This is a genomic window from Mycobacterium sp. IDUB_37 (genome assembly GCF_055419245.1).
In genome coordinates, this window is record NZ_JBVAXG010000004.1 from 460161 (window position 1) to 571211 (window position 111051).

Genomic DNA, 111051 nt, shown 5'->3' on the forward strand with positions numbered 1-111051 from the left:
GGCGGCGGGCTTCGGCTCTGCCTACGCCGACGGCGGGCCGGTCGGCGGACGCGGAACGTGCGAGATCTTCTCGCTGCATGCCACCAAGTCATTCGCGGTCGGCGAGGGTGGCGCACTGGTCTCCCGTGACCCCGGCCTCGTGAAGCGGATCGGTAGATTCCAGAACTTCGGCTTCGCGAAATCCGGGGAGTCCACCCTGCTCGGCATGAATGGGAAGTTGTCGGAGCTCAGCGCCGCCATCGGGTTGCGCCAACTCGCCGGTCTCGATCACCGGTTGGCGAGCCGTCGCCGGGTTTTCGAGCATTATCGTTTCGGCCTCGCGGGGTTGGGCCTGAGCTTTCAACCCAATGCCGAGGTTTCTTCGCTTTGCTTCGCCAGTGTGGTTTGCGCGACCCCCGAGCAGAAAGTCGGGATGCTTGACGGACTCCACCGGCGCGCGATCCAGGCCCGCGACTACTACAACCCGCCACAACATCGGCACGCGTACTTCGTGGCGAACTCTGAGCTGGTGCGCTCGACCGATCTGACGGTCACCGAGGACATCTGCTCGCGCATCGTGTCGCTGCCCGTGCACGACTACATGGCCTCCCACGACGTGGCACGGGTCATCGCCGGCGCCCGAAGCCTGGAGGCCCGTAGTGCCTGAGCGTCCGGCCTCGGCTTCGCCCAGAGTGAGCGTCGTGACCGTCACCTACAACCAAGCGGACTACATTCGCGAGACGCTTGACAGCTTCGTCGCGCAGCAGACCGACTTTCCGGTCGAGTTCCTCGTCGCCGATGACGCTTCGACCGATGCCACGCCCGAAATCATCACCGAATACGCCGAACGTTATCCACACCTGTTTCGGCCGATCCTGCGTTCGGAAAACCTTGGTGTCCTGGGCAACTGGAAAGCCACTATGTCGGCCGCTCGAGGCGAGTATCTCTCGATATGCGAGGGCGACGATTACTGGACCGACCCACTCAAGCTGGCCAAGCAGGTCGAGTATCTGGACCGGCATCCGGAGACGACGGTGTGCTTCCATCCCGTCCGGGTGATCAGTCCGGACGCGGGGGTGAACGATTCGGAGTATCCGCCGGTCTACCTGCGCGGCGATGTAAGTGTGGAAGCCCTGCTGGCGCGCAATTTCATCCAGACCAACTCGGTGATGTACCGCCGCCTCGACAGCTACGACGACGTCCCGGATGGCATCATGCCGGTCGATTGGTACCTGCACGTACGGCACGCGCTAGCAGGCGGGATAGCCATGCTGCCCGAGACGATGGGGGTCTATCGACTCCATGCGGGCGGTTTGTGGCAGTCCGCGTACGGCGACCACACGGCCTTCTGGCTGAAGAAGGGCCCCGGGTTGCTGGCGATGCTCGAGGCGATGCTCGACCTAATTCTCGGTGACCCCGCGCGAGAGGCGATCCTCGGCCAGGTGTGTGCCTGGGCGCTCGGTGAGGCCGCCAAGGTACCCGGCCCGGAAGGCGGCGCCGCGCTGGTGGACTACCTCGCCGCCCACCCACGCCTGGCGATGCTGGCCCTGCAATATGAGCGGTCAGACACCCGCTGGCGGCGGTTGAAAAGCAGGCTCGCTTTGGAGAAGGCGGGTTGGAAGGCGCGGGTGAGCGTCTTGGCCGGTCGCGTCCAACGGCGCCAATCAGCTACGCCGCCGGCTTCTGCACCACGTACAGAACTGACCCCGGCGCGATAGCGTGCCGAACGAGGGTCTGCTCGCCGAAGGCTTGCCGGTCCAGCGCTGACACCTCGAACCCGCTCTGCCGGATCCGCGAGCACAACGTAGAGCGGTCATAGAGTCGGACGTGGTCGCCCTGAGCGAAACGACGCCAGCGCTCGCTTTCGTCGGCCGCCGTGGGGTCTTCGTCGAATGTGCCCTCAGGCAGCACCGGGGTCATGACGATGCCGCGGCCACCGGGCGCCAGGATGCGGTACAACTCGCTCAGTGCGCGGCCATCGTCGGACACATGCTCGAGCACATGCGAGCAGATGAAGAAGTCGAACGAGCAGTCGGCGTACTGCGGCATGTTGGTGATATCGACGACGTCGTCCACGCCGGACATCATCAGGTCGGCGGTCCGGTATTCCAGGTCGTCGCGGCTGCGCAGATACCTCGACAGCGGCACGGCAGGGGCGAAGTCCAGCACCCGTCGCGAGCCATCCGGGGCCAGGAAACGGTCGACATAAAGCTTGTACAGCCGGTCGCGGTCCGATGAGCCGCACATCGGGCACAGGTAGCGGCGGTGGTTGAGGGTCTCGAAGTCATCGAGGGAATAGGCGAAGCCGTACCCGGCCAAGGTCCTACCGAGCATCCGGCTGATGCTGCGAAAACGCACCCTGCTCTGGCAGACGTTGCACTGGCCCGGGCCCACGAAATACGCGCGGCGGATGAGTCGACTGGCTTCTTGCAGCGGCACTGTCTCATTCAACAGGAGCCTGTTCGGCCGACCGGAACGATCTGATCATCCACGGCTGTAGTATTTTCCTACATCAATGTATAATCTTGTGTAATCGCGACGCCGTCGTCGCCTGAAGGAGCGAAAGCATGCCTGACTTCAAGATCGAAGCCAACGCCGTTCCCAAGACTGCGCTTGCACCTATGGCCGACTACGGGTTCTTCGGGCCCGATTCGGTGACCTGGAAGGTCTGGGGGCATGCCACGACCCCGATCATCGGTCTGCAGCGAGCGGTGGTCGTCGAGGAACTAGACCCCGCCCTGATCGCGGCCGTCGACACCACCGGCGCGAACTACGACCGACCCCGTACCCGCTACGACCGCACCGTGCGCTATTTCGCCACCGTCGCGCTCGCGGACAGCGAATCGGTGCTCAAAGCCGCTGATGTGTTGGTCAAAGTGCACTCGAAAGCGATTGGTACCGAACCGCTCAGCGGCAAGCCCTACGACGCCAACGATCCCGAGTCGCAATTGTGGATCCTGCTCACCGGCTGGCACTCGGTGCTCAAGGCCTATGAGATGTATGGCGGCGGCCGACTGAGTGCCGAAGAGGAAAACCGGTACTGGCAAGAGTGCGCGATTGCCGCGGAGTTCCAAACCTGCGCAGCCGCCGACGTACCCCGCACTCGCGAGGGAATCCGGCAGTATTTCGAGACCAAGCGGCCCGAGCTTGCGGTGAGTGAAGCCGCGCAACGCATGATGGACCACCTGCTCAACGCCAAGGTGGTGCTACCGCCTACGTCGCTGGCGGCCCGTCCGCTGGTGGAAGCCGTCAACTGGGTACTGCGCGCAGGAACTATCGCCACCATGCCGCGGTGGATGCGCCAACTCAGCGGATTCGATCAGCCACGGATCGTCGATATCGGCGTGCGTCCGGTGCTGAGGCTGGGGTTCGGCTTGGTCGACCGCATTCCGCGCCTGAAGCTTGCAGTGGCCGAGCTCATTTCACCGTCGGTGATTCCGATCGCCGGGCCCTACATTGTGGGCCTGCCTCCGCGGTCGACCGAAGTGCTCACTCCCGCCGAAGGGCGCCGCCGATATGGCTACGCCAAACCGGCCGACGCGCACCACGCACTGCGGGCCAAACAACGCGAACGGGTGTTCGGGCTGGGGCAGGCGCCGAGCGACGAAGGACTGATTGAATCCCAGGCACTCCTGGGCAGCCTGGCCTGACGCGCGGCAGCGCTCAGCGAAAGACGTTCTCGGCCAACATACGTCGGCACCAGGATCGGTAGCGGTCGACGGTCCAGCCATCCCGGGTAATGCGTAGGCAGCTGTCGACGCAGCCAATCACCGCGGTTGTCTCTACGAGTTCGTCGAAGGGGAGATCCGTACGGAGCCAGCCGCGGTCGCGGGCGACGGCGGCCTGGTCCGGCGTTGGACGGCGGGTACGGACTGAGCGCCCCACGGCAAGGACGCTGCGACGCGACATCCTTGCCGTGCTGGAACAGCCCCGTTACCGCGAGGCCAGTCGTCGCATCGCCGCCGACATGGCCGCGGCGCCTGGCTTCGACTGCCTGGCCGGCGTCGTCGACAAGCTCGCCGGCACAACACAAGCCGCTTCGCAATTCAGCCCAGATTGACGCTGACCGATACCTTGCCGCGCTCGTCGCGGTGAGCGACAGCGTGGCCGGTGCGGTCGGCGCCGTCGAAATTCAACAACGTGATCGGTCCGCCGTCGCCGAGGAAATTACGCCACCATGATTTCGCGTCCGGAGCGGCGACACTGATGACGACGGCGCCGCCGGCGCGGCGGCGGTATGCCACCGGAATCTCGAACGTCTTTCCCGAGCGGCGCCCGACGTAACGGATGACGACAAACACCCGGCGGACCACGCCGCCCAGCAGCGGTACGTCGGTCAGCGACACGGCCAACGAGTTGACGGCGCGGACAAACACCGAGTCATTCATTCCGGGGGCCATCGAATCTCCTGTGCCGATTATGCGTGCTCCCAGCCTAGCGATCCCACCGCTTCCAGGCCGCTAGCCAGCACCCGCGGATCAGCGTCGAATCCCGTCTCGGCTAAATTCAGGACCGATCGTTCGCAGAAGTCGCAGGAGGAATCTCATGAACGCGCAGGTCGAGCAGCTGGAGTTCCAGGCAGAGGCCCGGCAACTGCTGGATTTGATGGTCCACTCGGTCTACTCCAACAAGGATTCGTTCCTACGGGAGTTGATCTCGAATGCGTCCGACGCCCTGGACAAGGTGCGGCTGGAGGCGTTGCGAAACAAGGACCTCGACGTCGACATCTCCGATCTGCACATCGAGATCGAGGTCGACAAGGGCGCCCGGACCCTGACCATCCGTGACAACGGCATCGGTATGACGCGCGCCGAAGTGGTCGATCTGATCGGCACGCTGGCCAAGTCGGGGACCGCCGAACTGCGGGCACAACTCAAGGAGGCTAAAAATTCCGAGGCTTCCGCAGAGCTGATCGGCCAGTTCGGCATCGGCTTCTACTCGTCGTTCATGGTCGCCGACAAGGTCGAACTGCTGACCCGCAAGGCCGGCGAGAGCGAGGCCACCAAGTGGGAATCCAGCGGCGAGGGCACCTACACCATCGAGTCCGTGGCGGACGCTCCGCAGGGCACCTCGGTGACCCTGCATCTCAAGCCTGAGGACGCCGAGGACGAACTGCACGACTACACCTCGGAGTGGAAGCTCAAGAGCCTGGTCAAGCAGTATTCCGACTTCATCGCGTGGCCGATCCGGATGGAGATCGAGCGGCGGATCCAGGTGCCGATAGAGGGGTCGGAAGACGCCGAGGCGGGCTCCGAAGAAACCCGCGAAGAGGTCGTCCTCGACACCGAGACCCTCAACTCGATGAAGGCACTCTGGGCCCGGCCCAAGGACGAGGTCTCCGAAGAGGAGTACAAGGAGTTCTACAAGCACATCGCGCACGCGTGGGATGACCCGCTCGAGGTCATCGCGATGAAGGCCGAAGGCACCTTCGAGTACCAGGCACTGCTGTTCCTCCCGTCGCAGGCGCCGTTCGACCTGTTCAACCAGGACGCCAAGGTCGGGGTTCAGCTGTACGTCAAGCGGGTGTTCATCATGGACGACTGCGATGAGCTCATGCCCGTGTACCTGCGCTTCGTCAAAGGTGTCGTCGACGCGCAAGATCTGTCGCTCAACGTTTCCCGCGAGATCCTGCAGAAGGACCGCCAGATCAACGCGATCCGGCGTCGGCTCACCAAGAAGGTCCTGTCCACGATCAAGGACATCCAGTCGCAGCGGCCCGAGGACTACCGCACCTTCTGGACACAGTTCGGCAAGGTGCTCAAAGAAGGCCTGATGTCCGACCAGGACAACCAGGAGGCACTGCTGGCCGTTTCGTCGTTCGCCTCCACGCACAGCGAGGAAGAACCGACCACGCTGGCGCAGTACGTCGAGCGGATGAAGGAAGGCCAGACCCAGATCTTCTATGCCACCGGCGGGTCCCGGCAGCAGTTGGAGCGCTCGCCGCATCTGGAGGCATTCAAGGCCAAGGGCTACGAGGTGCTGCTGCTGACCGACCCGGTAGACGAGGTCTGGGTCGGCGTGGTCAGCGAGTTCGGCGGAAAGCAACTGCAGTCGGTGGCCAAGGGTGAAGTCGATCTGGACTCCGGCGAAGAGGAGTCGACGGCCGAGCGTGAGGAACAGCAGAAAGACTTTGCGGACCTGTTGAACTGGCTGAAGGAAACGCTGAGTGAGCAGGTCAAGGAGGTGCGGCTGTCCACCCGCCTCACCGATTCACCGGCCTGCCTGATCACCGACGCCTTCGGTATGACGCCTGCGCTTGCGCGTCTGTACCAGCAGTCCGGCCAGGAAGTTCCGATCGCAAAACGGACGCTGGAACTCAACCCGAATCATCCGCTGGTCACCGGGCTGCGCCAGGCCCAGGCCGACCGCCCAGATGACGCGTCCATCGCCGAGACTGCCGAATTGCTCTACGGCACCGCGCTTCTGGCCGAAGGCGGAGCGTTGGAGGACCCGGCGCGGTTCGCAGAGTTGCTCGCGGACCGCCTGGCTCGCACCGTTTAGGGGGTCCTCGCTCAACAATTTGTTCCTGGGCGTCAATTAGCGCGCACGCCGTATTGCGGATTCTATGGCCGCACCTAGCTGGCGCTTATCAAGCCTTCGTACGATCAGGTCGGCTCGCATTCGCGGGCGCTACCTGGGGTTGAAAGCCGACAGGAACGGATACTCGCATCTCATGACCGTGTTTCGAGCTATCGATCCGCAGGGTCAGGTCGTCGCGTCGAGGAGCTTCGACAGCGCAGAGGCCGCGCACCGGTGGTTTGCTGACTTCATCGCCGGCCGCTACCAGGTGGGTTGGCGGATGCAGGTCGATGACGACGGGCACTGGGCTGGCTTCGACGACACCGGAGGCTTTACCGCTCCGCTGAGTCGCCGCCGCGTCTCGCGCTGACGGACTCCGCTACCGCCCGATCTTTTCGCGCACCAGATCGGTGACGAACCGACCTGCAGACACCGGCTGGAACGCCCGCGCGGCCGCAGTAAGCGCGTCGCGCGATTCGGCGCTGAGTTCCACTTCGGCAGCGGCCACGTTGAATTCCAGTTGCTCCACGCTGGACGCCCCGGGAATGGCCACCACACCCGGCAGGCTGATCAGCCACGCCAGCGCAACCTGCGCCGGCTTCGCGCCGGCTTCGGCGGCGACATCGCGCAGCGTTTGCAACAGCGGTTCGATCCTGCGCAGATTCTCGGTCCCGAACAGCGGATTGGCCGCGCGAACTCCGCCCGGCCGGTTGTCGAGGCCGTACTTGCCGCCGAGCAGTCCCTGCGCCAGCGGGCTGTAGGCGATCACGATGCGGTTCTCCTGCTCGGCGAAGGGAACCATGTGGTCCAGCACCCGGGGGCGAGCCAGCGAGAATTCCACCTGGTTGCTGATGACGGGTCGTCCGAGTGCTTGGTCGGCCTGCTGCCATCGGGACAGTGAATAGTTCGAGACTCCGGCGGCACCGATCTTGCCTTCGTCGAGCAGATCGCGCATGCCCGGCATGATCACCGAATCGGGAACCAGCGGGTTGGACTGGTGGATTTGATACAGCGGAATCCGGTCCAGTTGCAGCCGGCGCGCGCTGCCGCGGGCGCGCTGCTTGATCACCGCCGGAAAAGGAGCGACCGGGAAGATCTTGCTGGCAACCGCGACATCGGCGCGCTCGTCGCCCAGAGCTTCACCGAGGATTCGCTCGCTCTTACCGAATCCGTACACCTCGGCGGTGTCGAACAGGGTGACGCCGAGGGCGCGGGCGCGGGCGACGATGTCCCGTGCCGCACCGGCGGCGTAACTGTCGCCGTAGCCCCACTCGCGGGATCCGAACTGCCACGTGCCCAGGCCGATGCGACTGACCTGTCCGACTCCCTCGACCTCAACGTATTTCATCAGCCCACCGTATATGGGTGGACTCACTCGTTGCGTCCGAGGATGTGGCCGAGCACGTCAGTGAGATGCCCGGCGGCTTCGGATTCTGATGCACGCCAACTGACATAGCCGTCCGGGCGGATCAGGACCGCGCCAGCGCTGGTGCTGCCTTCGAGATCACCGAATGCGGCGCGCTCGTCGTCAAGGTCTGGATCGCCTATGGCGTAGCAACACCGGATCCAATGACGTTGCCGCCGTGTTGCTTTGGGCCCTATTCGTCGACGTCCTAATGCTGGTGGGCGCGAACTGAATGGCGACCACCCTTGACAGTGTCCCACTCGAGGTCATAACTTGTTAGTCAACAAGTAAGTAAGGAGTTGAGATGCGGGCCTTGGTTGCGGGAGCAGGGCCGCTACGCGGCAATCACGCCGTGGGCAAGGTCATGCTGCAGATGGGGGAGCCATGAGCGAGCGCCGGACCCAGGAAGAGCGGCGCAGCGAAGCCGAGCGGAAGCTGGTCGCCGCGGCTGCCGAACTGGTCGCCGAAATCGGACCGTCTCGCGTCACGCTGGCCAGTGTGGGGGAGCGGGCCGGCTACAGCCGGGGTCTGGCCACGCACCACTTCGGTTCCAAAGGAGCATTGATGCAACGTCTGGTGGAGGCCGTGACGCATCAGTTCCGTGACGCACTGGTGGACCATCCGGGGGAACCGCTGGATGAACTGCTCCGGCTGATCGGGATCTACTTCGACGTCATGTCGGACCTGCAACCCATCAACCGCGCGCGGCTGGTGCTGTGGGCCGATGCCGTGACCACGCCTTCCGACGACATCAGGCCCGCAATGATTTCCGCCGACCGGGAGTTCCGGGAGGAGATTGAAAAGCGCCTAGGTCTGGCCGCTGCCGCCGGCCAAATCGTTGCGGTGAACGCGCAGGGACTGGCGACGGTAATCATCGCCATGTTGCGCGGGGTGGCACTGCAGTCGTTGATCGACGACCACGTGGATCTACCCGCGGCCCGCGCCGAAATCGAAGCACTGGTAACCGCTCGCCTACAGAAAGAGAAGCACGCATGAGTCGAATATTCGGCAGTATCAATCAGATTGGGTACGTGGTGCGCGATATCCACGCTGCCATGGAACGGTGGGTGAGCAACGGGGTCGGTCCATGGTTCTACATCGAGGATGTCACCACCGACTACTTCCAGTACCGCGGCGCGGACTCAGACATGAAGATGAGTGTGGCCCTTGCCAACTCCGGCGACATCCAGCTCGAGCTGATTCAGCAACGCAATGATGCGCCGTCGATGTACAAGGATTTTCTGGATTCCGGCCGCGAGGGTGCCCAGCACATCGCGTACTGGACCAACGATTACCAGGAACTCTACGATCGCGCCCTGGCGGCCGGATATACCGTCGGCCACGAAGGCAGCATCGGCGGCGAACTCGGACGCTTCGCCTACCTCGACACCGAACACGAGCAGGGCACCGTGATCGAGATCAGCGACATCAGTGGCCCCAAGGGGCAGATGTTCGCCTACATTCGCGAGGTGGCGGCCAATTGGGATGGCACCGAACCGATTCGGGTGCTCGGATGAAGCCGCTGCCATACCCCGACATCGACGCGTTACCGCCGCACCTGCGGGAAGCGGTCACCAGCCGGGGATCGCTCAACATCTTCCGGATGATCGCCCACAGCGCCGGCCTGGCGCCGAACTTCTACACACTGGCCAGTGATGTTCTGCAGCACAATTCGCTGACCCCGACCGGTCGTGAACTGGTGATCCTGCGCGTCGGCTTCCAATATGAGTGTGCGTACGAACTGCACCACCATCTGATCATCGGCCGCGCCATCGGCATGAGTGAGCAGGAGATCGCCGCCGCGGAGTCGGGGTCGACGGAAGGCCTGGGTGAGCAGGAAGGTGTCCTGCTGCGCCTCACCGATTTGTTGCTGGCCAACCACACTCTCAGCGAGGAAGAACGAGCGAGCGCGCTGGACACCCTCAGCGTCAATCAACTCGCCGACCTCACCATCACCGTCGGCTTCTACCAACTGGTGTGCAACTTCCTCAACACCTTCGGGGTCGAGCCAGAGGGAACCGGGCAGTGAAGGTCCATCACCTCAACTGCGGCAGCATGAACATGCCCGGCGCCCCGCTGGTGTGCCACGTTCTGCTAGTCGAGACCGACAGCGGACTGGCGTTGGTGGATACCGGATTTGGCGTGCAGGACTGCCGGGACCCGGCGCGCACCGGCCCGTTCCGACACCTCACCCGGCCGGTGTTCGAGGTTGCCGAAACCGCGGCGCATCAGGTCGGCGAACTCGGCTTCGATGTTTCCGATGTGCGGCACATCGTCGTCACGCACTTCGACTTCGACCACATCGGCGGAATAGCCGACTTTCCGGACGCGCAGGTGCATGTGACCGCGGCCGAGGCTGGGGGTGCCGTTCATGCACCGTCGTTTCGCGAGCGGGTGAGGTACCGCAGCGTGCAGTGGGCGCACGGACCTCAGTTGGTCGAGCATGCGCCGACCGGAGAGAGCTGGCGGGGGTTTGCCGCGGCAAAACCGCTGACTGCGATCGGAGACGGTGTGGTTCTGGTGCCGATGCCGGGCCACACGCGCGGGCACGCCGCGGTTGCCGTCGACGCGGGCGATCACTGGATTCTGCATTGTGGTGACGCGTTCTACCATCCCGGAACGCTCGAGCGCTCGCGCGTGCCCTTCATCCTGCGGGCTCAAGAGGAGATGTTTGCGTTCAACCGCAAGCAGCTGCATGACAACCAGGCGCGACTCGCCAAACTCTATCAGCGCCAGGATCCGGACTTGCTCATCGTCTGCGCGCACGACCCCAGCCTGTTGGACAGCGCTCTCGAGCGCTCCTGAGTTCGCCGCTCAGCTAGTCGGCGGGGGTGCGGGCTGATCGGAATGCACTTCGTGCCAATGTAATTCGTCCTTGCGAACTTGTCGGTGCGTGCGTTGGAGCCATACCAGGCCGACGGTACCGACTACCAACCCGATGACCAGGCTGGCCACGCCCTCGAGGACGTGTTCGGTCGCAAGGGCACTCAGTCCGACAACGAGAGCAATCACTGCCATCGCAACGCCGACGATGCCGACTGAGTTTTCGCCGTTCTTCATCGCCTCGCCAGCGTGCTGGCGGGTGGTGCGGTAGTGGTCAACGGGGTCTGTGGGGTCGATGCCGGGGCGGTCCATGCTTTCGCCTCCTCGTGAGAACTGGTCTCAGCCAATGTCTTTGGCAGCGCGAACACGGGATGCGCGCCATCCTCCTGGTTGGCTACCCGATCGGCGAACCCCTAAACGAAGGGCAGCCACTGAGCAGGCGGCAACGCCGTGCTGCAAAAGCGGTAACCCCGTTCTCGCCCGGTCGAGGCCATATGTCATGCTCGGCTCCGGAGGTCGATATGGCGAAAACAGTGGTGATTGGAGCCTCGAGCGGGTTGGGGCGCTGCATTGGTGTCGGCTTGGCGCAACGTGGTGATCAGGTCGCGCTGCTCGCCCGGCGGCGCGAGCGCATCCAGACGGCGGCGCAGGAGGCGGGACCGGCAGCCGTGGCGATCGAATGCGACGTCACCGACCAGGCATCAGCCCGGTCCGGCATCGACGCTGCCGCCGACGCGCTTGGTGGCATCGACAATGTCGTGTACGCACCGGCAATCAGTCCGCTGGTTCCCCTGGTTGAGACCGATGCCGACACGTGGCGCCGCGTGTTCGACACCAACGTGATCGGTGCGTCCCTGGCGACAGCGGCGGCCATCCCGCATTTGACCGCGTCCGCCGGCAAGGTCGTCTATCTGTCCTCCGACGCAGGCACGTTTGGGCCGCCGTGGCCCGGTCTGGGTGCCTACGGCGTCAGCAAGGCCGCGTTGGAGCGCTTGGTTGAGGCGTGGCGGGCGGAACATCCCGACATCGGCTTCACCAACCTCGTCGTCGGTGAATGCGCAGGCGGCGAGGGGGAAGCGCAGACGGGGATGAACGTCGGATGGGATCGTGAACTCGCCATGCAGGCCTATCCGCTGTGGGTGTCCCGCGGTTGCATGCCGGGCAAGCTGATGCCGGTCGAAGACCTCGTCGACGTCGTGCACACGATTCTGCGTACTAACGCATCGACTTCGATGCCGGTGGTTGTCGCGCGGGGTGCACCAGCCGCCGCAGGAGCGGTGTTGCAAAACGGTCGTCGGGCTTAACTGCCTGGTCCGGCCACGAAGCAACGCCCGGTGCTGGTATCGAACAGCACTTCGGCGACCGCGGATTGATTGATCGTCGCAAACTCGAACCGGTGAACCTGTTGGCCGGCTTCGATATTCGTGTCCTGCGACTCGGTGCTGCCGTCCTTCTTGCGCACCACCGCGGTGACTTTGTCGGGCTTGGCGATGTTCGCCGGGTCATGGAAGTACCAGACCTCGATACCGGAACCGCTGGATTGCCATCCGTCGGAGTAGAAGCACGGTGGATTGCCTTCGGCGTCCGGCGGTGCGGGTGGACATTGCGGTAGCCCGACGCAGGCGGGCGTGGTCGTTGTGGTGGACGGTGCGTTCTGCGGCGCGTTGGGCTCAGTTCCGTTGGCGGGGTTGGCCGTTACCAATGCCGCCCAACCCGCTGCGATTAGTGCTGCCAGTCCGATCATCTTTGCCATGTAAACCCTTTCACCGCGTGCCCGGACCTCAGCGTAGGAACCCAGCAACGGTTCTGTCCATGGGTCGCGGCCATTTGCTACAGGTTTCGCGGGTGAATGAAAATGCCCTCGGCAGACACCAGCACACCGCCTTCGCCGCTGATCTGCCCGAGGGCGAACGTCTTGACACCGTCGACTCTGTCCACCCAGGCGTCGGCGCGCAGGGGCTGATTCAACGGGGTCCGCTGGTGATAACGCAGGGTCAGCGTGCCCGTGTATGCGGGGCGTCCCGGTCGGTGTGCGGTCGCACCGAGTATGTGGTCGAGAATCAAGGCCGACACGCCTCCATGGACGTGGCCCATCGGCCCTTCGAACGCGGCACCGAGGTTGAACTCCGTCCAGACCGACCCGTCGTCTTCGTGATGAACGACGAGCGGGGGTGCCGACGGGTTGCGAACTCCGATAACGACGTTGCCCGACGCAATGCCCTGCCCGTCGTCGATGCCGCGTTCGCCGAATGTCCCCGGCATCAGCTCGGCGGTGAGTTCGGTTGTGACGCTGTCGATCTTGGCTGTGGCAGCGGCAATGACGTCGTGTCCCACCTCGGTGCGGATCGTCGCGTCGATCAAACGCCGCACCGACACCGCCAGCGACTCGTACACCGGCAACGAATCAGTCAACGACGCAAACGAATCCACCATGTTCGTCACACTAGAGCAGCAGTGGCCCGGGCGGCTGAGGTGGCATCGCGACAATCGGTGTCCCAACCAGCGGTCTGTTGCAATGGATGCGCAGAGCTGTGTTGTTAACCTGGCGAAATGGAGCAACCCAGTGAAAAGGTGAAGTCGGCTCTTGCCGCCACCAGCTGGGCGTTGCTGGGCATGATGTCCTACGAGGAGGAAGTCTCCGGCTACGACCTCAAGAAATGGATCGACTGGAGCGTCGATCTCTACTACTGGAGCCCGTCGTACAGCCAGATCTACACCGAGCTGAAGAAGCTGGAGAGCCTGGAGTTGGTGACGTCGCGCGTCGAGCGCGACGAGGGCACCCGTAGCCGCCGCCTCTACAAGATTACCCCCGCCGGAATGGCGGCCATCACCGACTGGACCAACAACGCGCCGTTGGATCCGCCGGTGCTCAAACACAGCATGCTGCTGCGGGTGACCTTCGGCCACCTCAGCAACCCGGCTCGGCTCAAGGAGTTGCTCCAAGAACACGTCGCCTACGCCGAGGCCAGATACCGCAAAGCGGTGGAGGACGCCGAGGGTGCCGAGGCGGAGCCCGCCTGGGCCTATTCGGTGATGGCGCTGCGCTGGGCGGCGAAGTACTACGCGGCCGAACGAGAGTTCGCGCTGGAATTGATGAAGGACATCGACGAAGCCGGTGCCATTATCGAAACTGCCGCCAAGGGCGGGTTCGGCAAGCCTCGGCCGACACCCGGTTACTGGCGCGAGATCGAGAAGCAGGTCGAAGCCAAGCGCGTCATCGACTGAAGTGATTGCGCCAGAACATCTTACGGGTCAATTTGTGTGGCCGACGTGTGCACGAGGCCCGGTTGACTACCTCATTGGTGAGACGCGTTATCAGCGAATCCTGTCGAGATAGGCCCGTCGCTGGGTGTCGTCGTAATGCCCAGGCGGTCGATTGCGGGTAACGATGCGTTTGGCGACCTGCAACATCCGCTCGGGTGCGGCTTCTTCCAGGATGCCTATCGGTGCCAGCCATGGAGGGACGGTCAGCTCGCATGCCGGCCGCCGAGCGGTGTCGGCGATGACGCGGCCCACCTGGGCAGGTTCCAAGGTGGGTTGCAGATCGAGCGAGACACCTGAGGTAAGTTCGGTTTTCACCGCGGCAGGCATGATTGTGGTCACTGTTACTGCGGTGTGTGCGATTTCAGCGCGCACCGCCTTCGACAGGGCGGCGACCGCGAATTTCGTCGCGCAGTACACGGCGATCCCGGGCGTAGTCACTTTTGCCGCCATCGAAGCAACATTGACGATGTGGCCGCAGTTCCGGGCCAGCATGTCAGGCAGGAAGACGTGCATGCCATTGATGACGCCCCCGAGGTTGACGGCCACCTCTCGGTGATGCCCTTCGAGGGGATCGTCGACGAATGTTCCTAGGCGCATAATCCCGGCGTTATTGACCAGCATTCGAATCGGGCCTTCTGCATTGGCGGCAGCCCAGAAGTTCTGAAAACTATCTGGCTGGGTGACGTCGAGATACATTGCCTCTGTGCCAATTTGAGCTGCGCAGCGTGCGGCCTCCGCCTCGTCGAGGTCACCGATCCATACCCGCGCGCCACGTCGGCTGAGTTCGGCCGCGGTCGCATGCCCGATGCCGCGAGCCGCTCCGGTGACGCAGACAACCGCACCGTCGAGTTCGATCACGACTGCGCGCCCTCATTCTCGAAGGGGCGCAGCGCAAAATATGCGATGGTGCGGATTTCACCGTTGTGCGTTGTCAACAACGCCCTACCGAGGTAGAGACCTGGCAACAGTTCGACGATCTCGTCGCGGATTCGTTTGATCGGGAACGTACGCACACTGGGGTTTCGGTACTCCTCGACGCCGTAATCCAGCGCGATCACCGGGATCATCGGCGCGACCAGACCGACATCGGCGCCGTAACGGAAGTCGAAGCCGATCATTTCGGGACCGACCCGACGCAATCCACGGTACATCGGCGCGATCACCCGCATCGCGTAGCGCGCCAACGGGATCAGTCGGTTGAACCCGGTGCCTCGCTCGGCCTTGAAAGTCTTGCCTCGCCAAGTTGGGTTGATGGCAAGTAGTGGATTCGCCAAAGCTGCCTCAGGCACATTGAAGAGCTTCCCGACTATCAGGCCCTCGTGAGGCCCGTCGAGCCGATCGGGCTGTGTTCCGGCGGCGAATAGTTCGGCGACCTGGCTGCGGCGGTCGGCATCGCCCAGTTCGCGTAGATACCGCCATCCTTCAAGGCGTGCCCGTCCCGGCGCGGTCTCGGCAAGCTTCCGCAGTTCATTCAACGTCGGCTGATCAGTTGGCGTGGTGTCGAGCTGTGGTTGCGCCGGCGCGGTAGCGCGAGCAGCAGTGGGTAGCAGTGGCATGGATGGGAACCCTTTCGGCCGTTGGTTAATCTGGTACCAAACTGTGCCAAATTGGAAGGGCGGGTGTCAACATCGCGTCCCTGCGGTACGGACAGGGGGTGAATGCCACGATGGACTGCATGAGTGCCCACTCCGTACGCAGCTACGGCGGCATCGGTGCCGACGACCGAATCCGTGCGCGAAAGGGCCAACTCATCGAGTCGGCGTTGGGAATCATGGCCGCCGATGAGTGGCGATCCGCGACCGTGACCAAGGTCTGCCAAGCGGCCGGTCTGAACAAACGGTACTTCTATGAGAGCTTCACCGACCTGGATTCGCTGGCTGCCGCTGTGGTTGAGAACACAGCCCGCCTAGTAGCTGAATCTGCGGTCAGCGCGTTCGGCGCGACAGCTGGGAAGCCACTGCAAGACAGGGCGTTTCGGAGTATCGACGCCGCAGTGCGTGCCCTCGTTGACGACCCCCGTCGCGCCCGTGTTCTGTTCGACGCCGTGTCGGCATCCCCGGCTGTTCTCGCGCATCGCGCACTGGTGGTCCAAGGACTCGCGCACATCCTCGTTACACATGCCCGCGAGATCCACGACGTCGAACTCGAAAAGGACTCCTTGGCTCGCGTCACGCCAGCCTTCCTCGTCGGCGGATCCGCTGAAGCGATCTTGGGCTGGCTCAACGGCACTGTCGACATCACCCTGGATGAGCTCATCGACGATCTGACCGCTCTGTGGCTCATCACTGGTGACGGCGCCGCAGACCACGCCCGCCAGCGGCTACACGGACCGGAGACGTCCACTTGATCAGGCCGGCTCCCGAGAAAGAACTCCCGGCGCGGCGGAGCGCAGCGTGCTGACACTATCGGCCCAAGTCAAGATTTCCCGCACGCAGGCGCCGAAGTTGCCGACCTGGCAGTGATTGGCGGCCTGATCGGCGGTGGTGAACACGCGGGTGGTCACCGAACGGGCGGCGGTCAGATTGCCGGCCTGGCGACCAAGCTGATGCAGCGGGACGTAGTGGTCGTCGGCGCCGGCGATGAGCAACGTGTCGGCGGTGACCTTGCCGGAGATGGCACGGGTGTTCAGTCGGCGGGCGAACTGTAGAAAGTCGAACGCCGACGAGGTACCGGTGACGTGCATGCCCTGCCAAATTCCCCATCGACTCACCGGGCGCCGGGCGGCGGCGAAACGTGCCGCCGCGTTGACGACCGGGCGGGCGCGCATCGCCAGCAGGCTACGCAGCAGTGGAGTGATGCCCGGTGCGATCTGGCCGCCAAGAACTTCGAGCATGTCGTCGAGGATGTCGAACGCAACAACGCGCTTGATTCGCGGTTCGAAGGCGGCCGCGCGGATCACCAGGCCACCGCCCAGCGAGATGCCGACGGCGGTGACGTCGTCGAGTCCGTAATGGTCAAGCACGGCCGACACCGGGCGCTCCCACTGGGAGGTCATCGTCAGGCCCGCCTCCTCTAGAGCACCGCCCTGGCCGGGACCCTCGAACGCGACCACCCGGTATCCGGCCGCCACAATGGCCGCCAGCATCGGCAGGAATTCCTCGATGTAGCTGTCGAATCCACCGAACAGCAGCATGGTCGGACCCTTCGGTGCACCTACGGGACGCAGATCATACGTTGGGAGCCAACCGTTTTGGAACGGAATGCGCTCCGGTGAGACCTCGTACAGGTCCCGCATCGTCTCGACGAACCTACGGCGGGTGGATGCCTTACGGGAATCGTTGGGCGCCATGAAGAACTCAGCGGCGCGGTCGTAGTAGGCGGCCGCCAAAGCGTCGTCGTCGCGCCGTGTTTGCTCGGCCAGGGCGAGAAAACCGTCGATCCACTCGGGGTAGCTATGTGCGGCGCCCGCGGTCCGTGCGATCGCCGGGTAAGCCTGCGGCCCAATCCATCCCAGGAAGCGATTGCACTGGAAGTTCAGGCTGCGGTCGGGATGAAAGTCGTGAAATCCCGACGCGGGGCCGTTGAGGGCGATGACGTGGGTTTCGGTACGCATGATCACTCCTATCGCAAGTCTTCTTGCGTTACGGTAGCGCGTCGTTCCGCCTATCGCAAGAGGTCTTGCGTTAGGGTGTGGTGATGGCGGAGAAGACCAAGACGCCGTCGCACCGGCGCGGCGAGGCGGTGCGTAAGGCGGTGTTTGACGCGACCGTCGCCGAAGTGGCCGAGCGCGGCGTCGATGCGGTCAGTGTCGGCAGCATCGCCGGCCGCGCCGGCGTACACGAGACCTCGATATACCGGCGATGGCGCACCCGCGGCGATCTGATTGTCGACGCGCTGCTCGCTCGCAGCGCCATTGAAATCCCGACGCCCGACACCGGTTCGGTGCGCGGCGACCTCATCGCGTTGGCGCAACTGGTGGTGGCTTACCTGTCGTCGCCGATCGGTGAAGCGCTGGTTCGGACGAGCGTGCTGACCGTCGAGGATCCCGCCCTGGCCGAATCGCGGATCAACTTCCTGGCCGGTCGGCTCGGTGCCACCCGGGCCATCATCGATCGGGCGATCGAACGAGGGGAACTTCCCGCCGACACCGACGCGCGACTGGCGCTGGAAATGCTGGTCGCGCCCATGCACGTGCGCTTGCTGCTTACCGGTGAGCCGCTGACCGAGACGCTGCCCGAGCGAGTTGCGGACATGCTGCTGGACGGGTTGCGCCGCTAAGCTCCTAAGCCTGCTGAGCCGCGTCCTGAGCAGCTATGTAGCCGTACACCAATCCCTGCGCGATCGTCGCGCCCGCGCCCGGATACGTGGCACCGAACGCGTTGGCGGCGGTATTGCCGATGGCGTACAGCCCAGGGATCGGGCTGCCGTCCTCGCGCAGCACCCGTGCCCGTTGATCGGCTTTGACTCCGCCGCAGGTGCCTAGGTCGCTGAGCGCCATTTTCACCGCGTAGAAGGGGGCTCTGGTCAAAGGCCGCAGATTAGGGTTCGGCTTGATCGTCGGATCCCCGTAGTAGCGGTCATATCCGCTGCGTCCCCGACCGAAATCGGGATCTTCACCCGCATAAGCGTTTTGGTTGAAGCGGTTCATGGTCTGAGTGAACTCAGCAACCGGCAGCCCGACTTTCGCGCCCAACTCGGCCAGAGTCTCGGCGCGGGCGGCGATTCCCTCGTCGTACCAGTTCTGCGGAATCTTCATCCGCGGAAACAGTTCGGCGCCGAAGACATAGCTGTTGCGGTACTGCTGGTCGAAGATGATCCACATCGCTTCGACGGGACGCCCGATTCGCTCCAGTTCAAGCACGCGCTGGCCAAACGACATGTAGTCGGAGGCCTCGTTGGTGAATCGCTGACCGTCCTGGTTCACGATCAGGCAGCCCGGCAAGGAACGCTCAGCCAGCATGACGGCCGGCGGCTTTCCGGGCAGCGGCGCGATCGCCGGGAACCACCACGCCTGGTCCATCAAGTCGATGCCGGCGCCCCGTTCCTGCGCCACCCGGATCCCGTCGCCGGTGTTGGTATCGGCACCCAGACTCAGATGCGTACCAAGCGATTCCGACTGAAACTTCCAGCGCATGTCCATGCTGTGGTCGAAGCCGCCAGTCGCCAACACGACCCCGCGGCGCGCGGTGATGGTGACTTCGCGGCCACCATGATTCACCACCGCTGCGGTGACGCGGTCGCCGTCGGCATCGAGGTGCAGCAGTGTGGTGTCGGTCCATATCGGGATGCCGGCGCGCAGCACGCCGGCGAACAGGCCGGCCATTAGGCCCTGCCCTCCCGCCGCGTAACGCCGGCCCACCAGCAGGCCGCCGAAGCCCTGGGCGATGCGCTTGGCGAACGTGGGGATTCCCTTGCGCGGCACCCGGGTCACCAGATTCATCCAGCGGTAGTCCGCGCCCGTCGTAGGAATCGCAAACCCGGCCTCCAAGATGCCAGGTCGCAGTCGGGACCGGTATTGGCCGAGGACCGACGTGTTGAAGGGGTAACACTCGCAGGTGCGGCCGGCCACACTGCCGCCCGGCTCCTCCGGGTGGTAATCGGAATACTCCCGCGCCCAGAACAGCCGCAATGGCGTGGTCCGGCGGAGCATAGTGACCGTCGCGGACAGGTGCTGCAGAAAGCCGGTCGATCGCTGCGCGGGTGCGGATCCCGCGACCAGCGCATCCAAGTAGGTGGCGGCTTTCGACGTCGAATCGCCCGCCCCGGCTTCGTTCAAAACCGGGCTGCCGGGCAGCCACAGGGCACCGCCCGAGCGGGCGGTCGAACCCCCGACGTACGACGACTTCTCCACGATCAGCACCGACAACCCGAGCTCCCGGGCGGCCAGCGCCGCGGCCATCCCGGTACCGGAGCCGACCACCAGCAGGTCGACGGTGGTGTCGTCGACCGAGAGGCCGTCGGGGATCGTCGTACTGTGCGCGCTCACAACTGGGAACGGTAGGCGGCCCCGGCAAGGCTGCGGAAGAGTTCTCCTGGTCAGTGGAACAGATGATCCCCAATGCCCGGCGTAGAGGCGTTCAATGAATCGTATGAAGTCGCAACCCGACGAAATTCGGTTCATCGAAGCCCAGGCCGCGCCGACGCGGTACGGCCGCGGTTGGCATTGCCTAGGTCTGGTCAATGATTTCGGGGACGGCAATCCGCACGGGATCAATGCCTTCGGTCAGAAACTCGTCGTCTTCCGCGGCGGCGACGGCAAAATCAACGTCCTCGACGGGTACTGCCGTCATATGGGCGGGGACCTGTCCCAGGGCCAGGTCAAGGGCAATGAGATCGCCTGCCCATTCCATGACTGGCGCTGGGGCGGCGACGGGCGTTGCAAGCAAGTGCCGTATGCCAAACGCACGCCCAGGTTGGCCCGCACCGCAACGTGGACCACGTTGGAACAGGACGGCATGTTGTTCGTGTGGAACGACCCCGAGGGCAAACCGCCACCGTCGGAGGTCACCATCCCGCGCATCGAGGGTGCCACCAGCGACGAGTGGACCGACTGGCACTGGTACACCACGGTCGTCGGCAGCAACTGCCGCGAGATCATCGACAACGTGGTGGACATGGCGCACTTCTTCTACATCCACGGCTCGTTGCCGACCTATTTCAAGAACATCTTCGAAGGGCACGTGGCCACCCAGTACATGAACGGCGAGGGCCGGCCCGATATGGGCGGCGAGGGCGCTCGGATGCTGGGAACCACGTCGGTGGCGTCCTACTTCGGGCCGTCTTTCATGATCGATGACCTGACCTATCACTACGAAGAGGGCGACCAGCAGACGATTCTGATCAACTGCCACTATCCGATCGACGCGAATTCCTTTGTGCTGCAATATGGCATCATCGTCAAGAAGTCGGAGACCCTGCCCGCCGACGCCGCCATGCAGACCGCCATCACCCTGGGCGATTACGTCAAGATGGGATTCGAACAGGACGTCGAGATCTGGCGGCATAAGACGCGCATCGACAATCCGCTCCTGGTCGAGGAGGACGGTCCGGTTTATCAACTGCGTCGCTGGTATCAACAGTTCTATGTCGATGCCGCTGATGTGCAGCCAGACATGGTGGACCGCTTCGAGTTTGAGCTCGACACCACGCGGCCCTACGAGGCGTGGATGAAGGAGATCGAGGCGAACATCGCCGCCAAGGCGAGTGCGGTGTGACTGTGCTCTCGCAGCGGGTCGCGCCCAAGGTTGAACCCGTCTGGGCCGACAACCGCCTCGACGACATGCCTATGGCACCCGTCGAGTGCCGTAGTTGCGGCGCAAGCGTATTGGCCCGCAAGAGTAGCTGGAACCAGACCAGTGTGCAGTGGAACGCCGACGCATCCGCGCTATGCGACGAACGCCGGGACGCCGACCAGATCTCTGGCCACCACCGGCGTCCGTTCCTGGTGTGTTCGGCATTGCGGGAGTCGATCGAAACCGCGGTCGCGGCCGGGGAACTGACGATCGTCGACGCCCCGTCCTAGTGTGGCCACTATGAGTGAGCGAGTGGCGGTAGTGACCGGGGCCAGTCGCGGTGCCGGACTGGGCATCGCGAGCGCGTTGAGCGCGCAGGGCTGGCGGGTTTATGCGACCGGGCGCACCATCACCGACGCACCGCCGGGAGGGGTCGCGGTCCCGGTCGACCACCACGACGACGACGCCGTCGGCGAATTGTTCGAGCTGGTGCGCTCCGAGGAGGGCCGGCTGGATCTGTTGGTCAACAACGCCGCGGTCATCTCCGACGAGCTGGTCAGCCCAAAGCCGTTCTGGGAGAAGCCGCTTGGCCTGGCCGATGTACTGGATGTCGGGCTGCGGTCGTCCTACGTGGCGTCCTGGTATGCCGCGCCGCTGCTGGTCGCTTCGGGTCGCGGGTTGATCGCCTTCACCTCGTCGCCGGGATCGGTCTGCTACATGCACGGCCCGGCGTATGGGGCGCAGAAGGCCGGGGTGGACAAGATGGCCGCCGACATGGCGGTCGACTTCCGGGACAGTGGCGTCTCGACGGTGTCGATCTGGATGGGCATCCTGCTCACCGAAAAGCTGCGTGGCGCCTTCGCCGGAAACCCCAAAGCCCTCGCCAAGACCGCTGAGCACGCCGAAACCCCGGAATTCACCGGCCATTTGATCGACGCGCTCTACAACGACCCCGGCCTCGCCGGTCTGAGTGGGCAGGCGGTCATCGGTGCGGAACTGGCCGAGCGCTACGGCGTCACCGACGAGAACGGGCGGCGCCCACCGTCGCACCGCCACTTGGGCACGCCACGGGAACCAAGTTCGGTAGTCATCAAGTAGCGACTAGCCATTGAAGACTTCAAGCGGTCCGACATGGGCGCGATTGGCCTTGATGCGTTCTGTCAGGCACCACGATCTATCGTCCCGGCGCCGCCAAGTGTCGCGGTATTCGCCGATGGTGTAGAACCGCGTGGACGGATCAGCCCTCGAATTGAGGTGCACATCACGGACATAGGAACGACTGACAGCGGTGTCTCCCGTGACGTCCACGATGACGTTGCCCAACAGATGCTGGGTGGGCCCACAGTGATCGAGGTACACGCGAACCGTTTCGATGATCGCCGCGCTTCCCACCAGACGTCCCGTTCCTAAATCGCCTTCAGCATCTTCGGCAAGGATTTCGGACATTCCCGACCAGTCGCGATCATCCATCATGCGGGCAAACAGGTAGAGCGCACGTACTACGTCACGTTCGTCGTACAGGATCTGGATTGTGTCAACTGGCATGGTGGCGAGGTACTTTCACTGAGCAGGTCACGCGTGCGCGCCACCGTCGATGCGGATTTCGGTCCCCGTGATGAAGGCACCGTCGTCGGATGCGACCATGGCGATCACTGCGGCTACCGAACTCGGGTCACCCAGGATCTCACTGTCCTCTCCGTGCAACAACGGGGTCTGCTTAGCCCACAGTCCCAAGTCGTAGCCGTCGGGCATCTTGTCGAGGGTGCTCAGCGCCAGCGCGGTAGCGACCCCGCCCGGTTGAATATTGACGGCGCGCAAGCCGCGTTTGGCGTACTCGAGTGCCAGCGCATGCGTAAACGCCAACACGCCGCCCTTGCTCGCCGCGTACGCCGCCATGTAGGGATGCGCGAAAGACGCTGCGGTAGAGGTGAAATTGACCACCACCCCTCGACCCGAATCCAGCAAGGCCGGTAGCGCCTGTCGGGTCATCAGGAAGGTACCGGTCAAATTGACCGCCAAGGTCGTGTTCCAGTCATCGAGCGTGTGCTCGTGAGTATGGGCGCACCGTTGGATCGCCGCGGCGTTGATCAGCACCTCCAGTCCGCCTAGTTCGGCGATCGCCTCACCTACCGCGGCACTGACTTCGGCTTCGGACGACACGTCGAGGACCGCAGTTGTCAGTCGCATACCGGTACCGGCTTCGTCCGCTGATGCCGCCGTGCGGGCCAGGCCGTCTGCGGCAACGTCATAGCCGACGACAGAGGCGCCTTCGTCCAGTAGTCGAGCTACGGTTGCTTGTCCGATGCCGGATCCGGCTCCGGTGACAAGCACGCGCCGATCGGTGAACCGTTCCATTGTGCAATCCATTCGGTGTCACGTCAGTTGGAAGGCGCTGATGGGCGCCTCATCGGGATAGACGGCCGGCCCGCCGACGTCGTAGGCGGCGTTGAGGGCGGCGATAAAAGCCGGATCGTGCAGCGGCTCCCCAGGAATGTCCAGCTTCATGCCTCGACGGTTGACGTCGTCGACCATGATGTCGATCGCCTTCTCGACGGTCAGATCGCGAGTGCCGTCCATGTTCATTTTGAGTTCGTCGAGGTCGGAGAACACCTCGGCTGACCAGTGCACCAGGAAGCGAAGTTCGTCGGTGCGGTGGCGGGCGATGACCTCGTCTCCGTTGTTGAGCAGCCACCCGTCACGGTCGTCGGGGTCGCCGGCAAACGTGGTGCCGAACGCCAGACCGACCGGAATCTGCTGTGCCAGTGGCCCATTTGCTTCTCCGCGATGCACCATCATTTCGTTCTGCACCACCACACCGCGGTTGTAAATCGGTGGGATCACCCGCTTGGGTGGCCTCAGCGGTCCCTCGGGCCAATACGTGAATCCACTGCCGCCGTCCAACGAGAACCAGGTGATGACCTGAGCCATCTTGATCAGGTAGTCACGGAAGAGGCCGGACTTGCCCATCACGCTGGTCAGCCAGGTCGGTGCGTTCTCGTGGCGCACGCCGCGGAAGCTGGGCGAATCCAAATGTCCCGGGTCGCGATTGGCGCACGGCCCGTTGATGTTGAACAGCATCAGTTCTGGTTTGGCGTATTCGGCGTTCCAATAGCCCTTCGCCAACCCCAGGAAGCGCTCGTTGTAGAAGCAGTCGTGCAGCTGTGGGTAGAGCACTGCACCATAGTTCGCCAGGTAGCCGCGAAAGGTCGGCGTGAGAAACAGATCCAGCGACGGCGTGAACCCTTCGGGGAAAAGGCCACTCATGGTCGCGATCAGCTCGTCGGCGGAAGCGAAGTGCTGGGCGATGATCAGGCTCCACGGGCCTTCGTTGTGAACCACGTCAAGAAGCCGTCGAAGTTGATCGTCGGAATAGACGTCGTCGATCTCGCGGGGTGGCGCGGCTGGCCGCAGTACGTCGGAAAGCTCGATTCGTCGCTCCTGGGTGAGCATCAGCTGTCTCCTTCTGCAGTGTGCGAATTCTGAGTCTGAGCAATGGCGTCGAGTCCCGGAGACGTGTTGTCCGGTGACCGGGACGTTAGAAGCCGAGCGGATGCGTGAACTTAGCTCGCAGCAGACCGCCGATCTCTGCGATCGCCAATCGGCCGCGCGCGGTCGCATCGGATCGCATCAGAAATCCGTGATACATCCCGGGATAGCGGGTGAGGGTGGTTTGGACTCCGGCCTCAGCAAGGCGGGCCGCATACCGCTCGCCCCAGTCGCGGATCGGGTCGCAACCTGCGGTCACCACGATGGCGGGCGGTAGGTCCGCCAAATTCGTTGCGAAGGCAGGCACCAGATAGGGATCCCGCGGCGTGCCGCCTGCGCCGTCGGCCAGAGCATGCAGATAGTCGATGTCGTCGCGGCTGAGCATCGGTGCATCGGCAAGCAAAGTGACCGACGGCGCGGTCATATCGCGATCGAGGCCCGGGTAGAGCAATACCTGCGCGCAGATAGCTGGTCCGCCTCGATCGCGGGCGGCCAGCGCGACCCCGGCCGCAAGCGACCCTCCCGCGCTGTCGCCGACCACCGCCAGTCGGCCGGCATCGACGCTTAGGTCCGCGGCCATTTGGGACACCCACTCGGTGGCTGCGTAGGCGTCGTCGAATTGCGCGGGCGGCGGCGACTCGGGAGCCAGTCGGTAGTCGACGGCGACAACGGTTGCACCGGACGCTGATGCCAGCGCGCGGGCCAGTGGTTCGAACGAATGGTTACTGCCCAGGACCAGCCCGCCCCCATGCAGGTACACCAGCACCGGTTGCGCGGAATCGTTGGTAGGGCGGTAGATCCGCACCCCGACAGCTGCCGGAATGACGAAGTCGGTGATATCGGCCATCTGCGGCATGTCGGCGGGCAACGGGGCCGATTCGATCGCAGCCCGCACCGCTGCCAGGCCGCGTTGCCGCATCCCCGGGATTGCGCCGAACGACGCGAGCCGTGCCGCGGCGTCCGGATCCAGGGTGGGCTTCATCGCTTCAGCGACGGAACGCGTTGCGTCGCGAGGGTATCGGCGCGCTGCCGCATTGCCGTCAGCACGGATTCCTGCGTCACGAGATAGAACTGCCCAGCTGCCGCCTGCTCGAACAGTGTCGCAGCGGCCGCCAACGGGTCGATTGCCGCGGCTTTGACATTCAGCATGGCTGCCCGCTGGGTTTCGGCTGCCGCGACGTCCCCGATGGAGTCGACCCCGCCGGCTGACTCGAAGATGTCGGACACCACCGCGCCCGGCAGCACTGCCTGCACATGAATGTGGTTGCCGTGTCCGGCCTTCTCCACATCCAGACGCAGGCATTCGGTCATCGCGAGCACCGCGTGCTTGCTCATGATGTAGGGCGTCTGCAACGGAATGGCCACCACCGCGCCGACCGACGACAGGTTCCACACCCAGGCCTGCTCGTCTGTAGCCATCATCTTGGGCAGGAACGCCTTGACGCCGTGGAAGACTCCGCTGATGTTGACGTCGACGACGCGCTGCCAATTGGGAAGAGGCGTGTCCCAGAGATAGCCGAATTGTTCGACTCCGGCGTTGTTCACCAACAGCCGTACCGATCCCTGATCGCGAAATACCCGATCGGCCAGTTCCTGCACGGCGGCGGGGTCACGTACATCGCACCTCACCGCCGTGGCCCGACCTCCGCCCGCGACGATTTCGTCGCACAGTGCCGCGATCGCGTCGGTATTGATGTCGGCCAACACAACGGTCATTCCCAACGAACTCGCATGGCGCGCAAGCCCTGCGCCAATGCCGGCGCCCGCGCCGGTAATGACGGCTACGCCGCCCGAGAACGTTTCGAGGGCGTTAATCACGATCCGGCGGTAGTCGCTGCGTGCATCCCGGACAATGGCACCGAGTTGGTGGTGTCGAGCGTGACGTCCATCTCGGTGAACTCCAATCCGTTCGCGCCGCCGCGGCGCACGCAGACCTCGACGACGCCGCTGGACACCGCGAACGGCACAAAGTTCGCAGTCTGGTTGACGAGGATGTAGAACCGCGCGCGGGTGATGTCACCGCTGGCGTCGATGCGGTGCAGGTTGGTGGTGTGGTGACGCAACGGGTAGGGGCTCTGCTCACGATGCTCGGACAGCCACTGCATAACCGAGTCCCGGCCCTGCAATTCAGGTGACATCAATTCCTCGAAAGGGCTTGCACCACTGTCGCTTCTACTCACGTAACGGATGTCTTCGGCGTAGCGTGACGCCAGTTCCTCGTAGTGCGCCTCGTCGTAGTGGTACCAGAAACCGGCGATGAACTCTTGTAGTTCCGGCAGCGTGATGTCGTTGCTCATGGCACGCAGTCAACTCCGGTACGACCCAAGCGAGAGCGGGGTTGCCCGGTCAGTGGGACGCGGAGAGGTCAGTGCGCGCGAACCGCTCCTGACCCCGCGCTCGCGCGATTTCGGAATGCGTGACTCGAACATAGGCGGTCGCAGCGGCTGGCCCGATCGGTGTCCCGCTGAGAGGAAAGCGCGATCGTCGCGGTGCGTCCGGGATTCAATACTGACGGTGTGACTTTCGTGACCACTGCCCGCGCGGGCCAGACCGCGGTGAATCCCGACGAACTTCGGGCAAATCTCCGCCGGGCCGACCCGGGCGTTCTGGTCGCCGTGCTGGCACAGCTCACCGGCGACTCAGCGGTGGTAGATACCTTCGGGCCCAAGATCTCCCACATTCCTGATCCACCCGAACGCGCCGGCGTCACTGACCCCGCCACCACCGATACGTTGGTCGAGGCGCTGATGGCCGCACTTGAATCTCCGTCGACCGCGCCGTTCGATGACGTCCAGCTGTTTCGGCGCGTGCTGCCGCTGGCGCTGGGCGGCCAGGTTGACGACGAGTTCGTTCCGCTGCTACTCGAACAGGGCGGTTTCCGGCTTTCCCGACCGACGCTGCGCACTTCGTCAATCCCTGAGACGACGACCGTGGCCATCATCGGTGCGGGACTCGCCGGCATCATCACCGCGCTGGCTGCCGCCGATGCCGATGTCCGTTATCAGATCTTCGACCGCAACGCCGAAGTCGGCGGAACCTGGCTGACGACCACCTACCCGGGCATCGGCGTGGATACCCCGTCGGCTTACTACTCGCTGTCGCGCGAGGTGAATCCGGAATGGACCAGCTATTACCCGCAGGGAGCCGAGTACCAGGCCTACCTGGTGGCACTGGCCGACAAGCACGGCCTACGTGCGCACACCCGATTCAACACAGAAGTCGAGGCCCTGCACTGGGACGACGAGCGCTCGCACTGGCGGATTCATTCGGTCAGTCCGGACGGCGGTCGGGACGTCAGTTACGCCCGCGTGGTCGTCACCGCCGCCGGCTACCTCAACCGCCCGCGCTGGCCAACGTTATCGGGCCGAGAGACGTTTCTGGGCAACAGTATTCATTCCGCCCATTGGGACACATCGCTCGACTTGACCGGTCGGCGGGTCGCGGTCATCGGGGCAGGGTGTACTGCGGTGCAGATCGTGGATGCCTGTGTCGATCAGGTCGAGCATCTGACCGTATTTCAACGGCAACCGCATTGGGTGGCTCCGCGCAGACGGCCGAGTGACGATGTTCCCGAGCACCGCCGATACCTCGGTCGCCATCTGCCGTACTACGCGAACTGGAATCGGCTCAAGTCCTACTGGGGCACCGCTGATAACAACTATCCGGTCATCCAGCGAGACCCAGAGTGGGCGAAGACTCATCTATCGATTTCTCCCGCCAACGACATACTGCTGCAGATGTGCCAGAGCTACATTGATCAAACATTCGGTCCGGGTACCGAATTGGCGAAGAAAGTCACCCCCGACTTCGCGCCGTACGGCAAGCGGATCATCCGTGATCCGGGTGGCTACTATGCGGCGCTGGCCCGCGATCACGTCGACGTCGAGGCCTGCGAACCCGCTGCGGTCAACGCGAATGGCATTGTCGCTCAAAACGGCAGGCAGATAGACGTCGATGTCATCATCTATGCCACCGGGTATCACCTCGACTTCTTGTCCACCATCGACATCCGCGGTCGCGAAGGGCGCACACTCGTCGACGAGTGGGGTGACAGCCCGACCGCTTACCGCGGTGGCACCGTGCCCGGATTCCCCAACCTCTTCATCCATTCGGCACCCAACTACAGTCCAGGTCACGGCGCCGGGGCCAACTTCTCCATGGAAGTGATGGCGCATTACATCATCGAGTGTCTGCAACTCATGGCAACGCGCGGCGCAAGCACCATCGAAGTGACCCGACAGGCACATGACGAATACGTATCCGGGATTGACGAAGCGATGGCCGGGACGGTGTGGTGCCACACCCCCAACGCGCACACCTACTATCGGTCCGGATCAGGCCGGGTAGTTGTGGCAACCCCGTATCGACTGGTCGACCTCTGGCATGAACACCGGGCTCCCGTCGAAGAGCACTTCGGGCTGCGATGACCGGGATACTGCTCGGCAGAACAGCTTTGGTGACCGGCAGCAGTCGGGGGATTGGTCGGGCGATTGCGCAGCGACTGGCTGCCGAGGGCGCCACGGTGGTGGTGACGGCGCGTTCGCATCTGGCTTCCTCGTCGAGGCGGGCGGATACGACGACCAGCCTGCCTGGAACTATCGGCGAGACCATCGCCCTGATTGAGGCGGCCGGCGGTCGAGCGGTCGGTGTGACGGCGGACTTGGAAGATTCCGCGCAGCGCGAGCGTTTGATCGACGAAGTGGTTGACCGCACCGGCCGCATCGATATCCTGGTCAACAATGCGGGTTTCGCCGATTACTCGGTGGTCGAGGGCATGTCGCTGGAGACCTTCGACCGGACGATCGAGCATTACCTGCGGACTCCGTTCGTGCTGACCAAAAACGCTGTGCCACATATGCGCAACCAAACCGCTGGCTGGATCGTCAACGTCGGATCAGTCACCGGGGTGGCGCCGGTACGGCCCTACCGCGAGTACAACAAGACAGCCGGCGACGTCGTGTACGCATCGTGCAAGGCCGCACTGCACCGTTTCACTCAAGGAGTGGCCGCTGAACTGTTGGACGGCAATATCGCGGTTAACGCTGTAGGTCCGTCCACGGCGGTGCGCACACCCGGTGCGGCGCAGCTGATTCCGGAGTCGTTTCCGACCGAACCGGTGGAGTATCTCGCCGAGACCGTGTTGGCGATGTGCCACCTACCCGCCGCCGAACGCACCGGATTGGTCGCATTCAGCCTGCACTATCCCTGGTCGCAGAAGTTGCCGGTGCATACGCTGGATGGGACCGCGGTGCTGACGCCGATGCCACCGCCCGCCACCGCCAACCCGAACGTCCTGCCCGCCGGCGAATAACGCGTCTGTTCAAGGCAGCGTGCAGAAGCTATGGCAGACACGTTCTCGAACAATGACTTCGGGGCATTCGGGGTCAAACCAGCGATCGACCACCGCCCAGTGAATCGGATGCATCAGATACGGGCCCATCAGCCCGTTGACGTCGGTGAATTCTTGCTCGAACACATGCGTCCACGCCGATGTCCCCAACGCTTCGTCGACTCGGCTGAGCTGCCAGGAAGTAATTGAGCGGATGTAGCGCGGCATCGCCTCGAGTTCTTTCTCGAAACGGGCGACGGTGTCGAGCGCAGTGCCGGGCGCTACTCGCAGCAGCAACGACCGATAGACACTGCCGGTCGTCGTTCCGGCGCGAACGGTAGTGCCTGAGTAGTTGGCGCCATTGATGCGTGAAATCGCGTCGTCGGCAAGCAATTCATTGAAAGACGTTCTTAGGCAGTGCCACTGATCTTCTGATTCGAACCGGAGGTGCATCAGAACATCGCCGCCGTTGCGCGAGCCCGGCTGTGTTGGCTGCACGATTGAGAAGGGCACACGGGTCGCGGCAGTGACCAAAGCGCCGATGATCCGCGCGCGATCAGCTTCTCGCACGTCCAGCAGCCGCGTGACGCTATACATCGCACAGATTGTCGACGTCGTGGGCGGCTGCGGCGAATGAGCGGGAGCGTTCCTGAACCAGTTCGTCTATGTATGACCACCATTCGGCCAGGCTCGGATCAGATCGGCTCTTCCATGTCATCTCCCACCATGCCCGGGCGTTCGGCAGTGTCCATGTGATTGTGATGGTGTTGGGCTGGTCGTCGAACCAGATCGGCGGGCTCACCAGCACTTCGCGCAACGTCATCCCACGCTCTCGCGCTCCCGGCGCATAGTCGGCGAGATAGGCGTCGACGAATCGCCTTGCACAGCCCGGTCGCGTCACCACGCGGTCGATCACGAACACTGCGGCGTCCGGCATGCGATGAACCTATTGCGCCGTTTCGCGGCAGTCGCGTCCCGCTCCCGGCCAGTGGGAAGCTCGCAGCATGCTGAGCAGGCTTACGTCGGGCAGTAGGTCGCTTCCGCGGTGTTCACCATGTCGCTGAGATGTGCCTCTGTCAGACCCTCGTGGCCGAGGACCGAGTGGGCATCCGAGGCAATCTGGTCCGGAGTCCAGCCACGCAAACGATTGATGCATATGTGCAACGCCAGCTTGACCATGTAGTCGTTGTGGTCCGGCGGCCAGGTGAACCCTTGGGCGTGCAGTTGAGCCAGATATGCGTCGTCAATCGGGTCAGCAGTTGCCTGCGCTGCGCTATTGGTCAGGGCGGCTAAACCAACCAACAAAGCAGCGCTGCATGCGGTTAGCCGGCGAGATAGTGACATTGGCAGTGAGTATGCGGGCCCAAAGCGGCAGCAAAATGAAGAGTGGGCAAAGCTGAACCGAATTCAGCCGGGCGCCCGCGTCGGTTATGGCAATCCATTGACTCCTTCAATGCCGAACAGCGCGCGGAGTGGACCATCCCCGTTATCCGGTGATCAGGCCCCACAGGCCGCCGGCACTCGCGTGCATGGCCGCGTCCGTCACCTGGTCGTCCCAGTACTGCATCGAACCGAACTCTGATCGCCAGGCGAGAGCGGCGCGGGTGAATTCGTGCAACCGGTGCTCCCGGGTAGTGCCGATCGCGCCGTGGATCTGGTGAGCGTTGCGCACCACCACCGTAGTTGCGTGACCCGCACATGAACGAGCCACGGCCACAAGGAAATCCAGCCCCGGCGCGGACCATCCGTAGGCGGTGGCGAAGTTCAGCGCGGCCTCGGTTGCCGCCCGAGCGAGTGCGGCCTCGCCGGCAACGTCGGATACCAGGTGCTGGACGGCCTGGAATTTCGCCAGTGGGCGGCCGAACTGGGTGCGCGACGCGACGTGTTCGACGCACAGTCCCAGTATTCGGTCCAGCGCGGCGCACACCTGGATGGATCGAACCAATCCCGACTTCAGTCGCAACTCGGTGACCACGGCCAAGGTCAGCGGGGCACCGTCGAGGTTGGCCAGGTCGGCGGTGACCGTGTCGCGCGGCTCGCCGATCAGGTTGGTGCCCGGGCTGATCGCGAGGGCCTCGGCCGCGACATCGGCAGCGCGGTATTGGCCGTCGGATCGCCAGACCACCACGATCCGGTCCGCGCCGGCGGCCCAGGGCACATCCGCGGCGTATCCCTGCTTATTGAGCATGCACACCGTGCGCACAGCGCGATCGGCAGTGATCCCGGCCGCCGCCAGCAGCCAGCACGCCAGTAAGTCATGCTCGGCCAACGGAATTCGCACTCCGTGGCTGGCGGCTGCGGCAAGCAGTTCGGCCGCCTCGGACCATCCGGCGCCACTGCCACCGTTCTGCTCTGGCCCGGTCAACCGGACCAGGCCGAGTTCGTCGAGGTGTTGCCACAGTTCTGGGTCTCGTGTGACGGATTCGCCGGTCGGATGCTTCTCGCGATAGTCGGCGAAGACCGCGTCCATCATGTCGATCAAGGCTTTGTCGACGTCGGGTCGGGCGCTCATCGCAGGCCCAATCCGCGCGCGATCACTCCGCGCAGCACCTCGTTGGTGCCACCACGCAGGGTAAAGCCCGGCCGCTGGTCGACGGCGGCCCGCACCAGCTCTGAGAACACGGCATCGGGGGAGTCCTGCAAGTGGGCGAACTCCGCGATGTCGCCTTCGGTGGTGGTGCCCAGCACCTTGACCACCGCGGCCGGCAGATCGGCAGGATCGTGGCGCTGAAGCGCTCCGGCGACTGCGGTGGACATTTGATGCAGCCCTGCGGTCCGCGCCACCAACCGCCCGAGTTCAGCGCTGCGGGGGATGGCATTGGCCGCCATCCGGTCGGCGCAGGCCGCCAGCAACATGAAGGTGGACAAGAACCGCTCCGGCCCGCTGCGTTCAAAGGCCAGCTCCGAGGTCACTTGTTGCCAGCCTTCGCCAATTTCGCCGAACACCATGTCATCCGGAACGAATGCGCCGTCCAGAATCACCTCGTTGAAATGGTGGGCGCCGTTCATCGAGATGACCGGGCGGATCTCGATGCCGTCGCCGCGCAGGTCGACGATGAACTGGCTCAGCCCGGCGTGGCGGTGCTGCGAATCCACCGCCGCGGTGCGGGCCAGGGCGATGAACGCCTCGGCAAGATGTGCTCCTGACGTCCAGAGCTTGGTGCCGGTCAGCGACCAACCGCCCTCGACGCGTTCGGCGCGGGTTCGCACGCTGGCCAGATCAGAGCCGGAGTCCGGCTCGCTCATGCCGATTGCGAAGAAGCACTCGCCGCGCACAATTCGTGGCAGGAACCGTTCTTTCTGCGTTTGGGTGCCGTACTTGAGCAGCGACGGCACGATCTGCCGGTCCGCGATCCAGTGAGCCCCGACCGGCGCTCCGGCGGCCAGTAATTCTTCGGTGACAACGAAGCGTTCCAAGAACGAACGGCCGTGACCGCCGTACTCGACCGGCACTGTCATGCCCAGCCAACCCCGCGCGGCGAGCGCCGCGGTGAAATCCTCGTCCCAGCGGGACAGCCACGAGTCGACGGTCGGGGTGAATGAACCCGCGGCGATCTGTTCGGCGACAAACATGCGAACCTCGGCGCGCAGTTCGGCCGTCTCGTCGTCTTCGACTCCCGCCGGCGGCACCAGCCTGGGCAGACCCACTAGCTTGTCTTCCACTTGGCAATGCGCTGCAGGTGCTCGCGGTCGTGGTGCGCGAGCGGTTGCATCGCCGCCGCCATGGCCAGCGTCGATTCCAGCGAACCGGTACGCGATTCCTGCAGCAGACGCTTGGCCATCCGCAGCGAGTGCGTCGGGTTCTTGACGATGCGCTCGGCCAGTGCGCGCGCCTCGGCGAGCAGGTCGTCGTGCGCCACCACGCGGCTGACCAGGCCCCATTCGAGTGCGGTCGCCGCGTCGACGCGATCGCCGGTCAGTGTCATCTCGGCCGCGCGTTCGTAGCCGATCGCGCGCTGCAAAAACCACGTTCCGCCGTCGCCGGGGATCAGCCCGAGTTGCACGAAGCTTTCGGCGAACGATGCCCGTTCGGAAGCAACTCTGATGTCACACATCATCGCCAGGTCGCATCCTGCGCCGATCGCGGCCCCGTTCACGGCGGCGATCAGCGGGACTTCGAGGCGACCCAATGCCCTTGGAATGCGCTGGATTCCGTCGACGTAGGCGAATCTCTGATCGATCGCGTCTAGGCCGAAAATGCTGGCGCCGTCGGCCATCTCCTTGACGTTGCCGCCGGCGGAGAAGATCTTGCCGGTCCCGGTGAGGATCACAGTGCGGATGCCGGTATCGGTGTTCGCGCCGTCGACGGCGTTCTCGAATGCGGCGATGACGTCCTTGCCGGTGATCGCGTTTCCGACGTCGGGCAGGTTGATCGTCCAGACCCGGATCGGTCCGGAACCGCTGATTTCCAGAGGTTTACTCATATTGGCAACTGTAGGGACCCGGTGTCAGCCGCTCGTAGACGCGCGGGCGAACCGCTCCCGCAACTGGCGTTTGAGCAGCTTGCCGCTGGGGTTCTTGGGCAGGGATTCGACGAAAAAGACCTGCTTGGGAGTCTTGAATCCGGCGAGGTGTGCTCGGCAATGCGCGATCAGATCCTCCTCGGTCAGGGCGCTGCCCTCGCGGGTCACTACTGCTGCCACCACCGCTTCGACCCAGACCGGGTGCGCGAGACCGAACACCGCTACTTCCTGGACGCCGCCGTGCCGGTACAGCACCTCTTCGACCTCCCGGCTGGCGACGTTCTCGCCGCCCGTCTTGATCATGTCTTTCTTGCGATCGACGACGTGCAGTAAGCCGTGCTCGTCGTAGTAGCCGAGGTCGCCGGAATGGAACCAGCCGCCGCTGAACGCTGCTTCGGTCTTTGCAGCGTCGTCGAGGTACCCGAGCATCAAATGTGCACTGCGATGTGCGATTTCACCCACCATGCCGGTAGGTGCCGGGGCGTCATCCTCGTCTAAGATCGCCGTCTCCACGTTGAGTGCCGGGCGCCCGGCGGCACCTGGGTGGGCGTCCTGCTCGTCCGGACCCAACGCTGACGCCAACGGCGCCATCTCGGTCTGGCCGTAGAAGTTCCATAACTTCAAGCGCGGCAGTCGCTTTCGGATCTCACCGAGAATCTCGACCGGCATGGCTGACGCGCCGTAATAGCCCTTGCGCAGACTGGACAGGTCCACTTCGTCGAAGAGTGGTGAGCGTAGCAGGCTGATCCAGACCGTAGGTGGCGCAAAGTAATTGGTGACTGAGTAACGCTCGATGGTGCGCAGCACCGCTTCGGGCTCTGGGCGCGGCAGGATGATGCTGGTGGCGCCGAGGTAGATGTCGGTCGACAGGAAATTGTCCAACTGGGCGCAGTGGTAGAGCGGCAGCGAATGGATCTCGATGTCATCTCCGGACATGTCGCCGGCGAGGATGGTGCTGATGTAGTTCCACAGCAGGCTGCGACTGCTGTGCATGACGCCTTTGGGGTGCGACTCGGTGCCGCTGGTGTACATCAGGCGGACCAGCTGGTCGTCCTCAACGATCGGGTGCCGCACGACGGTTTCGGTGCGCAACCATCGCGCGAAGTCGTCCCAACCGGCGGGAGCGGCTTGATCGGCAGGCATCAAAGCCACCTTCGTCGTGATCGCGCCGTTCAGGCGCATCGCGTCCTGCGCGACGGAAAGCAATTCCCCTTCGACGATGAATCCGGTGACCCCGCTGTGCCCGAGGATGAAGCCGACCTCCTCGGCCGTCAGCATGAAATTGACCGGCACCAGCACCACGCCGGCGCGTGCGGTCGCGAACGCCAGCACCGCGTATTGCCAGCAGTTCCGGGACAACAACGCGACGCGATCGCCCGGTCCGATGCCGTTGTCGTGAAAAGCCGCCGCCGCCCGATCCACCAAATGCTCGAATTCGGCGAAGGTGAGGACGACATCGCCGTCGATGATCGCGGTTTTGTTCGGTTGCCGACGGGCCGACCGGCGCGGAATATCGCCGAGCGAGTGGCTGCGCGCCAAGGCGATCGCGGAATCCATAGCTCGAACATAGACGCGGGGGATTCTGCGGGACGTTGACGCGGAGTGCGAAGGCAAGTTCTGCTCGGTGCTGTTGGTGATCGTGCAACTCCTCACTCGGCAGGCGCAAATGCTATCGACTTCGGTGGGCTCAGCAGAAGCGCCGCAGTTCCTCGGAGGCCCGACGGCGAGCATCATGGGCGATGTCCAGGATCGGCATGCTCATGAAACCATGCACGGCGCCGTCGAATTGGGCGCGTACGACCGGAACGCCGGCTGAGGCGAGGGCCGCCGCGTACGCAGTTGCCTCGTCGCGCAGCGGGTCATGGCCCGCGATCACCAGCACCGTGGGCGGCAGTCCGACTAGCTCGCCGTGCAGCGGCGCGACGTACGGGTGGGTGCGGTCGGTCGTCGCCGGCACGTACTGGTCCCAATACCACTGCATGGCGGTCTTCGGGTTGTAGTAGCCGCGGCCGAAGAGTCGATAGGACTCGGTGTCGAAGTCGGCGGCGAGCACCGGGTAGATGAGTAGCTGTGCCGCAAGCGCGGGGCCGCCGCGATCGCGGGCCATCAACGCGGCGACGGTGGCCAGGTTGCCGCCCGCACTGTCGCCGCCCACGACGATCCGGCCCGGCTCTCCGCCGAACGATCCTTCGGCCGCCGCCCGGACGACCGCGTAGACGTCATCGGCCGCTGCCGGCCAGCGATACTCGGGTGCCAAGCGGTAGGCGACCGAAACCACCACGGCGGGAAGCATATTGGCGAATCCGCGGCACAAGCCGTCGTGGCTGTCCAGGTCGCAGAAGACGAATCCTCCGCCATGCGCGTAAACCAGCACAGGCAGATCGTCACCGGCGGGGCGGTAAACCCGGACCGGGATGTCACCACCCGGCCCGGGGACGGTCATGTCGCGCACCTCGGCGACAGCTTCGGGCTCGGCCGGGGGGACGTACCGCGACCGGATCACCGCTCTGGCCTGCGCGCCGGTCATGGCGTGCACCGGCGGAAAGCCCGCATCCAGCGTGTCGAGCAGCGCTGCTATCTGAGGGTCGAGATTCACGCGTATTGCAGTGCCGGCCGGGCTGTGGGACGCAACGGCCGCAACGGTTGCAGGGTGGGTGCGACTCGCTGCGGGCCGTCTTCAACATTGCGCCAGATGCCCATCGCGGTCATGCGGACCGGGGCGGCCAGACGTTGATCGAACACCATGTGCTTGATCGGACCACACACCGACACCGCCGCGACGGCATCGTCAGGACTGCCGATCGGTGCAGCGACGCAGCCGAATCCGAGCAGCGACTCCTCCCGCTCGAATGCGACGCCGTGCGCACGTACTTTGGCCAGTTCGACCGTCAGTTGTGAGCCGGTCGAGATCGAGTATTTGGTTTTGCGGACCTGCAGGTCGACGTCAGCATCCTGGTCGCGGTAGGCCAGCAGCGCCTTGCCGACTGCTGTGCAGTGCGCCGGCTGCCGGCCACCGACGCGGGTCGGCAACCCGCCACAGACCCGGTCGCCGACCTTGTCCAGGTAGACGACATCGGATCCGTCCAGCACTGCCAGATGAACGACAAGCCCAGTGGCGCGGTGCAATTCGCCGAGCAGCGGCTTGGCCGCACGCGCCAGTCGATCCTGGTGCACGGCCAGTGACCCCAATTCCACCAACCGCATGCCGAGCTCGTAGTCCCGACCGCTGCGACGCAACCAACGCAACTGAACCAGTCGCTCGAGCATCCGGTGCGCGGACGAGCGGGGCAGACCGGTGCGCCGCACGATCTGCGCGAGGGTCAGCCGTCCGGGTCCGTCGAACGCGTCCAGAACGAGTGAGATCCGGTCGATGACGGCGCTGGGGGTGGTGACGTCGGCGGCCATTGGTCCTCCAAGGGCTTGTTATGTCTGCCTGCTATATTCCTATTAGGAATATAGCACCGTTTGCGTCCGGCAACGCAAGAGCGCCCCGAAACACGAGTTCCAGGGCGCTCTGTGGGGCAGGGCGTTAGGTCTTGGCCGCCGAGCGGCCCGCGCGGCGGCCGTAGAAGCTGCCGTCACCCAGTGAGACACCGCTGGCATACCCCCAGGCGGCGAGTCCCGCGGCCGAGCGGCCGGCGGCGAACAGGCCGGGGATGGGCTGGCCGTTGACGTGCAGTACCTCGGCGTCCAGCGAGGTGCGCAACCCGCCAAGGGTGAAGCCACCAGTGCATTCCCTCAGGTCGATGGCGCCAACAGGGGAACCGATGGGCCTGAGCCATTCGGGTTTCTTGTGCAGCAGTGGATCCTCGCCGCGTTCCGCGCCGGTGTTGTAGGCGGCGACGGTCGATTGCAGCGAGCCGGGCGCCAGCTTCATGTCGCGTTCCAGGTCGGCGACGGTATCGGCCACCCAGGTCGGCTGGTGCAGCATGAACTTGGGCGACCAGGACGCGTTCGCCGCCTCGTTCGCGTCGCTGTCGATGATCAGGTACGCGGTGTTGTCCTGGTGGTAGAGCGTGAGCTGCCCGATACGGCCGGGATAGGTGTCCTCGGGGACATAGCGTTGCCCGCGGCCGTTGACCAGGATGCCGCGCACGAGTTGCTGCGGGTCGATGAAGATGGCGACCTCGGTGGCGTCCATGTGGGCCAGATCCGCTCCCAGCGCCTGCGCCATCCGGATCGCCTGGCCGTCGTGCTGCTCGATCGAGGCGGCCGGACGCCCGGCGATCCGCGGTGCGTACTGTGCGACCATCGCGTCGTTGTAAGCGAAACTGCCTGTGGCGAGCACGATTCCGCTGCGCGCCCGAATCGACATATCGGTGCCGTATCGGCGCGCGCGAATGCCCACCACTCTGCCGTCTGACCCGGTGATGAGCGATTGCACCCGGACGTCGTAGAGCGCGTTGACGCCGGCGGTTGCAGCCCGTTCTACGAGCGGCTTCATCAGCATGTAGCCGGCGCTGGCTTCGCCCTGCTTCTTGTTCGACATCTGCGGGACGTGGCCACGCGGGGCGGGGGAGGCGATCGTGTTGAAGGGGTGGGAGTTTTCGCCGCCGCTATACATGAGGCCGTGGTCGCCCATCGGCTCCCAACCGGGCTCGGCGAAGAACTCGGCTTTGAACGGCACGCCGCACTCGACCAGCCAGTCGAAGTGGGCGACGCTGCCGGCGCAGTAATCGGCGATCCGGTCCGAGTCGGCGCCGGGACCCATCGCGACGTTGAGGAACGCCGCCATATTCTCCTCGGAATCGCTGAAGCCGCAGGCCTTTTGCAGCGCGGTACCGCCGCCGAGATAGATGAACCCGCCGGCCATCGAAGCTGCGCCGCCCCAGGATCCGGTGCGTTCCAGAACCAAAACATCAGCGCCGCAACCGGATGCTTCAACCGCAGCTGCTGCGCCGGCAATGCCATAGCCGGCGATCACCACATCCGCCTCGTGATCCCAGTTGCTGACCGAGGCTGCCGGGATCGGCGTTACATCGGTGTCGGCGGCCATCACATGCGCATCGCCGCGGGCGGCTCGGGAATCCACTGGTGGCCCCAGTAGCTGTCAGCGGTGATTTCCTCTGCGGTATAGGAGTTTTCGTCGACCCGCATCCCGTCGGTGCCGAATTCGATGTCCCAGTCACCGGGGGCACGGACGTAGAACGACACCATCTTGTCGTTGGTGTGGCGGCCCAGAGTGGACGCCACGGTGAAGCCTTCGGCATTGACCCGGTCCAGGGCGGCACCGACTGCGTCGAGGGTGTCCACCTCCACCATGACGTGGACCAGTCCCGGATCGCGCTGCTGGGCGGCCGGGCAGATCGCCAGGCTGTGGTGGCGTGCGTTGATACCGAGGAATCGGACCCGGATGGGGTCGAACTCCGCGGGCAGCGGTATCCGGAACGCGCCGCGGGACCGGAAGCCCAGCACCTCGGTGTAGAACTCGACAACGCCGTTGAAATCAGTCGCGGGCACGACGACATGACCCAGACCCTGATCGCCGGTGACGAATCTCGCGCCGAACGGGGTGATCACCGGGCTGTGGTCGAGAACCGCGCTGTGGAACACCTCGAGCGTGGTGCCGCCCGGATCTTCGAAGGTGATCACTTCCTCGACGCGGCGGGCGTCGGCCTCCTGAACCGACAGTTCCTTGAACGCGACGCCCGCGCCGTCGAGAGCTGCCTTGACGCGTTGCAACGCAGCATGGTCGCGGACCTCCCAGCCCACCGTGATCACTCGGTCGGTGTCGCCTGGCACGACGATGATGCGGGCCGCGCGCTCGTCCATCCGCAGATACAGCGCGGACTCGTCGGGTCCTTTTCCTTCCGCGAAACCCAACACGTCGAACGCAAATTTCCGCCACCGGTCGATATCGGTCGTCGAAACAGTAATGTAGCCAAGGCTTTTCAGGTCAGTCATGGCGTCGCCTAGATGAGAGCCCGCAGTGGGCCCATCGGGGGCTCGACGCCGAACGAGCTCAGCGCCGCCGCGTGATACGTGGAGCCGGGGACGTGGATGGCGTGCATCTGACCGACGTGCACGTCGCGCCAGTACCGCTGCAGTGGCTTGTCCATGCGTGACGCGTTGCCCCCAGAACGGGCGAAGATCTCGTCGACGGCGGACACCGCGCGCCACACCGCACGAACCTGGGTGCGGCGACCGGCGGCACGGTCGGCGAAGGAGACCTCTTTGCCTGCGTCGACCATGTCGTAGATGCGATCGGCGTTGGCCAGCAGCTCCTGGCGTGCTGCGTTGATGTCCGCGGCGGCCTCCCCGATGGCGTACATGACGTACGGGTCATCCTTGATCGCGGTTCCAGTGGCCCCTACCCGCTCGCGCTGGTAGTCCAAGTGCGCGGCCAACGCACCCTCGGCGATGCCGATGGTGGCCGCGGAGATGCCCAGCGGGAACATCGTCGACCACGGCATCAGGTACAGCGTCTCGGTCATGCCGGCTTCGCGTTGCGCTGTGCCGTCCATGACCTTCGTCGCGTCCATCGTCCGGTAAGTCGGCACGAACGCGTCCTTGACGATGACGTCTTTCGAACCGGTGCCGCGCAGCCCCACCACATTCCACGAGTCGTCGACGATCTGGTAATCCTTGCGGGGCAGGATCATGTGGATCATCTGCGGCGGCATCAGCGGCACACCCTCTGGGTTGGCGAGCATGGCGCCCAGAATGATCCAGTCGCAGTGGTCGGTGCCCGAGCTGAACTGCCAGCGCCCGTTGAAGAGGTAGCCGCCGTCGACGGGCTTGGCCACACCCTGCGGCGCGTAGGGCGATGCCATCCAGGTGTCGACGTCGTCGGCCCAGATCTCGGCGGCCACCTTCGGGTCGGCGTACGCCAATTGGTAGGGATGCACGCCGACCACTCCGACAATCCAGCCCGCAGCCGGATCCAGGGCCGCGGTGGCCATCGTGGTCTCGGCGAACTCGCGGGGGTGCACTTCGAAGCCTTGGTACTGCTTGGTCTGCAGTAGGCGGATCGCGCCGGCCGACTTCATCATCTTGACCGTGTCGTCGGTGAGCCGCCCGATCCGTTCGGCTTCGGGAGCCTGTTCGCGCAACTGGTCGGCTAGCTCTACTACTCGATCGAGTACCCGCTCGCTCATGATGTCGTCCTTAACTGTTTGGGCCTATTTCTGGTTTACCGCAGTTGGCGCCCAGACTCATCAGTGATCCCGGTGAGCGGACGACATCGGCGTCAAAATTCGATGTGCAACCGGGCGCTGACGGGCCGGGCCTGGCAGCCGAGGATCAGACCGTCCCGTAGATCCTGCGGTTCGAGGATGTCGCAAGCTGCCATATCGACCTCCCCCTCGATGACGGTCGCCACGCATGAACCGCAGTGGCCCTCCCGACACGAATGAGGCACGTCGACCCCGGCGTCCAGCAGCATGTCGACCAGTGTTTGACCGCGCGGCCAGAGCAGCCGATGCCGGCAACCGTCGAGGTCCACCTGTACGGCGGCACCGAGTTCTTGCATCAGGCGATGGTCGGCTGTCGCGATGGCGGCGTGCATACGCCCGCCCAGTGGTCGGGAATTCTCGATCGGAACGTCCAGTGACCGGGATCGCTCTGGGTTCGACGGGTCCGAAGTCCTACCGTGAGTGATTGTGAACGGTGAACAACCTCTGGACGCACTGGTGGTGGGTGCAGGATTCGCCGGCCTCTATGCCCTGTACAAGTTGCGCGCCCAGGGCCTCTCGGTGCGGGTGGTGGAGGCAGCACCCGAACTCGGCGGCACCTGGTACTACAACCGGTACCCCGGCGCGCGCTGTGACGTCGAGAGTGTCGATTACAGCTACTCGTTTTCCGAGGAGCTGCAACAGGAATGGAACTGGACCGAGAAGTACGCCACGCAGGCAGAGATCTTGCGGTACCTCAACTGGGTCGCGGACAAACTCGATCTGCGCCGCGACATCACGTTCGGCACCCGCGTCGTCTCGGCGGTGTTCGACGAGGCCGCGTTGCGCTGGAATATCACCACCGACAGCGGTCAAGCAGTGACGGCACGATTCTGTTTGATGGCGACCGGGCCGCTCTCCGATGCCCTGACTCCCGAATTCCCGGGACGTGACAGCTTCGGCGGCGAGGTCTACCACACAGCGCACTGGCCCCATGATCCCGTCGACTTCATCGGCAAGCGGGTCGCCGTCATCGGCACCGGATCCTCTGGCATTCAATCGATTCCGATCATCGCAGAGCAGGCCGCACACCTCTACGTCTTTCAGCGCACGCCGAATTATACTGTGCCGGCGGGTAACCAACCGCTGTCGCCTGGCGAACTCGCCGAGATCAAGGCCGATTACGCCGAACGCCGCCGACTGTCGTGGCTCAGCGGGGGCGGTTCCCCGCACCTCACAGCGGCCAAGCCGGCCATGCAATTCAGCCCGGATGAGCGGCGCGCTGCGTTTGAAAAGCGTTGGCAACTAGGCGGTGTGCTGTATTCCAAGACGTTCCCCGACCAATTGACCGACCTGGTGGCCAACGACGAGGCGCGGAAATTCTATGAGGAGAAAGTCCGCGCCCTGATCGATGACGCAGCGACTGCCGAGTTGCTGATTCCCAACGACCACCCGATCGGGACCAAGCGGATCTGTACCGATAGCAATTACTTTCAGACGTTCAACCAGTCGAACGTATCGCTGATCAGTGTGCGCGCCACCCCGATCGAATCGATCGATGCAGCCGGGATCAATACCACTGAAACTCACATCGATCTCGACGCGATCGTGTTCGCAACTGGTTTCGATGCACTGACCGGGGCTCTGGGCAAGATCGACATCATCGGCCGCGACGGCCGAATGCTGCGTGACTACTGGGCTAATGGACCGCGTACCTACTTGGGATTGGGGATCGATGGGTTCCCCAACCTGTTCGTGATCTCCGGGCCGGGAGCCCCCGCCGTGCTGGCGAACATGGTGTTGCACGCAGAGGCGCACGTGAACTGGATCGCAGACGCCGTGGGCTATCTTGACGACCACGCGTATGCGGCGGTGGAACCAACCCCAGACGCGGTGGACAGCTGGGTCGCCGAACTGGCGCGGCGCGCTGAAGCTTCCCTGTTCACCAAAGCGAACTCCTGGTACATGGGTGCCAACGTGCCCGGAAAGCCAAGAGGTTTCATGTTGTTCGTCGGTGGTTTCGCCACCTACAACCAGATCTGCACCGAGGTCGCCGAGGCCGGCTACAAGGGATTCGACCTGATCAAGAAGCCATGCTGACCGGGTTGCGCGACAAGGTCGTGGTAGTCACCGGTGCGGCACGCGGCACCGGGCGCGTGCACTGCCAGCGATTCGCCGACGAAGGTGCCGATGTGATCGCGCTCGACTCTCCTGCGGTTGCCGACGATTTGCGCGGCACCGCTAGTGAAGTCGAGAGTCGCGGGCGGCGTTGTGTGACCGCATTGGCAGACGTTGCCGATCTCGGCGCCATGACGGCCGCCATCGACGCCGGCGTCACCGAGTTGGGGCGCCTCGACGTCATCATCGCGAACGCCGGAATCCATACCGCCGGTGCGCCGTCGTGGGAACTGGACCCGCAGGTGTGGCAACGCACCCTCGACATCAATCTCACCGGGGTGTGGCACACCGTCCGGGCTGGGGTGCCGCACATCGGAGCCGGCGGAGGTTCTGTCGTTATCATCAGTTCTACCAGTGGAATTCGGGGCACTGCCAACGCGGCTCACTACACTGCCAGTAAACATGCGGTGGTGGGTCTGGCGCGCACGCTGGCCAACGAGTTGGGGTCGCGCAGTATTCGCGTCAATACCGTGCACCCCGGCGCGGTCGCGACACCAATGGTGCTCAACGAAAAGACATTTCGACGGTTGCGCCCCGACTTGGACAATCCGACCGCCGACGATGCGGCCCAAGTATTGAAGGCGCGCAACCTACTTCCGGTGCCGTGGGTAGAGTCGACCGATATCGCCAACGCGGTGCTCTTTCTGGCCTCCAAGCAGGCGCGCTACATCACCGGCACGCAACTCGTGATCGACGCCGGACTGACGCAGAAGACGACATGAGCGACCGGTTGAAGGGGAAGATCGCGCTGATCACCGGCGCGGCGCGGGGAATCGGACGTGCCCAGGCGGTGCGGTTCGCCCAGGAGGGCGCCGACATTGTGGCGCTCGATATCTGCGGTCCCGTCGACACCGTGGTGATTCCGCATGCCACACCGGACGACCTCGACGAGACGGCGCGCCTGGTCAACGAGACCGGTGCGCGGATACACACCGAGATCGTCGACGTCCGCGACGTCGTCGCAGTGCAAGCCGCCACCGACCGCGGTGTCGAACGGCTCGGCGGACTGGACGTGGTGTGCGCGACGGCCGGAATTACCTCGCGCGCAACCGCAATCGATATGGACGAAAGTGCTTGGCGCACTATGCTGGACGTCAACCTCACCGGGGTGTGGCACACCTGCCGGGCCGGTGCTCCGCACCTGATCGCCCGCGGCGGCGGCGCGATGATCTTGACCAACTCGATCGCCGGCCTGCGGGGGCTGGTCGGTGTTGCGCACTACACCGCCGCCAAGCACGGCGTGGTCGGATTGATGCGCAGCCTGGCGCACGAACTCGCGCCGCACCAGGTCCGGGTGAACTGCGTGCACCCGACCAATGTCGACACTCCGATGATCCAGAACGACGCGGTCAGCAGCGCATTCCGTCCCGATCTGGACCGCCCGCCGACCCGCGCCGAATTCGCCGACGCGGCGCGCGGCATGAATCTGCTCGCGGTGCCCTGGGTGGACGCGGTGGATGTCGCCAACGCCGCGCTGTTCCTGGCTTCCGACGAGGCGCGCTACATCACCGCGGTATCGCTGCCCGTCGACGCGGGCGCAACCCAGCGCTGAACCCAATGGTGGCGACCCGCTGCGCCCGGCATACGCCGCGCTTGCGATCACCAACGCTGAGCCCAATGGTGGCGACCCGCTGCGCCCGGCATACGCCGCGCTTGCGATCACCACTATCGGGACAAGAACCCAAGCACCGTGCTCTCGAACGCCGCCTTGGCCTCGATCATCGCCCAGTGCCCGCAGTTGGGGAACACATGCAGCTCCGCGTTCGGAATGGTGCGCATCGGGATCAGCGCCATGTCGAGCGGGCTCACTCTGTCGTCGCGGCCCCAGGTCAGCAGCGTCGGAGCCGCGACCTTGTGCATGACCGCCCACGGCATCGGCCGGTCGGCAGCAGCCATCGCCGCCATCATCGCGGCGAACGCCGCCTTGCCGTACATCCGGCGCGCAGCGGTCAGCGTCTCCGGGTCGGTGGCCAGACGCCAGCGTTCCTCGACGAGTTCTTCGGTGACCACGGACTGGTCGTAGACCATCGACTTGAGCCAATCGACGAGCCGCTGTCTAGTGGGATCCTCGGTGAACTCCTGCAGCAACCGGATGCCTTCACTCGGGCCGGGGCTGAAGGTATTGGTGCCGATGCCGCCAATCGTGACCAGGCGGGCGATGCGGCCCGGATGCCGGATGGCGAAATTGATGCCCACGCCGCCGCCCATCGAGTTGCCGACCACGTGCACCCGATCGATGCCGAGCGCGTCCAGAAAGGGAGCCACGACGCCCTGCGCGGTGACCATGGGGTGGCCACCGAAGTCGTCGGTGACGCCGAAGCCCGGGAATTCCAGGATCAGGCACCGGTAGTGCTCGGCGAATGCGGGCAGTACGCCACGGAAGTTGCGCCAGCCGGTCACTCCCGGCCCGGAGCCGTGCAGGAACAACAAAGTCGTGCCTTGCCCGGAAACAGTGTCGTAGTAGCGCAGAGTGCCTGCCTCGGTACTGATCTCACGCAGATCTTGCTGGTCGATCCGCTCAGATGTGTTGGCCACGTAGGTCACCCTGCCATGCCACGGCGACTCGAGAACGGGGTGTTCCCGCTGAGCCGACGCATCAGAACCGGGTCAGGACGCCAATGCGCTGCGGTACCTGCGGCTGACAGCGGTGGCGGTCAGCATGGTGCCCCAGGCACGGGCGGCGCCGCGGCGCATGGCGCCGGGATCGCCGGTGGTGAGAAACACCCGCGCGGCCCGGTGCGGCGCCGATTTCGCTTCCTGATAGCGGTAAGCGATCGCGGTGGCCAAATGTTCGGCCGGGTCGACGAGCAGCGCATTCGGCAGTGCCGCGGCGAACCAATTGCTCGCAGCGGGGTAGTGGGTGCAGGCCAGCACCAAGGCGTCGACGCTGTGCAGCGGTGCGACGATGCCGGCCAGATCCGCCTGGAACCGCGCCGATCCGGTACGCCCGGCTTCGATATGCGCGGAAAGTGGTTGCGCCACTCGGGATAACACCACCCGCCCCGGCCTGGCCAGCCCGCGGTCGTAGTGGCCCGCGTCGATGGTGCGCTGCCCGCCCAGCACACCGATCGACGCGAGGTCTTCGGGGACGGACGCCAGTCCGTGGGTGATGATGCCCTCGACGGGTACCGGCGCCGCGCCCAGTCGGGCGACCACCGTGCTGGCCGCGTTGCACGCCAGCACCACCTCAGTGGCTCCGCGCTCGGCAAGCCCGGTCACCACGTGCAGCAGACGGTCGGTCAGTTCGTCGACACCCATCCGGCCGTAGGGCGTCGCCCCGGCGTCCGACCAATACAGCACCGGAAGGCCCGGCACCAACCGATCCAGGGCGTTCACCAGGCCTATGCCGCCGATGCCCCAATCGACGATGCCCAGGCAGGAATTCGTGTCCATGGTCATCACGGGTAGGAGAGGGGGGCGGTCTGCCCCTTGGCCAGTGGTCCGGAATCGAAGGCCACCACGCGCGCCGACATGGTCGCCGTCAACGTCTCCAGGTGGCTGTCGGGGAACCGGCTGCCGAAGTACCAACGGTACTCGTGCTCGGCACGGATAGGATTGTGCTGCAACATATTCCGCCATTCCGGGTGTTGAGTGAGGGCGGCCAGGTCGTGGGCGAACTCGGGGCGGGTGCGCTGGGTCCGCAGGTGCGCGAGGGCCGATCGGGCCAGGACCGGCAGTTCGCGGATCTGTGCCGGCTGCTGAACCATGTCGACCACCCATAGCTGACCGCCGGGGGCGAGGATCCGCCGAATCTCGGCCATGACCGGATCCCAATCCAGGTAGCGGAAGGAGAGGAAGGAGATCACTACGTCGACGTGGTTGTCGGGTACGTCGAGCTCCGGTCCATTGACCTTGACGAATCGCAGGCGCGCGCGGTCTCGGCTACGTTCCCGTGCCCGATCGAGCATGCCGGCGGAGCTATCCATGCCGATGGCGAAGTCCACGTCGCCGTTGTCATCCAGGGCGCGCAGCAAAGCTCCATTGCCACAACCGATTTCCAGAACCCGCACCCGTCGGCCGAGTTCGGTATGAGTGCTGGCGAGCCGTCCGGCCACCCATTGCCACTCGGCTTCGCGGACCCGGATGTCGGCGTAAGCGCGGTCATAGAGTTCGGCCACCCGGTCGTAGGACCGCTCCGGCTGGGTCGCGTGCGGAACGCTTTCCACCATGGGCTCCGCGGCGCAACCGAGGTACTTGCGTACGCTGCCGGCCCAACCGTGGGATTTCTTACCCGGAGCCGCGATCAGGTAAAGATTCGGACGGGCCGTCGGGTGACGGCCCGCCCACGCAAACCGGTCCTTGTCGGTGGACACGGTGGTGTAGTTCTGGTTGCCGTATGTCGCGACGCCGAACACATCGGCGAAGAACGGTGTGAACCAGCGCGCGGTGCGGCAGGCGTGGAAGAAGGCCCGCCCGTCCGCAGCGAACGGAATATTCATAGCCCGCCACTCATGCGGCGAGAACTGCTCCGGCCAGTCGGTGGAACCGAACATCGGGCCGTACATGCCGGAATGACTGATCAGGTGCAGTTCGCTGATCACCCGGCCGGAAATAGCGAGCCGGCTGAGTTCGGCTTCGAAGTCGGCCTTGCGGCGTAGGCCGGAGACGATCACTTCGGCGTCGGGATGCGCGGCAGCCAGTTCGCGTCCCATAGTGGCTGCGGCGATTGCGAATTCGGCGGAGCCGCCACGGTAATGGGTGGTGTGCGCCACCCATATCACCGACTTCTCTCGGCTTGGCGCGATAGCGGCGAAGGGGATGCGTTCGTGCTCGCCTTGGGGTATCCAGGCGCCGTAGTTGCCGACGAGTTCGAGTGCTTCGGCGTGCTCCAGGTCGAACACTCGCATGCTGTCCGCGGGTGGGCTGTAAAGGTGCAGGCTCAGCCCGCCCATCTTGGCTGTCATGTCGTGGATGTCGTCGGACTCGATGTGAACCGCAGTGCCTTCGTGGCGCGTGATGTCCTCGGCGACAACGAGTTCGGTTCCATCCCAGGCGAAGCGCCGTTCTTGGAAGCTACCCTCGACGGCGATAACGTAGCCGCCGGCACCGCCGTGGTCGTGCGGGGCGCAGCTGTGACCGGGACGCCAGCGGGCGAGCATGATCTCGACCTGGTCGCTGATCCGCAGAATGGATCGTGAATACGGTTCACCGTCGTTGGGGTCGAAGTCCAAATCGGCGAGTAGTGGCTTGGCCGCGACCGCACGCGCGAGCAATTCGGGACCGGGAACCTCGCCGCGAACCGCGACGGCAGCCAGCTCGTCGAGCAGCGGCGTCAACTCCACCAACCGGTCTCGAGTGGTGGGTAATGGGTGGTGCGCGATGTCGGTCATTTTGTGTCCCCTCTTCGACGACCAAGGCTGGGGTAGCCACCGTGACAGTCTGGTTCGTCGTTATGGATTGGTTCGTGATGGATTTGAGTTGGGCCCGTTGCCGGGATGTTGCCAATTCACAGGCTGTCCCCGACCGCTTGGGGAATTCTTGGAGGATTCTTGGAACGGCCCAGAAGGGCAGAATCGCTGGACCGAGCGATTAGGCCGGGCGGGACCGGAATGACACGCCGAACGTGTGGCCTAGGGATACGCCGAAGCCGGTTCGGGTACCTAGCCCACACGTTCGGCGCGTCTGAGTCACTCTCCGGCAGCGTGTGGCGGCCATACCGACCGATGACGGCTTCGTACTCCACGAACTCACGCTGCTGCGTCTGCGCGCGTTGGTCGCACGTGCGCGGGGCGACGTGGGCGGCTACGACGAGTTGATGGCGCGCCTACGGGAACGAGGCCGTGCGCTCGGATTCGAGGCAATAGCCGCCGGCATGGACTAGGCGCCTGCGAGCGGGGCCGACCCCGATCGCTCGAGTTTCCTTCGCGCCTGGTCAGCGTCGGCTTCCCACCGGCGGGTGGAGCCTTCCACGTCTGTGAACAGGAACGTCACGATTCCTGAGGGCGCCCCCGACTGCGCGGCCACTCACGCAGAATGCCACAGCGAACGTCCAGGTGACAGACTTCTGGGGTGTCTGAGATCGCCTTCACCTCGGTGGCACCCATCGTGCCCGTGATAAACCTCGATGCCGCGTTGGACCGCTATCGACGGCTTGGATTCGACGCCCGCGGCTACGAAGGCCCGGAGCGGTACGGTTTCGTCGACCGCGGGTCAGTGTCGATGCATCTCACCGAATGGGCCGAGCACGACCCACTCACCACCGCCTCCAGCGTCTACTTCTACGTCAGCGATGCCGACGCCCTGCACGACGAGTGGCGGGCCTTGGACGGCCTGGGCGGCCGACTGCACCCACCACAGGACACCCCCTACGGTTTGCGGGAGTTCGCCTACGTCGACCCGGACGGCACCCTGCACCGCATCGGGTCGCCCCTCTAAGTGTTGCGATAGACCTTGAGCGCGGTGGTGATCATCGGAATCTGCAACGGAAGCCGCGCGATTGCGCCGGCGCGCATGTACCACGGCTTGTCCCACCACAGCCGAACCATGTTGACGTTGGCGGGGAAGACGCCGAGAAACAGTGCGATGGCCGCCAGCGCGCCCAGTTTCCGGGTTGGTGGCGCCAGTAACAAAGCTCCGACGCCCGCCTCCGCGACTCCCGATGCGTGCGTGTAGAACCGCGGGGTCCCCGGCAACTCGACGGGGACGATTTCGTCGAACGGTTTAGGCGCAGCGAAATGAAGAATGCCCATACCGACCAGGCCCGCGCCCATCCGGATCGCGGTCTTCTGAGCGGAGGCGCGCTGAGCTATTTCTGTGGAGGTCATCCTCCCATTGTTGCCTGCTGGCCAGTCATAAAACTTTGGCATGGCCAGATTCCCGAATTGGTATTACCGACCTGCGACGATCGGTCTCTATGGTCGGATTTGTGGCCAACCGCGACGAGGTGCGCGAGGTCCTCGATGAGGCCAGCGCGCAAACCGGTCTGAACGACTTCGGCGACGATTCTTTTCGCGAAGGTCTGCAGATCCTCCTGTCCGCTTTGCAGAACGAGGCTCGGCTCAATGCACGCGGTCAGGTGTTACTGCATCAGCGCATCGTGGGCTACCTGGCGCAGCGGTTGCAGGTCGAGTACTGGTACCACCGGCACCCCGAAATTGACGACGTACCCATCATTGCGCCCCTGATCGGGGTGGGTTTACCGCGAACGGGATCGACAGCGTTGTCGATGCTGCTGGCCCAGGACCCCGATGTGCGTTACCTGCGCCGGTGGGAGTCTTCGCAGCCCTGTCCGCCGCCAACCACGGTGCGGGGTGTCGACCCGCGCATCCCCACCGACAAGGGCGAGATGGTCGGCACCCGGTACCACGTGCCGGCCGCCACTCACGGTCCGATGGAATGCCATGAGCTGATGGCGCTGGACTTCAAGTCGCACCTGTTTCAGTCGTTCGCCGAAATCCCTTCCTACTCAACCTGGTTGCTGGATTCCGCGGACCTGACCTCGACCTACCGGTATCAGCGCAGAGTGATGAAGCTGCTGCAATTCGTTGAGCCGCAACGGCCTTGGCGATTGAAATGCCCATCGCACGTGTTGTGGCTCGATGCGCTGGATGCCGTTTTTCCGGACGCGCGGTTCGTCATGACGCATCGAGACCCCACGGACGTCATCTTGTCCGTAGCCGACCTCTACGCCGACATCATCGGCTCGTTCGCCGACGACATCGACCGCAAGTACATCGGCCGGCTCAACATCGAACATTGGTCCCGCGGGATGGCACGCGCGCTGAGCTTCCGGAATCAACACGCGGACGAACGCGTCTACGACATCGATTTCTCTGCCATGCAAGATGATCCGATCGGCGAGGTCACGGGTCTCTACGATTGGTTGGGGCTCGAGGTAGGGGAGGAGTTCGAGGCACGGATGCGTAGTTGGTGGGGCGAGGCGGCCGCCGAGCGGGAGCCGCCGTCGCACGCGGATCCGGTAGCGTTCGGCATCGACTTCGACCAGGTGCGGCCGCTGTTCGCGAATTACGTTGCCGCCGCTGACAACTGGACACACACCAAGGAGCAGCATGGCCGTTGATCTTTCCGGCGGCATCGATCCTGCCCGCGAGTTCGTGTTCGCGCAACGCCCCGACAACCCAGAGATGCGCGACTCGGTCAGCTTCTGGGTCGTCGACGATCAAGGCGCAGTTGGCTTGCCGCGCATCGGCATCGAGGCGGTGGCCGCCAATTGGGACGCCCACGACATTCAGGTCAATGTCGCCTATCCGGACGGCCGGGTGTATCGGTTGCGGACCAACGGCCCGTCGTTGCCCGCCCTGGATAGCAACGACGAACCGACCGTGCTGGGCGCCGGCGGTCTGGCGTTCCGGTGCGTCGAGCCGTTTCGGCGCTGGACGATGAGCTACGACGGGCCGGCCGTGCAGACGTCGTCCGCCGATCTCGTTGCCGGCCGCAAGGACGGACCGACGGTCGACATCAGCTTTCACGTCGACGCCACCATGGCGGTGCCACCCTGGGTGCAGGGCGCCCTGCAGACCGACGCCGCCCTGCAACTCAAGACCTCGGTCGGCGACATGATGGGTGGCCCACGCTACGAACAGCTGTTCACCGCGACCGGGCGAGTGAGCGCCGGCAGCACCGAGCGCAATTTCACCGGGTCCGGTTTGCGCATCCGCCGTCAGGGCGTGCGCAAGCTGGCCGGCTTTTGGGGTCACTGCTGGCAGTCGGCGGTCTTCCCGAGCGGTCGCGCCTTCGGGTACATCGCCTACCCGCCGCGGCCCGACGGCCAGCCCACCTACAACGAGGGATACATCTTCGACGGACACAACGGGTTGATTCCCGCTCGGACAATACACGCGCCGTGGCTCACCAGCCTGCGACCAGACGTCGAGGATGTCTCGCTCGTGCTTGAAACAGCCGACGGCACAGTCGAAATCGAAGGCAAAACCGTGTTCACCACACATGACGTCAGCCACAACGACGACATGTATTCGATGCAGGCGCTCAAACAAGAGATGGCGAGCTTTCCGGCGGTACAACAGGCTGGGGTGCGCTACCGCTGGGACGGCGAAGAGGCGTACGGGATGTTGGAGCGCTCTAATCCGCTGGACCAGCTCAGCCGCTAGACACCGGTGGCGCGGCGGTTGATCTCCCGTAACACCCAGTCGGGCGTGACGGCAGCGACCGTCATCAGCGCCTTCGCCTGCCTGCCGACCGCGAAGTGCGGACCGTGCGGTCGTCGGGGACGGCCTTGCGCGACTTTGAGAATGGCGTCGGCGACGTCGTCAACGGTGAGTGACACCCCCATCGTGCGGGTGCTCCCGGTGTCCACGCCGTCCACCATGCCGGTGTCGACGAACAGCGGCCACACCGCGCACACCCTGATATCGTCTGCGGCCCATTCCAATTCGAGTGCCTCGGTCAACCCGCGGATCGCGAACTTGGACGCCGAGTACGTCGCCAGCTCGGCCTGTCCGTACATGGCCGACGCGGAACACACGTTGATGACTTGGGCGTTGGGCGTCTTGCGCAGGTACGGGTAGGCCGAATGGCAGCCGTTGAGCGTGCCTCCCACGTTGACGTCGATGATGCGCCGTTGATCTTTGAGCGGAATTTCAGCGAAGCGTCCCGAGCTGAGGATTCCGGCATTGTTGATCAGCACGTCGAGCTGACCGCCGGTGTGCTCGGCCAGCTCGCCCAGCCTGGTGGCCCAGGCGTCGGCGTCTTGCACCTCGAGGGAATCGACAACGGCCTCGGGACTCAGTTGTTCGCGCAGCTCGTCGAGTGCCACCTGGTTGCGTCCATAGGCAGCAACCCGGTAGCCCGCGCGGTCGAAGCGGACTGCCGTGGTGCGGCCGATTCCAGCTGTGGCACCTGTGATGGCGACGGTTTTCATGGCCACCGCGACTGTACGCCGAGGTGCCTCAGCTAATCGGTGCGAGGTCTCAGGCACGCTACTATCCGCCAATGGCTAATCAGCTGGGGAAGGACGCGCGGCATAAGGACGATGGCTCGGGGGAGCAGCGTGTTGCGGGCTGGCAGCGGGCGCTGCGCTGGGTGGCCTGGCTGACGTTCCTGGGCTTGGCTGCTTACCATTCCGACCGCGTGTCGTTCGGTGGACTCGAATTCCTGACGCTCGCGATCGCGATCGGTGTCAGCGTCTGGTGCCTGGCCAAGCCGCTCGGCGGGCCGAAAGTGGAGATCGACCAACCGTCTGATGCCCGCGGGACGTTCGTATCCCGAACGAGTTGGGGCCTGGTGCTGTTGGGCGCGATACTGACCGTCGGCGGGGCCGGAGCCACCGGCGCGATCGTCTATGACGTCTCTACTGGCCGTGCCACCGTGCGCGACGTGCTGCACGACATGGCGGTCTTCGTGGAGGGCTGGATCGCCGAGAGGATCACCGGATACGCCTACGACGCGGAACTGGAGAAGACGCACGCCTACGCGCTGTTCGTCCTGATCGTTCCGGGCCTGCTGCTACTCGCCATCAACCTGATCCCGTTTTTCAAGCGCGGACGTGAGTTTCGGGTGGAGCCCGACGGCTCCATCTCAGTCCGCGACAAGCACGGCTTCTCCCCGGTGCTCGACTACGAGTACTCCGCCGTCAACGCCGATGGAACAACGATTCGCTACACCCCGGCCGGCGAGCGGACGCCTGAAATCGTCCTGCCGCAGGCTCGAGTCTTCTGTCGCGAGAACAATGCTCGGCTGGAGCGCAAAGTCAGTGGCCAACTGATCGGGGAACGTCTGGTCCGTCGGGGCTTCCGGGTCGACGACGTCGACGTGAAGCACGGTCACTTCCGTGCCCAGCGCGGCGTTTAGCATGGTCGGGTACGCGCCTACCGCCAGGCAGGAGATCTCATGGTCGAGATTCATTTGCAGCGAACCATCGCCGCGCCCATTGAGCAGGTCTTCGACTGGCTCGCCGACCCGGTCAATCTGGCTGCGGCGCCGTTGGCCCTGAAGGCTGGGTGGGCGAAAGACTCGCCTGGGACTGAGGCAGGCGCGGTCCGGGAAGTGATCGGGCTCGGCATGTGGTTTCGCGAAGACATCACCGCCTACGACCGCCCGCACAGCTATACCTATCTCATTGTCCGATCAGTTCCCGCTTTCCGACACGAAGGCGGCACCCTGACGTTCACCCCAACTGATGCCGGCACCCATGTCGATTGGCTGACCAACTACACCCACCCGCCTATCGCCGGAGGCAAGGTGATGGAGAAAGTCAGCCGTCCGCTGCTGACGTCAAGCTTCACGGCGATTCTCGCGGCGTGCGCTAAAGCGCTGGAGAGCTGATCGTGAGTACCGGCCGCGCGCACGGGCGCACCTTCGTCGTGACCGGCGTGGCTTCCGGCATCGGTCTGGCCACCGCGCATCGTCTGCTTGACGAGGGCGGCAGCGTCATCGGTACCGACCTGGTCTCACCGCCGGACCTGGGCACCGACTTCCATTTCGTGACAGCCGATATCGCCGACGAGGACGCTGTCACCGCCGTGTTCAACGCGGTGCCCGACCGTCTCGACGGCGTCGTCCATTCCGCCGGGGTCGCCGGAGGCGGCCCGGTTCATCTGCTCCCGCAATCCGAATGGGACCGGGTGATCGCGATCAACCTCACCGGCACCTTTCTGGTCGCCAAGGCGGCGCTCGCCAGGATGATCGAACAACCGCGCGTGGACGGCGAACGCGGCTCGATCGTGACGCTGGCCAGCGTCGAGGGACTGGAAGGCACAGCGGGCGGCAGCTCATACAACGCTGCGAAGGGCGGCGTCGTCGTGCTGACCAAGAACATTGCGCTGGATTACGGGCCAAGTGGAATCCGGGCGAATGCGGTCTGTCCGGGCTTTATCGAAACGCCGATGCTCAACAGCGTCTTCGACCTGCCGGGCATGGAAGACCCCAAGGCGTCCATAACCGAAGAACATGCCCTACAGCGACTCGGCCGCCCCGAAGAGATTGCGGCGATGGCAGCCTTCCTGGTGTCGCCGGACGCTTCATTTGTGACGGGGCAGGCCATCGCGGTCGACGGCGGCTACACGGCCGGCCGCGACCACGGCGTGGTCAAACTCTTCGGGTTCCCTGACTGATCAATGTCCTTTTCCGCCTTTGGGTTTCTTGCCGTGGCCCTGAGGCGGACCGGGCGGCTGCACGGGAGCGCTGCTGATCGCCGGCTCGGTCGTCGCGGTGGTGGCTGCCGGCGGGGGTGGCAACGGCGCGCTGGTGCTGGACGGAACGGGTGACGGTGGCGAGCTCGAGAACGGTTCGATTACCACGATCAATAAGATCGCCAGCAGGAACGCAGCGATGATCGCCGCCAGCCATAATTTGTTGCGGTGAGCATCCGGGTTCGGTTCCGCGAGCGGAATCGGGTGAGTACCGGTGAGCGGAAGCTGCGGCGCCTGCATCGCCAAGGTTGGGTTGCGGACGGGAATCGTCGCGGGCTCGGTGTCGACCAGTGCGGCGCGCATCGCGTCAGCCTGGGTGAACCGCTGAGCCGGGTTGCGCGATAACGCCCGCTCGATGGCGGTAGATAAGCCGGTCGGCACGTCGGGTCGCATGTGGGCAACCGGCAGCGGATTATCGTGCAGGATTGCGTGCGTCAGCGGACCCAACCCGGTTTGCGGGAAAGGCCGCCGGCCGATCAACGCTTCGTAGCCCACCACTCCCACGGCATACAGATCGTCGCTGGCTGTGGCCGGTTTCGACAGCAACCTCTCGGGACTCAGATATGCCACGCTGCCGACGATCTCGCCGGTCCGGGTGTGGACACTGCCATCGATCTTGGCGATGCCGAAATCCGCCAGCTTGGCTTGGCCTGTTTCGGTGAACAGCACGTTGCCCGGCTTGACGTCCCGATGCACGATGCCTGCGTCATGGGCGACCGCGAGCGCTGCGAGAACGTCCTCCAGCACTTTCTGCACGAAGGCAGGCTCCTGCGGCCCTCGGCGAATATGGTCCGCCAGTGTCACGCCCGGGAGTCGCTCCATCACGATGAAGGGGACCCCGTCATGTTCGCCGACGTCGTAAACGACCACGATGTGCTGGCCGCTGAGGTTGGCTGCCGCGCGGGCTTCGTCGGCAAAGCGCAGGCGGTCCTCGGGTCGGCCGTCGGAGTGAAGCAATTTGATGGCTACCGGGCGGCTCAGCTTCAAATCCCACCCGTCGCGCACCTCGGACATTCCGCCGCGGCCCAGGACTGGCCCGACCTCGTAGCGGCCGGCGAGCGGACGACCAGGGTCCAGCAGTGCCGCGGCATTTCCGCCGCGATACTGCGCCCGTCGGTATTCCGGTTCCATTCCGCCCGCTGCCGTTTTGTTGGATTGCGCCGCTTTGGGATAGCCAGGCAGTCTGTTATCGAAACATTGAGCGTCGGGCGGGTGGCCCCTCGTCGAGATATAAACCTCCGAGATGCTTCGCGGCGTGTCGTGTGTGTGGGGTTTATGTGTCGCGGGCGGCGGGCGAAGGTGGTCGGCGTACGGTCGAACGCGTGACGCTGACACACAGTGACCAGGTGCTTTCGTTGGCTCGCGGGTTACGGGAGGTGGTGGCGGCCCAGGCCGCCGACTCCGAGCGGAAACGGACGCTGACCGACGCCGTCGTCGACGAAATGTGGGCCAGCGGATTGATGACGGCGTTGAGTCCCCCCGAGGCCGGCGGAATCGAACCATCGCTGGCCGAGATGATCGAGACCTGGATCGAAATGGCTTGGCAGGATGGCTCTTTCGGTTGGATCGGGATCGCCAATCTGCCGTCGCGTTTCGCCGCGGCCACCTATCTGAGCGACGAGGGTTTCGCCGAGGTGTTCACCGGCCACGACAACCGGGTCACCATGGGCGGCCAGTTCTTTCCCAATGGGCAGGGCACCGTCGTCGATGGCGGCTACCAACTTAGCGGGTCGTGGAGCTTTGGCTCGGGCACCGGCCACTCGCAGTACGTCGCCGCCGGCTTCTTCCCGATGGACAACGGCGAGATGCGCTGGATCAGCGAGGGCATCCCCGACATGCAGGTGGCGGTGGTGCCGCGCGACGACATCCAGTTCAACGACGGCTGGCACGTGCAGGGTCTCAAAGGAACCGGGTCCTACGACTACAGCGCACAGGACGTTTTCGTCCCCGCCAGCAGGACGTTCGGGTTGTTCGATCGGAAGCCGGTGCGGGGCGGTTCGCCGGCCGCGCACATGGGCTTGATGCCGGTGACCGCCGCCGGTCACGCCGCGTGGGCGCTCGGGGTCGCCAAGAGCATGCTCGACGATGTTGCCGAACTGGCCACGACGAAGTACCGGATGAGCGACATGGCGTCGTTGGCCAGTCGGCCGACCTTTCAAAAAGGACTGGCGCACCATGTCGCGGCATGGCGTGCGGCCCGGTTGCTGGTACTGGACGCGTTCACCACCGCGGAGTCCGCCGTCGCAGCCGGCGAGGACCTGAACCCGACGCTGCGCGCGGATATGCGGGCGGCCGCCGTCTACGCCACCGATACCGCGCGTGAATGCGCGGAGTGGGCGCATCTCGTGGCCGGAACCAGCTCGATCCGCGAGGGCACCAGGCTCGAACGCGCATTCCGCGACCTGTACACCGGCACCCAGCACGCCTTCATCAGCGAGAAGGTCGCGATGGACTGCGCGCAGATCTGGCTGGGCATCATCGACGACCAGTTCGGCCTCTAAGCCCTCGACCCGAACTGGGCGAGCCAGACCGTGTGGAAACCACATTCGGGATCATCGACCATGTGCGCTACCACGCTGAAACTGTTGTCGTGCAATAGCATTCGATACTCGGAACCGTCCAGGCTGGCGTGGTAGAGGGGCTCGTCCCGATAACTGCCGATCCGCTCGCCAGCCAAGGGTCCGCTGGTGAAAAGTAAAGCGGCACCCGGGGCGGCGTGCCGCCTGAAGACCGGGAACATCGCGCGCTGGTCATCAGGCGATAGGTGAAAGAAGCTGTCCCAGGCGATTATTCCGTCGAACCGGTGGTCCAGATTCAGCGTTCGCATGTCGGCAACCTGGCGGTCGTGACCGGGCAGGCGCTGTCCGAACAGGGTGATCATTGCGCTCGATGCGTCCACACCCGTTACTCGGCAATTCTGTTCGGCGAGGTAATCGGCGATCGGAACTCCCGTCCCGCAACCGATATCAAGCACGGCCGGTGCGGACGGGAGGAGCGCAAGAAATCGGTCCAGCCAACATTTTTCGATCCGACCGCGACCTCGATCGCGGGCCCAACCATGAGCGTGACGTTCATAGAGGTCGATGACCCGGTCGGCTTCAGATCCCACGGATTTGAATGTATAGCCACCAAGAACCACCGTCGGACTGCTGGCTCGGCCGCCGCCGTTCTGCGGTGCTGTAAGTTCGCTTAGCGTGAAGGATCGTCCATGAGTGACCACCGACTTGCCGCGCGATTGGCCACCGAGGCGGGCCAGCTGTTGCTCGCCGTCCGTGAGGAATTCGCCGGCGCCGATGCGAGCGATCGGAAAGCGGCGGGGGACAGGCGATCCCACGAATTCCTGATGGAGGCGCTGGCGAGAGAGCGCCCGGATGACGCGGTGTTGTCCGAGGAGGGCGCCGACGATCCGGTGCGGCTTCGGTCCGAGCGCGTCTGGATCGTCGATCCGGTCGACGGGACGCGCGAGTTCTCCGAATTCGGGCGCGACGACTGGGCAGTGCACGTTGCGCTCTGGCAGGCCGGCGAACTGGTAGCGGGAGCGGTAGCGCTGCCTGCGCAGGGAGTCACCCTGGCGACTCCCGAGGTCAACCCTCCGGGTCCCGCACCGCAGCAGCCGCGCATCGTCGTGTCCCGTACCCGGCCTCCCGCCATCGCTCTGGCTGTCCGCGAAGCGCTGGACGGAGTGCTGGTGGAGATGGGTTCGGCCGGGGCGAAGGTCGCCTCGATCGTGCAGGGCCGCTCTGATGTCTACGTGCACGCCGGAGGGCAGTTCGAGTGGGACTCCGCCGCGCCGGTTGCGGTGGCGCGAGCCGCAGGCCTGCACACGTCTCGCATCGACGGTTCGCCGCTCGTCTACAACCAGCCGGACCCGAAGCTGCCGGACGTGGTGGTGTGCCGCCCGGAACTCGCCGACGCGGTGCTGGCCGTCACCCGGCAGTCCTAACCGTCTGTTCGGATCACCTGGGTGCGCAACGCGTCCCCCAGCGTCCAGATCGCTACACCGAGCAACACAACATCTTTCAGAAGGAACTGGCCCGGCAGTGCTGTTAGAACGGGCATGCCCGCGGCTGACGTGGCAATGACTCCGGGAGTGGTGAACAGAAAGCTGACCGTTCCCACGAACAGGACGATGCCGAGTGCGCTACCGACCGCCGACACCCGGGGCCACAACGGTCGCAGCGCAATCAACAGAGCCGCAACGATTTCCGTCGTTCCCAGGGCGCGCGCAACGGTCGTCACACTGAGGTAGTCGTAAATCCAGCTCATCAAGGGACTGTTCTCGATGAGGACGCGGGACTCCATCTTCGTGTACTTGCCGAAACCAATCCAAGCCAGGACGACTACCAGCCCGTACCGGCAGACCAGCTCACCGAGGTGCGTGATTCCGCCGGCGCCGAATCGGGGTCGTTTCAACTGTGGTTTATGTGACACATTCAGCTGATACGAGGTAACCCGCCGCCGGGTTCAATCTAAGTCATGTCGGCATCGCGGAGCGCTCGGCCCATGCGCGAGATGGCGTCGGTCAGAATCGCTTGAGAGGTGGCGAAGTTGATGCGCGCGTGACCGGTCCCGCCGCTGCCGAAGACATGGCCGGAACTGAGCGCCACCCGGGCATGGTCGCGAAACCAGCGGGCCGGTCCGGACAGATCGGAAACCACCTTGATGCCTTCGGCGTCCTCGTCGGCGAAACCGAGTTGGCGGCAGTCGAGCCACGCCAAATAGGTGCCCTGCGGTCGTAGGAGTTGGACTCCCGGTAGGTGTTCCGCGACGAGATCGTTTAGCAGGGTGCGATTTTCGTCCAATCCGCGCAGCAGCGCGTCGAGCCAGTCGCCGCCAGCCTCGAACGCGGCGGTATGCGCGATGAGGCCCAGATGGCTGGCCCCGTGGCCGACTTCCTCGGGCATCCGGCGAAGTTCGGCGGCCGATTCAGGTCCGGCGATGGCCAGCGCCGCTTTGATGCCGGCAAGATTCCAGGCCTTCGACGCGGACGTCAGCGCGAGGGCATTCTCGGCGCCGGGCACGCTGAGGTAAGGAGTGAAGTGCGAACCGGCCAAGATGAGTGGGGCGTGGATTTCGTCTGACACCACCCGGATGCCGAACTGGCGGGCGCGTTCGGCGACGCCGCCCAGTTCGTCGGCGGTGTGTACCGCACCAGTCGGGTTGTGCGGATTGCACAGTAAGTACGCGACTTTGCCGTTCGCACCTGCGGCTTTGCGTGCGCCTGCGAAGGCATTCTCCAACGCGTCCAAGTCAATTCGGCCATCAGAGCCCAGTGGCGCCTCGACCACGCGGCGGCCGTCATGCGAAACGAAAGCGTAAAAAGGTGCATAGACAGGCGAATTGACGATCACGGCGTCACCACGCTCGGTGACCAGACGCAACATCTCGACGGCGCCCAGCATCACGTCCGGAACAACCCGGGTTCGACCGATCGACAGGCCGTCCCACTGCCAACGCCGCGCGGCGAATTCCTTGACGGCCGTCGCATACCCTTTCCCGTGCGGATATCCGGTGTCGCCGGCGTCGACGGCCCGGTGGATCGCCTCGGCTACGGGCGGTGCGAGGTTGACGTCCATCTCGGCGACCCACAGCGGGAGTACGTCGGCAGCGTGTGCGCGCCACTTCATGCTGGTGCGACGGCGCAATTGGTCGAGCGTCAACTCCTCGAGTGGGTTAGGCGTCACTCATGCAGAGTAAGCGGGCCTCACCCGGTGACGAACGCGTGCTTGGGGATTGTCAGCGGCAGGTCCACCGAACTGAGCAGACCTGGTTGTGCGGCAACGACATACGGTACGGCGTTGACCACGCGCATCGCGGTGGCCACCATGGCACCGGCACCTGAGGTCATGCTTCCGATTCCCGCTCGGGCCGGATCGCGGAGTGTGGCCGCCATCGAGCAGTCGATGTCGGGGTCGCCGGTGATCACCACCCGGTAGGACAGGTCGCCGATGCCGGTCGGCCAGTCGGGTGCGACGTCGTGCGCCAGTCGGGTGACGTGCTCGATCACAATGGCTTCGCGGCCATCGACCACGCCGATCGCCTGCATCCGCAGCGCACCGGCGGTCCCGGCCTCGACAGTGCCCATCGCAACTTCCAGGGTCCGATTGGTGGGGGCACGATCGAACGACTCGCGTACCTCTTGCACCTCGACACCGAGCGCGTCCGCGATCAACCGGATCTGGCCCTGCCATTCACCGGCGATCGCGCCGGGAAAGCCGATCCACGGCTCGTAGTCCATCGGCCGGCCGAACCCGAGCGCGTCGCTCATGATGTCGGGGACGCCGTAGTCGTCGTAAAGGCCCATCTCGAACGAATGGATCTTTTCGATCGACGACGACTGCGTGGTGAGCACCAACGGGAGGTAGTCGGCGGCGAAACCGGGTTCGATTCCCGACGCATACAACGACACCTGGCCCTGTTTGGTCGCCGCGACCAGTTGGTCACGCCACTCGGCCGGCTCATAGGCGTGCGGATTGACCAGCCGCGTGGTGCTCGTGGTGACGACGTTGATGCCGGCTTCGAGCAACTTGACGTAGTCGGGGATGGCCAGCGCGTCGCGTTCGGGACCACTGGCGGCGTAGATCACGCAGTCGGGTTTCAGAGCGATCAGCGCGTCGGCGTCGTTCGTGGCCTCAAGTCCGATCGGCTCGCCGTTGGCGAGTTCGCCCACGTCCTTGCCGACTTTGTCGTCGGAATGAACCCACACCCCAACCAGCTCCAGATTGGGACGGCGGTGGATCGCACGGATGGCGATCGATCCGATGCCACCTGTCGCCCAGACCACTACTCGGTGATTGGCCATCGCTGGCCTCCTTGGCGGCTCGAGAAAACCGAATGTTTGATCCGGAAGCTAACAGCCACGAGTCGGACGGGTCAAGCATCGGCCCGCATCTGCGTCCCGTAGATAGAACAAACGTTAGGTTATGGTGCAGTGGTGTTCACGTTGAGGTTCGACATGCGAGCACCCGATTGGGCAGCGCCGGCCACCGACCTCTACCCCGCCGCCGCGACTCAGTAAAAGGAGGCACCCATGCGGGTCGTTGTATGGTCCACCGGGGGAGTCGGCTCCCACGCGATCGATGCCATCCGGCGCAGGCCCGATATGGAACTCGTTGGCGTATGGGTGCATTCGCCCGACAAAGTGGGCAAGGACGCCGGCGAGCTTGGCGGCGGCACGTCGCTGGGATTGGCCGCCACCGGCGACGCTGATGCATTGATCGCGCTGAAACCCGACTGTGTGGTGTACGCCGCCAGCGGCCCCGAACGCGACGGCGCCGCAGTGCCCGACTACCTCCGACTGCTGTCGGCCGGCATCAATGTCGTATCGACGACGTCAACCAGTTTGGTTTATCCGCCTTCGTATTTCGCGACGGAGTGGCGCGCCCAACTCGCGGCGGCGGCCCAGTCCGGTGGGGCGTCGTTCTACGTGTCAGGCATCTTTCCCGGGTTCGCGTCCGATCAGTTGGCGCTGCTCATGACGACACAGTCCAAGAGCATCCGCAGCATCACGGTCAGCGAGGTGGCCCTCAACGACCACTATCCGGTGGCCGACGTGATGATGAACGGCATGGGCTTCGGGCGCCCACTGGACTTCGAACCCATGCTCAAGACGCCCGGGTTCATCGAAATGGCTTGGAAAGCACCGCTGCATCTGATCGCAAGTGGTCTCGGCGTCGAGGTGGAGCAGATACACGGCACCTTGGACCGAGAGTTGACCGACCGGGACATCGAGGTGGCTTTCGGCACCATCCCGGCCGGCACCTGCGGCGCCGTGCGCACCCGGGCCGCCGGGGTAGTCAACGGCCGCGAAGCCATCGTGATCGAGCACGTCATCCGGATGGCACGAGACGTCGCACCCGACTGGCCCACCTCAGACTGCGACGCGACCTACCGGGTGGACATCGAGGGCGATCCCGACATTCACTGTGCCCTCACCCTCGGCGCGGCCGAGGGCCACGGCGCCGGCCACGCGGCGATGGCCGCCACCGCTATGCGGGTGGTCAACGCCATCCCTTACGTCGTCGACGCTGAACCCGGGCTGCTCAGCTCGCTGGATATGCCGACTACGTTGCCGCGGTACGTGTTTGACTGACGCTGACCAGACGTAAAATCCCCTTGGAACGCGCGCTCCAAGGGGATTTTACGTCTGCTCGCGGGGATCAGGCGAGTTGTACCCGCCCGGTGATCAGGTCCATGATCGCCTTGCCAGGAGCGTATGACCCGGTGATCGACGCCATTGCGTGCCCCTGGTCGACGTTCAGCGTGATGCCGTTGACGGATGCCGAGGCGGCGCTGTTGAGCATGATCATTGCCTTGCCGATGTCCTCGGGCGTCAGCGTCGCGGTGCCCGTGTCGTCGCGGTAGTCCTGGGCGAAGGTCAGCCACAGGTCGGCGTTGGCGCGGGCCAGGGGAGTGTCGGTCGGGCCGGGACAGACCGCGTTGATCCGTACGCCCTTCTTCTGGAAGTGGTACCCCTGCCAGGCGACGTAACCGTTGATCGCCTTCTTGCTGAAGCCGTAGTGGATGATGCCCTGCGGCTCCCGCTCCTGGCACCAGTCGTGGGCCGCCTTGTAGTCGGGCGTGTTCAGGAAGTCCTGAACCAGTTCCAGGTCGTTCTCCCAACCCATTCCGGCTACCGACGAGATGAAGCAGATCGCCGCGCCCCGCTGCAGCAGATCCTTATCGAACAGCCGCTCGATCAGGTGGCGGTGCCCGATGAAGTTGACGCGCATCAGTTTCGGGCCGTCGGCGACACCGGCGGCGGAGAACAGCGAGTGGACCTGTCCGTCGAGTTCGTCGACCGCCCGGTCGATCGAATCCTGGTCGCTGAGGTCCAGCGAGATCACCTTGTCCACGTCGAAGTCCACCGGCGCGAAGTCCATCACGGTGACGTGTGCGCCGAGAGATTTGGCAATCTGCGCCGCGGCCGCGCCCATACCGGTCGCGCCACCGACGACTAGAACTCGCTTGCCTTCATAGCCCAATAAGTCTGACGCCGCTGTCATTTCTTACCCCTTTTTCCTGGTAATTCATCAACCGACGTTACAGTATCTGGACCAGATGTAAGTTTCAAACCCTGTTGAGACAGGCACCGGACCCGGTGGTTGACCTCGATTGCAAGTCCCACGTAGCGTACGTGAGACAAATATTAGGTTTGCTAGGAGTGGCCGTGTACACGCTGCGGTTCGACATGCGGGCTCCGGCCTTCGGGGCCGATTCGACGGCGTTGTATGCCGCGGCGCCAGAGATGTGCGCATGGGGTGAGAGCCACGGCTGCCTCGCCGCGGTGTTGTGTGAGCACCACGGGTCTGCCGACGGTTACCTGCCGTCACCACTGCTCTTGGGCTCGGCGGTGGCAGCGCGCACCGATCACCTGGCGCTGAGTCTGATCCTGATCCTGCCGTTCTACGACACGGTGCGACTAGCCGAGGACATGGCGGTCCTCGACATTCTCAGCGCTGGGCGAACGTCCTACATCCTGGCGTTGGGGTACCGGCCCGAGGAGTACGAAATCTTCGGCCTGGACTTGGGCGACCGCGGCCGGATAGCTGATGCGAAGCTGGGTTTGCTGCGCCGGTTGCTTGCCGGCGAGAAGGTCGTCGAAGAGGGACGCCGGATCTTCGTCACGCCGCAACCACTTACCAAGGGTGGTCCGGCGATGATGTGGGGCGGCGGCAGTCTCGCGGCGGCGCGGCGGGCCGGACGCTACGGCTTGGGCATGCTGGCGAACGCCAACATCCCTGGCATGCGCGAGGCCTATGAGGAGTCATCGCGCAAGCACGGTTATGAACCGGGAATGGCGTTCTTTCCCGACCGCAGCACACCGTCGGTCACCTTTGTCGCCGACGACCTGGACCAGGCCTGGTCTGAGCTGGGGGAGCACCTGCTGCATGACGCGCGCACGTATGCCGAGTGGAATCCCGGCAATGAGACCTCCGCCGGGTTCTCGCACGTCAGCACAGTTGACGAGCTGCGCGAGACCGGGAAGTCGCACGTGATCATCACGGTAGAAGACGCGATTTCGCGGGTGCGCGCCGGGAAGATGTTGACGTTGTCGCCGTTGTGCGGCGGCGTGCCACCGGATGTGGCATGGCCCTATCTCAAGCGGGTGGGCGAAGTCGTGTTGCCCGAGGCCGCCCGCCCGATATCTGCGGAGTCTGCATGACACTTGCTGAGATCTACTACGACCCTTTCGATTTCGACATCGACGACGATCCGTATCCCGTCTGGAAGCGGATGCGCGACGAAGTTCCGTTGTACTACAACGAGAAATACAAGTTCTTCGCGCTGAGCCGGTATGAGGATGTGGCGCCGGAGCTGACGAACTGGGAGACCTACCGGTCTGGCCGCGGCACCACCATGGACATCATCATGAGCGGTGTTCAGGTGCCGCCCGGCGTGATCCTGTTCGAGGACCCGCCCTTGCATGATCTGCATCGTCGTTTGCTGTCAAGGGTTTTCACCCCGCGACGGATGGAGGCGATCGAGCCGCTGACCCGCGATTTCTGCGTACGCGCGCTGGACCCGCTGGTGGGGTCGGGGAGCTTCGACTTCATTGAGAATCTGGGGTCGATGATCCCGATGCGCACCATCGGATATCTGCTGGGCATTCCCGAAGAGAATCAGGCAGATATCCGCGACCGCGGAGGTCAGGCAATCAATCTGCGGGAGGGCACATTTAGGGCGATCGACGGGGATCTGTTTGCGCAGAGCTATGAGATGTTCTCCGAGTACATCGATTGGCGCCAGGAGCATCCCTCCGACGATCTGATGACGCAATTACTCAACGCTGAGATCGAGGAGAACGGCGTCACCCGCAAGCTCGAACGGACCGAGGTGCTGATGTACACCAGCATGATCGCCGGCGCCGGCAATGAGACGACGACCAGGCTAATCGGTTTCATCGGGCAACTACTTGCCGAGCATCCCGACCAGCGTCGCGAGATCGTGGCGAATCCAGCCTTGATCCCGACGGCGATCGAGGAGGTCTTGCGTTACGAGGCTCCCTCGCCGGTGCAGGCCCGCTACGTCGCGCGTGGCGTCTCCTGCCACGGCACGGACATTCCCGAAGGGTCGATCATGTTGTTGCTCAACGGATCAGCCAATCGCGACGAGCGGAAGTTCGCCGACGGGGAGCGATTTGATATTCATCGCGTCGGCGGGCATCTGAGCTTCGGTCACGGACTGCACTTCTGCCTGGGCTCGGCTCTGGCGCGGATGCAGGCGCGGGTGGCGTTGGAGGAAGTGCTCAAGCGCTGGCCGGAGTGGGACATCGACTACGACAACGCGGTGAAGGCGCACACCAGCAGCGTGCGGGGATGGTCGAAACTGCCCGTCGTTACTGCGTAAGCTACCGACGCCATTCACATCTGTCACAGCTGTCACTGGAAGAAGAGTGGCAATCGATCGTGAAATGCGCTATCGCCGGTGATATCACGCCGTGAGACCCTCGACGCAGCTATCGCCGGTGATATCGCATTCTTGAATCGTGTGGTGCCCGGTTTGCCGATACACACGTGACGCGTGTGATTTCAGCGCATCAAAAGCCAGTGCGACTCAACCGGAGCGCACCACCCCGCGCAGCATGGTGTCGCGGATGTGCACGTGCGCCGCGCGAGTGCCCAACTGCTGCAGGATGCTCGACGGGATCCATTTCAGCAAAATCACGCAACGCGCCAGCGTCTCCAACGAGGTGTCATAGCTCTTGATCTCATCGGCCTTGATCCCCGCTGCGAGAAGCGATTTGATCTGACGTAACCGCTTCGGAAACTGCAGGCTCGGATTGGGAGTGTCGGGGGGAATCTGTCGCATCCACGCGAGTTGGATCCGGAACTCATCGCCGAATCGGTCCAGCGCGGTGGTGTCGATCCAGCTCAGCGCATCCAGCTTCTCGACAGAAGACGCGCCGGACCGGAGGACGTATTTGGAACCGGTGTCCACCTTCTCGCCAAAGGAATTCATGATCGAGGCCAGTAGGGCATCCTTCGAACCGATCAGACGAAACAAGGTGCCATGCCCGAGTCCAGCGGCCGCCGCGATGTCGCGGACGGATGTGCTTTCGTAGCCGCGACGGCCGAACTCGACGCGCGCCACCGCGCGGATATGCGCCGCCCGGTCCTCGGCCTCGCCGTCGTCGCGCCATTCCTGGATGCCCCTGTTGGCGGCGACGAAGGCCGCCGATCCGTCCAGTTCGGCATCACTGAGAGGCTGAACGCTCAAGCCTTCCAGCATGATTCGGCACAACAACCTGGCCAGCTGATCGGGCGCGACGGTCCGTCGCACGGCGTCCAGACCGATGTAGAGCATCGTCTGGCAGATCCGATCGGCCAGCACGTGCAGGTCTACCTCAGGTCGGAGGTAACCACTCCACCGCGCGGCCCGCAGTGTTTGGTACATGGCTTCCAAAATCGCGGTCGGCCGCCGCCCGGCCCATTCCACCAGGTCGGCGTTGGTGCTCGGCACCTCGTAGAGCGAGATTTGGATAGCGGCACGATGCGTCACCGCGCACGTCGCGATCGCGTCGCCCAACTCGGCGATGCGATCGAATCCGGGCTGCGAGTCGGGGTGATCGAGCGTGTCCAGAGCATGTTCGGCGACACCGTCCAGGCCGGCGTGGTAGCGCCGCAGCAGCTCGGCCAGCAGCGCTTCCTTCGACGCGAAGTGGTGATAAAGGCTGCCCGTCTGAATGCCTGCAGCCGCGGCGATCTCATGCATGGACGTCCGCAGCCCGGATGTGGCGATCAGTGACGCCGCGATCTCGAGCACCTCACCACGGCGGGTGCTGTCGTCGAGTGTGGTGCTACCCGAAGTGCGCTTTGGCGTCACTGGCGACCATCCTGACCGAAAGTTAGGTTGGAGCTTACCGATACCCGCTGACCTGGGTGCGTAGCGCGTGGTGACTCGCCGAACAAACGTTAGGTAGCACGAGGTCACGCGTGGTACGGATGCGCAGCCCACTTAGCTGGACGCGACGAGCCTATTAGTTAGGCTGGACTAAGTGCATCCCCAGGCAGGGGAGACAGGAACCGGGGTATGCAAGGCGTTTTTATCGGCACCTTTTTGATCGGCCTGCGGGAGGGCCTGGAGGCGACGCTGATCGTCAGCATCGTCGCGGCGTTCCTCAAGCGCAATGGTCGATCAACCAGGCCGATGTTTGCCGGTGTGTTCCTGGCTGTGCTGATCAGCATCGCGGTGGGTGTCGGCTTGAACGCGCTGTCCGCGACCTTGCCGCAGCGGCAGCAAGAGATGATGGAAACGGTCATCGGCGCTATTGCCGTCGTCTTCGTGACCTCGATGATCATCTGGATGAACCGCAATGCCGGGCGGCTCAAGGGCGAACTCGAACGGGAAGCGGAACAGGCCATCAGCCGCGGTGGTTCGCTGGCTCTGGTGGTCATGGCCTTTCTCGCGGTGCTCAAAGAAGGCTTCGAGACGGCGGTGTTTCTGCTGGCCGCCGCTCAGACCACGCAAGGGAGTCGCTGGTTCGCCGTTCTCGGCGGGGCGGCCGGCATCGCGGTGTCGATCGCGATCGGCGTCGGCTTGTACTTCGGCGGCCTCAAACTCAACTTGGCCCGCTTCTTCCGCGTCACCGGCGTGTTCCTGGTGCTGATCGCCGCCGGACTGGTGCTGACCGCGCTGCGCACCGCGCATGAAGCCGGCTGGGTGACGATCGGCCAACACCAGGTCATTGATCTGGCGTCTTGGATTCCCGGACGGTCGGTGCGCGGCGCGCTCGTCACCGGACTTTTCGGGATACCCACCGACCCTCGACTCATCGAAGTGCTCGGCTGGTTGCTCTACGCGGTGCCGGTGCTGGTCGTCTTCCTGTGGCCCGCTCGGCTCGCCAGCGCGCCGCAATCGAGGCGATGGCTGCTGGCAGCGACCGCGGCAGCGCTGCTCATCGGGGCCTCGCTGCTGGCGATCGCGGCCCCGGCCGGGGTTTCGACGTCGGACCCTCAAGATCGCGCCGTAACCGATCGACTCGGGCGCGCAGCCACCATCTCGCTGTCCACCACGCCGGCCGGGCGGGCGCTGTCAATTACTGACGGCGGCATCGTGGTGCTTGCCGCAGCCGGTGACGATTCGGTCGACGGAGTCTCGGTCCGCGTGTGGCAGGCGACGCTACCGGCGTCCGGTGACTTCGCGCCAACGGTCACGCTGGCCGAACTGGCGGAGCTGACCGGTGGCCGGCTGCCGGTGGGTATTTCGGCCGCGCGTACCCCGGGTCCGTTTCAGGCGCAATGGTCCGCAAACACCGTCTACACCGTTCGCGCGCAGGACAATTCCGTGGTGACCGCGCAGGCGGCGAGCAATCGCACGGCAGTGCTCAACGGCGGTGGTCTCACCGCTCCCAAAACGGTCAGCCTGGGCGGTCTGCCCACAGACTGGTCCACAATTGACGACCAATCGGTGGCAGCACAGCTCAACACCGACGCGCAGCAGCGCGCCGAGCGGCAGTTGTGGCAAGTTTGGCTTCCGTTGGTATTGGCTGTCTTTGCGTTGAGTTGTGTGATTGCCGCGATGCGCGCCGGCCGGTCCACGTCGGTAAGAGAGAGGGGGCGAGCGACGAATGCCGAAGTCAGCCAACCGGTCGTGTAGTTGTTGGACGACAGTTGCCGTCGCCGCATTAGCGGTCAGCGCATGCAGCCATGCGAGTACCGACTCGCCGGCGGCCGGCGGCTCCAATGCCGTCTCGGTGACAATGAGCAACGAGGGTGGAAAAGATCGCTGCATGCTGAACACCACGACGGTGCCGGCCGGGCCGGTGACCTTCACGGTGTCCAACGCCAGCGCGCCCGGGATCACTGAGGTGGAGTTGCTCCAGGATCAACGCATCATCGGCGAGAAGGAAAACCTCGCGCCGGGACTGGACCCGGTGAGATTCACCGTCACTCTGGACGGTGGTTCCTATCAGGTCTACTGCCCAGGCGCGGACGTCGAATACCAAACACTGACGGTGAGCGGACGCGCACCGGCACCGGCCACCGGTACCGTGGCAACTATTTTGGGCCAGGGCACCAAGGACTACGCGGCGTACATCGTCAAGCAGATCAGCCAGCTCAATGACGCCGTGAAGGCACTCGACGCGGCCGTGCAATCCGGCAACGTCGAGGGGGCGAAAGCGGCGTACGCCAAGGCACGGCCGTTCTACGAACGCGCGGAGTCCAGCGTCGAGGGATTCGTCTTGCCTGGCTTCGTCGTTGGCGACAACGCCGGCAATCTCGACTACCTGATCGACATGCGCGAGTCCACCCCGGTTGACACCAAAGTCGGTTGGAAGGGCTTCCACGCCATCGAACGTAACCTGTGGCAGGGCGGCGCAATCACCCCGGAAACCAAGGACCTCAGCACCGAATTGGTCAGCAACGTCGGCAAATTGAATGACACGGTGGCCTCCCTGCAGTACCGGCCCGAAGACCTGGCCAACGGCGCCGCCGACCTCATAGAGGAAGTCCAGAACAACAAGATCACCGGCGAAGAAGAGGCTTTCAGCCACATCGACCTGGTCGACTTCGCCGGGAACGTGGAAGGTGCGCAGCAGGCATACGCGTCGCTGCGACCCGGGCTGGACAAGATCGACGGCAACCTCGTCCGGCAGATCGACCGGCAATTCAAGGACGTACTAACCACATTGGATCGCTACCGCGACGCGGGTGCACTGGGTGGCTACCGGACCTACACCCCGGCACTGCAGGCCAGTGACGCATCGAAGCTGACCGCTGTGATCCAGCCGCTGCACCAAAGCCTGTCCATGGTGGCCCAGAAAGTTGTTCAGGCGAATTGATTATGGACGATCAAACCAGCGAGCCGCCGGAACCGGCTGAGAACGAGAAGGTCTCGCGCCGACGCATTCTCGGTGGCGCCGCGTTGGCCGGCCTGGCCGGTGCCGCCGTCGGCGCCGCGGGTGGCGGATTCGCCGGTTACGCCACCGCCGAACAACAGTCCGGCGGCGACAACGACACCGTCGATCTGCGTCGTAGCTACCCGTTCTATGCAGAATCGGGTAGCGCCAAACATCCCGGCGGAATCGCCACGCCGCCACAGCGCTACTGCGTATTCATGTCGTTCTCGTTGGCCGCCGGCGCCGGACGCGCCGAACTGCAATCGTTGTTGGCCCGCTGGTCGGCGGCGGCCGCCGTTCTGCAGCAAGGCAATCCGGTCGGCGCGGTACAGCCACAGCACGATGTGCAACCGGCGGCCGACACCGGGGAGGCTTTCGGGTTGAGCCCGGCCAGCCTGACCGTGACTATCGGGCTGGGACCGTCGGTGTTCGGTGACCGCTTCGGTCTGGCGGCTAAGCGGCCAAACTTGTTCGCGGATCTGCCCGCACTCAACGGTGACAATCTTGACCCACGCCTGCATGGTGGCGACCTGTCGGTGCAGGCATGCGCCGACGACCCGCAGGTGTGCTACCACGCCACCCGCAACCTGACCCGGCTCGGCCGCAACATCGTCTCGCCGTTCTGGCAGGTGCTGGGTTTCGGCCGCGCATCGGCCGGACCCGGACAGGCCACACCCCGAAACCTGATGGGGTTCAAGGACGGAACGCGCAACGTCAGCACCGACGAGCAGTACCGCCAATTCGTGTGGGTCGACAATTCCGACCAGGCCTGGATGAACGGCGGGACCTATCAGGTCGCCCGTAAGATCCGGATGCTGCTGGAAACCTGGGACACCGACCGAATCGGCGACCAACAACAGACCTTTGGCCGTTCCAAACAGGACGGCGCGCCGTTGACCGGCAAAAGCGAATTCGACACCCCGGATTTCGGCGCCAAGAACTCCGACGGCAAACCGGTGATCGACCCGTTGTCTCACGTCGGCCTGGCCGCCAGGGAAAACAACGACGGAGTGATGATCCGCCGCCGTTCCTACAACTACACCGACGGCCTGGACACCACCGGCCAACTCAACGCCGGCCTACTGTTCCTGTCGTATCAAAACGACCTACAGAACTTCGTCCGGCTACAGAATCGCCTGGGCGCCAACGACTTACTCAACGAATACATCCGCCATATCGGGTCCGCGGTATTCGCCGTTCCGCCCGCACCCAGCCAGGGCCACTACGTCGGACAGAGTCTTTTCAGCTGAGGCGCTGCTACACCACGTTGGTTCGTTGATCCACCAGAACCGCGCCCTCGGGGCGATCCCCGAGCGTCTGTAATTGCAGGGTGATGTCTTTGCCCTGCGCGGTAAGCCGAATGATGTGGGCCAGTTCCTCGGGGGCGTCACACTGCACATAGTGATCCGCCGTCGGCACCACCCAGTAGCGGCTTCGCCCCGGCATATCCCGCAGATACGCCTGCCAGACATGGTTCGCGACCCGTAGGGGAGCGACCACGTCGTGGAGTCCCCATACCAAGGTGGCATTGACGGGAAGTTTGGAGAGTGTTTGCAGCCATTTCTTTTCATCAGCGGCGCGTTCATGCAGATATTGAATGGTGTCTGGTAGCACCCGCGTGCCGTTGTCGTAAGCGAAACACTTTGCCAGGGCGGCGATTTCGGGATCCTCGGGTCTGCGACGCGGCATGAAGGTGGTGACCCCGAGGCCGGCCGCCAGCAACTCCGGCGTCGCCTCCGCGGCGGTGGCCCGGCCGGTCTTGCTGTCGAGCAGTGCGGTCTGGAATGCGGTGAGGTTGGACAACGGCAAGTAGATGTTGGCGTTGGTAATGATGAGATCGACTGGCAGCAATGACTTCTCGGCGAGTTGGCTGAGTGCGATCATCCCGACGCTGCTGCCTCGATCGTGAGTGATCATGCGGTATTCGTTCAGCTTCCACACCTTGGAGATCGCGTAAGTCAGCAGGCGCGCGTCGTCGTACAGCGAGTAGACATAGGGCTCCGGTGGTTTGTCGGAGATGCCGTAGCCGGGAAAGTCGAGCGCGAAGATCTCGAAATCCTCGCCCAGTTCACGGGCTAACGGATAGAAGTCGACGCTGGATGTCGGAAAGCCGTGGACGCACACCAGAGCGGGTGCGCCGGGAGTGCCATACCGTCGGAGGAACACCGAGACCGCCTGGCTCTCATTGGCGTCGGTCGTTGACCTCCAGCTCAATTCCGTTCCGCCGCTGTGCCATTCGGTAAAGTAATCCACAATTCCTGCCTTTCGGGAGGCTAGGTGGCCGGGAACGTTACGACGGCCAACAGGACGGGCAACTGATTACCCTTCAGTTGAGGATTTGACAACATATCCGGCCCGAAAAATGAGCCACTGATGAAATTGTCAGCGTTCCACACCTGTTTCGCGTTGAGCTGGCCTTGGTAGCTGAAGTTCTCGATGACGTAGGGCAGGGCGTCGGCCTCGAACAGCGACGGGCCGCTCATCAGTTGGAAGTGCAGATGCGGCGCGTTGGAATTGCCGGTGTTGCCCAGCTTGGCGATCTGTTGGCCCTTCTTCACCTTATCGCCGGGCTTCACCATCAGCGAACCCTTGATCAGGTGGGCATACATGGCGTAGGCGCCGTCGCCGATGTCCATGATGATGTGGTTGCCATCGACGTTTTCCACGGTGAGTTTCGCGGCCAGTTCGGGTACGGATGCGGGCAAGATACCGGGGGCGTTGGCCTCGATGTTGTCCAGCGTCGAGACGATGGTGCCGTCGGCCACCGCGTAGATCCCGGATCCGTAGTCGACGTAGTTCTCGTTCTTGTCGTGGTCACCGTTGAAGAAGTTGCCCTGGTCGTTCATTCGCATCCAGTCGATCGCGAAGCGCTGACTGTTGTTGAGCTTCATGTTCAACGGGAGGATCGCGTCGCGGTGCGCCCATCCCGGTTCGCAGCAGCCGTTGAAGGCGACCCAGTTATTGCCGCGCAGCGGCGAGGCGAGGATCCGCGGCATACCGGCCGAGATGTTGAACGGGGCACCCAGGGTGTCGAACGGGCCCGGCTCTGTGGATCCCGGCCTCGCCACGCCGAGGCCGTGTACCCGCAGCATCACCGCCCTGGGGAAGTCGGACAAGTTGTCCTGCTTGAAGTCGATGAGCAGCGAGCGAGACTCTCCCGGCTGAATTGTCAGGTTGGTGGCGACGGCGGCGGGCAGCAGTCGCAGCCGATTGCAGTTGCCGTAGTCGCAGGTCGGATCTACCAGGGTGGGGCCGGGGAACTGGGCCAACACCTTCTTGGGGTCCTGCGCGTCGACGACGTCAACGCCGGTGAGGGATGCGGGCGCCGCGGTCGCGTTGGAGATCTGCATGTCGAACGCCAGGTGATATTTGTCGTCGCTACCGGGGAAGGGGAACGTTGGCCGACTGATCGGGGTCACCGTCAACGGGGTGAACGCGTCGGGCACGGTGATGCCGGCCAGCGGGTCGTTCTTTGGCGGAGCACTGGTCGAGCCGGTCTGGCCCGTCGGTGACGTGGGCGTGCAAGCGGCAAGGGTGAGGACAAACCCGATGACAGCCAAGCATTTGCCGAGTGAGCTGGGCGCTTGGTTCCGTCGTTGCCGCTTCGCCATCTGATGAGCCTCCTTTATTAGCCGGGCTGAGCATAGTCTTCCCCGCCCGGACCCGGCGGCATTACGGAGCAGTGGTGACTGCTTCGAAATCTCCCGGGCGCCAAGTCCCATCGAAGGCGTCCTGCTGCGGACCGTAGATGCGGAAATAGACGAACCACGACTTGCCGGGGATGGTCTGAATCCAGCGGTCGGCAGAATTGTCCGGCTGAGTTGGCCCGAAGAACAGCTCGGTGTGGTCGCTGCTGAGGTCAGTCAGCTCGAACAACGAGCGCAGGGCGGCCTTGTTCTGCTCGGCGCGGATTTGTGACCGGGTTCCGATGTCGTAGACGGTGACCGACCAGAACAGCTTGCCGGGCACCGGAATTGGCACCCTCAGGCGGTAGTGCCGACTCCCATTGAGTGGCCTACCGTTGTTGTCCCGCAATCCCAGCCAATACAGCGAGCCGGCGCGGGGGTCGCGGCGGAACATGGCCGGCGATGCCGCGATCGCCTGATAGAACCATTTCTCCCGGGCCTCAAGGTCGACATGGGTGGCCGCATTGAAGTCGCCGTCCTCGTAGCGCAGAGCGGCCCACTCCCAGTGCCGGTCCTCCCATACCTGGCGGTCCGGACGGCGGTCGGCGAACGACTGTGCCCGCAGATGTCTGTTGCCGGCCTGCGCGGCCGCGTCGAGGATGCGCGCCATTCGGTCGTCGGGTTCGAACGGTTTGCCTTTCTCGATGCCCAGTGCGGCGAGTTCGCCGTACTGGACGCGGTATCCGGCGAAAACAGGTTCGGCGTCGATGGTTTCGTGCAGCACCCGCCAAAATTCGAGGTTGTTCTCCCAGCGCACCGGAGTGGTGTCTTGAGCCGTTCCGGTCAGGTCGAGCCACTGCGGCTCGGCCCACTCGGTGTCCGGGTCGAGCGGGTACACCTTGATCGTGGTGAGGCGTTGCTTGGCCGCGCCGACGTCACCGGCCACCGGCAGTGAGCGGGCCCCGACGATCTGCCGATTGCTACTCGCCCGGTGCACGTAGTAACCCGTGTCAGGGATCTCGCCGGTGTGGTCGGGGCCGAGCAGCAGGTGCTTGCCGCCGTTTCCGGCGTCGGGCCCCGGCAATCCCATATCCGCGACCCACCGTTGGTTGATGTCCATCGACGCGACGATCAGGGGGCCGGGTTCGAGTTCGACAACGAGCGGGCCGACGCTCAGATCCAGCAACATCGGCCCGTATGGAGTGTCGGAATTGGCCGTGAAGATCAACTGTTCCGGCCCGCCGTCGAGAACTCCGAATACCTTGTTCGGCACCAATCCGACGGCTTCGCTGCCTTTGATGATCGCGGCGCCGGAGACGGTGGGATAGAAGAATTTATACGCGGTGATGGCCCGCGTCAGATCGGCGCCGTCGTAGGCCTGTTGTGCTGCGTGGGCCAAGGTTTGCTCCCCTCGCATCGCTTTTGCGTCACGACATGCAATCACTAAACAAAAAGAACCATAACGAATATCCACCCATTCCCAGTATCGGGCGAAAATCAGGCGTCGAGACCAGGCGAGATTGGGGGATCGTGTTCAAACGGTTCCGCGCTGCGCTCGTCGTAGTCGTCGCACTATGTTTGGGAGGTGGCTTGGCCGCCGCAGACCCAGGGAGCATTGCTGACGTGACGATGTCCACCTGCGAACAGCGGACATTGGTGTTGACCGCATTTCCGGCCGAGGCCGACGCCGTACTGGCGCACACCCTGCTGGAGCCGAATCCCGTTGGCGTCTATGACCGGCAGTACTACTACCGCGGATCGATCGCGGGCAAGAAGGTCCTAGTGGCGATGACCGGTATCGGCCTGGTCAACGCGTCACGGGTGACTGAGGCCGCGCTGAATCGTTTCACCTGTTCGTCGGGCACAGCCGTTGGGGCCGTGGTGTTTTCGGGAGTTGCCGGTGGTGCCGGCCGCACCGCTATCGGCGATGTCTCGGTGCCCGCGCGGTGGAGCCTTAATAATGGTGCCACCTTTAATCCGGTCGATCCCGGCATGCTGGCGGCGGCCGCGACGCTGAGCGTGAATCTCAGTAGCGTCAACAACCTCGGCAATCCGCTCTGCCTGTGTAGCCACCTTCCCACCGTCAAGTTGGTCGACTTGAAGCGCCAACCGCAATTGTGGGTTGGCGGCGATGGCTATAGCCACGACTCCAATGGCGGCACGGCCTTCCCGTGCGTGCCCAACGGGGGCGATGTCTTCGGCTGCCAGCCCTGCACCCCACCTGGACGGTCGTTGCTGTACACCGGCAACTTCTTCCATGCCATCGGGCCGTTCCTGACCAAGGGGTTGTTGGCCAACCTGAACATCCAGACGGGCGATAACCCGGCCTTCGACGCCGTGGATCAGGAGACGGCCGCCGCGCAGGCGGTCGCCAACGCACACGGCGTGCCGTTCCTGGGAATCCGCGGGATGTCGGACGGGCCCGGTGATCCCTATGGTCTGCCGGGGTTTCCATTTCAGTTCTTCTTCTACAAGCAGATCGCCGCCGAGAACGCCGCCCGAGTGGTCGAGGCATTCATGCAGAACTGGGCCGGACCGTGAAAAGGGTTGCTAGACAGTCGCGTTAGTCTTCACCGCGCGCTACCGGCCGCGTTGAGTCTGAACTCCACTCCGACCACGATCCGGGATAGAGCGCCGTCTCATGCCCCGCGGCAGCGAATGCGGCGACGATCACGGTGGCGCTGACGCCAGACCCGCAATACGCCCCGATGGGCATGCCCCGTTCGATGCCGCGGTCAGAGAGCGGCCGTGCCAACTCCGCATCGGGCGCGAATGCCCCGTCGGGGGTCAACAGCTTCGCGAACGGCAGGTTCTTGGCGCCGGGGATGTGGCCTGCGGCGGCATCGACGGGTTCGTTGTCGCCTCGGTAGCGTTCGGGTGCGCGCGCATCGAACAGTGGCAGGCTCCCGCCGCCGGCCTGTTCGGCTGTCAACGTCGGTAGACCGCCGGCGTACAAATCTTCGTGCAGCACAGTCACATTCCCGGGCTGCGGGTCAACCGGGCCGGACTCCAAGCTGCCGCGCCAAGCGGACAGTCCACCGTCCAGGATTCGCACATTCGCGAGCCCCGCGGCTTTCAAAACCCACCAGGCCCGCCCGGATCCCATCCGATTGAAGTCGTCGTACGCCACGACCAACCCGTCCTGTTGGACGCCCCAGCGCCGCGCGGCGGCCTGCACATCGCTGCCCGACGGCAGCGGATGGCGGCCCCGCCCCGAGACGCCGTGGTCGCTGAGCTCGTCGTCCAGCGACACGTACACCGCGCCGGGGATATGTCCGTCCAGGTACGCGGCGCGCCCGTCCGGGGCGTCGAGCTTCCAGCGAACATCCAAGATGGTGACCGCTTCGCCGGCCTCGATGAGCCGCGCCAACTCGGCGGCGGTGATCAGCACGTCGTTACGAGTACTCACCGGTGCAACCCTAGCCACTTGACCTGGTCATCGTCTGCACGCATCCTCTACTGATGTTTCCGCGACCGCTTCGCCCCGCGTGCTGGATCGTGGGTGCCATGGCGTTCAGCCTGGCAACCGCGATTCCGGCCGAGGCGGTGCCGAACACGGCGTGTGCGCTGACGACGCCGGTTCACGAGGTGCAGAGCGTGTCCCAGCTGCCGCCGGAAGTCGTCAAACTGCTGCCGCCGATCGCCGATATCGGTGCGCCGTTTAACAAGACCGATTCGGTCAACGACCCAAACCTGCCGTTTCGGCGGTTGATTCGGGCGGGCAACCACGACAATGATTGGTTCCTTTGGTACGAGCACGGCGGGGTCGGTTACTCATGGCAGGCCGCCGTCATCCGGGTCATCCCGGGCGGTCAGCCAAGTGTGTTGGCCAATGCGGGAACCATTTCCGACACGCTATGTACATTCACCGACGGCGTCTTCGCCGGTCGTGTTCCGCCGTATCCCCAGGGAATGTGGGCTTCCAGTGACTTTTAACCAACCGCCGTACGGTCAGCAGTGGGGCGGCGCGCCGACGCCGTACAGCCCTGCGCAGTCCACGAATGCTGTGGCCATCGGCGCATTCGTCTCCGCGTGGATATTGCCTCCACTGGGGATCGTTCTCGGCCACCTAGCACGTTCGCAGATCCGAAGCCGCGGTGAAGGTGGGCAAGGATTGGCGCTCGCTGCCTTGATCATCAGCTATACGTTCACCATTCTGGCGATTGTGGTCATCGTCTTAGCAGTAGTCATAGCTGTGGCGGTGACCAAGGAAGTAACCCACGTCAACCAGGTCCTACGCACCATCCACTAGTGGGGCCAGGCGTCCCAGCTGATCATGCTCCGCAGCGGACCGGCGAACGCGGGCCGCACGGTTTTCGAGGCCCAGCGTTCTTCGACGACTGGCGCCAGCGCGGCGGTCGTGGTCAACGGGTCGTCGTCGAGATAGACAACGGTGACGTAGTGCGGGTCACTGCCCCAACCGCGCGGCGCCGGTGACCACGGTGAGCCAAATGTCCAGGCGCCCGCGACGCCGGGCACCGACAGCAGCGCCGGACAGTGCTCCGCGTGCAGCCATTCCAGCCACTGATCCGGTCGGTCTGCGGTGGGCTTCTCCACGATCAGCAGCACGCCCCGGTGCGGCCGGAACGGCACCACCTCGGCCGACACCAGCGCCTGTGGAGCCGAATGCCATTGCAGCAGGCGAAGACCGGAGATCTGCAGCAACGGCCGCATGGCGGACATCCGGCCGTTCTCGCGCAGCGTTCGACCGAGCGCGACGAAGTCGTCGAGGGTCTGCTGAACCGGATCGCCGATCAGATAGTGCACGACATTGCCGATGTCGCCGAGCGGTCCGTGTGACGCCAGGCGATGCGACGGATAGTCGCCGTCGGCGATCCAGCGCAGTCCGTACACAATGCCCGGCAGCTGATACTGCTCGGGCATGTGGTCGAGCAGGTGCCACTTCAGGTAATCATCATCGGCCGGTGCCGCGCCGGTGAGACTGAAAACGCCTGCCTTGACTCGGTTCACGACGCATTCAATTCTGCGAGTGCTTCCAGATTCTCCAGGTAGTGCTGCAATGAGGCGTGCCGGAAGTTGGCGCTGACGATGGTGGCCCCATGCGCGACGGCTTCGGCGATCAGTTCGCGGGTCCGGTCCGGTGCATTGATCGGATCCATCCGCGCCGACGGCCCCAGGACCACCTCAAAGCCCACCGGAATCGCAAAGCGCCCCAACCAGTCCCGGGCTTGCTGAAGCGTCACGCCGAACGGTGTCCAACCGTCCGCCAGCGTGACGGCGCGACGCAACGAGCGTTGAGTTCGGCCACCGATCCAAAGGGGCACGTGGTCTTGCACGGCGCACGGGTCGACGATCATGCCCCCGAACGAGTAGAACTCGCCGTGATACGACGGTTCGGACACCGACAGCGAGGCGCGAAGCGCCCGCAGCGCATCGTCGCCGCGCGGTCCGCGGTCCTCAAACGGGGCGCCGATGAGTGAGAACTCTTCCTGCAGCGACCCGACCCCGACACCGAGAATCAACCGGCCATTGCTGACCACATCCAGGGTGCCGTAGCGCTTGGCGATCTCCAGCGGGTGGTGATAGGGGAGCACCAGCACGTTGGTGGCCAACCTGATTCTTCGGGTGCGGGCGGCCAGGAACCCGAGCGTGGCCAACGGATCCCAGTAACGCGCTCCGCGACGCGGCGCCTCGCCGGCGGGAAGCGCGATGTGTTCGCTGGCGGTCAGGTGGTGATATCCGAGTCGGTCCGCGGCCTCGGCAACCTGCGCCAATTCCTCGATCGAGGCGCTGTCTTCCCAGGCCTCGTTCATGCCCGGAACGGCGGTCACCACGGGAGAGGCTATCGATAGCTTTGCGGCTGGGGCGCCCATGGCGCTAGATTCTAACAGTGCTCGAATTAATCCGAACGAGGTTCGAATGACCTCTGCGGTGCGGCGTCCCTACGGTGAATTGGACCGCGCCCGGGTGGTGGCCTCCCTGCACACGCTGGCGCGGCGGGTCGGTGTGCAGCAGGTGACGATGCGTGAGTTGGCCGCCGAACTCGGCGCCGCGGTGCCCTCGGTGTACTACCACGTCCCGGGCAAGCAAGCCGCCCTCGATCTGCTTGCCGAGTCGGTGCTGGCCGGCATCCCGGTTCCCGACGCCGGGCCCTGGGACGTCCGGATCGCCGAGCTGTACTGCGCGGCGCGCGAGGTGATGCTCGACGTGCCCGGCGTCGTCGGAATTCTGCAGGCCACCGGCGGCGGTGAACCGGCGCGCCGGCTGGACAGGCTCAGCCGGTCCTTGCTGGCCGAAGCCGGCGTCGCGAAACCCGTTGCTGCGGCCGCTCATACGGTGCTCTACACCTACTTGCTCGGCTCGGTGGGGTTGGAAGAGTCGCGCGGTAAGCGTCAGTCGATCAAGCGATTTCGGGCCGGCCTGGACGTGATCATCGCCGGCATCAAGGCATCCAAGGAGGATTCATGACTGTCCCGAAGCTGGGGTCGCTGACCGTCGAGAACCAGGAGACTCCTGCCGACCGCGACGCGGCAGCGGTGCTGGATCCCGACACCTTCGTCGCCGGAACGCCTTTCGACGCGTTGGCCAGGCTGCGGGCCGACAACCCTGTGCACCCGGTGCAGATGTCTGGCCTGCCCAGGGCATGGTTACTGACTAAGCATGCCGACGTCCGAATGGTCAGCCGCGACACCGACACCTACAGCAGTAACAGGGGCAACACCCTGGTCGAGGTGGAGGCGGGCCCGACGTCGGCGATGCTCCCAGGCATCGACCCGCCGCGACACGTGCACTACCGCAAGCTGATCAACCAGGGCTTCACCGCCCGCAACGTGCTGCGGCTGGAACCGCACATGCGTCAGGTCGCCCGCAACATCGTCGCCGACATTACTGAGAAGGGCGAATTCGACGCGGTGCCAGACATTTCCGCGGAGATGTCACTACAGGTGATCGCCGACGTCCTCGGGGTGCCCGCCGAAGACCGAATGGAGGTGTTCCGCTGGAGCAACGCGATCGGAACCCTCGGCATCGAGGATCCTGACTATTCCCCGACCCCTGAAGCGCTCGGCCAGGCCGCCGCGGAAATGTTCTCCTACTGCAACGAATTGGTGCGGCATCGGCGCAAACACGGCCTCACCGACGACATCCTGTCAGCGCTGCTGGCCGCCGAGGTCGACGGCGAGAAACTCAACCGGGACCAACTGAACGAATTCTTCCTACTGCTGGCGATCGCCGGCAACGAGACCACCCGAAACACGCTCAGCCACGGCATCTTGGCGCTCTCAGATAATCCGGATCAGCAGGCCCTGTTGGCCCGCGACCGCGACGCCGTCAAGCCCGCCGTCGAAGAACTCTTGCGCTGGGCCACCCCGGTCATGCACTTCCGCCGCACTGTCACCAAAGAAGTGGAGATCCGCGGGCAACACATTCCGGCAGGCGACTGGGTGTTGATGCACTACCTGTCCGCCAACCGGGATGAGGAGGTGTTCGACAACGCCGACCAACTCGACGTCACCCGCACCGACGCCGGCCACGCCGCGTTCGGAGGCGGGGGAGTGCACTTCTGTCTGGGTGCTCAGCTGGCGCGGCTAGAGCTGAGGGTGATGCTGGAAGAGCTGTACGCCAATGTGCCGGGCCTGACCGTTACCGGGCCGCCCGACCGGCTGCGGTCGTCGTTCTTCCATGGGATCAAACGACTTCCGTGTAGTACCGGCTAGTTCCCCTGCGGTCCTTCGGCTTTGGCGATCTGCTCGCTGATGTCGTCGCTGTGCAGGCGGGCGCCGAGAAAGTCCCCGGAGGTGGGCAGGCTCAGATGTAGCTGGGAGGCGCCGCTCACGGCGATATCGCCACGCTCGACGGTGAAGTCCAGCACATGACCGCCCGCGGTGCGGTCCTCGTTGAGGAAATGCAGGTGGTAGCCGGCCACCGAGATGCCCTGTTCGAAGTCGGGGGTACGGAACCCGACCAGCGTTCCGGCGACATCGGCGAATCGGGTCTCGGCCTGACCCTCGGTGGCCTGGGTCAAGGGCGGGTAGGGCTTTGACTGTTCCGTCACGGTGCGGGTGCGCAGTTCGGCGAAGTGCCCGTTGAGGCGGATCGCATAGATCAGGTTGGCGCTGGCGATCCGCTGGTCGATGGCGGCGACGACGTCGGCGCGAGTGGTGCGGGCCTTGATCGGGATGTCGAAGTCGCGGTGGAATCTGGTGATCGCCGCGAACGGGGTCCGGTCGGTAAGTGCTGCGCGGTTTGCGGTTCCGTCGGCGCGGAGTCGATAGCAGACGCCGTCGAGGATGACCATCTCGCCGTCGAGGTGATTGAAGGTGCCCAGCCCGAAGTCGCCGTGCTTCAGGATGTCGGCGATCGTGGCGTCACCGTCGTAGACGCCGTCGAGTAACGCGCTGATGGTGGAGAACTGGTACACCTCGGCGCTGTGGTGGGTCAGCAGCGCGGTGGCCCACCGACGAAAGTCATTCTTACTCAAAGGAATCCTCGTGTAGGTGGGCGGCCAGGTCGATGTTGCGGCTGTAGTCCACGGTCACGTCGATCAATGAGGGGCCGTCTTCGGCCAGGGCATGGCGCAGGGTGGCGCTGAATTCGTCGAGGGTGCTCACCCGGTAGCCGTGGGCACCGAAAGCCGCGGCGTAGGAGACCACGTCGTAGTCGCCGAGTTGCACACCGGACCTGCGGCCGTACTTCATCTCCTCCTGAAAGCCGACCATGTCGTAGCTGTTGTCGCGAAAGATGATGTGGGTGAACGTCAATCCGAGTCGGGTGGCGGTTTCCAATTCTTGGGCGGAGAACAGGAATCCGCCGTCGCCGGAAACGGAGACGACGGGCGTGCCGGGTCGCACTAGGCAGGCCGCCATCGCCCAGGGCAGCGCGACGCCCAAGGTTTGTTGCCCGTTGGAGAACAGCAGTCGCCGCGGCTCGTATACCCGGAAGTGGCGGGCCATGTAGATGTAGACCGAGCCGACATCGCAGGTGATGGTTGCGGTGTCGTCGAGTTCCTCGCGCAGGCGCAGCACGACGGCGACCGGGTCGAGGCCGGGGCCGTCCGGGGTGTGGTCGCGTGCGGCGATATCGATGTCCGCCAACGCTTCCCGCTGCACGGCGATCTGGGTCTGATAGGTGTCGGTCAGGGTCAGGCCGGCCAGGGCTTCGGTTGAAGCAGTGAGGGTGCCCGCGATGTCGCCGCGCAGTTCGATTGACGGCTGGTAGTGGATGTCGACATCGGCAGCCACGGAATCGATGTGGATGATGGTGCGCGCGACGTCGTTGTTCCACAGCACCGGGTCGTATTCCACTGCGTCGTAACCGACGGTGATCACCACGTCCGCGTGCTCGACGATCACGTCACCCGGTTGGTTGCGGAACAGGCCGACTCGGCCCAGGAAGTTGTCTTCCAGTTCGCGGGAGATGACGCCGGCAGCTTGGAAGGTCTCCACGACCGGCAATCCCGTCGCGGCCACCAACGTTCGCAATGCCGCGGTGGTATCCAGGTCGGCGCCGCGGATGCCGACGAGCAATGCCGGCCTTTTCGCGGTACGGATCAATTCGGTTGCCTGCGTGATGGATTCGATGGGTGCAGCTGCCAGCGGTGGGAGCGGCAACCGGGCGGTGATGCTCGCGCTGGTGGGTGCCGCCAGCACATCGGCAGGCAGTACGACGGCGGCGGCGCCGCGCGGTTCGGTGACGGCGGCGCGGAATGCGGCGACGGTGGCCTCGGCGGCGTTGTCCGGATCGTTGATCTCGCCAGTGAACTTGGTGACCGTCCGCAGCACCGCCGCGGCGTCCATCGATTGGTGGGTCCGCTTCAGTCGGTCCTCGCGCTGGACCGCGCCGCACAGCGCCACCACCGGATCTTGTTCGGTGTTGGCGGTCAGCAGGCCGGTGGCCAGGTTGGTGGTGCCGGGACCGGACGTCACCAGCACCACGCCCGGGATGCCGGTCAGGCGACCGATCGCCGCTGCCATGAACGCGGCATTCTGTTCGTGCCGGCAAACGACCAATTCGGGGCCACCGTCGACCAGTGCGTCATAGACCGCGTCGATCTTGGCGCCCGGTACACCGAAGACGTACGGAACACCTTGTGCCTTCAGGACGTCGACGATCTTCTGCGCGCTGCGAACCGGAGTCACCCGTGGGACGCTACCCGTTTTCTGGGCCGAACCAGCGCTCGAGCGCGGCATGCAGTCCGGACACGGTGCCTGCCGCCCACGCGACATAGCCGTCCGGCCGAATCAGTATCGCGGGGGCGGGCGGGTCGGCCAAGCTGGCGCGGACGATGTCGACCCGATGGGCCCAACCGCGAGCGGCATCGGCGGCGGTGCCGTCGTCGAAGTCGAGCAGGACCGGATGCCCGTCGTGCAGGAGTTCGGCGACCCGTCGTCCGTCGTCCAGGGTCAGGTCGGGCACCAGCCAACCGGACAGCGGGTGGTCGTCGCCGACGTCGTAGCCGGTATCGGAGCCGGCCAGCAGTTCGGCCATGTGCTGCGACACCCTCGGCATGCTGAACAACTCACCGAACAGCGTGCGCAGTGCGCCGACCTCCGGGCCCGGCGCCATCAGCGCGGTTTGCGCCATCGAGTGCATCATGACGCGCTGGCCGACCGGATACCGCTCGGATTCGTAGCTGTCGAGCAGGCCCGGCGGCGCCCACCCGTTGATTTCGGCGGCGAGCTTCCAGCCGAGGTTGACCGTGTCCTGCAGGCCCAGGTTCAGCCCCGGACCGCCCATGGCGCTGTGCACGTGTGCGGCGTCGCCAAGCAGCAGCACCCGGCCGTCGCGGTAGCGTTCGGCATGCCGGGTGTTCCAGCCGTTGATCCGCCGAAGAGCATGCGGCCCATCGCCTTTGGGCTCTTCAATCGGGACGTCGACACCGAGCACCCGGCGTGCGCTGTCGCGCAGTTCGTCAAGGCTCATCGGCGTGTCCTCGACAGGAGGTCCGGCCTCAAAGCTGCCGAATAGCGCTCTGCCGGGTTCGAACTCGGCGTACATCAGTCCGCCGCGGTCCACCCGGGTGTGGCCGCCGTGCAGTCGGCCGTACCCCGGGATGTCGATGCCGCCGTAGCCGTCCCGAAACTCGTCGGGAATGTGCACGTGGGCGAGGCGGCCCACGGTGTTCGAGGTGCTTCCGGGGAAGGCGATGCCCATTGCTTTGCGTACCGGGCTGTGCCCACCGTCGGCGCCGACGAGGTAGTCAGCGTCGAGACGGTATTCGCCTTCGGGTGAGCGGACCGTCAGCGCAACGGATTCCGGCGTCGCGCTCAGTGCGCTGAATTCGTGTCCCCAGCGCAGATCCACGCCGAGGTCACGGGCCCGCTTCTCCAGCAACCGGACGAGCCGTGGTTGCGGGATGCGCAGCGCGTACATCGGGTTGTTGTCGAGGTCGCCGAAGCTCAGTGGCATCGCGGCGAACATCCAGCCCGGCGACGGCTTCGGTGGGCCGTCGTCACCGCTGAAGGTCTGGTACAGACCGCGTTGGTCGAGAATCCGAATGACCTGTCCAACAAGCCCATTGGCCTTCGGCTCCAGGCTTGGCCCGGGCAGCACGTCGAGCACCACGGGTCGAATGCCGGTCAGGGCCAGTTCGCAGGCCAGCATCAGCCCGTTGGGTCCAGCGCCCGAGATGACTATCTGTGCATGTTCGTCAGTCATGTGACCCCTCCTTCGCGGGTACCGGCAGACCGGCGGCGACGGCGGTCAACCCTTCTCGGATCAATGTCGTGATCGCGACCGGCGGATCGGCGGCCACGTAGGCATCGGCCGCGGCGTCGCCGACGGCGCGCACCACCGCGAGCACCAGCCGCGGGTACAGGTCGTGTTCGGGATCGGTGCCGGTGCGCTGGGCGATCACCTCGAGCCATTCGCCGAACAGGTCGTTGGAGACCGCATTACGAATCTGCGGACTCATCAACAGCTTTCGGATCTCGACGAGTTCCTGGCGGCTGGGTACATGCGCCTCGTCACCACGAGCGTCGGCGAAATCTTCTTCCAAGGGTTTGAGCACCGCGTGTGTGATCGCGGTCCACAGTGGTTCGTCGGCGGGGCGCTGTCGCAGTTCGGCGACGCTGCGCCGCATGCGTTCGGCCTGCCGGTAGGCCAGCGCCTCGTATTTCCCGTTGAAGTAGTTGGTGAACGTGCGTAGGGACACCCCCGCCACGTTGGCGATGTCTTCGCGAGTGACGTTGTCCAGACCGCGCTGAAGCGCCAGCTGCAATGCGGCATCACTGAGCGCGCGCCGGGTGTCGGCCTTCTTGCGTTCACGCAGTCCCGGGTTGGTCACGATGACCAGCGTAGCGCGAAAAGTGCACAGTGGGCAAAATTGCCCGACGGGCAATTACTCCAGGTCGATCGGCCCCTGCAGTCGCACCTCTTCGAGGTCCATGATCTCCTGCACCTCGCGCAGCACGATGTCGTCGATCAGGCGCTGATTGCGCAGCGTGGTGATGGCGTCGCGTTTGCGGTCCAGCACCCGCAGGCGTACCTCCCGGATCTGATCACTCTTCTCGGTCACCTTGCTGCCTATCGCTTCGTCGGCGCTGGCTTCGACGAGCAGTGCGTGTTCCTCGTATTCCCTCTGCAGGCGGGCCAATATTCGTGGGCTGACGCCGACGTCTTTGGCGATCTCCGGTAGCGCCTCGAGGGCCGCAGCGGCGCCGCGGGTGCGGGCCAGTTGCAATTCGTCGGCGCGTGCGACGTCTTCGGGCAACCGGGCCCAGCGAACGATGGTGGGCAGCGTGCTGCCCTGCACGATGACGGTTATCAGGATCACGACGGAGACGACGAAGATGGTCAGGCTGCGGTCCGGGAACGGGCCGCCGCTATGGGTTTCCAGCGGGACGGCCAGCGCCGCGGCGAGCGATACCGCGCCGCGGAATCCGGCCCAACTGGTGACGGTGCGCTGACGGAAGTCCACATATTTGGGCTCACGGCGGGTCAGTTTGTCGGTGACCCGACCCAGGACGGTGGTGAGTTCCACCCAAAGGAACCGGGTCACGATGGTGGCCCCGGTGACGGCCAGCGCCAGATACACGGCGTGCCGAATTCCTCCGTCGATGTCGGCGATTCCGTGCAGCGCGCCGGGGAGTTGGACCCCGACGAACACCCACAGTGAGCCGTTGAGCAGGAACGTGGTGATGTCCCAGAAGGCAAATGACTGCAGACGCGATCGAGCGCGGATCACCCGTGGGCTGACGTAGGTGATCACCAGAGCGGACACCAGCACGGCGACCACGCCACTGCACTCGAACTCCTCAGCAAGCAGGAACGCCGCGAACGGCGTCAGCAGGCTGAGTGCGCCCTCCTCGAGTGGAGCGTCGACCCGTCGACGGATTAAAGTTACGATCCCACCGATCAGCAGGCCGGCGGTGATGCCACCGAGGTAGGAGTAGACGAACCGGAAGGTGAGTGCGAGCGGTCCGACCTCGCTGCCGCCGACGGCGACGGAGACGGTGACGCCGAACAGCACCAGCGCGGTGCCGTCGTTGATGAGGCTCTCGCCGCGCAGCACGGTCAGCGCGCGGCGGGGCAATTTCTTCGCCAGACCGGCCACTGCGGCGGCGTCGGTGGGGGACAGCACGGCGCCCAGCACCGCCGCCGCATGGGATTCCATGCCCAAGGCGCGCGCCGTCGCAGATACCGCGAATGCAGTGGCGATCACCAGCCCGATGCTCGTCATCACGATGACCCGCAGGTTCGCCTTCATCTCCCGGAAACTGGTGTTCAAGCTCTCCCAGTAGAGGATCGCCGGAAGGAACAGCAGCAGGACGAGCTCGCCGTGGATATGGATGCCGCCGAACGCGGGGATCAGGCCAAGCAGCGCGCCGAGAAAGATGAGCAACACCGGCGGGCCGACGCGATAGCGCCGACCCAGCAGAGTCCCCAGGACCACGGTGGTGACGAGCGAGACGATGACGATGAGCGCGAACACTTGCCCATCTTTGCCTACGAGCGCAGCTACGGCAGAAATGGATTGAGTATCGGCGGGATGATCTGGTTGCCGGTCACTCCGGGGTTGCGTGTCAGCCGCAGTCGCAGCAGTCTCCGCATTCGCAGCAACTTCCGCAGCCTTCGCCACAGCTCTCGCAGCAACAGTCGCACTCGCACTCGCAGCAGCACGCGTCGGTGCAGGTGTCCCAGCACGATTGCTTGCGCTGCGGGTCGGGGGGAAGCTGACCCGGCGGAATGTCGTTGGGGTAGTTGCTGAAGGGCTGGTTGCCGAAGTTGATGCCCTCTTGCTGGCCGTGCGGCGTGCCGTAAGGATCGTTCGGGTAGTTGGCGGTGGGGCCGCTTCCGAAGGTCCGGGAGACGGAGCGGCGCAGTTCCTTGGTCAGCAAGCGTCGAGGCAGGCGGCCGTCGGTGAAGTCCACGTCGGCCAATGCCAACTCGATGCCGAGCACCGCGTCGTCGCACAGGGCGCGCACCTCGGCGGCCGGTGTTTCGGTGGCGGCCAACGGATTCCACTTCCCGTGTGCTACGTCGGAGTGGTAGTCCTCGACCGCGTCGAGTAGATGCGCGAGCCGTCCGAACAGTAGGCCGATCTCACGCAACGGTGCCGCATTGGCCGGTCGGCCGGCCAGCACGGCGGTGTGCGCAAAGGCGGCGGCGACCGCGGTCTCGGTGGGTTCGGTCACCTCGAGCAGGGAACTGCCCGGCCCCGCCGATGCTTCGAGTGCGGTCTGACGGTCCATGGCGGCTACCAGCACGCTGGTGTCGAAACCCAGCGAGTGGCCGCCGTCGGTGCCGCGGCGCACCCAACGTTCGGCGATGCGCCGCGCAGCGGGTCGCACCGCGGCGACGCCCACCAGGCCGTCCCGGTCGTCGACGTGGTCGCGGACCTTGGCGGCGGCCAGTGCCAGCGACACCACCGCGGCCAGTTTCACGCATTCGCCGGTCGCCACGTCAGCGCGCTTCATGCCGCGCAGTGGGCACGGCCCGGCGTTGCGCCGCGTCGGCTTCGCTTCCGACTGGGCTTCGACCAACAACGAGACGATCAAGCCGTCGTAGTTGGTTGCAATGCGCGCCGCTTGACCGTAGTCGTCGCGTAACGCCAAGCAGAGGCCGCACAACTGGGCTCGCCAGGCTGCGGTGAGTTCGCCGCCGAGGCGGTGGCGACAGGGCCGAATGATGCCAAACACGTGTCGAAATTACCGGACGGAGCGCAAAATGCACGCATGAAACTCGTCCCTGTCCTCGTGGCAGTGCTGTTGCTGGTCGTCGGGTGTCCGAGCCCGAGCAAGCCAACCAAGACCATCGAGCTCTCCCTGGATGAGGTGACGAGCCAGCGGGCGACCACCAGAGACGTGACGCTCGCGGTCGGACAGACACTGGAACTGTCGCTCGGGTCGAACCACAGCACGCCCTACCGTTGGACTCCCGACCCGAAGATCGGCGATGGCGCGCTGCTCAAGCAGACCAGTCACGACTACTACCGCGGAGACGCCGGCCGGATCGGCGGGCCCGGCAGCGAGGTGTGGAAGTTCACGGCGGAGAAGGCCGGCAAGACCACGATCGAGGCGATCTACGCCAGCGTCGGAGGAGACCCCACCGTGCCCAAGTGGACGTTCACCGCGAACGTTACGGTGCAATAGTGCTGCGGTTCCCCCGATTTTCGAATGTGCCCGCTGAGTTGCGTGAGCAACTCGACGCGGAGGGCGTCATCTTCCTGGCCGCCCGGGTCGGGGTGAGCCGCAGTTTCAGTGGGCACGTTCCCGGGGTGTATTCAGCTGCGGGCGTTGCCCGTTACCGCGGCATGTTCGCATTCAGCGCTTCGCGAATCGTGGCAACCTTTCCCACCGGTGCCAGCCCGAATCTGCGGGCCATCGACTGCCCGTGGGACACCGAACCCGGTCCTGCTGTCGCGACCATCAGCAGCCACGGCTTGGCGATCGAAATCGATTTGCGCAGAGTCGATCACGCGTTCAGCGGCACCATGAAACTGAACTACAAGCGCTACATCCCAGATGATGTGCTGGAACAGTTACCCGCCACTTCCGTCAAGTACCGGCTCGAGCCAATGTTCGTCTATCGGGCCGTCGGGGTGCGCCCCCGCGTGTAGAGAGGAATCCGGCATGAAGGAATTGGATTTTCACTTCGATCCGATGTGCCCGTTCGCCTACCAGACTTCGGTCTGGATTCGTTCCGTGCGTGAGCAACTGGGCATTGTGGTGAACTGGCGGTTCTTCAGCTTGGAGGAGATCAACCGCGTCGAGGGCAAAAAGCATCCGTGGGAACGGGATTGGTCGTATGGCTGGTCGTTAATGCGGATTGGTGCGCTGCTGCGGCGGACGGACATGTCGTTGCTGGACCGCTGGTATGCCGCGATCGGCCACGAGCTGCATACCCTGGGCGGCAAGCCGCACGATCCGTCCGTGGCGCGGCGGCTGCTGGTCTCCATTGGCGCAGATGAGGCGATTCTCGATGCGGCACTTGCCGATTCGACCACTCACGATGAGGTGCGCGCCGAGCATCAGCGGGTGGTCGATGCCGGTGGATTCGGTGTTCCGACACTGTTTCTCGACGGGCAGTGCTTGTTCGGGCCGGTGTTGGTGAATCCGCCTTCTGGCGAGGACGCTGTGAAACTCTGGAATGTGGTGGTCAGCATGGCCGAATTGCCGCATGTATATGAGCTGCAGCGGCCGAAGTCGGCGGCTGATGCGGAGCTCATTGGCCGGAGTTTGCGGCCGTACTTGGATGGGCGGGATTGGGTGAGCATCAATCGTGGGGAAGTGGTGGACCTTGACGCGGCGATCGCAAGCGCGGCGGAGCCGGGCGCAGCGGGTCGCCGCCATCAGGACTAGACCATGGCGAGCGGTGACACCTTAAGCCCAACTGCCAAGGCGCCGGACAATTCTCGGCTGGTGTCGTAGTCGAAGATCACGTGCCCACTGAGCACATCGACGTCGCGCTTGGCGCGTTGAAGTGGGTTGTTCAGAAAGTGGGCGCTGGCGCCGGACGCTTCGAGCAGGTTGCCGATGACGTCGCGTGATTCCTTGACGATGTGCGCGGCCGCCAATCGGCAGTCGGCGCGCACGGCGCGCGGGACTCGGTCGCCGGCGGCCAGGATGGTTTCGATCCGTCCGACGGAGTCGGCGAGCAGTCCGTGCAAGGCGCGCAGCCGAATCCGGGCTTCGCCGAGGCGCGCCTGGGCCGCGGGTTTGTCCTTCTGCTTGCTGCCCTCGTAAGCAATCACCCGCTCAGACAGTCGTTCCGTGAACAACTCGACGACCCGCTCGGCCGTCCCCAGGGCCGGCATCGACGCCAGGAACGCGAGCGCCGGCACCATCGGCCAGCGGTACAGATCCGCGTCGTGCAACAGCGCCCCCGGCGCGGTGCCACCGTAGATGTCGGTGACCTTGACCAGTCGGTGCTCAGGAACGAAGACGTCGGTGATGACAATGTCGTTGGATCCGGTGCCGCGCATGCCGTCGGTCTGCCAGACGTCGACGATCTCGATGTCGTCGGCAGGCACCAGGGCGAGCGCGGGATAGATCCCGTCGTCCGGCCCGCACAATGCTCCGACGATGGTCCAGTTGCCTTCCATCACGCCGGTCGCCCAGGACCAGCGCCCGGACAGCCTGACGCCCCCGGCGGTCGGCGTGCCGCGTCCGGTCGGGGCCAATGGGGCGGAAGCAAGGAACGGTCGGCTGGCGAAACCGTCTTCCTGGGCCTGTTCGCCGCACAGCGCCAGCATCCAGTTGTGCAGCGTGAAGAATCCGGCGGTCCAGGCGGTCGAGGTGCAACCGTGCGCAAGGCGTCGGACGGGGTCCAGGATGGCCTGGAAATCAGCCTGCTGGCCGCCGTATCGAGCGGGCTTCAACAGGTCGAACAATCCCGATTCCCGCAGTTCGCTGACGGTATCGGCGGGGAGGTGGCGAAGCTCCTCGGCATCGCTGGCGCGCTTCTTGATGCGGTCGACGAGATCCTCGGTGACACCGGCTGCAATGGCGGTCATAGCTCCACCATACCTTTTGGTATGGTCAGGGGCGAAGCATGAAGTCGAGAAATTTTTCGTGATGCGCCCATCGCTTGGGTGACGGGCCGGCGAGATGGAGCAGGCCGACACCCGCGGCGAAGGTTGCGTTGGCCCGTAGGTCAGCCTCGTCGGCGTCAAACCCGTAGTCGCGGAACGTTTGTCGGACGGCATTGAGGATGCGGCGGTCGGCTGAGCGCACCGCGGCGGCGACGGTTTCGTCGGAGCGCGCCCATTCGCGCATGGCGCGCTCGAGTGACCACTGGCGGGGTCGGACCAGCGACGCCATCATCTGGGACAAGCGTTCTCGCGCATCGATGTCACGCATCTGTTCGATGTCGCGGCGGTCGTCGTCCTTGAGCTGCGCCCACGACTCGACCAAGGCTTTGCGGTAGGCGGTCATGTCGGCGAAATGCCAGTAGAAGCTGCCCTTTGTCACGCCGAGCCTGGTGCACAGCCGGTCGAGCTTGAGCGCGTTGAGCCCTTCGTCGGCCACGATGGCATAGCCTGCCTGCACCCAGTCGTCCACCGTCAGACGGCCATTGCTCGCCATGCAACGGGAGCCTATCGGGTCAGTCCGACTCCAGCCTTGAGCGCATGTATTCGAGAACATCGACGATTCTTGCGAACCCGCCGAGGTGAGTGTCGCCCGGTCGCACGATGAGATCCCCTTGCGGCAACCGAGAAACCGTCGTCTCGACGGCGGCGACTGGCATTAGGTGGTCCATTTCGCCGTGCCACCAGCGAACCGGCACCTGGACATCGGACAATCGAAATCCCCAGTCCCGGCCGAATAATCGAAGATCGTCGATCGGGGCCCTGCTGCCGCCTTTGACCATGAAGATCACGTCATCGACGAACATCGCTTCGGCTTCGGACTCGGCCAACACCCGTTGGTCCCCCTCGGGCAATGCGGCGGCATACGCGAGATACACGTAGTGGGCGAAGGGAATCAGGGGGAACAAGACGCCGCTGATCAGTGCTCCTAGCGGCCGGCGCAACTGTGTGAGAACCGGAGCGGCGCGTCGGGCAAAGTCGCCGAAGCCGGTGGTAACCGCGTCCGGCCCGCTGGAGGGAACGACCCCGTCCAGCACTGCCACGGCCGCGACCCGGCTGGACAACTCCGGCGCCGCTGCGCAGGCCAGGGCATACGGCCCGCCACCGGATAGGCCGGCAACGGCAAATCGTTCGGCGCCTAGCGAGTCCGCAACGTGTGCGGCATCGGTTGCCCAGTCCACGATTGCGGCATACGGGTGGGAGTCGGACAAACCCCCGCCTGGCCGCTCCACGACGACAACGTGCAGGCCGAGCTTTTCGGCGGCGCGCCGACCAACCAGCGGGAACTGACGGCGGGCGCCGACAGTGCTGTGGAACCACAGCAGCACTTCGCCTGCGGGATCGCCGAACTCGGCGTGTCCGACACGGCGACCATCGGGCAGGCGCAACACGCCTTCTGCCCGCGGCTTTGCGACGGGAGGCACCTGGAAGGGATGCTGGAAGTAATTACGCAGTCTCATCGGCTCCCGTTGGGCGTAGGTGACCATGGAGTCAACCCTGCGATGTTGAACGCAACTGCGGGAATACATGGCCGTGAGGCATGCACCGAAAGGAGGTTCGATGTCGTCCAAGCGGTTCGGCCACTACGAACTTCGGTCGTTGATCGGCAGTGGCGGAATGGGCGATGTACATCGGGCCTACGACACGGAAAAAGGCCGCGTGGTCGCGCTCAAGCTGCTGCGGGCGGAGTTCGCCGCCGATGCGGCCTTTCAACAGCGCTTTCGGCATGAGTGCCGGCTGGCGGCGCGCCTGCAGGAACCGCACGTCGTCCCGATCCACGATTTCGGCCAGATCCAAGGCGTGCTCTTCATCGACATGCCGTTGCTCGACATCGGCACGCTCAAGGAGATGGTGCGTCAGCAAGGGGCGCTGGATCCGGCGCAAGCGGCGTCCATCATCGGTCAGGTTGCGTCCGCACTGGATGCCGCCCACGCAGCGGGGCTGGTGCATCGGGACGTAAAGCCAGAGAACGTACTGATCGCGCCGGACAACTTCGCCTATTTGGCCGACCTCGGCCTCGCTTCCGCGGGGTCTCCCACGTATCGGGCGCCCGAGGTGCTCGGCGGTGGCCGCGTTGGGCCGCAAGCTGATGTGTACTCGTTGGCGTGTGTGCTGTACGAGTGCCTGACCGGCCAGCCGCCGTTCGAGGGTGCGGAAACGGCGGACGCGCATCTGTTTTCGGTGCCGCCCCGGCCCAGCATTATGCGCCGCGGCATCGATCGGACGTTCGACGCGATCATCGCCACCGGCATGGCCAAGCAACCTGGCGCGCGGTACTCGTCTGCGGGGGAGTTGGCGCGGGAGGTTTTCACGGCGGCGAAGTCCGGGTTGGCGCCTTCTCCTGCTCCCGCTGCACCCGCTGTACCCGCTGCACCGAGCCAGCCGGCGAGCACTCGCGCGTTCTCGATGAGCTTCGAGAATGTGGACGACACCGGGTACAGCCCTTATCCACCCTCGCCTGCGCCTCGGGTGCGGGCACGCCGATTGGGCCGTCTGCCTGTTCTGGTCGGTGGCGTTGCGGCGGTGATGTTGGTCGCCGCGGGCTTGATGGCCGGGATCGTGGCATTGAAGGGCCATTCGTCGCACGACGCTGCCTCTTCCGCGCCGCCTGCGGTGTCGAGTACGTCGAAGACGCCGTCATTGTCACGTCCGGTAGATGGGGCTGACGGGTTGGGCTTCATCGGGCACCCGGCCCGCTGCGACGCGGGCAACCCACCGGCCGCGGTAGTACGGACCGCCAAGTCGCTGGCGGTGATCTGCCAAACGAGTAGTGGAAATTTCTACTACCGCGGCGAGCGTATTCGCGACGGCGCCAATATCGAACTCGGCAATGCGGTGCGCACCGCGGACGGGTTCGACGTGACGAACCCGTCCAACGGCGTGCGCTACCAGGTGCGTCCGCAGCAGCTCACCATTCTCAGCAATGGGCATGTGGACTCGGCGGAACCGGTTCTGCAGTACGCGACTGGTGGTTAGGCCGGCTGCAGCATTCGTCCGGCAATGAGCGCCGACATCCAGCCGGGGGACAGACGTCCGCTCGTGGCTGCCACCTTGTTGCGCCAGCCCGTAACCACCACGGCCCGGCCCTTATCAAGCGCCTGCAGCCCTTGGGCGACAACGGGTTCGGGTGCGGCGAGGTTGCGATAGATCGCCGTGTGTGAGACGTCCTCGCCGAGCGCATCGACGAAACCGGTGTGGGTGGGTCCGGGGCACAAAGCCGTGACGGTGACACCCGTGCCTCGAGTTTCGGCCCACAATGCTTGGCTCAACGACAGCACGAATGCCTTGGATGCGCCATAGCTGGCCTGGTACGTCCCGGGTTGAAATGCGATGGTGGAGGCCACATTCAAGATGCCACCTTTGCCCCGTTTGAGCATTCCTGGCAGTACCGCATGGGTGAGGCGTACTAGTGCGTCGACGTTGACGGCGACCAGTTGGTGCTCGCGGCCGGCGTCAATCTCGTCGAACTTTCCGTAGGTGCCGAATCCGGCATTATTGACTAGGATTTCGACGTCTCTTGCTTGGAGGCGGTCTATCAGTTCGTCAACACCGGCAGCGGTGGCGAGATCTCCGACGACAATTTCAACTGTTGTCTTTTCGGAAACTCGTTGCGCCACAGCGTCGAGCCGGGCTTCGTCTCGTCCGGCGAGCAGGAGTGACAAGCCCCGCTCTGCTAGCTGGTCGGCGAAGATTGCGCCCAATCCAGAACTGGCGCCGGTGATTAAGGCCCATTGTTGCGTTGACATAGCTACTCCCTAGACGTTACGGCGGAAACTGGGCACGGAGAAGGCGTGACTGAACAAGCCGATGGCGCCACCCAGCAGCGGCCAGATCGGCCAGAAGTACGAAGCGCTCGTCGTGGCGGCGACAGCTGCCCAGACGATGACGACGATCGTCGCCATCGCGAGGTAGGCCATGAAGTGGATGTTCACGCCACGCCGGGCCGCCGCGATCTTGGCGGCTTTGCGGCGGGGGTCGGCGCGACGGATCCGGTCGAGCGGCAGATCGCGTAGTAGGTCGTGCAGCTCGCGAATTGTATTGGTACGGAACACTTGTTGCACTCGGTTCTCGTACTCGTCGATCTGCAGGTAGCCCTGCTCGAATGCTTGACCCAGTTGGGTAGCTGTCTTGTTCCGGTCGCGGTCTCCGACGCGTTCGGGCGTACTGGGGGTCAGGGTTGCGGTGGTCATTTCGGCTCCTTTCACCAATGTGAATAGCATTAACATAGACCAGAATGTTAATGTCGTCAACATGTCCGGTCAAGCCAAGCGTGAGAGCTATCACCACGGTGATCTGAAGCGCGCGCTCACCGACGCCGCGTTGTCGTTGGTGTCCGAGAAGGGCCCGAAGGGTTTCACGCTGACCGAGGCGGCACGCCGGGCGGGCGTCAGCGCTGCGGCGCCATACAGGCACTTCGCCGATAAGGCGTCACTATTGGCGGCGGTCGCTGAACAGGGGTTTCTGGATTTACACGACGCTCTGGGGGTGTCCTCAGACGAAGGGTTGCCGCCGGGGGACCGGGTGATCGAGCTTGGTCGCTTTTACGTGCGTTGGGTGATCGCGCACCCCGATCACTACCGCGTCATGTTCGGCGCCGACCTCGACAAGGCGGACCATCCGACACTGGCGGTGGCGGCCGAGCAGGCGTTCGGAGACCTATTGGGTGCTATCAGTGAGTGTCAGGAGGCCAGCCTGCTCGCCGACCAGGACGCGCGCGATGTGGCCGGTCCGTTGTGGTCGCTGGTGCACGGCGTCGCGTCGCTGGCGATTGGCGGTGAGCTGCGCGCTGTCGGCATCGAGCAAGATCCCGAGGCGATCATCGCGCGGGTGGTGACCGGGTTGCTCAAGGGGTAGGTCAGCCGAACACTACGCCGGGGTTGAGAATGTCGGCCGGATCGAAGCTTTCCTTGATGCGGCGCATCAGCGCCACCTTGGCCGGGTCTTCAAGCTTCAGGTAGTACGGAGTCTTCGCGCGGCCAAGGCCGTGTTCGCCGGAGATTGCGCCGCCCAATTCCATTGCGAGCGCGAAGATGTCGATCATCAGTTGCTTGCGTTTGTCCGCATCCGGAAGTCGGATGGCCAGGTGTACGTTGCCGTCGCCGGCGTGCCCGCAGCCGGCCGCCCCGCCGCCTGCGGCGGCCGCCAAATCCTTTGCCGTGGAGAGGAATTTAGGCATGGCCGACCGGGGAACCACGGTGTCGATGATGTCGTCCGAACCGATGGCCTTCGCCGTCCAGAACGCCTTCTCGCGCCCCTCGATCAGCTTGCGTGCCGCTGCCCCTTCTAAGACGTACGCGTCGACGGCACCCAATTCGGCCAGTAGCTCGCCGCAGCGCTCGACGTCTTCGTCCAGTCGTTCTGCGGTCCGGTTTTCAAGCGCCACAACAAGATACGCCTGGCAGGTGTCGCGGATCTTATCCGGAACGCCGAGTTCAAGGTTCTGGATGTGCACGAGACCGGCCATCGTCAGGTTGTCGATGTACTCGAGAATGTAGGGCGCCAGGCCGCTGGCGAGAACCTCGGGCACCGCCGTCATGACCGCGTCGAAGTCGGCGAAGGGGGCGAGCACGGTGGCGCTGTGGTCGAGTTGCGGGTGCAGTTTCACGGTCACCTCGGTGGCCAACGCGAGGGTGCCTTCGGAGCCGATGATGAGCTGGGTGAGGTCGTAAGCCGTTGAAACCTTGGCGATTTTGCCGCCGGTGCGGATGAGCTCGCCGGTAGGCAGCGCTGCCTGAAGTCCGAGGATGTTGTGGCGAGCGACCCCGTACTTGACCGCGCGCATCCCGCCAGCGTTGGTGCCGACGTTGCCGCCAACACTGGCAGACAGCTCGCCCGGATACACCATGTAGCGCAGGCCCGTGCCCTCGGTCGCGGCCTCCAGTTCGGTCAGCGTCACCCCCGGCTGGACGACGGCAACCTGGTTGGCCGTATCGACCTCGAGGACCTGATTCATCCGCTCGAACGAGATCACCAGCCCGCCTTCGACGGGGCGCGCTGCACCCGACAAGCCGGACCCGGACCCGCGGGCTGTTACTGGCACCCCATCCTCGGACGCGGTCTTGAGCAATTCCGCGACCTGTTCGGCGGTGTGCGGCTTCGCGAGGTAAGCCGGCTGCTGCGGCGCCTGGCCCAGCACTTCGTCGTGCGAATAGTCCTCGGGGATGGCGTCGCCGGCCAGCAGATTTTCATTGCCGACGATCTCCGCAAACCGCTGTGCTGTGTCGCTCACCGAGGCCTCCCGTTCCCGCCGTTGTGCGCGACTCACTCTACGTTCGCAGGCGCCTGGGGCGTGAAGGTGATCGGCAGCGTGGCGAGCCCGGTCATCGCGGGGTTGCCCAAGTATTGCTGGACGCCGTCTTCGTCTACGCGGTAATCGGGGATGCGATCGAGAACGGCCTTGACCATGACCTCGGCCATCAGCCGCGCGAGGTGCGAGCCGATGCAGCGATGTGGTCCGAGGCCGAATGCGACGTGCCGGTTGGGATTCCGATCCAGTCGTATCTCGCCGGCGTTTTCGAATTCGTGCTCGTCGTGATTGGCAGCCAGCCAGCTGATGACGACCTTGTCGTTGCGCTTTAGTTGTTGGCCGTTGATTTCGATGTCTCGGGTGACCGTGCGGCTGAGTTGCTGGTTGACCGAGAAGTAGCGCAGGAATTCGTCGGTGGCGGTGCGGTAGAGCTCCGGTTGTTCGATGAGTTGTTGCCGGAGCTGTGGGTGCTTGCCGAGGTGTAGCAGGGTGAGCGCGGTCTGCGAAGTGGTGGTGTCGACGCCGCCACCGATGAGGTTCCACAGAATGTTGAGCAGTTGTTCGTCGGTGAGGCGCTGACCGTCGAATTCGAATTGCAGCAGGAAGCTGGTCAGGTCGTCTTTAGCGTCGGCGCGTCGGGTGGCGGCGAATTCGAGGACGCCCTGCATCATCTCGGGGACCGCGGAGATGGCTTCGGTGTATTCCGGGCTGCTTTGCGGCATGGCCATCACGGAGTGGAACAGCTTGGCGTAGAGGTGCCAGTTGTCCATCGGCAGGCCCATCAGCTTCATGGTGAGGATGGCCGGAACCGGGCTGGCGAAGTCGAGCACGAGGTCCATGTGTCCGTCGGCGACGTGCTTGTCCAGGAACTCGTGCGCCAGTTCTTCCATGAACGGCTTGAGTTTCTGCACCGCGCCGGGGGAGAAGAACGGGGCCAAGCCGTGTCGTAATGCGAGGTGGTACGGGCCGTCGACTTCACTGATGCCCAGGGCGGGTTGCCCTTCTGGCCGGGGCACGCCCATTTCGCCTTGATAGTCGATGCCGTCGTCGGCGTTCGGTTCGTACTTGTGCGCGAAGGTCTCGCCGTCTCGGGCCGTTCGGCTGACGGCGGCGTAGCTGGTGAGGAACCAGAATCCTCCGTACTTCGTGTTCCATGCCACCGGGCATTTGCTTCTCAGCTCGGCGTTCTTGGCGAGCTCGTCGAGGTTGAAATCGTCTGAGTGGTGGTCGAAGTCGACGATTGCGTCCGGGCGTGTGACCATCGAAAAGCCTTCCAACACAATGGTGTATCACTTTGGTGGCTCATTGGGCTATCTTTGCAATGTTACGCACGTGGATGGGGCGGAGGTAGGGCGATCGCTGAATCGACAATCGGTGGACAGGTGATCCCGGATCTGCCGGACCTCGCCCGAATGCGTCGCGAACGGTTCGCGCGATTGCAAGCGGAGCTATCTCGGCTGGGCATGGACGGGCTGGTGCTGCTGAGTTCCAGCGCCGTGGCATACGCGACGGGTGTGTCGATGCCAGCCATGGATGGCGACCGGGCCGCGCTGTTTCGGGCGGTCGCCGTGGTGGTGACGGGGGAGTCCGCACCGCACATCTACACGTCCGTTGCTGACGGGGTGCCTCCGGAAGTTCAACTGCATGGGCCGCTGTTCCCGGATCTGGACGACGGGATTTTCGAGTTCGCTTCGGCGTTGGCGTCGCATTTCAAGCCCGACGCGTTTATCGGGATTGACCACTTTTCGCACCCGCTACTGCGTGGCGTCACCGGTTACCGATGGGGGAATGCATCCGGGGTTGTCGGGGAGGCAAAGCTGCTCAAGACCGTTGACGAAGTCGCCTGCATTCGGGAGGCCCAACGGTTGAATGAGTTGGCCATGGTCGATGCGTTGGCAGCGTTGCGTCCCGGGGTGCGGCAGACCGACCTCAGTGCGGTGTTCCTGCGGCGCGTTGTTGAACTCGGCGGATCTGTCAGCATTGACCCGATCTGGCAGGTGATGGCGCCTCGGATTTGCGATGGGCCGTGGACATCGCACGGTGGTCTGGCGTATCCCACTGTGACGACTGATCGACTTCTTCGCTATGGCGACGTTGTTTGGGTAGATGCGGGGATTGCTTGGGAGGGGTACGCGTCCGACTACGGCCGAACGTGGGTTGTGGGGCATGAGCCAAATGAACGGCAGTTCAGACAGTTTCGGCGATGGCGTGCTGTGGTGGATGCGTCTCTGGATGTGCTGCGGCCGGGGGTGACGGGTTTGGAATTGTGCAAGGCTGCTATCGCGGCGAATGGCGGCGAGCGGCCGTGGATCGAGCACTTCTATCTGGCCCACGGCTTGGGCACCGACAGCGCCGAGATGCCGTTGATCGGCACCGACCTCGGTGAGGATTTTGATTCCAAGCAGGTGATGAAACCCGGGGCGGTGTTGGTGTTCGAGCCGGTGATCTGGGAAGACGGCTTTGCCGGATACCGATCGGAAGACATTGTGGCCGTGACCGATGCGGGTTATGTGCAGCTGAGTGGAACCACCTACGAGCCGTATGGAGTTGACCTGTGAGCCCGGCGGCGCGAGACAGTGGTTTGCGAGTAGGTCTTGCTGCTTTGGAAGACTCTGCCCGTGTGGATTTTGGCCAGCTGCGCTATCGACGACGCGAAAAAGTGTTGGCCGGCATGGAGACTCACGGTCTCGATGCGCTGATCCTCGGTGGTACCGGCAATGTGCACTACGTGACCGGTGCGCGGGTGCTGGGTCGGGCCGGGGTGTTGCCGTTTGCGCCCGTCGCCGTGGTGGTGCGTTCGACCGGGCGGGTGCACATGTTGTCGACGTGGGACGAGGGGGTTCCGCCCGAAATCGCGCGGGAGGATTTGTATCCGCTGAGCTGGAATCCGATGAAGTTGATGACGTCGGTGGCCGCGATACCGGGTCTGGGTCAAGCGAAGCTGGTCGGGACGGACGGCATGACGCCGGCTTTGTCCCTTGCCTTTGGGTTCCTTGTCAAAGCGGAGGTGGTTGACGCGGCGCCGGTGATGGATGCCGCGCGGCGGATCAAGCTGGCCGAGGAGATCACGTGTCTTGAAGTGGCTGCGGCTATTTCGGAGTCGGCGTTGGCTGCTATGGAGTCGGCTTTGCAGCCGGGGGTGACGGAGCGCGAGTTGCTCGGGGTTTATTACTCGCACGTGGCTTCGCTCGGAGCTCCGGTGGCGCCGTCCGAGAGTGTTTGCTTTGCAACGGGTTCTGGGGAGTACCGGCAGTTGGCCTCGGATCGTGCGGTGGGCGAGGGGGAGTTGGTGGTCTTGTCGCCCGGTGCTTTGTACGCGGGGTACGAGGCTGGGTTGGCGCGAACCTTTGTGGCCGGTGTGTCTGAATTGTCGGCGGCTGCTTCGGATCTCGCCTCGCGGTGTGCTAGCGGAATGGATGGGCTGCTGGCTGCTTGCAGGCCGGGTGGTGTTGGTTCTGATTTGTATCGGGCTTGGTATGACAGCGGATTGTCATCCTCGCCGGTTCCGCTGGCGCATGGGCTTGGGCTGGGTGCGGAGCCTCCGGTCATTGGGTTGGGCCGCGGGCGTGACGCGGTGCTCGAGGAGGGGATGGTGCTGAGCGTCCAGTCCTGGGTGGCCGAGGATCGCATCGGAGGCTGCTTGGAGCGGGCCACCGTGGTGATCGAGAGCGGGGGAGCTTCGGTCTTGACTCGGTACGGGAGGTTGAAATGAGTGAGCACCGAACGGTTTTCAACCACGTTGGGCTGTGCGTTCGTGATCGCGACCGGTCGCGTCGGTTCTACGAGGGTCTGCTTGGGTTTCAGTTTTGGTGGGAGATCGAGCCCCCAGACGACCGGACAGCTCAGCTTGTCGGCCTGACTCCGCCGCTTGGCACGCGTGCGACGTATCTGGTGCGGGACAATTTCGTGCTTGAGCTGATTGACTACTCTCAGCGTTCAGTGCATGTTGGGTCGGAGCGGACGATGGATCAGGTTGGGCTGACGCATATTTCGTTCTCGGTGTCTGATCTGCCGGGAGCGTTGGCGCGGGTGGAGGAACTTGGGGGAGTGGTGGTCGAGGGGACCGCGACGGATCAGATGGCGATGATTCGGGATCCCGATGGGCAGTTGTTGGAGTTGTTGGGGGATGGGTGGTTGGGGGTGTTGCCCCCTCGGCCATAATCCTGGTTCCTATCGAATGCCACGACGATGGCTTACGTTCAATTCTTTGGATCAAGCGTGTGCTAAAGGATAGCTCGGGCATTTGGATTTTTTGCGTATGCTATGAGATAAGAAAATAGCCTTGGTTTACCTCGCTGAGAGTCTAAATTGAGCGCCACTCGGAAACCAACGAGAGGTGCGTTCACATGAAATTTCGGTACGCCTTGCTGCCCTTCACGTTCACTTCTGCACTGGTTGGCATGCTGGTGACGGTACCTCCGGCCGCGTCCGCGGATCCATCGTCCTGGACCATGCCGAATTTGGTCGGAAAGAATTTGCAAGCCGCGCAGGACGCCATTCAGTCGGTCACAAGCGGCTTGGTTTGGTATTCAGGCTCAACTGACCTGACTGGCAAGGGCCGTGCCCAGGTTCTGGACAGGAATTGGTTGGTGTGCACGTCAACGCCACCGCCGGGGGCGACCTTTACAACTAGCTCCAGTGTCTCGTTCGGCGTTGTCCGAATCGACACGGAAAAATGCCCTTGATGGCGCACTGCTTTTTTACCCTGGTTGCACACATACTGGCTGATGCTTCTGTTCGCGACAGCATCTCTGCTGACCTTTGAGACGGTATCGACCGATCGACGTTTCGACGGTCTGCGGTGACGTGACTGCAGAGCGCGCGGAGCCCCATTAACGCAACAAGCCACTCGAGCAGGAGACCCAAATCAGGGCGCGAGTCCTCCCGGGTCTATTTCGCATGGCCGTGGAATCGGCTGCCAGGCAGGCATATTTCACCAAGCAATCCCTGGCAGGTCGAGCTCGCGCAGAATTTGAGAAATCCTGGACGTCGGCGAAGAAGACGGTAGCGCGGTTGGCGTTGGCGGTTTATGGCGACGCTTCCGCCGATCTAAAAGGATGGCTCGACGCTAAACCGGAGCGCCGCGCGACGCTACGCGTATGCAACGCTGTGCACGGGGAAGCGACCGGGGTATCGATAGGCGAAGCGCGCCAACTTGAGCGGACCGTCGAAGCCGTGCTGGCACTGAGATGAGCGCAGTCGAACTCCTAGGTCAGGCTCAGCAGATTCTGATGACGCGCAGTATTACTGGCCTTTCGTCGCGTATGGCGGCATTCCTGGCGCGACGAGCACTGGAAGAGATCATTGACCAACGGTGCATCAACGTGTCTGCCCCGGCACCATGGGCCACGACGCGCAGCAAGTTATTAATACTGCGTGCACTCGATAAAGCGGAAGCAGCCAATGGTGCTGCGACGGCATGGAATCGGCTGAGCAATGCTTGCCACCTGCACGCATATGAGATGCAGCCATCGACCGCTGAGGTTGAGCAACTGTGCCGCGTTGTGGCCGGCCTGCTGCCATGACATCTTGCCAAATGAGACACCCGTAACCCGGCAAAGAGTCCCCTTCGATCCTCGTCGCTTCTCCGACCCGACGTCGAATCATTCTGCGTTCTAGGTAGTTACACGAATCCACTGTCCACAAGGATGGCGCCTTTAGCGGTGATCACATGTGCCTGGCCCGAACCGCCAAGGACTCGGCACCAACTCTTCACCTCGAGAAAGTCCTTCACCAAGGTGATATCGAAACCCCCATGCATGCCCGGTACCGGGAACCAAAGGCGTTGATCGGTTACCTCATGCAGGATTCCGACGGGCGGGTACCGCAAGGCACTCCTTGGATCGCGCCCCGCGTAGAGAGTGCCGATGCGGCTGTCTATGACGTCCGCGAGGTGCCAGTTGAGCGCGCGAATAGCGCTCGGTGACAACGGCGAAGGTTCCGGCTTCAAATAGCGGGTCCGCAGAACTAGCGACTTACGTTGTTGTGCAACAACATCTTTAGGTCGGGATGCCCTGAGGTCTCGATCGTTGCGGACATCGTGGGCGGTGCGTCCCCGAGCGTCAGTGAGCGATTTGAGGGCGCCGCGCTGGATGAGTTCGGCCGCGACTTCGTTGAGTGCTCCGTGCCATGCTGCCTGGTGCAGGACGGTGAACCAGGACTTCCCGCCCGGTCTCCACCAGTTGATGTCGACATCGCATTCTGGATCGTCGAGCATGTCGAACACGGTTGACCAGTCACCGTTTTGGGCCGCGTTGGAGAGTTCATGGCTGTCTGAAACGGTGTCGTCGTACAACAACTCGGGGTCAACTATGCCGCGCCACACGAAGGGTTCGCCCGAAGCTGCATCATCGTTCTCAGCCATAAGATTCTCCCTTCTCTGAATGACGAAATAAATGTAAGACCCAGAACCTGTCCGGCGGGGGAGGCGGACTGGGTGGGGCGAGGCGCGTTGCGCTACGTGATTGCTCGGCACCGACCTTCTTCAACAGGTCGAGCGGGCGTCGCGACTCGTCCCAGGCGCGTAGGTGATGGCGGCCGCATCCGGTCCGAGTGCGGCCTCGGCAAAGCCCGGTTCTTTCGGCCGCCGCACCTCCTGACTCGACCAGTCGCGGAATAGGGTGGTCGGCGTGGTGGAAGCGTTTGACACGAAGCAGGCCGTTGCAAGAATCCTGGCCGAATACGGCCCGTTGCACACAGACGAAATCACGCAACGGCTTCAGGACAGCGGCGTGGCCAGCGCGGAAGCCGTGTTGGATGACCTGTACCTCGAAACCGATTGTCCAGCAGGGCAGTTGTTAGATGAGAGGTGGATATCGCTGCCGACGGTGCTGACCGGGCGGGTTTTCACCCACCGCCTTCGCGCAGATGAGGTTGCCCACGACATGCTCGTTGTGTCGCCGGATCTGAACCCGATTACCCGGCTCTGCGAGCACGAGGAGTACGCGCGATTTGTCGACGGGTCTGCGGCGCACGTTGCGCTGCCGGACTACGACGACGAGCTGCTCGAACTGCGCGGCATCCCGGCCGAGGTAGTCGACGATGCCGGGGTGCTGCTCCTAAACCCCGGCACGCTAAAGACATTGGGCGTTGCAGAAGGAGACATAGTTGGGTTGCGGCTAACAACGGAAGGGCTTGCGGTCGGGCGCGTTACCGCGCTGGCTTCCGATGCGACGGTAGGCGCGCACCTGGCCGCGGCAGTTGACCCCGACGAGCCGATTTATTTCGACCCGGCGATATGGACGGTGTGCGTCGAACACCCCGCCTCGTTCACCGAGCCGCTGCCGCCGCTGTCCGAGATCGTCGCCAACTGCGGCCTGGCCTATAACCTCAATTCACTCGCGCCGGATGGCTTCGATTTCGAGGGTTGGCGTTTCGAACTTGGCTGCGCTGCGCTCGCGACGCGACATGACCTGGATCCGGACGACGCGTTCGCGCTGCACACGCTAATGAAACTTTTTGACAGCATGTCGTTGCAGTTGGAGGAAGCCGATGCGGACGGTGAAGACCCACCGGGACCGGACGATACAGAACCCGAGGTCGAGGGACTCGACGATCTTCTCGCTGAGGTCGGGGCCGTGCTTGCCGATCCGCTGCTGGCCGAGTTGCTTCTGACCGAGGCGGCTGCCGCCGACAATCCCGCTGCGCTGGGCATGTTCGCCGAGGTGCTGGAGCCGAAAGTGCCGCAGGCAGCGCGAGTCGCGTGTCGCTGGCTACGCGCGGTCGCCCTGGAAGGGATAGGCGACATCGGTGCGGCAGAACGCGAATTGCTGGCAGCCGAGTCGATAGATCCTGACTGGCCTTGGCCGCTGCTCGATCTGGCCCGCATCGCGTCCGATCGTGGCGACGTGGAGCGCGGGTTGGCGTTTCTGCGCCGCGCGGGCGCTGAGCCGGATCACCCGATGGTGGAACTCTTGTCGCGATATCGGGCAGAGCCGCGCCGCGACATCGGCCGAAACCAGCCGTGCTGGTGCGGATCCGGCCTGAAGTACAAGAAGTGCCACCTGGGCCGCGAAGAACTTCCACTGTCCGAGCGGGCCGGCTGGTTGTACGCAAAGGCCGGACAGCACGCGGAGTCGAGCGGATGGAACGACTTGCTATTCGAGGTGGGATACGAACGCTGTCGCTACACCGCAGACGACGAGGACGCGGTGGCCGAGGCGCTGGCCGATCCGCTGTTGATCGACGCAGTGCTATTCGAGGGCGGCGCCTTCGAGGAGTTCCTCGAGATTCGCGGATCACTGCTGCCTGACGACGAGCGGTTGCTGGCTGAGCAATGGCTGCTTGTCAAGCGTTCCGTGTTTGAGGTCGATGAGGTGCGACGCGGCCAGGGCGTCACCGTGCGCGACCTGCGAACCGGAGACACGCACGACGTACGTGAGCGTGCCGCCAGCCAACAGCTGAAGCCCGGTCAGCTGATGTGCGCGCGTGTGGTGCCCGCCGGGAACACCGTGCAGTTCTTCGGCGGTCTGGAACCGGTCGCGTTGCACGAGCGTGACCTGCTGATCGACTTGCTCGAGGGGGAGCCAGATGCGGTAACGCTGGTCGCGGTGCTCAGCCGTAGGTTTGCGGCCCAGGCGCTGGTTGACGCCGAGGGGGATCCGCTCGCGATCTGAGAGGCCGCCCGTGCCCGTCGGCGACTCAGCTAGGCGCGTGGCCAGCCGTAGTTGAGCGAAGAGCCGAAACCATTGTGATGAAACGACTTTCGTATAGTAACGCGCCGGCTAAGAGCCGGCTACAAGCACCAAGGGCACGGGTTCGTGTTCTCGCCCGCGACCAAACGCCAGTTGCCGCCTACAGCGCCGTCTTCAACCTTCAGCCCAACAATCTGCGGCGGATATCCGCGTGACATTGCGTAGAACTTGTGGCACACCGTCCAGTCCCAGTCCACTTCATCGTGGGAGAAGCCTCCGGGGACTCGGTCGCCCGGACACCAGGTGCCGGTATTGGGTTCTGCTTGGGCGGTGCCGGCACCCAAGCCGGTGGCCGCCAGGCCGGCGGATAAGAGTGCCGCCGCTGCCAGTCTTGCTATTCGTCGAGTCATTTTGAATTCGCCTCGCTGTGGTCGATCGATAGAGATAGATGACCACAGTGTGCACCCGACCACATGCGAAATTCTTGCGCCGAAAAACATTGCACTGCAACATTTTCAGCGCATGACGACGCTATTCGACGTTCACACCGTAATCTCTGGCGATCCCCGCAAGACCCGACGCGTAACCCTGGCCGATGGCGCGGAACTTCCATTCATCGTTGCGCCGGTAAAGCTCGCCGAAAAGCATCGCGGTTTCCGTCGATGCATCTTCGCCGAGGTCGTATCGGGCGAGTTCGCGGTCGTTGGTGCTGTCGACGACGCGGATGAAAGCGTTTTGCACCTGCCCGAAGGTCTGGCCATGCGCGTCGGCTTCGTAGATCGAAACGGCAAAGAAGATGTTGGTGATGTTCGGCGGCGTGGCCTTCAGGTCGACGTCGATGATCTCGTTGTCGCCTTCGCCGCCGCCTACCAGGTCGTCGCCCTGGTGGATCACCGTGTCTTCGGGGGAGCGCAGGTTGTTGTAGAAAACAAAGTGACGGTCTGAAAGTACCTTCCCGTTGGCGCCGCAGATGATGGCGCTTGCGTCGAGGTCGAAGTCGGCTCCGGTTGATTTCCGGACGTCCCATCCCAAACCGACGGCAACCGTCGTCAGGTTGGTTGCCTCCTTCGACAGCGAGACATTGCCGCCCTTCTTCAGAACGACGCCCATGCAACACCCCTCCAAACGATTCTTGAACTGGTCACCTGCACCTCACGCTGTCAACAACGCTAGTACATCGGCGATGGCCGAGACCATGACTCGCTACCGCCGACACCTGCCAAGCCTCTTACTGCGAACGAGAATTGCTGTCTTTGAACACGATTGAGATCCCTGGCCATGGCACGTGAAAGCAAGCAAGCGCATCGCGGAACGATACGCAACGCCACAGACACGCTGAGCCGTCCCGCGAAAGCGCGTTTGACCCCGCTGTGAAAAAGACCGCCGACCAATAGGTAGCTGACCAGCGCCCCACGATCGGTTATCGTTTGCGCTGGCAAGTCCACAGGGCCCGGGAGCATATATGGCGCGGTTGATACAAACGCACAAAAAGGTGATCGAAGCGCAGGTGAACGGGACCAGCTTCAAAGCGCTGACCGGCGCCATGGTCGCCTACGAGGGCAACGTCACGTTCAAGAACGCCGGCTTCGGCGGCGGCTCGGGCATGCTGGCCGGCCTCAAGCAGCGTGTCACCGGCGAGGCACTGAGCCTGATGGAATGCACCGGCCAGGGCCGGGTCTTCCTCGCGGTCAACGCCCAGAACGTGACGATCATCGACATCAACAACGAGCAACTGCAGGTGGAGTCGCGCCAGCTCTTGGCGCTAGCGGGAAACCTGCAAACCAACGTCACCTTCACTGGACTGAGAGGCGCCTCGTCGGGCCAAGGGTTGTTCACCACGGTCGTCTCCGGCCAGGGGCAAGTGGCATTGCTCTCCGCGGGTGGCCCACTGATCCATTTGGAAGTGACCCCGCAATATCCTCTGGTCGTCGATCCCGACGCCTTCGTGTGCGCGAAAGGCCAAATGCAGCAATCGTTTATCACCGACGTGTCGTGGCGCACCGCCGTCGGTCAGGGCAGCGGTGAGGCCTTCTCGCTGCGGTGGGAAGGCCAAGGCCTCGTTTCGATCCAACCGGCCGAGCGGTAGGAGACCCAGTGGTATTCGCCAAGGTCAACTCAAAGGTCGTCAAGGTCAACGTCGGCCAAGCCGGCGGCGTAGTCGCCCGCACGGGCGCGATGCTGTTCTACACCGGCGACGTCGCATTCTCGCCACACCAAGTGCCCGGGGCCTCAGCGATGGGTGGCATGGGCGGCATCGTCCGTATCGCCGGCCGCATGATGCAGGGCGAACACCAGCGCACCATGATCGCCCAAGGCAGCGGTGAGGTGCACTACGGCTATGCCGGCCTCGACATCCATGTCGTCGAGATCCAACCCGGGGCGGTCTTGCGCGTAGAGGCGTCACGGCTCCTGGCCAACACCGCCGGACTGCAGTCCTCGGTGGTGTCCGTGGCTTCCACCGGTGGCGGCGGAGGCGGTGGCGGCATGATGGGAATGTTGCGCGGCGCCGCCAGTGGCGCATTGACCGGCCAGGGCCTGTTCACCACGCAACTGTCGGGGCACGGCGCGGCCGTCCTACTGGCGCACGGGGGCGTGATCGAACTTCAGGTCGGCGGACAAGCACCGGTCGTCGTGGATCCGCAGGCATTCGTCGGCGTGTACGGCAACGTGCAAACCGAACTGAAGTCGGCGATGAGTTGGCGTGACGCAGTCGGCCGCGGATCGGGTGAAGCAATGCAACTGAGGTGTCACGGGCAGGGAACTGTGTACGTGCAGGCGTCGGAGGAGAAGCTGTGAGCATTCCGCTGAGCAAAGTGCTCAATCCATCCACCCTGCCGGTTGACGACAACATTCCGGACAACGCCTACGCGTTCGTCAT

Annotated in this window: 119 protein-coding genes (2 of these 119 running past the window's edge); 55 read left to right on the forward strand and 64 right to left on the reverse strand. The window is 64.3% G+C overall.

The window, feature by feature from the left end:
• Together ACZY1I_RS16360 and ACZY1I_RS16365 are read left to right on the forward strand one after the other, a co-directional pair.
• On the forward strand, positions 1-646 hold the 3' portion of the coding sequence (locus ACZY1I_RS16360) for a DegT/DnrJ/EryC1/StrS family aminotransferase (protein WP_463755480.1). Its footprint begins 506 nt before the window's first position; only the last 646 of its 1152 coding nucleotides appear in the window; the start codon falls outside the window, past its left edge; its stop codon occupies positions 644-646.
• A gap of 25 nt (positions 647-671) precedes the next feature.
• The gene (locus ACZY1I_RS16365; RefSeq protein ID WP_463755481.1) at positions 672-1697 is read left to right on the forward strand and encodes a glycosyltransferase; all 1026 of its coding nucleotides are present in this window, start codon (positions 672-674) and stop codon (positions 1695-1697) included.
• On the opposite strand, the gene ACZY1I_RS16370 is transcribed toward ACZY1I_RS16365, so the two are convergent.
• Positions 1648-2313, reverse strand: coding sequence for a methyltransferase domain-containing protein (locus ACZY1I_RS16370; protein ID WP_463755482.1), 666 nt, complete (start codon positions 2311-2313; stop codon positions 1648-1650). The genes ACZY1I_RS16365 and ACZY1I_RS16370 overlap by 50 nt on opposite strands.
• A gap of 233 nt (positions 2314-2546) precedes the next feature.
• On the opposite strand from ACZY1I_RS16370, the gene ACZY1I_RS16375 reads away from it, so the two are divergent.
• Positions 2547-3629, forward strand: coding sequence for an oxygenase MpaB family protein (locus ACZY1I_RS16375; protein ID WP_463755483.1), 1083 nt, complete (start codon positions 2547-2549; stop codon positions 3627-3629).
• 266 nt (positions 3630-3895) lie between these two features.
• Positions 3896-4039, forward strand: a complete 144-nt coding sequence (locus ACZY1I_RS16380; protein ID WP_463755484.1) for a hypothetical protein — start codon at positions 3896-3898, stop codon at positions 4037-4039.
• On the opposite strand, the gene ACZY1I_RS16385 is transcribed toward ACZY1I_RS16380, so the two are convergent.
• Entirely contained in the window at positions 4026-4379 is a 354-nt protein-coding gene (locus tag ACZY1I_RS16385) for a hypothetical protein (RefSeq protein ID WP_463755485.1), read from the reverse strand. The two genes, ACZY1I_RS16380 and ACZY1I_RS16385, sit on opposite strands and share 14 nt — an antisense overlap.
• 145 nt (positions 4380-4524) lie before the next feature.
• Between ACZY1I_RS16385 and htpG the strand changes: the two genes are divergently transcribed.
• Both htpG and ACZY1I_RS16395 read left to right on the forward strand, forming a co-directional pair.
• On the forward strand, positions 4525-6480 hold the full coding sequence (gene htpG, locus ACZY1I_RS16390; RefSeq protein ID WP_463755486.1) for a molecular chaperone HtpG: 1956 nt from the start codon (positions 4525-4527) through the stop codon (positions 6478-6480).
• A 172-nt stretch (positions 6481-6652) separates the two neighbouring features.
• On the forward strand, positions 6653-6868 hold the full coding sequence (locus ACZY1I_RS16395) for a hypothetical protein (RefSeq protein ID WP_463755487.1): 216 nt from the start codon (positions 6653-6655) through the stop codon (positions 6866-6868).
• A 9-nt stretch (positions 6869-6877) separates the two neighbouring features.
• Here the strand turns inward: ACZY1I_RS16395 and ACZY1I_RS16400 are convergent, their stop codons facing one another.
• Positions 6878-7846: an aldo/keto reductase gene (locus ACZY1I_RS16400; RefSeq protein WP_463755488.1), complete on the reverse strand. Its 969-nt coding sequence runs from the start codon at positions 7844-7846 to the stop codon at positions 6878-6880.
• Positions 7847-7869: 23 nt separating this feature from the next.
• Complete coding sequence (locus ACZY1I_RS16405) at positions 7870-8163, reverse strand: aromatic-ring hydroxylase C-terminal domain-containing protein (RefSeq protein ID WP_463755489.1); 294 nt, start codon at positions 8161-8163, stop codon at positions 7870-7872.
• A gap of 124 nt (positions 8164-8287) precedes the next feature.
• Between ACZY1I_RS16405 and ACZY1I_RS16410 the strand changes: the two genes are divergently transcribed.
• From ACZY1I_RS16410 to ACZY1I_RS16425, 4 genes are read left to right on the forward strand one after another with little or no spacing between them, the layout of a single operon-like run.
• Complete coding sequence (locus ACZY1I_RS16410) at positions 8288-8899, forward strand: TetR/AcrR family transcriptional regulator (RefSeq protein ID WP_463755490.1); 612 nt, start codon at positions 8288-8290, stop codon at positions 8897-8899.
• Positions 8896-9420 (forward strand): VOC family protein, encoded by a 525-nt coding sequence (locus tag ACZY1I_RS16415; RefSeq protein ID WP_463755491.1) that lies wholly within the window; start codon positions 8896-8898, stop codon positions 9418-9420. Before ACZY1I_RS16410 ends, ACZY1I_RS16415 begins: the two co-directional genes overlap by 4 nt.
• Positions 9417-9932 carry a carboxymuconolactone decarboxylase family protein gene (locus ACZY1I_RS16420; protein ID WP_463755492.1) on the forward strand — a complete coding sequence of 172 codons (516 nt, stop codon included), beginning with the start codon at positions 9417-9419 and terminating at the stop codon, positions 9930-9932. Before ACZY1I_RS16415 ends, ACZY1I_RS16420 begins: the two co-directional genes overlap by 4 nt.
• The gene (locus ACZY1I_RS16425; RefSeq protein WP_463755493.1) at positions 9929-10708 is read left to right on the forward strand and encodes an MBL fold metallo-hydrolase; all 780 of its coding nucleotides are present in this window, start codon (positions 9929-9931) and stop codon (positions 10706-10708) included. Before ACZY1I_RS16420 ends, ACZY1I_RS16425 begins: the two co-directional genes overlap by 4 nt.
• Before the next feature lie 9 nt (positions 10709-10717).
• Here the strand turns inward: ACZY1I_RS16425 and ACZY1I_RS16430 are convergent, their stop codons facing one another.
• Positions 10718-11038, reverse strand: coding sequence for a hypothetical protein (locus ACZY1I_RS16430; RefSeq protein WP_463755494.1), 321 nt, complete (start codon positions 11036-11038; stop codon positions 10718-10720).
• 221 nt (positions 11039-11259) lie between these two features.
• On the opposite strand from ACZY1I_RS16430, the gene ACZY1I_RS16435 reads away from it, so the two are divergent.
• The gene (locus ACZY1I_RS16435) at positions 11260-12030 is read left to right on the forward strand and encodes an SDR family oxidoreductase (RefSeq protein ID WP_463755749.1); all 771 of its coding nucleotides are present in this window, start codon (positions 11260-11262) and stop codon (positions 12028-12030) included.
• Here the strand turns inward: ACZY1I_RS16435 and ACZY1I_RS16440 are convergent.
• Both ACZY1I_RS16440 and ACZY1I_RS16445 read right to left on the reverse strand, forming a co-directional pair.
• Positions 12027-12479 carry a hypothetical protein gene (locus ACZY1I_RS16440; protein WP_463755495.1) on the reverse strand — a complete coding sequence of 151 codons (453 nt, stop codon included), beginning with the start codon at positions 12477-12479 and terminating at the stop codon, positions 12027-12029. The two genes, ACZY1I_RS16435 and ACZY1I_RS16440, sit on opposite strands and share 4 nt — an antisense overlap.
• Before the next feature lie 77 nt (positions 12480-12556).
• Complete coding sequence (locus tag ACZY1I_RS16445) at positions 12557-13159, reverse strand: PaaI family thioesterase (protein WP_463755496.1); 603 nt, start codon at positions 13157-13159, stop codon at positions 12557-12559.
• Between the two features lie 117 nt (positions 13160-13276).
• Between ACZY1I_RS16445 and ACZY1I_RS16450 the strand changes: the two genes are divergently transcribed.
• Positions 13277-13951, forward strand: coding sequence for a helix-turn-helix transcriptional regulator (locus ACZY1I_RS16450; protein ID WP_463755497.1), 675 nt, complete (start codon positions 13277-13279; stop codon positions 13949-13951).
• 90 nt (positions 13952-14041) lie between these two features.
• Here the strand turns inward: ACZY1I_RS16450 and ACZY1I_RS16455 are convergent, their stop codons facing one another.
• On the reverse strand, positions 14042-14848 hold the full coding sequence (locus tag ACZY1I_RS16455) for an SDR family oxidoreductase (protein ID WP_463755498.1): 807 nt from the start codon (positions 14846-14848) through the stop codon (positions 14042-14044).
• Complete coding sequence (locus tag ACZY1I_RS16460; RefSeq protein ID WP_463755499.1) at positions 14845-15546, reverse strand: hypothetical protein; 702 nt, start codon at positions 15544-15546, stop codon at positions 14845-14847. The genes ACZY1I_RS16455 and ACZY1I_RS16460 overlap by 4 nt, the downstream gene beginning before the upstream one ends.
• 119 nt (positions 15547-15665) lie before the next feature.
• Here ACZY1I_RS16460 and ACZY1I_RS16465 point away from each other — a divergent pair, with 119 nt between their 5' ends.
• On the forward strand, positions 15666-16337 hold the full coding sequence (locus ACZY1I_RS16465; protein WP_463755500.1) for a TetR/AcrR family transcriptional regulator: 672 nt from the start codon (positions 15666-15668) through the stop codon (positions 16335-16337).
• On the opposite strand, the gene ACZY1I_RS16470 is transcribed toward ACZY1I_RS16465, so the two are convergent.
• A complete protein-coding gene (locus ACZY1I_RS16470; RefSeq protein WP_463755501.1) occupies positions 16338-17543 on the reverse strand; it encodes an alpha/beta fold hydrolase in 1206 nt (401 codons plus the stop codon).
• 83 nt (positions 17544-17626) lie between these two features.
• On the opposite strand from ACZY1I_RS16470, the gene ACZY1I_RS16475 reads away from it, so the two are divergent.
• Entirely contained in the window at positions 17627-18208 is a 582-nt protein-coding gene (locus tag ACZY1I_RS16475; protein ID WP_463755502.1) for a TetR-like C-terminal domain-containing protein, read from the forward strand.
• 4 nt (positions 18209-18212) lie between these two features.
• Here the strand turns inward: ACZY1I_RS16475 and ACZY1I_RS16480 are convergent, their stop codons facing one another.
• Entirely contained in the window at positions 18213-19916 is a 1704-nt protein-coding gene (locus tag ACZY1I_RS16480; RefSeq protein ID WP_463755503.1) for a 3-ketosteroid-delta-1-dehydrogenase, read from the reverse strand.
• 103 nt (positions 19917-20019) lie between these two features.
• Here ACZY1I_RS16480 and ACZY1I_RS16485 point away from each other — a divergent pair, with 103 nt between their 5' ends.
• The 3 genes from ACZY1I_RS16485 (at position 20020) to ACZY1I_RS16495 (ending at position 22260) form a co-directional block, all read left to right on the forward strand.
• The gene (locus ACZY1I_RS16485) at positions 20020-21144 is read left to right on the forward strand and encodes a Rieske 2Fe-2S domain-containing protein (RefSeq protein ID WP_463755504.1); all 1125 of its coding nucleotides are present in this window, start codon (positions 20020-20022) and stop codon (positions 21142-21144) included.
• A gap of 65 nt (positions 21145-21209) precedes the next feature.
• Positions 21210-21452, forward strand: a complete 243-nt coding sequence (locus ACZY1I_RS16490) for a ferredoxin (protein WP_463755750.1) — start codon at positions 21210-21212, stop codon at positions 21450-21452.
• Positions 21453-21462: 10 nt separating this feature from the next.
• Positions 21463-22260: an SDR family NAD(P)-dependent oxidoreductase gene (locus ACZY1I_RS16495; RefSeq protein ID WP_463755505.1), complete on the forward strand. Its 798-nt coding sequence runs from the start codon at positions 21463-21465 to the stop codon at positions 22258-22260.
• A 3-nt stretch (positions 22261-22263) separates the two neighbouring features.
• Here ACZY1I_RS16495 and ACZY1I_RS16500 read toward each other — a convergent pair whose 3' ends face one another.
• From ACZY1I_RS16500 to ACZY1I_RS16525, 6 genes are all read right to left on the reverse strand, one after another.
• A complete protein-coding gene (locus ACZY1I_RS16500) occupies positions 22264-22707 on the reverse strand; it encodes a nuclear transport factor 2 family protein (RefSeq protein WP_463755506.1) in 444 nt (147 codons plus the stop codon).
• A gap of 27 nt (positions 22708-22734) precedes the next feature.
• A complete protein-coding gene (locus ACZY1I_RS16505; RefSeq protein ID WP_463755507.1) occupies positions 22735-23517 on the reverse strand; it encodes an SDR family NAD(P)-dependent oxidoreductase in 783 nt (260 codons plus the stop codon).
• Between the two features lie 18 nt (positions 23518-23535).
• Entirely contained in the window at positions 23536-24612 is a 1077-nt protein-coding gene (locus tag ACZY1I_RS16510; RefSeq protein WP_463755508.1) for a hypothetical protein, read from the reverse strand.
• Positions 24613-24697: 85 nt separating this feature from the next.
• Positions 24698-25630 (reverse strand): alpha/beta hydrolase, encoded by a 933-nt coding sequence (locus ACZY1I_RS16515; protein ID WP_463755509.1) that lies wholly within the window; start codon positions 25628-25630, stop codon positions 24698-24700.
• Positions 25627-26463, reverse strand: coding sequence for an SDR family NAD(P)-dependent oxidoreductase (locus ACZY1I_RS16520; protein ID WP_463755751.1), 837 nt, complete (start codon positions 26461-26463; stop codon positions 25627-25629). The genes ACZY1I_RS16515 and ACZY1I_RS16520 overlap by 4 nt, the downstream gene beginning before the upstream one ends.
• The gene (locus tag ACZY1I_RS16525) at positions 26463-26945 is read right to left on the reverse strand and encodes a nuclear transport factor 2 family protein (RefSeq protein ID WP_463755510.1); all 483 of its coding nucleotides are present in this window, start codon (positions 26943-26945) and stop codon (positions 26463-26465) included. The genes ACZY1I_RS16520 and ACZY1I_RS16525 overlap by 1 nt, the downstream gene beginning before the upstream one ends.
• Before the next feature lie 219 nt (positions 26946-27164).
• Here ACZY1I_RS16525 and ACZY1I_RS16530 point away from each other — a divergent pair, with 219 nt between their 5' ends.
• Both ACZY1I_RS16530 and ACZY1I_RS16535 read left to right on the forward strand, forming a co-directional pair.
• Entirely contained in the window at positions 27165-29075 is a 1911-nt protein-coding gene (locus tag ACZY1I_RS16530; RefSeq protein ID WP_463755511.1) for a flavin-containing monooxygenase, read from the forward strand.
• Complete coding sequence (locus ACZY1I_RS16535) at positions 29072-29959, forward strand: SDR family NAD(P)-dependent oxidoreductase (protein ID WP_463755512.1); 888 nt, start codon at positions 29072-29074, stop codon at positions 29957-29959. Before ACZY1I_RS16530 ends, ACZY1I_RS16535 begins: the two co-directional genes overlap by 4 nt.
• 9 nt (positions 29960-29968) lie before the next feature.
• Here the strand turns inward: ACZY1I_RS16535 and ACZY1I_RS16540 are convergent, their stop codons facing one another.
• The 13 genes from ACZY1I_RS16540 to ACZY1I_RS16600 all read right to left on the reverse strand — a co-directional run bounded on the left by ACZY1I_RS16540 (position 29969) and on the right by ACZY1I_RS16600 (position 41911).
• The gene (locus ACZY1I_RS16540; RefSeq protein WP_463755513.1) at positions 29969-30574 is read right to left on the reverse strand and encodes a Dabb family protein; all 606 of its coding nucleotides are present in this window, start codon (positions 30572-30574) and stop codon (positions 29969-29971) included.
• Entirely contained in the window at positions 30567-30914 is a 348-nt protein-coding gene (locus ACZY1I_RS16545) for a hypothetical protein (protein WP_463755514.1), read from the reverse strand. Before ACZY1I_RS16545 ends, ACZY1I_RS16540 begins: the two co-directional genes overlap by 8 nt.
• A gap of 80 nt (positions 30915-30994) precedes the next feature.
• Complete coding sequence (locus tag ACZY1I_RS16550; RefSeq protein ID WP_463755515.1) at positions 30995-31321, reverse strand: DUF732 domain-containing protein; 327 nt, start codon at positions 31319-31321, stop codon at positions 30995-30997.
• 142 nt (positions 31322-31463) lie between these two features.
• Complete coding sequence (locus ACZY1I_RS16555) at positions 31464-32489, reverse strand: acyl-CoA dehydrogenase family protein (protein ID WP_463755516.1); 1026 nt, start codon at positions 32487-32489, stop codon at positions 31464-31466.
• Positions 32486-33625: an acyl-CoA dehydrogenase family protein gene (locus tag ACZY1I_RS16560; protein WP_463755752.1), complete on the reverse strand. Its 1140-nt coding sequence runs from the start codon at positions 33623-33625 to the stop codon at positions 32486-32488. The genes ACZY1I_RS16555 and ACZY1I_RS16560 overlap by 4 nt, the downstream gene beginning before the upstream one ends.
• Complete coding sequence (locus ACZY1I_RS16565; RefSeq protein WP_463755517.1) at positions 33625-34401, reverse strand: crotonase/enoyl-CoA hydratase family protein; 777 nt, start codon at positions 34399-34401, stop codon at positions 33625-33627. The genes ACZY1I_RS16560 and ACZY1I_RS16565 overlap by 1 nt, the downstream gene beginning before the upstream one ends.
• Positions 34402-34425: 24 nt before the next feature.
• Positions 34426-35997, reverse strand: coding sequence for an acyl-CoA synthetase (locus ACZY1I_RS16570; protein WP_463755518.1), 1572 nt, complete (start codon positions 35995-35997; stop codon positions 34426-34428).
• A 130-nt stretch (positions 35998-36127) separates the two neighbouring features.
• Entirely contained in the window at positions 36128-37036 is a 909-nt protein-coding gene (locus ACZY1I_RS16575) for an alpha/beta hydrolase (RefSeq protein WP_463755519.1), read from the reverse strand.
• On the reverse strand, positions 37033-37845 hold the full coding sequence (locus ACZY1I_RS16580) for an IclR family transcriptional regulator (protein WP_463755520.1): 813 nt from the start codon (positions 37843-37845) through the stop codon (positions 37033-37035). Before ACZY1I_RS16580 ends, ACZY1I_RS16575 begins: the two co-directional genes overlap by 4 nt.
• Before the next feature lie 124 nt (positions 37846-37969).
• Positions 37970-39436, reverse strand: coding sequence for an FAD-dependent oxidoreductase (locus ACZY1I_RS16585; RefSeq protein ID WP_463755753.1), 1467 nt, complete (start codon positions 39434-39436; stop codon positions 37970-37972).
• Positions 39436-40344 (reverse strand): biphenyl-2,3-diol 1,2-dioxygenase, encoded by a 909-nt coding sequence (gene bphC, locus ACZY1I_RS16590; protein WP_463755521.1) that lies wholly within the window; start codon positions 40342-40344, stop codon positions 39436-39438. The genes ACZY1I_RS16585 and bphC overlap by 1 nt, the downstream gene beginning before the upstream one ends.
• A gap of 8 nt (positions 40345-40352) precedes the next feature.
• Positions 40353-41537: an acyl-CoA dehydrogenase family protein gene (locus ACZY1I_RS16595; RefSeq protein WP_463755522.1), complete on the reverse strand. Its 1185-nt coding sequence runs from the start codon at positions 41535-41537 to the stop codon at positions 40353-40355.
• A gap of 92 nt (positions 41538-41629) precedes the next feature.
• Positions 41630-41911: a 2Fe-2S iron-sulfur cluster-binding protein gene (locus ACZY1I_RS16600; protein WP_463755523.1), complete on the reverse strand. Its 282-nt coding sequence runs from the start codon at positions 41909-41911 to the stop codon at positions 41630-41632.
• 130 nt (positions 41912-42041) lie between these two features.
• On the opposite strand from ACZY1I_RS16600, the gene ACZY1I_RS16605 reads away from it, so the two are divergent.
• From ACZY1I_RS16605 to ACZY1I_RS16615, 3 genes are read left to right on the forward strand one after another with little or no spacing between them, the layout of a single operon-like run.
• The gene (locus ACZY1I_RS16605) at positions 42042-43652 is read left to right on the forward strand and encodes a flavin-containing monooxygenase (RefSeq protein WP_463755524.1); all 1611 of its coding nucleotides are present in this window, start codon (positions 42042-42044) and stop codon (positions 43650-43652) included.
• Positions 43649-44452, forward strand: a complete 804-nt coding sequence (locus tag ACZY1I_RS16610) for a mycofactocin-coupled SDR family oxidoreductase (protein ID WP_463755754.1) — start codon at positions 43649-43651, stop codon at positions 44450-44452. The genes ACZY1I_RS16605 and ACZY1I_RS16610 overlap by 4 nt, the downstream gene beginning before the upstream one ends.
• Positions 44449-45282: a mycofactocin-coupled SDR family oxidoreductase gene (locus tag ACZY1I_RS16615; RefSeq protein ID WP_463755525.1), complete on the forward strand. Its 834-nt coding sequence runs from the start codon at positions 44449-44451 to the stop codon at positions 45280-45282. The genes ACZY1I_RS16610 and ACZY1I_RS16615 overlap by 4 nt, the downstream gene beginning before the upstream one ends.
• Positions 45283-45395: 113 nt before the next feature.
• Here the strand turns inward: ACZY1I_RS16615 and ACZY1I_RS16620 are convergent, their stop codons facing one another.
• From ACZY1I_RS16620 to ACZY1I_RS16630, 3 genes are all read right to left on the reverse strand, one after another.
• The gene (locus ACZY1I_RS16620) at positions 45396-46274 is read right to left on the reverse strand and encodes an alpha/beta fold hydrolase (protein WP_463755526.1); all 879 of its coding nucleotides are present in this window, start codon (positions 46272-46274) and stop codon (positions 45396-45398) included.
• 63 nt (positions 46275-46337) lie between these two features.
• Positions 46338-47129 (reverse strand): glutamate racemase, encoded by a 792-nt coding sequence (locus ACZY1I_RS16625; protein ID WP_463755527.1) that lies wholly within the window; start codon positions 47127-47129, stop codon positions 46338-46340.
• Entirely contained in the window at positions 47129-49060 is a 1932-nt protein-coding gene (locus ACZY1I_RS16630) for a methyltransferase domain-containing protein (RefSeq protein WP_463755528.1), read from the reverse strand. Before ACZY1I_RS16630 ends, ACZY1I_RS16625 begins: the two co-directional genes overlap by 1 nt.
• A 314-nt stretch (positions 49061-49374) precedes the next feature.
• Here ACZY1I_RS16630 and ACZY1I_RS16635 point away from each other — a divergent pair, with 314 nt between their 5' ends.
• On the forward strand, positions 49375-49551 hold the full coding sequence (locus tag ACZY1I_RS16635; protein ID WP_463755529.1) for a hypothetical protein: 177 nt from the start codon (positions 49375-49377) through the stop codon (positions 49549-49551).
• Positions 49552-49748: 197 nt separating this feature from the next.
• Positions 49749-50105, forward strand: coding sequence for a bleomycin resistance protein (locus ACZY1I_RS16640; protein WP_463755755.1), 357 nt, complete (start codon positions 49749-49751; stop codon positions 50103-50105).
• On the opposite strand, the gene ACZY1I_RS16645 is transcribed toward ACZY1I_RS16640, so the two are convergent.
• Positions 50102-50494 carry a DoxX family protein gene (locus tag ACZY1I_RS16645; protein WP_463755530.1) on the reverse strand — a complete coding sequence of 131 codons (393 nt, stop codon included), beginning with the start codon at positions 50492-50494 and terminating at the stop codon, positions 50102-50104. The genes ACZY1I_RS16640 and ACZY1I_RS16645 overlap by 4 nt on opposite strands.
• An 89-nt stretch (positions 50495-50583) precedes the next feature.
• Between ACZY1I_RS16645 and ACZY1I_RS16650 the strand changes: the two genes are divergently transcribed.
• Positions 50584-51750, forward strand: a complete 1167-nt coding sequence (locus tag ACZY1I_RS16650; RefSeq protein WP_463755531.1) for a sulfotransferase family protein — start codon at positions 50584-50586, stop codon at positions 51748-51750.
• Positions 51740-52798 (forward strand): hypothetical protein, encoded by a 1059-nt coding sequence (locus ACZY1I_RS16655; protein WP_463755532.1) that lies wholly within the window; start codon positions 51740-51742, stop codon positions 52796-52798. Before ACZY1I_RS16650 ends, ACZY1I_RS16655 begins: the two co-directional genes overlap by 11 nt.
• Here the strand turns inward: ACZY1I_RS16655 and ACZY1I_RS16660 are convergent.
• Entirely contained in the window at positions 52795-53568 is a 774-nt protein-coding gene (locus ACZY1I_RS16660; protein WP_463755533.1) for an SDR family oxidoreductase, read from the reverse strand. The two genes, ACZY1I_RS16655 and ACZY1I_RS16660, sit on opposite strands and share 4 nt — an antisense overlap.
• Positions 53569-53639: 71 nt before the next feature.
• Between ACZY1I_RS16660 and ACZY1I_RS16665 the strand changes: the two genes are divergently transcribed.
• Genes ACZY1I_RS16665 through ACZY1I_RS16675 form a run of 3 tightly spaced genes read left to right on the forward strand, consistent with a single transcriptional unit; the run spans position 53640 to position 55759 of the window.
• Positions 53640-54497, forward strand: a complete 858-nt coding sequence (locus ACZY1I_RS16665; protein WP_463755534.1) for a hypothetical protein — start codon at positions 53640-53642, stop codon at positions 54495-54497.
• 39 nt (positions 54498-54536) lie between these two features.
• Entirely contained in the window at positions 54537-54971 is a 435-nt protein-coding gene (locus tag ACZY1I_RS16670) for an SRPBCC family protein (RefSeq protein ID WP_463755535.1), read from the forward strand.
• Positions 54971-55759, forward strand: a complete 789-nt coding sequence (locus ACZY1I_RS16675) for an SDR family NAD(P)-dependent oxidoreductase (RefSeq protein ID WP_463755756.1) — start codon at positions 54971-54973, stop codon at positions 55757-55759. The genes ACZY1I_RS16670 and ACZY1I_RS16675 overlap by 1 nt, the downstream gene beginning before the upstream one ends.
• Here the strand turns inward: ACZY1I_RS16675 and ACZY1I_RS16680 are convergent, their stop codons facing one another.
• Complete coding sequence (locus ACZY1I_RS16680; RefSeq protein ID WP_463755536.1) at positions 55760-56968, reverse strand: serine/threonine-protein kinase; 1209 nt, start codon at positions 56966-56968, stop codon at positions 55760-55762.
• 191 nt (positions 56969-57159) lie between these two features.
• On the opposite strand from ACZY1I_RS16680, the gene ACZY1I_RS16685 reads away from it, so the two are divergent.
• Positions 57160-58338: an acyl-CoA dehydrogenase family protein gene (locus ACZY1I_RS16685; protein WP_463755537.1), complete on the forward strand. Its 1179-nt coding sequence runs from the start codon at positions 57160-57162 to the stop codon at positions 58336-58338.
• Here ACZY1I_RS16685 and ACZY1I_RS16690 read toward each other — a convergent pair.
• The gene (locus ACZY1I_RS16690) at positions 58335-58946 is read right to left on the reverse strand and encodes a class I SAM-dependent methyltransferase (protein ID WP_463755538.1); all 612 of its coding nucleotides are present in this window, start codon (positions 58944-58946) and stop codon (positions 58335-58337) included. The genes ACZY1I_RS16685 and ACZY1I_RS16690 overlap by 4 nt on opposite strands.
• A gap of 99 nt (positions 58947-59045) precedes the next feature.
• Here ACZY1I_RS16690 and ACZY1I_RS16695 point away from each other — a divergent pair, with 99 nt between their 5' ends.
• On the forward strand, positions 59046-59780 hold the full coding sequence (locus ACZY1I_RS16695; protein ID WP_463755539.1) for a 3'(2'),5'-bisphosphate nucleotidase CysQ: 735 nt from the start codon (positions 59046-59048) through the stop codon (positions 59778-59780).
• Here ACZY1I_RS16695 and ACZY1I_RS16700 read toward each other — a convergent pair.
• The 3 genes from ACZY1I_RS16700 to ACZY1I_RS16710 are packed head-to-tail and all read right to left on the reverse strand — an operon-like array spanning position 59777 to position 62639.
• Entirely contained in the window at positions 59777-60250 is a 474-nt protein-coding gene (locus ACZY1I_RS16700) for a DUF417 family protein (RefSeq protein ID WP_463755540.1), read from the reverse strand. The genes ACZY1I_RS16695 and ACZY1I_RS16700 overlap by 4 nt on opposite strands.
• Before the next feature lie 56 nt (positions 60251-60306).
• Positions 60307-61521 carry a MalY/PatB family protein gene (locus ACZY1I_RS16705; RefSeq protein ID WP_463755541.1) on the reverse strand — a complete coding sequence of 405 codons (1215 nt, stop codon included), beginning with the start codon at positions 61519-61521 and terminating at the stop codon, positions 60307-60309.
• 20 nt (positions 61522-61541) lie between these two features.
• Entirely contained in the window at positions 61542-62639 is a 1098-nt protein-coding gene (locus tag ACZY1I_RS16710) for an NAD(P)H-dependent amine dehydrogenase family protein (RefSeq protein WP_463755542.1), read from the reverse strand.
• A 228-nt stretch (positions 62640-62867) separates the two neighbouring features.
• Between ACZY1I_RS16710 and ACZY1I_RS16715 the strand changes: the two genes are divergently transcribed.
• Positions 62868-63929 carry an NAD(P)H-dependent amine dehydrogenase family protein gene (locus ACZY1I_RS16715; RefSeq protein ID WP_463755543.1) on the forward strand — a complete coding sequence of 354 codons (1062 nt, stop codon included), beginning with the start codon at positions 62868-62870 and terminating at the stop codon, positions 63927-63929.
• Between the two features lie 67 nt (positions 63930-63996).
• On the opposite strand, the gene ACZY1I_RS16720 is transcribed toward ACZY1I_RS16715, so the two are convergent.
• Complete coding sequence (locus ACZY1I_RS16720) at positions 63997-64842, reverse strand: SDR family oxidoreductase (RefSeq protein WP_463755544.1); 846 nt, start codon at positions 64840-64842, stop codon at positions 63997-63999.
• A 164-nt stretch (positions 64843-65006) separates the two neighbouring features.
• Between ACZY1I_RS16720 and ACZY1I_RS16725 the strand changes: the two genes are divergently transcribed.
• Both ACZY1I_RS16725 and ACZY1I_RS16730 read left to right on the forward strand, forming a co-directional pair.
• Entirely contained in the window at positions 65007-66002 is a 996-nt protein-coding gene (locus tag ACZY1I_RS16725) for an LLM class flavin-dependent oxidoreductase (protein WP_463755757.1), read from the forward strand.
• The gene (locus ACZY1I_RS16730) at positions 65999-67186 is read left to right on the forward strand and encodes a cytochrome P450 (RefSeq protein WP_463755545.1); all 1188 of its coding nucleotides are present in this window, start codon (positions 65999-66001) and stop codon (positions 67184-67186) included. The genes ACZY1I_RS16725 and ACZY1I_RS16730 overlap by 4 nt, the downstream gene beginning before the upstream one ends.
• Positions 67187-67393: 207 nt before the next feature.
• On the opposite strand, the gene ACZY1I_RS16735 is transcribed toward ACZY1I_RS16730, so the two are convergent.
• The gene (locus ACZY1I_RS16735) at positions 67394-68662 is read right to left on the reverse strand and encodes a TetR/AcrR family transcriptional regulator (protein WP_463755546.1); all 1269 of its coding nucleotides are present in this window, start codon (positions 68660-68662) and stop codon (positions 67394-67396) included.
• Positions 68663-68869: 207 nt separating this feature from the next.
• Here ACZY1I_RS16735 and efeU point away from each other — a divergent pair, with 207 nt between their 5' ends.
• The 3 genes from efeU to efeB are packed head-to-tail and all read left to right on the forward strand — an operon-like array spanning position 68870 to position 72928.
• On the forward strand, positions 68870-70435 hold the full coding sequence (gene efeU / locus ACZY1I_RS16740; protein WP_463755547.1) for an iron uptake transporter permease EfeU: 1566 nt from the start codon (positions 68870-68872) through the stop codon (positions 70433-70435).
• Positions 70407-71621 carry an iron uptake system protein EfeO gene (gene efeO, locus ACZY1I_RS16745; protein WP_463755548.1) on the forward strand — a complete coding sequence of 405 codons (1215 nt, stop codon included), beginning with the start codon at positions 70407-70409 and terminating at the stop codon, positions 71619-71621. The genes efeU and efeO overlap by 29 nt, the downstream gene beginning before the upstream one ends.
• Before the next feature lie 2 nt (positions 71622-71623).
• Positions 71624-72928, forward strand: a complete 1305-nt coding sequence (efeB, locus tag ACZY1I_RS16750; protein WP_463755549.1) for an iron uptake transporter deferrochelatase/peroxidase subunit — start codon at positions 71624-71626, stop codon at positions 72926-72928.
• Positions 72929-72935: 7 nt separating this feature from the next.
• Here efeB and ACZY1I_RS16755 read toward each other — a convergent pair whose 3' ends face one another.
• From ACZY1I_RS16755 to ACZY1I_RS16765, 3 genes are all read right to left on the reverse strand, one after another.
• On the reverse strand, positions 72936-73931 hold the full coding sequence (locus ACZY1I_RS16755; RefSeq protein ID WP_463755550.1) for an alpha/beta fold hydrolase: 996 nt from the start codon (positions 73929-73931) through the stop codon (positions 72936-72938).
• Between the two features lie 20 nt (positions 73932-73951).
• Entirely contained in the window at positions 73952-75289 is a 1338-nt protein-coding gene (locus ACZY1I_RS16760) for a M23 family metallopeptidase (protein ID WP_463755551.1), read from the reverse strand.
• Positions 75290-75350: 61 nt separating this feature from the next.
• Positions 75351-76703, reverse strand: coding sequence for a DUF1214 domain-containing protein (locus ACZY1I_RS16765; protein ID WP_463755552.1), 1353 nt, complete (start codon positions 76701-76703; stop codon positions 75351-75353).
• Between the two features lie 230 nt (positions 76704-76933).
• On the opposite strand from ACZY1I_RS16765, the gene ACZY1I_RS16770 reads away from it, so the two are divergent.
• The gene (locus tag ACZY1I_RS16770) at positions 76934-77845 is read left to right on the forward strand and encodes a 5'-methylthioadenosine/S-adenosylhomocysteine nucleosidase family protein (protein WP_463755758.1); all 912 of its coding nucleotides are present in this window, start codon (positions 76934-76936) and stop codon (positions 77843-77845) included.
• A gap of 22 nt (positions 77846-77867) precedes the next feature.
• Here ACZY1I_RS16770 and ACZY1I_RS16775 read toward each other — a convergent pair whose 3' ends face one another.
• Complete coding sequence (locus tag ACZY1I_RS16775) at positions 77868-78713, reverse strand: sulfurtransferase (protein WP_463755553.1); 846 nt, start codon at positions 78711-78713, stop codon at positions 77868-77870.
• A gap of 98 nt (positions 78714-78811) precedes the next feature.
• On the opposite strand from ACZY1I_RS16775, the gene ACZY1I_RS16780 reads away from it, so the two are divergent.
• Positions 78812-79240 carry a hypothetical protein gene (locus ACZY1I_RS16780; protein ID WP_463755554.1) on the forward strand — a complete coding sequence of 143 codons (429 nt, stop codon included), beginning with the start codon at positions 78812-78814 and terminating at the stop codon, positions 79238-79240.
• On the forward strand, positions 79230-79556 hold the full coding sequence (locus tag ACZY1I_RS16785) for a DUF4190 domain-containing protein (RefSeq protein WP_463755555.1): 327 nt from the start codon (positions 79230-79232) through the stop codon (positions 79554-79556). The genes ACZY1I_RS16780 and ACZY1I_RS16785 overlap by 11 nt, the downstream gene beginning before the upstream one ends.
• Here the strand turns inward: ACZY1I_RS16785 and ACZY1I_RS16790 are convergent.
• Together ACZY1I_RS16790 and ACZY1I_RS16795 are read right to left on the reverse strand one after the other, a co-directional pair.
• Positions 79553-80275, reverse strand: coding sequence for a hypothetical protein (locus ACZY1I_RS16790; protein ID WP_463755556.1), 723 nt, complete (start codon positions 80273-80275; stop codon positions 79553-79555). The two genes, ACZY1I_RS16785 and ACZY1I_RS16790, sit on opposite strands and share 4 nt — an antisense overlap.
• Positions 80272-81138 (reverse strand): LLM class F420-dependent oxidoreductase, encoded by an 867-nt coding sequence (locus ACZY1I_RS16795; protein WP_463755557.1) that lies wholly within the window; start codon positions 81136-81138, stop codon positions 80272-80274. Before ACZY1I_RS16795 ends, ACZY1I_RS16790 begins: the two co-directional genes overlap by 4 nt.
• A gap of 46 nt (positions 81139-81184) precedes the next feature.
• Here ACZY1I_RS16795 and ACZY1I_RS16800 point away from each other — a divergent pair, with 46 nt between their 5' ends.
• Both ACZY1I_RS16800 and ACZY1I_RS16805 read left to right on the forward strand, forming a co-directional pair.
• On the forward strand, positions 81185-81733 hold the full coding sequence (locus tag ACZY1I_RS16800; protein WP_463755558.1) for a TetR/AcrR family transcriptional regulator: 549 nt from the start codon (positions 81185-81187) through the stop codon (positions 81731-81733).
• Complete coding sequence (locus ACZY1I_RS16805; RefSeq protein WP_463755559.1) at positions 81730-82980, forward strand: cytochrome P450; 1251 nt, start codon at positions 81730-81732, stop codon at positions 82978-82980. Before ACZY1I_RS16800 ends, ACZY1I_RS16805 begins: the two co-directional genes overlap by 4 nt.
• Here the strand turns inward: ACZY1I_RS16805 and budA are convergent.
• The 6 genes from budA to ACZY1I_RS16835 all read right to left on the reverse strand — a co-directional run bounded on the left by budA (position 82977) and on the right by ACZY1I_RS16835 (position 90402).
• Positions 82977-83744, reverse strand: a complete 768-nt coding sequence (gene budA / locus ACZY1I_RS16810) for an acetolactate decarboxylase (RefSeq protein WP_463755560.1) — start codon at positions 83742-83744, stop codon at positions 82977-82979. The genes ACZY1I_RS16805 and budA overlap by 4 nt on opposite strands.
• Entirely contained in the window at positions 83737-85401 is a 1665-nt protein-coding gene (gene alsS / locus ACZY1I_RS16815; protein WP_463755561.1) for an acetolactate synthase AlsS, read from the reverse strand. The genes budA and alsS overlap by 8 nt, the downstream gene beginning before the upstream one ends.
• Before the next feature lie 10 nt (positions 85402-85411).
• The gene (locus tag ACZY1I_RS16820; protein WP_463755562.1) at positions 85412-86920 is read right to left on the reverse strand and encodes an FAD-dependent monooxygenase; all 1509 of its coding nucleotides are present in this window, start codon (positions 86918-86920) and stop codon (positions 85412-85414) included.
• Positions 86913-87548, reverse strand: coding sequence for a TetR/AcrR family transcriptional regulator (locus ACZY1I_RS16825; RefSeq protein ID WP_463755563.1), 636 nt, complete (start codon positions 87546-87548; stop codon positions 86913-86915). The genes ACZY1I_RS16820 and ACZY1I_RS16825 overlap by 8 nt, the downstream gene beginning before the upstream one ends.
• Positions 87549-87602: 54 nt before the next feature.
• On the reverse strand, positions 87603-89195 hold the full coding sequence (locus tag ACZY1I_RS16830) for a Na+/H+ antiporter (RefSeq protein WP_463755564.1): 1593 nt from the start codon (positions 89193-89195) through the stop codon (positions 87603-87605).
• A gap of 91 nt (positions 89196-89286) precedes the next feature.
• Positions 89287-90402, reverse strand: coding sequence for a DUF5685 family protein (locus tag ACZY1I_RS16835; protein ID WP_463755565.1), 1116 nt, complete (start codon positions 90400-90402; stop codon positions 89287-89289).
• 36 nt (positions 90403-90438) lie between these two features.
• Between ACZY1I_RS16835 and ACZY1I_RS16840 the strand changes: the two genes are divergently transcribed.
• Genes ACZY1I_RS16840 through ACZY1I_RS16850 form a run of 3 tightly spaced genes read left to right on the forward strand, consistent with a single transcriptional unit; the run spans position 90439 to position 92064 of the window.
• Positions 90439-90855, forward strand: coding sequence for a protease inhibitor I42 family protein (locus ACZY1I_RS16840; RefSeq protein ID WP_463755566.1), 417 nt, complete (start codon positions 90439-90441; stop codon positions 90853-90855).
• The gene (locus ACZY1I_RS16845; RefSeq protein ID WP_463755567.1) at positions 90822-91322 is read left to right on the forward strand and encodes a hypothetical protein; all 501 of its coding nucleotides are present in this window, start codon (positions 90822-90824) and stop codon (positions 91320-91322) included. The genes ACZY1I_RS16840 and ACZY1I_RS16845 overlap by 34 nt, the downstream gene beginning before the upstream one ends.
• Before the next feature lie 13 nt (positions 91323-91335).
• The gene (locus tag ACZY1I_RS16850) at positions 91336-92064 is read left to right on the forward strand and encodes a mycothiol-dependent nitroreductase Rv2466c family protein (RefSeq protein ID WP_463755568.1); all 729 of its coding nucleotides are present in this window, start codon (positions 91336-91338) and stop codon (positions 92062-92064) included.
• On the opposite strand, the gene ACZY1I_RS16855 is transcribed toward ACZY1I_RS16850, so the two are convergent.
• Genes ACZY1I_RS16855 through ACZY1I_RS16865 form a run of 3 tightly spaced genes read right to left on the reverse strand, consistent with a single transcriptional unit; the run spans position 92061 to position 94753 of the window.
• Complete coding sequence (locus ACZY1I_RS16855; RefSeq protein WP_463755569.1) at positions 92061-93218, reverse strand: acyl-CoA dehydrogenase family protein; 1158 nt, start codon at positions 93216-93218, stop codon at positions 92061-92063. The two genes, ACZY1I_RS16850 and ACZY1I_RS16855, sit on opposite strands and share 4 nt — an antisense overlap.
• A gap of 25 nt (positions 93219-93243) precedes the next feature.
• The gene (locus ACZY1I_RS16860; RefSeq protein WP_463755570.1) at positions 93244-93789 is read right to left on the reverse strand and encodes a TetR/AcrR family transcriptional regulator; all 546 of its coding nucleotides are present in this window, start codon (positions 93787-93789) and stop codon (positions 93244-93246) included.
• Between the two features lie 19 nt (positions 93790-93808).
• Positions 93809-94753, reverse strand: a complete 945-nt coding sequence (locus ACZY1I_RS16865; protein ID WP_463755759.1) for an alpha/beta fold hydrolase — start codon at positions 94751-94753, stop codon at positions 93809-93811.
• 100 nt (positions 94754-94853) lie between these two features.
• Between ACZY1I_RS16865 and ACZY1I_RS16870 the strand changes: the two genes are divergently transcribed.
• Entirely contained in the window at positions 94854-96269 is a 1416-nt protein-coding gene (locus ACZY1I_RS16870) for a serine/threonine-protein kinase (protein WP_463755571.1), read from the forward strand.
• Here the strand turns inward: ACZY1I_RS16870 and ACZY1I_RS16875 are convergent.
• A complete protein-coding gene (locus ACZY1I_RS16875; protein ID WP_463755572.1) occupies positions 96266-97039 on the reverse strand; it encodes an SDR family NAD(P)-dependent oxidoreductase in 774 nt (257 codons plus the stop codon). The two genes, ACZY1I_RS16870 and ACZY1I_RS16875, sit on opposite strands and share 4 nt — an antisense overlap.
• Before the next feature lie 9 nt (positions 97040-97048).
• A complete protein-coding gene (locus ACZY1I_RS16880; protein ID WP_463755573.1) occupies positions 97049-97483 on the reverse strand; it encodes a DUF1707 SHOCT-like domain-containing protein in 435 nt (144 codons plus the stop codon).
• A 61-nt stretch (positions 97484-97544) separates the two neighbouring features.
• Between ACZY1I_RS16880 and ACZY1I_RS16885 the strand changes: the two genes are divergently transcribed.
• The gene (locus tag ACZY1I_RS16885; RefSeq protein WP_463755574.1) at positions 97545-98147 is read left to right on the forward strand and encodes a TetR/AcrR family transcriptional regulator; all 603 of its coding nucleotides are present in this window, start codon (positions 97545-97547) and stop codon (positions 98145-98147) included.
• A gap of 1 nt (position 98148) precedes the next feature.
• On the opposite strand, the gene ACZY1I_RS16890 is transcribed toward ACZY1I_RS16885, so the two are convergent.
• Both ACZY1I_RS16890 and ACZY1I_RS16895 read right to left on the reverse strand, forming a co-directional pair.
• Positions 98149-99522, reverse strand: a complete 1374-nt coding sequence (locus tag ACZY1I_RS16890; RefSeq protein WP_463755575.1) for an FAD-binding oxidoreductase — start codon at positions 99520-99522, stop codon at positions 98149-98151.
• Between the two features lie 32 nt (positions 99523-99554).
• Positions 99555-100802, reverse strand: coding sequence for a cytochrome P450 (locus ACZY1I_RS16895; protein WP_463755576.1), 1248 nt, complete (start codon positions 100800-100802; stop codon positions 99555-99557).
• Between the two features lie 120 nt (positions 100803-100922).
• Between ACZY1I_RS16895 and ACZY1I_RS16900 the strand changes: the two genes are divergently transcribed.
• The 4 genes from ACZY1I_RS16900 (at position 100923) to ACZY1I_RS16915 (ending at position 105065) form a co-directional block, all read left to right on the forward strand.
• Positions 100923-102098, forward strand: a complete 1176-nt coding sequence (locus ACZY1I_RS16900) for a M24 family metallopeptidase (RefSeq protein WP_463755577.1) — start codon at positions 100923-100925, stop codon at positions 102096-102098.
• A gap of 62 nt (positions 102099-102160) precedes the next feature.
• Positions 102161-103252 carry a M24 family metallopeptidase gene (locus ACZY1I_RS16905; RefSeq protein WP_463755578.1) on the forward strand — a complete coding sequence of 364 codons (1092 nt, stop codon included), beginning with the start codon at positions 102161-102163 and terminating at the stop codon, positions 103250-103252.
• Positions 103249-103701 (forward strand): VOC family protein, encoded by a 453-nt coding sequence (locus ACZY1I_RS16910; RefSeq protein WP_463755579.1) that lies wholly within the window; start codon positions 103249-103251, stop codon positions 103699-103701. Before ACZY1I_RS16905 ends, ACZY1I_RS16910 begins: the two co-directional genes overlap by 4 nt.
• A gap of 1028 nt (positions 103702-104729) precedes the next feature.
• On the forward strand, positions 104730-105065 hold the full coding sequence (locus ACZY1I_RS16915; RefSeq protein ID WP_463755580.1) for a hypothetical protein: 336 nt from the start codon (positions 104730-104732) through the stop codon (positions 105063-105065).
• Positions 105066-105163: 98 nt separating this feature from the next.
• Here the strand turns inward: ACZY1I_RS16915 and ACZY1I_RS16920 are convergent, their stop codons facing one another.
• On the reverse strand, positions 105164-105904 hold the full coding sequence (locus ACZY1I_RS16920) for an ankyrin repeat domain-containing protein (RefSeq protein WP_463755581.1): 741 nt from the start codon (positions 105902-105904) through the stop codon (positions 105164-105166).
• Positions 105905-106169: 265 nt separating this feature from the next.
• Here ACZY1I_RS16920 and ACZY1I_RS16925 point away from each other — a divergent pair, with 265 nt between their 5' ends.
• Positions 106170-108155 carry an SEC-C metal-binding domain-containing protein gene (locus ACZY1I_RS16925; protein WP_463755582.1) on the forward strand — a complete coding sequence of 662 codons (1986 nt, stop codon included), beginning with the start codon at positions 106170-106172 and terminating at the stop codon, positions 108153-108155.
• Between the two features lie 119 nt (positions 108156-108274).
• On the opposite strand, the gene ACZY1I_RS16930 is transcribed toward ACZY1I_RS16925, so the two are convergent.
• Together ACZY1I_RS16930 and ACZY1I_RS16935 are read right to left on the reverse strand one after the other, a co-directional pair.
• Positions 108275-108583 carry a hypothetical protein gene (locus tag ACZY1I_RS16930; RefSeq protein WP_463755583.1) on the reverse strand — a complete coding sequence of 103 codons (309 nt, stop codon included), beginning with the start codon at positions 108581-108583 and terminating at the stop codon, positions 108275-108277.
• 121 nt (positions 108584-108704) lie between these two features.
• Complete coding sequence (locus tag ACZY1I_RS16935; RefSeq protein ID WP_463755584.1) at positions 108705-109283, reverse strand: TerD family protein; 579 nt, start codon at positions 109281-109283, stop codon at positions 108705-108707.
• Positions 109284-109635: 352 nt separating this feature from the next.
• On the opposite strand from ACZY1I_RS16935, the gene ACZY1I_RS16940 reads away from it, so the two are divergent.
• The 3 genes in view from ACZY1I_RS16940 to ACZY1I_RS16950 are tightly spaced (at most 8 nt apart) and all read left to right on the forward strand, a layout consistent with a single transcriptional unit that may run on beyond the window.
• Positions 109636-110259 carry an AIM24 family protein gene (locus tag ACZY1I_RS16940; RefSeq protein ID WP_463755585.1) on the forward strand — a complete coding sequence of 208 codons (624 nt, stop codon included), beginning with the start codon at positions 109636-109638 and terminating at the stop codon, positions 110257-110259.
• Positions 110260-110267: 8 nt separating this feature from the next.
• The gene (locus ACZY1I_RS16945; protein WP_463755586.1) at positions 110268-110969 is read left to right on the forward strand and encodes an AIM24 family protein; all 702 of its coding nucleotides are present in this window, start codon (positions 110268-110270) and stop codon (positions 110967-110969) included.
• Between the two features lie 8 nt (positions 110970-110977).
• On the forward strand, positions 110978-111051 hold the 5' end (the start) of the coding sequence (locus tag ACZY1I_RS16950) for an AIM24 family protein (RefSeq protein ID WP_463755760.1). 685 nt of this gene lie beyond the right edge of the window; 74 of the gene's 759 nt are visible here — the first part of the coding sequence; the start codon lies at positions 110978-110980; its stop codon lies beyond the right edge, outside the window.

Coding starts and splice junctions, on each gene's coding strand:
- ACZY1I_RS16370 (WP_463755482.1), bottom strand. CDS start 2,313: ATGCTCGGTAGGACCTTGGCCGGGTACGGCTTCGCCTATTCCCTCGAT.
- ACZY1I_RS16375 (WP_463755483.1), top strand. CDS start 2,547: ATGCCTGACTTCAAGATCGAAGCCAACGCCGTTCCCAAGACTGCGCTT.
- ACZY1I_RS16385 (WP_463755485.1), bottom strand. CDS start 4,379: ATGGCCCCCGGAATGAATGACTCGGTGTTTGTCCGCGCCGTCAACTCG.
- htpG (WP_463755486.1), top strand. CDS start 4,525: ATGAACGCGCAGGTCGAGCAGCTGGAGTTCCAGGCAGAGGCCCGGCAA.
- ACZY1I_RS16395 (WP_463755487.1), top strand. CDS start 6,653: ATGACCGTGTTTCGAGCTATCGATCCGCAGGGTCAGGTCGTCGCGTCG.
- ACZY1I_RS16400 (WP_463755488.1), bottom strand. CDS start 7,846: ATGAAATACGTTGAGGTCGAGGGAGTCGGACAGGTCAGTCGCATCGGC.
- ACZY1I_RS16410 (WP_463755490.1), top strand. CDS start 8,288: ATGAGCGAGCGCCGGACCCAGGAAGAGCGGCGCAGCGAAGCCGAGCGG.
- ACZY1I_RS16415 (WP_463755491.1), top strand. CDS start 8,896: ATGAGTCGAATATTCGGCAGTATCAATCAGATTGGGTACGTGGTGCGC.
- ACZY1I_RS16420 (WP_463755492.1), top strand. CDS start 9,417: ATGAAGCCGCTGCCATACCCCGACATCGACGCGTTACCGCCGCACCTG.
- ACZY1I_RS16430 (WP_463755494.1), bottom strand. CDS start 11,038: ATGGACCGCCCCGGCATCGACCCCACAGACCCCGTTGACCACTACCGC.
- ACZY1I_RS16440 (WP_463755495.1), bottom strand. CDS start 12,479: ATGGCAAAGATGATCGGACTGGCAGCACTAATCGCAGCGGGTTGGGCG.
- ACZY1I_RS16445 (WP_463755496.1), bottom strand. CDS start 13,159: ATGGTGGATTCGTTTGCGTCGTTGACTGATTCGTTGCCGGTGTACGAG.
- ACZY1I_RS16450 (WP_463755497.1), top strand. CDS start 13,277: ATGGAGCAACCCAGTGAAAAGGTGAAGTCGGCTCTTGCCGCCACCAGC.
- ACZY1I_RS16460 (WP_463755499.1), bottom strand. CDS start 15,546: ATGCCACTGCTACCCACTGCTGCTCGCGCTACCGCGCCGGCGCAACCA.
- ACZY1I_RS16465 (WP_463755500.1), top strand. CDS start 15,666: ATGAGTGCCCACTCCGTACGCAGCTACGGCGGCATCGGTGCCGACGAC.
- ACZY1I_RS16470 (WP_463755501.1), bottom strand. CDS start 17,543: ATGCGTACCGAAACCCACGTCATCGCCCTCAACGGCCCCGCGTCGGGA.
- ACZY1I_RS16475 (WP_463755502.1), top strand. CDS start 17,627: ATGGCGGAGAAGACCAAGACGCCGTCGCACCGGCGCGGCGAGGCGGTG.
- ACZY1I_RS16485 (WP_463755504.1), top strand. CDS start 20,020: ATGAAGTCGCAACCCGACGAAATTCGGTTCATCGAAGCCCAGGCCGCG.
- ACZY1I_RS16490 (WP_463755750.1), top strand. CDS start 21,210: ATGCCTATGGCACCCGTCGAGTGCCGTAGTTGCGGCGCAAGCGTATTG.
- ACZY1I_RS16495 (WP_463755505.1), top strand. CDS start 21,463: ATGAGTGAGCGAGTGGCGGTAGTGACCGGGGCCAGTCGCGGTGCCGGA.
- ACZY1I_RS16500 (WP_463755506.1), bottom strand. CDS start 22,707: ATGCCAGTTGACACAATCCAGATCCTGTACGACGAACGTGACGTAGTA.
- ACZY1I_RS16505 (WP_463755507.1), bottom strand. CDS start 23,517: ATGGAACGGTTCACCGATCGGCGCGTGCTTGTCACCGGAGCCGGATCC.
- ACZY1I_RS16510 (WP_463755508.1), bottom strand. CDS start 24,612: ATGCTCACCCAGGAGCGACGAATCGAGCTTTCCGACGTACTGCGGCCA.
- ACZY1I_RS16515 (WP_463755509.1), bottom strand. CDS start 25,630: ATGAAGCCCACCCTGGATCCGGACGCCGCGGCACGGCTCGCGTCGTTC.
- ACZY1I_RS16525 (WP_463755510.1), bottom strand. CDS start 26,945: ATGAGCAACGACATCACGCTGCCGGAACTACAAGAGTTCATCGCCGGT.
- ACZY1I_RS16535 (WP_463755512.1), top strand. CDS start 29,072: ATGACCGGGATACTGCTCGGCAGAACAGCTTTGGTGACCGGCAGCAGT.
- ACZY1I_RS16540 (WP_463755513.1), bottom strand. CDS start 30,574: ATGTATAGCGTCACGCGGCTGCTGGACGTGCGAGAAGCTGATCGCGCG.
- ACZY1I_RS16545 (WP_463755514.1), bottom strand. CDS start 30,914: ATGCCGGACGCCGCAGTGTTCGTGATCGACCGCGTGGTGACGCGACCG.
- ACZY1I_RS16550 (WP_463755515.1), bottom strand. CDS start 31,321: ATGTCACTATCTCGCCGGCTAACCGCATGCAGCGCTGCTTTGTTGGTT.
- ACZY1I_RS16555 (WP_463755516.1), bottom strand. CDS start 32,489: ATGAGCGCCCGACCCGACGTCGACAAAGCCTTGATCGACATGATGGAC.
- ACZY1I_RS16565 (WP_463755517.1), bottom strand. CDS start 34,401: ATGAGTAAACCTCTGGAAATCAGCGGTTCCGGACCGATCCGGGTCTGG.
- ACZY1I_RS16570 (WP_463755518.1), bottom strand. CDS start 35,997: ATGGATTCCGCGATCGCCTTGGCGCGCAGCCACTCGCTCGGCGATATT.
- ACZY1I_RS16580 (WP_463755520.1), bottom strand. CDS start 37,845: ATGGCCGCCGACGTCACCACCCCCAGCGCCGTCATCGACCGGATCTCA.
- ACZY1I_RS16585 (WP_463755753.1), bottom strand. CDS start 39,436: ATGGCCGCCGACACCGATGTAACGCCGATCCCGGCAGCCTCGGTCAGC.
- bphC (WP_463755521.1), bottom strand. CDS start 40,344: ATGACTGACCTGAAAAGCCTTGGCTACATTACTGTTTCGACGACCGAT.
- ACZY1I_RS16595 (WP_463755522.1), bottom strand. CDS start 41,537: ATGAGCGAGCGGGTACTCGATCGAGTAGTAGAGCTAGCCGACCAGTTG.
- ACZY1I_RS16600 (WP_463755523.1), bottom strand. CDS start 41,911: ATGCAAGAACTCGGTGCCGCCGTACAGGTGGACCTCGACGGTTGCCGG.
- ACZY1I_RS16615 (WP_463755525.1), top strand. CDS start 44,449: ATGAGCGACCGGTTGAAGGGGAAGATCGCGCTGATCACCGGCGCGGCG.
- ACZY1I_RS16625 (WP_463755527.1), bottom strand. CDS start 47,129: ATGACCATGGACACGAATTCCTGCCTGGGCATCGTCGATTGGGGCATC.
- ACZY1I_RS16630 (WP_463755528.1), bottom strand. CDS start 49,060: ATGACCGACATCGCGCACCACCCATTACCCACCACTCGAGACCGGTTG.
- ACZY1I_RS16645 (WP_463755530.1), bottom strand. CDS start 50,494: ATGACCTCCACAGAAATAGCTCAGCGCGCCTCCGCTCAGAAGACCGCG.
- ACZY1I_RS16650 (WP_463755531.1), top strand. CDS start 50,584: ATGGTCGGATTTGTGGCCAACCGCGACGAGGTGCGCGAGGTCCTCGAT.
- ACZY1I_RS16655 (WP_463755532.1), top strand. CDS start 51,740: ATGGCCGTTGATCTTTCCGGCGGCATCGATCCTGCCCGCGAGTTCGTG.
- ACZY1I_RS16660 (WP_463755533.1), bottom strand. CDS start 53,568: ATGAAAACCGTCGCCATCACAGGTGCCACAGCTGGAATCGGCCGCACC.
- ACZY1I_RS16665 (WP_463755534.1), top strand. CDS start 53,640: ATGGCTAATCAGCTGGGGAAGGACGCGCGGCATAAGGACGATGGCTCG.
- ACZY1I_RS16670 (WP_463755535.1), top strand. CDS start 54,537: ATGGTCGAGATTCATTTGCAGCGAACCATCGCCGCGCCCATTGAGCAG.
- ACZY1I_RS16680 (WP_463755536.1), bottom strand. CDS start 56,968: ATGGAACCGGAATACCGACGGGCGCAGTATCGCGGCGGAAATGCCGCG.
- ACZY1I_RS16695 (WP_463755539.1), top strand. CDS start 59,046: ATGAGTGACCACCGACTTGCCGCGCGATTGGCCACCGAGGCGGGCCAG.
- ACZY1I_RS16710 (WP_463755542.1), bottom strand. CDS start 62,639: ATGGCCAATCACCGAGTAGTGGTCTGGGCGACAGGTGGCATCGGATCG.
- ACZY1I_RS16715 (WP_463755543.1), top strand. CDS start 62,868: ATGCGGGTCGTTGTATGGTCCACCGGGGGAGTCGGCTCCCACGCGATC.
- ACZY1I_RS16720 (WP_463755544.1), bottom strand. CDS start 64,842: ATGACAGCGGCGTCAGACTTATTGGGCTATGAAGGCAAGCGAGTTCTA.
- ACZY1I_RS16730 (WP_463755545.1), top strand. CDS start 65,999: ATGACACTTGCTGAGATCTACTACGACCCTTTCGATTTCGACATCGAC.
- efeU (WP_463755547.1), top strand. CDS start 68,870: ATGCAAGGCGTTTTTATCGGCACCTTTTTGATCGGCCTGCGGGAGGGC.
- efeO (WP_463755548.1), top strand. CDS start 70,407: ATGCCGAAGTCAGCCAACCGGTCGTGTAGTTGTTGGACGACAGTTGCC.
- efeB (WP_463755549.1), top strand. CDS start 71,624: ATGGACGATCAAACCAGCGAGCCGCCGGAACCGGCTGAGAACGAGAAG.
- ACZY1I_RS16760 (WP_463755551.1), bottom strand. CDS start 75,289: ATGGCGAAGCGGCAACGACGGAACCAAGCGCCCAGCTCACTCGGCAAA.
- ACZY1I_RS16770 (WP_463755758.1), top strand. CDS start 76,934: ATGTCCACCTGCGAACAGCGGACATTGGTGTTGACCGCATTTCCGGCC.
- ACZY1I_RS16780 (WP_463755554.1), top strand. CDS start 78,812: ATGGCGTTCAGCCTGGCAACCGCGATTCCGGCCGAGGCGGTGCCGAAC.
- ACZY1I_RS16795 (WP_463755557.1), bottom strand. CDS start 81,138: ATGGGCGCCCCAGCCGCAAAGCTATCGATAGCCTCTCCCGTGGTGACC.
- ACZY1I_RS16800 (WP_463755558.1), top strand. CDS start 81,185: ATGACCTCTGCGGTGCGGCGTCCCTACGGTGAATTGGACCGCGCCCGG.
- ACZY1I_RS16805 (WP_463755559.1), top strand. CDS start 81,730: ATGACTGTCCCGAAGCTGGGGTCGCTGACCGTCGAGAACCAGGAGACT.
- ACZY1I_RS16820 (WP_463755562.1), bottom strand. CDS start 86,920: ATGACTGACGAACATGCACAGATAGTCATCTCGGGCGCTGGACCCAAC.
- ACZY1I_RS16840 (WP_463755566.1), top strand. CDS start 90,439: ATGAAACTCGTCCCTGTCCTCGTGGCAGTGCTGTTGCTGGTCGTCGGG.
- ACZY1I_RS16850 (WP_463755568.1), top strand. CDS start 91,336: ATGAAGGAATTGGATTTTCACTTCGATCCGATGTGCCCGTTCGCCTAC.
- ACZY1I_RS16855 (WP_463755569.1), bottom strand. CDS start 93,218: ATGACCGCCATTGCAGCCGGTGTCACCGAGGATCTCGTCGACCGCATC.
- ACZY1I_RS16860 (WP_463755570.1), bottom strand. CDS start 93,789: ATGGCGAGCAATGGCCGTCTGACGGTGGACGACTGGGTGCAGGCAGGC.
- ACZY1I_RS16865 (WP_463755759.1), bottom strand. CDS start 94,753: ATGAGACTGCGTAATTACTTCCAGCATCCCTTCCAGGTGCCTCCCGTC.
- ACZY1I_RS16870 (WP_463755571.1), top strand. CDS start 94,854: ATGTCGTCCAAGCGGTTCGGCCACTACGAACTTCGGTCGTTGATCGGC.
- ACZY1I_RS16875 (WP_463755572.1), bottom strand. CDS start 97,039: ATGTCAACGCAACAATGGGCCTTAATCACCGGCGCCAGTTCTGGATTG.
- ACZY1I_RS16880 (WP_463755573.1), bottom strand. CDS start 97,483: ATGACCACCGCAACCCTGACCCCCAGTACGCCCGAACGCGTCGGAGAC.
- ACZY1I_RS16885 (WP_463755574.1), top strand. CDS start 97,545: ATGTCCGGTCAAGCCAAGCGTGAGAGCTATCACCACGGTGATCTGAAG.
- ACZY1I_RS16895 (WP_463755576.1), bottom strand. CDS start 100,802: ATGGTCACACGCCCGGACGCAATCGTCGACTTCGACCACCACTCAGAC.
- ACZY1I_RS16910 (WP_463755579.1), top strand. CDS start 103,249: ATGAGTGAGCACCGAACGGTTTTCAACCACGTTGGGCTGTGCGTTCGT.
- ACZY1I_RS16915 (WP_463755580.1), top strand. CDS start 104,730: ATGAGCGCAGTCGAACTCCTAGGTCAGGCTCAGCAGATTCTGATGACG.
- ACZY1I_RS16920 (WP_463755581.1), bottom strand. CDS start 105,904: ATGGCTGAGAACGATGATGCAGCTTCGGGCGAACCCTTCGTGTGGCGC.
- ACZY1I_RS16930 (WP_463755583.1), bottom strand. CDS start 108,583: ATGACTCGACGAATAGCAAGACTGGCAGCGGCGGCACTCTTATCCGCC.
- ACZY1I_RS16935 (WP_463755584.1), bottom strand. CDS start 109,283: ATGGGCGTCGTTCTGAAGAAGGGCGGCAATGTCTCGCTGTCGAAGGAG.
- ACZY1I_RS16940 (WP_463755585.1), top strand. CDS start 109,636: ATGGCGCGGTTGATACAAACGCACAAAAAGGTGATCGAAGCGCAGGTG.